Annotated in this window: 103 protein-coding genes, 2 tRNA genes and 1 riboswitch (1 of these 106 only partly in view); of the genes, 54 read left to right on the forward strand and 51 right to left on the reverse strand. The window is 72.5% G+C overall.

All coding sequences use genetic code 11. The features are described 5' to 3' along the window. Nucleotides 1–649: 649 nt before the first annotated feature. The 4 genes from ACWD6N_RS12915 to ACWD6N_RS12930 form a co-directional block, all read right to left on the reverse strand. Nucleotides 650–1,381, reverse strand: coding sequence for an LPXTG cell wall anchor domain-containing protein (locus tag ACWD6N_RS12915; RefSeq protein ID WP_450004758.1), 732 nt, complete (start codon nt 1,379–1,381; stop codon nt 650–652). 1,197 nt (nt 1,382–2,578) lie between these two features. Then, entirely contained in the window at nt 2,579–3,367 is a 789-nt protein-coding gene (locus ACWD6N_RS12920; RefSeq protein ID WP_450004759.1) for an SDR family NAD(P)-dependent oxidoreductase, read from the reverse strand. Between the two features lie 50 nt (nt 3,368–3,417). Continuing rightward, complete coding sequence (locus ACWD6N_RS12925; RefSeq protein ID WP_354966367.1) at nt 3,418–3,993, reverse strand: TetR/AcrR family transcriptional regulator; 576 nt, start codon at nt 3,991–3,993, stop codon at nt 3,418–3,420. Between the two features lie 200 nt (nt 3,994–4,193). Beyond that, nucleotides 4,194–8,633 (reverse strand): HAD-IC family P-type ATPase, encoded by a 4,440-nt coding sequence (locus ACWD6N_RS12930; RefSeq protein ID WP_450004780.1) that lies wholly within the window; start codon nt 8,631–8,633, stop codon nt 4,194–4,196. Nucleotides 8,634–8,850: 217 nt separating this feature from the next. Between ACWD6N_RS12930 and ACWD6N_RS12935 the strand changes: the two genes are divergently transcribed. From ACWD6N_RS12935 to ACWD6N_RS12960, 6 genes are all read left to right on the forward strand, one after another. Continuing rightward, on the forward strand, nt 8,851–9,111 hold the full coding sequence (locus ACWD6N_RS12935) for a hypothetical protein (RefSeq protein ID WP_354966368.1): 261 nt from the start codon (nt 8,851–8,853) through the stop codon (nt 9,109–9,111). A gap of 113 nt (nt 9,112–9,224) precedes the next feature. Then, nucleotides 9,225–10,658 (forward strand): MFS transporter, encoded by a 1,434-nt coding sequence (locus tag ACWD6N_RS12940; protein WP_450004760.1) that lies wholly within the window; start codon nt 9,225–9,227, stop codon nt 10,656–10,658. Further along, nucleotides 10,655–11,308: a GAP family protein gene (locus ACWD6N_RS12945; protein ID WP_450004761.1), complete on the forward strand. Its 654-nt coding sequence runs from the start codon at nt 10,655–10,657 to the stop codon at nt 11,306–11,308. The genes ACWD6N_RS12940 and ACWD6N_RS12945 overlap by 4 nt, the downstream gene beginning before the upstream one ends. A gap of 132 nt (nt 11,309–11,440) precedes the next feature. Further along, nucleotides 11,441–12,223, forward strand: a complete 783-nt coding sequence (locus ACWD6N_RS12950) for an SDR family oxidoreductase (RefSeq protein WP_354966371.1) — start codon at nt 11,441–11,443, stop codon at nt 12,221–12,223. Between the two features lie 37 nt (nt 12,224–12,260). After that, a complete protein-coding gene (locus ACWD6N_RS12955) occupies nt 12,261–12,455 on the forward strand; it encodes a hypothetical protein (RefSeq protein ID WP_354966372.1) in 195 nt (64 codons plus the stop codon). A gap of 114 nt (nt 12,456–12,569) precedes the next feature. After that, nucleotides 12,570–13,118, forward strand: a complete 549-nt coding sequence (locus ACWD6N_RS12960; protein WP_354966373.1) for a YbaK/EbsC family protein — start codon at nt 12,570–12,572, stop codon at nt 13,116–13,118. A gap of 79 nt (nt 13,119–13,197) precedes the next feature. Here ACWD6N_RS12960 and ACWD6N_RS12965 read toward each other — a convergent pair whose 3' ends face one another. The 5 genes from ACWD6N_RS12965 to ACWD6N_RS12985 all read right to left on the reverse strand — a co-directional run bounded on the left by ACWD6N_RS12965 (nt 13,198) and on the right by ACWD6N_RS12985 (nt 16,904). Then, nucleotides 13,198–13,839: a DsbA family oxidoreductase gene (locus ACWD6N_RS12965; RefSeq protein ID WP_450004762.1), complete on the reverse strand. Its 642-nt coding sequence runs from the start codon at nt 13,837–13,839 to the stop codon at nt 13,198–13,200. Between the two features lie 20 nt (nt 13,840–13,859). After that, on the reverse strand, nt 13,860–14,288 hold the full coding sequence (locus ACWD6N_RS12970; protein ID WP_089018370.1) for a SufE family protein: 429 nt from the start codon (nt 14,286–14,288) through the stop codon (nt 13,860–13,862). Nucleotides 14,289–14,355: 67 nt separating this feature from the next. After that, complete coding sequence (locus tag ACWD6N_RS12975; RefSeq protein WP_450004763.1) at nt 14,356–14,781, reverse strand: CBS domain-containing protein; 426 nt, start codon at nt 14,779–14,781, stop codon at nt 14,356–14,358. Between the two features lie 57 nt (nt 14,782–14,838). Next, nucleotides 14,839–16,608 carry a proline--tRNA ligase gene (locus ACWD6N_RS12980; RefSeq protein ID WP_354966376.1) on the reverse strand — a complete coding sequence of 590 codons (1,770 nt, stop codon included), beginning with the start codon at nt 16,606–16,608 and terminating at the stop codon, nt 14,839–14,841. A 155-nt stretch (nt 16,609–16,763) separates the two neighbouring features. Continuing rightward, the gene (locus tag ACWD6N_RS12985; protein ID WP_354966377.1) at nt 16,764–16,904 is read right to left on the reverse strand and encodes a DUF397 domain-containing protein; all 141 of its coding nucleotides are present in this window, start codon (nt 16,902–16,904) and stop codon (nt 16,764–16,766) included. An 84-nt stretch (nt 16,905–16,988) separates the two neighbouring features. On the opposite strand from ACWD6N_RS12985, the gene ACWD6N_RS12990 reads away from it, so the two are divergent. From ACWD6N_RS12990 to ACWD6N_RS13000, 3 genes are all read left to right on the forward strand, one after another. Next, nucleotides 16,989–17,756 carry an SGNH/GDSL hydrolase family protein gene (locus tag ACWD6N_RS12990; protein ID WP_354966378.1) on the forward strand — a complete coding sequence of 256 codons (768 nt, stop codon included), beginning with the start codon at nt 16,989–16,991 and terminating at the stop codon, nt 17,754–17,756. Nucleotides 17,757–17,758: 2 nt separating this feature from the next. Continuing rightward, the gene (locus ACWD6N_RS12995; protein WP_354966379.1) at nt 17,759–18,205 is read left to right on the forward strand and encodes an imidazolonepropionase-like domain-containing protein; all 447 of its coding nucleotides are present in this window, start codon (nt 17,759–17,761) and stop codon (nt 18,203–18,205) included. Nucleotides 18,206–18,278: 73 nt separating this feature from the next. Next, the gene (locus ACWD6N_RS13000) at nt 18,279–19,181 is read left to right on the forward strand and encodes a sulfurtransferase (protein ID WP_354966380.1); all 903 of its coding nucleotides are present in this window, start codon (nt 18,279–18,281) and stop codon (nt 19,179–19,181) included. Nucleotides 19,182–19,230: 49 nt separating this feature from the next. Here the strand turns inward: ACWD6N_RS13000 and ACWD6N_RS13005 are convergent, their stop codons facing one another. The 3 genes from ACWD6N_RS13005 to ACWD6N_RS13015 form a co-directional block, all read right to left on the reverse strand. After that, nucleotides 19,231–20,412 (reverse strand): hypothetical protein, encoded by a 1,182-nt coding sequence (locus tag ACWD6N_RS13005; protein WP_450004764.1) that lies wholly within the window; start codon nt 20,410–20,412, stop codon nt 19,231–19,233. After that, the gene (locus tag ACWD6N_RS13010; RefSeq protein WP_450004765.1) at nt 20,409–20,966 is read right to left on the reverse strand and encodes a SigE family RNA polymerase sigma factor; all 558 of its coding nucleotides are present in this window, start codon (nt 20,964–20,966) and stop codon (nt 20,409–20,411) included. The genes ACWD6N_RS13005 and ACWD6N_RS13010 overlap by 4 nt, the downstream gene beginning before the upstream one ends. A gap of 69 nt (nt 20,967–21,035) precedes the next feature. After that, nucleotides 21,036–21,617 carry a TetR/AcrR family transcriptional regulator gene (locus ACWD6N_RS13015; RefSeq protein WP_354966383.1) on the reverse strand — a complete coding sequence of 194 codons (582 nt, stop codon included), beginning with the start codon at nt 21,615–21,617 and terminating at the stop codon, nt 21,036–21,038. Between the two features lie 107 nt (nt 21,618–21,724). On the opposite strand from ACWD6N_RS13015, the gene ACWD6N_RS13020 reads away from it, so the two are divergent. Beyond that, complete coding sequence (locus ACWD6N_RS13020; RefSeq protein WP_450004766.1) at nt 21,725–22,882, forward strand: FAD-dependent oxidoreductase; 1,158 nt, start codon at nt 21,725–21,727, stop codon at nt 22,880–22,882. On the opposite strand, the gene ACWD6N_RS13025 is transcribed toward ACWD6N_RS13020, so the two are convergent. Continuing rightward, complete coding sequence (locus tag ACWD6N_RS13025) at nt 22,879–24,072, reverse strand: MFS transporter (protein ID WP_387324825.1); 1,194 nt, start codon at nt 24,070–24,072, stop codon at nt 22,879–22,881. The genes ACWD6N_RS13020 and ACWD6N_RS13025 overlap by 4 nt on opposite strands. A 119-nt stretch (nt 24,073–24,191) precedes the next feature. On the opposite strand from ACWD6N_RS13025, the gene ACWD6N_RS13030 reads away from it, so the two are divergent. The 5 genes from ACWD6N_RS13030 (at nt 24,192) to ACWD6N_RS13050 (ending at nt 32,092) form a co-directional block, all read left to right on the forward strand. Next, nucleotides 24,192–25,979 (forward strand): HSP90 family protein, encoded by a 1,788-nt coding sequence (locus ACWD6N_RS13030; protein WP_450004767.1) that lies wholly within the window; start codon nt 24,192–24,194, stop codon nt 25,977–25,979. 2 nt (nt 25,980–25,981) lie between these two features. Continuing rightward, on the forward strand, nt 25,982–28,873 hold the full coding sequence (locus ACWD6N_RS13035; protein ID WP_450004768.1) for a hypothetical protein: 2,892 nt from the start codon (nt 25,982–25,984) through the stop codon (nt 28,871–28,873). Between the two features lie 71 nt (nt 28,874–28,944). Further along, nucleotides 28,945–29,544, forward strand: a complete 600-nt coding sequence (locus ACWD6N_RS13040; RefSeq protein WP_387324819.1) for a TetR/AcrR family transcriptional regulator — start codon at nt 28,945–28,947, stop codon at nt 29,542–29,544. Between the two features lie 72 nt (nt 29,545–29,616). Continuing rightward, the gene (locus tag ACWD6N_RS13045; RefSeq protein WP_450004769.1) at nt 29,617–30,954 is read left to right on the forward strand and encodes an acetyl-CoA carboxylase biotin carboxylase subunit; all 1,338 of its coding nucleotides are present in this window, start codon (nt 29,617–29,619) and stop codon (nt 30,952–30,954) included. Nucleotides 30,955–31,180: 226 nt separating this feature from the next. After that, nucleotides 31,181–32,092 (forward strand): hydroxymethylglutaryl-CoA lyase, encoded by a 912-nt coding sequence (locus ACWD6N_RS13050; RefSeq protein WP_449937392.1) that lies wholly within the window; start codon nt 31,181–31,183, stop codon nt 32,090–32,092. A 60-nt stretch (nt 32,093–32,152) separates the two neighbouring features. Here ACWD6N_RS13050 and ACWD6N_RS13055 read toward each other — a convergent pair whose 3' ends face one another. After that, entirely contained in the window at nt 32,153–32,728 is a 576-nt protein-coding gene (locus tag ACWD6N_RS13055) for a snapalysin family zinc-dependent metalloprotease (RefSeq protein ID WP_450004770.1), read from the reverse strand. A 188-nt stretch (nt 32,729–32,916) separates the two neighbouring features. Between ACWD6N_RS13055 and ACWD6N_RS13060 the strand changes: the two genes are divergently transcribed. From ACWD6N_RS13060 to ACWD6N_RS13070, 3 genes are all read left to right on the forward strand, one after another. Continuing rightward, nucleotides 32,917–34,449 carry an acyl-CoA carboxylase subunit beta gene (locus tag ACWD6N_RS13060; RefSeq protein ID WP_450004771.1) on the forward strand — a complete coding sequence of 511 codons (1,533 nt, stop codon included), beginning with the start codon at nt 32,917–32,919 and terminating at the stop codon, nt 34,447–34,449. 76 nt (nt 34,450–34,525) lie between these two features. Then, complete coding sequence (locus ACWD6N_RS13065; RefSeq protein ID WP_354966391.1) at nt 34,526–35,674, forward strand: acyl-CoA dehydrogenase family protein; 1,149 nt, start codon at nt 34,526–34,528, stop codon at nt 35,672–35,674. Between the two features lie 140 nt (nt 35,675–35,814). Next, complete coding sequence (locus tag ACWD6N_RS13070; protein ID WP_450004772.1) at nt 35,815–38,508, forward strand: ATP-binding protein; 2,694 nt, start codon at nt 35,815–35,817, stop codon at nt 38,506–38,508. Nucleotides 38,509–38,812: 304 nt separating this feature from the next. Here ACWD6N_RS13070 and ACWD6N_RS13075 read toward each other — a convergent pair whose 3' ends face one another. Then, complete coding sequence (locus ACWD6N_RS13075) at nt 38,813–39,331, reverse strand: MarR family winged helix-turn-helix transcriptional regulator (RefSeq protein WP_354966393.1); 519 nt, start codon at nt 39,329–39,331, stop codon at nt 38,813–38,815. 99 nt (nt 39,332–39,430) lie between these two features. Here ACWD6N_RS13075 and ACWD6N_RS13080 point away from each other — a divergent pair, with 99 nt between their 5' ends. Both ACWD6N_RS13080 and ACWD6N_RS13085 read left to right on the forward strand, forming a co-directional pair. Beyond that, the gene (locus tag ACWD6N_RS13080; protein WP_354966394.1) at nt 39,431–40,012 is read left to right on the forward strand and encodes a YceI family protein; all 582 of its coding nucleotides are present in this window, start codon (nt 39,431–39,433) and stop codon (nt 40,010–40,012) included. A gap of 295 nt (nt 40,013–40,307) precedes the next feature. Then, nucleotides 40,308–41,786, forward strand: coding sequence for a glutamate--cysteine ligase (locus ACWD6N_RS13085; protein ID WP_354966395.1), 1,479 nt, complete (start codon nt 40,308–40,310; stop codon nt 41,784–41,786). A gap of 52 nt (nt 41,787–41,838) precedes the next feature. Here the strand turns inward: ACWD6N_RS13085 and ACWD6N_RS13090 are convergent, their stop codons facing one another. Next, a complete protein-coding gene (locus ACWD6N_RS13090; RefSeq protein ID WP_387324809.1) occupies nt 41,839–43,257 on the reverse strand; it encodes an RAD23 family protein in 1,419 nt (472 codons plus the stop codon). 122 nt (nt 43,258–43,379) lie between these two features. On the opposite strand from ACWD6N_RS13090, the gene ACWD6N_RS13095 reads away from it, so the two are divergent. Together ACWD6N_RS13095 and ACWD6N_RS13100 are read left to right on the forward strand one after the other, a co-directional pair. Next, nucleotides 43,380–44,078 (forward strand): PASTA domain-containing protein, encoded by a 699-nt coding sequence (locus ACWD6N_RS13095; RefSeq protein ID WP_387324805.1) that lies wholly within the window; start codon nt 43,380–43,382, stop codon nt 44,076–44,078. 106 nt (nt 44,079–44,184) lie between these two features. Further along, nucleotides 44,185–44,988 carry a PASTA domain-containing protein gene (locus tag ACWD6N_RS13100; RefSeq protein ID WP_354966398.1) on the forward strand — a complete coding sequence of 268 codons (804 nt, stop codon included), beginning with the start codon at nt 44,185–44,187 and terminating at the stop codon, nt 44,986–44,988. Nucleotides 44,989–44,995: 7 nt separating this feature from the next. On the opposite strand, the gene ACWD6N_RS13105 is transcribed toward ACWD6N_RS13100, so the two are convergent. Both ACWD6N_RS13105 and ACWD6N_RS13110 read right to left on the reverse strand, forming a co-directional pair. Further along, a complete protein-coding gene (locus ACWD6N_RS13105; RefSeq protein ID WP_450004773.1) occupies nt 44,996–45,439 on the reverse strand; it encodes a hypothetical protein in 444 nt (147 codons plus the stop codon). A gap of 98 nt (nt 45,440–45,537) precedes the next feature. After that, a complete protein-coding gene (locus ACWD6N_RS13110; RefSeq protein ID WP_354966400.1) occupies nt 45,538–45,822 on the reverse strand; it encodes a hypothetical protein in 285 nt (94 codons plus the stop codon). A 626-nt stretch (nt 45,823–46,448) separates the two neighbouring features. Between ACWD6N_RS13110 and ACWD6N_RS13115 the strand changes: the two genes are divergently transcribed. The 3 genes from ACWD6N_RS13115 (at nt 46,449) to ACWD6N_RS13125 (ending at nt 48,139) form a co-directional block, all read left to right on the forward strand. Continuing rightward, complete coding sequence (locus tag ACWD6N_RS13115) at nt 46,449–47,330, forward strand: helix-turn-helix domain-containing protein (protein ID WP_354966401.1); 882 nt, start codon at nt 46,449–46,451, stop codon at nt 47,328–47,330. Beyond that, nucleotides 47,300–47,521, forward strand: a complete 222-nt coding sequence (locus ACWD6N_RS13120; RefSeq protein WP_354966402.1) for a DUF397 domain-containing protein — start codon at nt 47,300–47,302, stop codon at nt 47,519–47,521. Before ACWD6N_RS13115 ends, ACWD6N_RS13120 begins: the two co-directional genes overlap by 31 nt. A 216-nt stretch (nt 47,522–47,737) precedes the next feature. After that, complete coding sequence (locus ACWD6N_RS13125) at nt 47,738–48,139, forward strand: hypothetical protein (RefSeq protein ID WP_354966403.1); 402 nt, start codon at nt 47,738–47,740, stop codon at nt 48,137–48,139. On the opposite strand, the gene ACWD6N_RS13130 is transcribed toward ACWD6N_RS13125, so the two are convergent. Further along, nucleotides 48,107–48,706, reverse strand: a complete 600-nt coding sequence (locus tag ACWD6N_RS13130; protein WP_354966404.1) for a hypothetical protein — start codon at nt 48,704–48,706, stop codon at nt 48,107–48,109. The genes ACWD6N_RS13125 and ACWD6N_RS13130 overlap by 33 nt on opposite strands. Before the next feature lie 213 nt (nt 48,707–48,919). Between ACWD6N_RS13130 and ACWD6N_RS13135 the strand changes: the two genes are divergently transcribed. Further along, a complete protein-coding gene (locus tag ACWD6N_RS13135) occupies nt 48,920–50,791 on the forward strand; it encodes a S8 family peptidase (RefSeq protein WP_450004774.1) in 1,872 nt (623 codons plus the stop codon). Nucleotides 50,792–50,857: 66 nt separating this feature from the next. Here the strand turns inward: ACWD6N_RS13135 and ACWD6N_RS13140 are convergent, their stop codons facing one another. The 3 genes from ACWD6N_RS13140 to ACWD6N_RS13150 all read right to left on the reverse strand — a co-directional run bounded on the left by ACWD6N_RS13140 (nt 50,858) and on the right by ACWD6N_RS13150 (nt 52,927). Further along, the gene (locus tag ACWD6N_RS13140) at nt 50,858–51,664 is read right to left on the reverse strand and encodes a WecB/TagA/CpsF family glycosyltransferase (RefSeq protein WP_354966406.1); all 807 of its coding nucleotides are present in this window, start codon (nt 51,662–51,664) and stop codon (nt 50,858–50,860) included. Beyond that, entirely contained in the window at nt 51,661–52,776 is a 1,116-nt protein-coding gene (locus ACWD6N_RS13145; RefSeq protein ID WP_354966407.1) for an NAD-dependent epimerase/dehydratase family protein, read from the reverse strand. Before ACWD6N_RS13145 ends, ACWD6N_RS13140 begins: the two co-directional genes overlap by 4 nt. 65 nt (nt 52,777–52,841) lie before the next feature. Next, nucleotides 52,842–52,927, reverse strand: a tRNA-Leu gene (locus ACWD6N_RS13150). Between the two features lie 207 nt (nt 52,928–53,134). On the opposite strand from ACWD6N_RS13150, the gene ACWD6N_RS13155 reads away from it, so the two are divergent. The 8 genes from ACWD6N_RS13155 to ACWD6N_RS13190 are packed head-to-tail and all read left to right on the forward strand — an operon-like array spanning nt 53,135 to nt 62,892. Further along, nucleotides 53,135–53,923, forward strand: a complete 789-nt coding sequence (locus tag ACWD6N_RS13155) for an FhaA domain-containing protein (protein ID WP_074315673.1) — start codon at nt 53,135–53,137, stop codon at nt 53,921–53,923. A 6-nt stretch (nt 53,924–53,929) separates the two neighbouring features. Continuing rightward, a complete protein-coding gene (locus ACWD6N_RS13160) occupies nt 53,930–54,415 on the forward strand; it encodes an FHA domain-containing protein FhaB/FipA (protein ID WP_088959602.1) in 486 nt (161 codons plus the stop codon). Beyond that, nucleotides 54,412–55,890 carry a PP2C family protein-serine/threonine phosphatase gene (locus ACWD6N_RS13165; RefSeq protein WP_354966408.1) on the forward strand — a complete coding sequence of 493 codons (1,479 nt, stop codon included), beginning with the start codon at nt 54,412–54,414 and terminating at the stop codon, nt 55,888–55,890. The genes ACWD6N_RS13160 and ACWD6N_RS13165 overlap by 4 nt, the downstream gene beginning before the upstream one ends. A 30-nt stretch (nt 55,891–55,920) precedes the next feature. Continuing rightward, nucleotides 55,921–57,411, forward strand: a complete 1,491-nt coding sequence (locus ACWD6N_RS13170; RefSeq protein WP_354966409.1) for an FtsW/RodA/SpoVE family cell cycle protein — start codon at nt 55,921–55,923, stop codon at nt 57,409–57,411. Continuing rightward, nucleotides 57,408–58,913 carry a peptidoglycan D,D-transpeptidase FtsI family protein gene (locus tag ACWD6N_RS13175; RefSeq protein ID WP_387324791.1) on the forward strand — a complete coding sequence of 502 codons (1,506 nt, stop codon included), beginning with the start codon at nt 57,408–57,410 and terminating at the stop codon, nt 58,911–58,913. Before ACWD6N_RS13170 ends, ACWD6N_RS13175 begins: the two co-directional genes overlap by 4 nt. Before the next feature lies 1 nt (nt 58,914). Next, the gene (locus tag ACWD6N_RS13180) at nt 58,915–60,330 is read left to right on the forward strand and encodes a serine/threonine-protein kinase (RefSeq protein ID WP_354966411.1); all 1,416 of its coding nucleotides are present in this window, start codon (nt 58,915–58,917) and stop codon (nt 60,328–60,330) included. Next, entirely contained in the window at nt 60,327–62,156 is a 1,830-nt protein-coding gene (gene pknB, locus ACWD6N_RS13185; RefSeq protein WP_354966412.1) for a Stk1 family PASTA domain-containing Ser/Thr kinase, read from the forward strand. Before ACWD6N_RS13180 ends, pknB begins: the two co-directional genes overlap by 4 nt. A gap of 31 nt (nt 62,157–62,187) precedes the next feature. Next, nucleotides 62,188–62,892, forward strand: a complete 705-nt coding sequence (locus ACWD6N_RS13190) for a SanA/YdcF family protein (protein ID WP_354966413.1) — start codon at nt 62,188–62,190, stop codon at nt 62,890–62,892. 30 nt (nt 62,893–62,922) lie between these two features. Here ACWD6N_RS13190 and ACWD6N_RS13195 read toward each other — a convergent pair whose 3' ends face one another. The 4 genes from ACWD6N_RS13195 to ACWD6N_RS13210 are packed head-to-tail and all read right to left on the reverse strand — an operon-like array spanning nt 62,923 to nt 66,194. Then, entirely contained in the window at nt 62,923–63,573 is a 651-nt protein-coding gene (locus tag ACWD6N_RS13195) for an aminodeoxychorismate/anthranilate synthase component II (RefSeq protein ID WP_354966414.1), read from the reverse strand. A 2-nt stretch (nt 63,574–63,575) separates the two neighbouring features. Then, complete coding sequence (locus ACWD6N_RS13200) at nt 63,576–63,860, reverse strand: hypothetical protein (RefSeq protein WP_354966415.1); 285 nt, start codon at nt 63,858–63,860, stop codon at nt 63,576–63,578. Nucleotides 63,861–63,864: 4 nt separating this feature from the next. Continuing rightward, nucleotides 63,865–65,394: a class E sortase gene (locus ACWD6N_RS13205; protein WP_450004775.1), complete on the reverse strand. Its 1,530-nt coding sequence runs from the start codon at nt 65,392–65,394 to the stop codon at nt 63,865–63,867. Beyond that, nucleotides 65,391–66,194 (reverse strand): DUF881 domain-containing protein, encoded by an 804-nt coding sequence (locus ACWD6N_RS13210; protein ID WP_354966417.1) that lies wholly within the window; start codon nt 66,192–66,194, stop codon nt 65,391–65,393. Before ACWD6N_RS13210 ends, ACWD6N_RS13205 begins: the two co-directional genes overlap by 4 nt. A gap of 221 nt (nt 66,195–66,415) precedes the next feature. On the opposite strand from ACWD6N_RS13210, the gene ACWD6N_RS13215 reads away from it, so the two are divergent. From ACWD6N_RS13215 to ACWD6N_RS13235, 5 genes are all read left to right on the forward strand, one after another. Continuing rightward, a complete protein-coding gene (locus tag ACWD6N_RS13215; protein ID WP_354966418.1) occupies nt 66,416–66,679 on the forward strand; it encodes a cell division protein CrgA in 264 nt (87 codons plus the stop codon). Between the two features lie 291 nt (nt 66,680–66,970). Then, nucleotides 66,971–69,169 (forward strand): (Fe-S)-binding protein, encoded by a 2,199-nt coding sequence (locus tag ACWD6N_RS13220; RefSeq protein WP_354966419.1) that lies wholly within the window; start codon nt 66,971–66,973, stop codon nt 69,167–69,169. A 94-nt stretch (nt 69,170–69,263) separates the two neighbouring features. Then, nucleotides 69,264–70,577, forward strand: coding sequence for a hemolysin family protein (locus ACWD6N_RS13225; protein ID WP_354966569.1), 1,314 nt, complete (start codon nt 69,264–69,266; stop codon nt 70,575–70,577). After that, nucleotides 70,570–71,571 carry a hemolysin family protein gene (locus tag ACWD6N_RS13230; RefSeq protein ID WP_387324780.1) on the forward strand — a complete coding sequence of 334 codons (1,002 nt, stop codon included), beginning with the start codon at nt 70,570–70,572 and terminating at the stop codon, nt 71,569–71,571. Before ACWD6N_RS13225 ends, ACWD6N_RS13230 begins: the two co-directional genes overlap by 8 nt. Before the next feature lie 182 nt (nt 71,572–71,753). Then, complete coding sequence (locus tag ACWD6N_RS13235) at nt 71,754–72,752, forward strand: C40 family peptidase (protein ID WP_387324777.1); 999 nt, start codon at nt 71,754–71,756, stop codon at nt 72,750–72,752. A 64-nt stretch (nt 72,753–72,816) separates the two neighbouring features. Here ACWD6N_RS13235 and ACWD6N_RS13240 read toward each other — a convergent pair whose 3' ends face one another. Further along, nucleotides 72,817–74,271, reverse strand: a complete 1,455-nt coding sequence (locus ACWD6N_RS13240; RefSeq protein ID WP_387324774.1) for an N-acetylmuramoyl-L-alanine amidase — start codon at nt 74,269–74,271, stop codon at nt 72,817–72,819. 48 nt (nt 74,272–74,319) lie between these two features. Continuing rightward, the gene (locus ACWD6N_RS13245) at nt 74,320–74,799 is read right to left on the reverse strand and encodes a lysozyme family protein (protein WP_354966423.1); all 480 of its coding nucleotides are present in this window, start codon (nt 74,797–74,799) and stop codon (nt 74,320–74,322) included. A 230-nt stretch (nt 74,800–75,029) separates the two neighbouring features. Then, a riboswitch (cyclic di-AMP (ydaO/yuaA leader) is annotated at nt 75,030–75,165 on the forward strand. A 12-nt stretch (nt 75,166–75,177) separates the two neighbouring features. Here ACWD6N_RS13245 and ACWD6N_RS13250 point away from each other — a divergent pair. Next, on the forward strand, nt 75,178–76,218 hold the full coding sequence (locus tag ACWD6N_RS13250) for a C40 family peptidase (RefSeq protein ID WP_354966424.1): 1,041 nt from the start codon (nt 75,178–75,180) through the stop codon (nt 76,216–76,218). Nucleotides 76,219–76,304: 86 nt separating this feature from the next. On the opposite strand, the gene dcd is transcribed toward ACWD6N_RS13250, so the two are convergent. After that, nucleotides 76,305–76,883, reverse strand: a complete 579-nt coding sequence (gene dcd, locus ACWD6N_RS13255) for a dCTP deaminase (RefSeq protein WP_089018323.1) — start codon at nt 76,881–76,883, stop codon at nt 76,305–76,307. A gap of 99 nt (nt 76,884–76,982) precedes the next feature. Between dcd and ACWD6N_RS13260 the strand changes: the two genes are divergently transcribed. Continuing rightward, nucleotides 76,983–77,540 carry a pyridoxamine 5'-phosphate oxidase family protein gene (locus tag ACWD6N_RS13260; RefSeq protein WP_354966425.1) on the forward strand — a complete coding sequence of 186 codons (558 nt, stop codon included), beginning with the start codon at nt 76,983–76,985 and terminating at the stop codon, nt 77,538–77,540. Between the two features lie 78 nt (nt 77,541–77,618). Here the strand turns inward: ACWD6N_RS13260 and ACWD6N_RS13265 are convergent, their stop codons facing one another. After that, nucleotides 77,619–78,602, reverse strand: coding sequence for a zinc metalloprotease (locus ACWD6N_RS13265; protein WP_450004776.1), 984 nt, complete (start codon nt 78,600–78,602; stop codon nt 77,619–77,621). Between the two features lie 247 nt (nt 78,603–78,849). On the opposite strand from ACWD6N_RS13265, the gene ACWD6N_RS13270 reads away from it, so the two are divergent. Then, a tRNA-Gly gene (locus tag ACWD6N_RS13270) sits at nt 78,850–78,923 on the forward strand. A gap of 119 nt (nt 78,924–79,042) precedes the next feature. Here ACWD6N_RS13270 and ACWD6N_RS13275 read toward each other — a convergent pair. Next, the gene (locus ACWD6N_RS13275) at nt 79,043–79,777 is read right to left on the reverse strand and encodes an alpha/beta fold hydrolase (RefSeq protein WP_354966427.1); all 735 of its coding nucleotides are present in this window, start codon (nt 79,775–79,777) and stop codon (nt 79,043–79,045) included. A 199-nt stretch (nt 79,778–79,976) separates the two neighbouring features. After that, complete coding sequence (locus ACWD6N_RS13280) at nt 79,977–80,681, reverse strand: VOC family protein (RefSeq protein ID WP_354966428.1); 705 nt, start codon at nt 80,679–80,681, stop codon at nt 79,977–79,979. A gap of 182 nt (nt 80,682–80,863) precedes the next feature. Here ACWD6N_RS13280 and ACWD6N_RS13285 point away from each other — a divergent pair, with 182 nt between their 5' ends. Next, nucleotides 80,864–81,253: a hypothetical protein gene (locus ACWD6N_RS13285; protein WP_354966429.1), complete on the forward strand. Its 390-nt coding sequence runs from the start codon at nt 80,864–80,866 to the stop codon at nt 81,251–81,253. A gap of 51 nt (nt 81,254–81,304) precedes the next feature. Beyond that, nucleotides 81,305–81,862, forward strand: a complete 558-nt coding sequence (locus ACWD6N_RS13290) for a DUF3592 domain-containing protein (protein ID WP_354966430.1) — start codon at nt 81,305–81,307, stop codon at nt 81,860–81,862. Between the two features lie 139 nt (nt 81,863–82,001). On the opposite strand, the gene ACWD6N_RS13295 is transcribed toward ACWD6N_RS13290, so the two are convergent. From ACWD6N_RS13295 to ACWD6N_RS13310, 4 genes are all read right to left on the reverse strand, one after another. Then, nucleotides 82,002–82,646, reverse strand: a complete 645-nt coding sequence (locus ACWD6N_RS13295; RefSeq protein ID WP_354966431.1) for a dihydrofolate reductase family protein — start codon at nt 82,644–82,646, stop codon at nt 82,002–82,004. A gap of 45 nt (nt 82,647–82,691) precedes the next feature. Then, the gene (locus ACWD6N_RS13300) at nt 82,692–83,396 is read right to left on the reverse strand and encodes a dihydrofolate reductase family protein (protein WP_354966432.1); all 705 of its coding nucleotides are present in this window, start codon (nt 83,394–83,396) and stop codon (nt 82,692–82,694) included. Between the two features lie 116 nt (nt 83,397–83,512). Beyond that, complete coding sequence (locus tag ACWD6N_RS13305; RefSeq protein ID WP_354966433.1) at nt 83,513–83,944, reverse strand: hypothetical protein; 432 nt, start codon at nt 83,942–83,944, stop codon at nt 83,513–83,515. 34 nt (nt 83,945–83,978) lie between these two features. Continuing rightward, a complete protein-coding gene (locus ACWD6N_RS13310) occupies nt 83,979–84,173 on the reverse strand; it encodes a hypothetical protein (protein ID WP_354966434.1) in 195 nt (64 codons plus the stop codon). Nucleotides 84,174–84,229: 56 nt separating this feature from the next. Here ACWD6N_RS13310 and ACWD6N_RS13315 point away from each other — a divergent pair, with 56 nt between their 5' ends. Beyond that, on the forward strand, nt 84,230–85,108 hold the full coding sequence (locus tag ACWD6N_RS13315; RefSeq protein WP_354966435.1) for an LLM class flavin-dependent oxidoreductase: 879 nt from the start codon (nt 84,230–84,232) through the stop codon (nt 85,106–85,108). Between the two features lie 25 nt (nt 85,109–85,133). Here ACWD6N_RS13315 and ACWD6N_RS13320 read toward each other — a convergent pair whose 3' ends face one another. The 3 genes from ACWD6N_RS13320 to ACWD6N_RS13330 are packed head-to-tail and all read right to left on the reverse strand — an operon-like array spanning nt 85,134 to nt 87,281. Further along, nucleotides 85,134–85,565 (reverse strand): ASCH domain-containing protein, encoded by a 432-nt coding sequence (locus ACWD6N_RS13320; RefSeq protein ID WP_450004777.1) that lies wholly within the window; start codon nt 85,563–85,565, stop codon nt 85,134–85,136. A gap of 57 nt (nt 85,566–85,622) precedes the next feature. Next, a complete protein-coding gene (locus tag ACWD6N_RS13325; protein WP_387324762.1) occupies nt 85,623–86,696 on the reverse strand; it encodes a questin oxidase family protein in 1,074 nt (357 codons plus the stop codon). Between the two features lie 33 nt (nt 86,697–86,729). Further along, the gene (locus tag ACWD6N_RS13330) at nt 86,730–87,281 is read right to left on the reverse strand and encodes a phosphoribosyltransferase family protein (RefSeq protein ID WP_387324760.1); all 552 of its coding nucleotides are present in this window, start codon (nt 87,279–87,281) and stop codon (nt 86,730–86,732) included. Between the two features lie 187 nt (nt 87,282–87,468). Here ACWD6N_RS13330 and ACWD6N_RS13335 point away from each other — a divergent pair, with 187 nt between their 5' ends. From ACWD6N_RS13335 to ACWD6N_RS13350, 4 genes are all read left to right on the forward strand, one after another. Beyond that, nucleotides 87,469–88,092, forward strand: a complete 624-nt coding sequence (locus ACWD6N_RS13335) for a septal ring lytic transglycosylase RlpA family protein (protein ID WP_354966439.1) — start codon at nt 87,469–87,471, stop codon at nt 88,090–88,092. A gap of 101 nt (nt 88,093–88,193) precedes the next feature. Beyond that, the gene (locus ACWD6N_RS13340; RefSeq protein WP_354966440.1) at nt 88,194–89,321 is read left to right on the forward strand and encodes a PP2C family protein-serine/threonine phosphatase; all 1,128 of its coding nucleotides are present in this window, start codon (nt 88,194–88,196) and stop codon (nt 89,319–89,321) included. Nucleotides 89,322–89,458: 137 nt separating this feature from the next. Further along, nucleotides 89,459–91,315, forward strand: coding sequence for an acyl-CoA dehydrogenase (locus ACWD6N_RS13345; protein ID WP_354966570.1), 1,857 nt, complete (start codon nt 89,459–89,461; stop codon nt 91,313–91,315). 191 nt (nt 91,316–91,506) lie between these two features. Next, nucleotides 91,507–91,776, forward strand: a complete 270-nt coding sequence (locus tag ACWD6N_RS13350) for a DUF6458 family protein (protein WP_074315731.1) — start codon at nt 91,507–91,509, stop codon at nt 91,774–91,776. Between the two features lie 42 nt (nt 91,777–91,818). On the opposite strand, the gene ACWD6N_RS13355 is transcribed toward ACWD6N_RS13350, so the two are convergent. After that, a complete protein-coding gene (locus ACWD6N_RS13355; protein WP_450004778.1) occupies nt 91,819–92,358 on the reverse strand; it encodes a SixA phosphatase family protein in 540 nt (179 codons plus the stop codon). Nucleotides 92,359–92,470: 112 nt separating this feature from the next. Between ACWD6N_RS13355 and ACWD6N_RS13360 the strand changes: the two genes are divergently transcribed. Next, nucleotides 92,471–92,758 carry a DUF6458 family protein gene (locus ACWD6N_RS13360; protein ID WP_354966442.1) on the forward strand — a complete coding sequence of 96 codons (288 nt, stop codon included), beginning with the start codon at nt 92,471–92,473 and terminating at the stop codon, nt 92,756–92,758. A 70-nt stretch (nt 92,759–92,828) separates the two neighbouring features. On the opposite strand, the gene trhA is transcribed toward ACWD6N_RS13360, so the two are convergent. Next, nucleotides 92,829–93,506, reverse strand: a complete 678-nt coding sequence (gene trhA, locus ACWD6N_RS13365) for a PAQR family membrane homeostasis protein TrhA (protein ID WP_354966443.1) — start codon at nt 93,504–93,506, stop codon at nt 92,829–92,831. A gap of 106 nt (nt 93,507–93,612) precedes the next feature. Between trhA and ACWD6N_RS13370 the strand changes: the two genes are divergently transcribed. The 3 genes from ACWD6N_RS13370 to ACWD6N_RS13380 are packed head-to-tail and all read left to right on the forward strand — an operon-like array spanning nt 93,613 to nt 95,871. Continuing rightward, complete coding sequence (locus tag ACWD6N_RS13370) at nt 93,613–94,278, forward strand: 5-oxoprolinase subunit B family protein (protein WP_354966571.1); 666 nt, start codon at nt 93,613–93,615, stop codon at nt 94,276–94,278. Further along, the gene (locus ACWD6N_RS13375) at nt 94,176–95,138 is read left to right on the forward strand and encodes a 5-oxoprolinase subunit C family protein (protein WP_387325158.1); all 963 of its coding nucleotides are present in this window, start codon (nt 94,176–94,178) and stop codon (nt 95,136–95,138) included. Before ACWD6N_RS13370 ends, ACWD6N_RS13375 begins: the two co-directional genes overlap by 103 nt. Beyond that, nucleotides 95,122–95,871: a LamB/YcsF family protein gene (locus tag ACWD6N_RS13380; RefSeq protein WP_354966445.1), complete on the forward strand. Its 750-nt coding sequence runs from the start codon at nt 95,122–95,124 to the stop codon at nt 95,869–95,871. The genes ACWD6N_RS13375 and ACWD6N_RS13380 overlap by 17 nt, the downstream gene beginning before the upstream one ends. A 54-nt stretch (nt 95,872–95,925) precedes the next feature. Here ACWD6N_RS13380 and ACWD6N_RS13385 read toward each other — a convergent pair whose 3' ends face one another. From ACWD6N_RS13385 to ACWD6N_RS13415, 7 genes are all read right to left on the reverse strand, one after another. Beyond that, a complete protein-coding gene (locus tag ACWD6N_RS13385) occupies nt 95,926–97,758 on the reverse strand; it encodes an NHL domain-containing thioredoxin family protein (RefSeq protein ID WP_354966446.1) in 1,833 nt (610 codons plus the stop codon). 140 nt (nt 97,759–97,898) lie between these two features. Continuing rightward, nucleotides 97,899–100,634, reverse strand: a complete 2,736-nt coding sequence (locus ACWD6N_RS13390; protein WP_354966447.1) for an LppU/SCO3897 family protein — start codon at nt 100,632–100,634, stop codon at nt 97,899–97,901. Nucleotides 100,635–100,971: 337 nt separating this feature from the next. Next, nucleotides 100,972–101,109: a hypothetical protein gene (locus ACWD6N_RS13395; RefSeq protein ID WP_199723474.1), complete on the reverse strand. Its 138-nt coding sequence runs from the start codon at nt 101,107–101,109 to the stop codon at nt 100,972–100,974. Between the two features lie 218 nt (nt 101,110–101,327). Further along, nucleotides 101,328–102,782 (reverse strand): dihydrolipoamide acetyltransferase family protein, encoded by a 1,455-nt coding sequence (locus ACWD6N_RS13400; protein ID WP_354966572.1) that lies wholly within the window; start codon nt 102,780–102,782, stop codon nt 101,328–101,330. A 5-nt stretch (nt 102,783–102,787) separates the two neighbouring features. Further along, the gene (locus ACWD6N_RS13405) at nt 102,788–103,777 is read right to left on the reverse strand and encodes an alpha-ketoacid dehydrogenase subunit beta (protein WP_354966448.1); all 990 of its coding nucleotides are present in this window, start codon (nt 103,775–103,777) and stop codon (nt 102,788–102,790) included. Then, nucleotides 103,777–104,952, reverse strand: a complete 1,176-nt coding sequence (gene pdhA, locus ACWD6N_RS13410) for a pyruvate dehydrogenase (acetyl-transferring) E1 component subunit alpha (protein WP_354966449.1) — start codon at nt 104,950–104,952, stop codon at nt 103,777–103,779. Before pdhA ends, ACWD6N_RS13405 begins: the two co-directional genes overlap by 1 nt. A gap of 644 nt (nt 104,953–105,596) precedes the next feature. After that, nucleotides 105,597–106,253, reverse strand: coding sequence for a hypothetical protein (locus ACWD6N_RS13415; protein WP_450004779.1), 657 nt, complete (start codon nt 106,251–106,253; stop codon nt 105,597–105,599). 96 nt (nt 106,254–106,349) lie between these two features. Here ACWD6N_RS13415 and ACWD6N_RS13420 point away from each other — a divergent pair, with 96 nt between their 5' ends. After that, nucleotides 106,350–106,973 (forward strand): phosphatase PAP2 family protein, encoded by a 624-nt coding sequence (locus tag ACWD6N_RS13420; RefSeq protein WP_354966451.1) that lies wholly within the window; start codon nt 106,350–106,352, stop codon nt 106,971–106,973. A gap of 80 nt (nt 106,974–107,053) precedes the next feature. On the opposite strand, the gene ACWD6N_RS13425 is transcribed toward ACWD6N_RS13420, so the two are convergent. The 3 genes in view from ACWD6N_RS13425 to ACWD6N_RS13435 are tightly spaced (at most 57 nt apart) and all read right to left on the reverse strand, a layout consistent with a single transcriptional unit that may run on beyond the window. After that, the gene (locus ACWD6N_RS13425; protein WP_354966452.1) at nt 107,054–108,277 is read right to left on the reverse strand and encodes a hypothetical protein; all 1,224 of its coding nucleotides are present in this window, start codon (nt 108,275–108,277) and stop codon (nt 107,054–107,056) included. Nucleotides 108,278–108,334: 57 nt separating this feature from the next. Then, on the reverse strand, nt 108,335–110,020 hold the full coding sequence (locus tag ACWD6N_RS13430; RefSeq protein ID WP_354966453.1) for a GTPase: 1,686 nt from the start codon (nt 110,018–110,020) through the stop codon (nt 108,335–108,337). Continuing rightward, nucleotides 110,017–111,780, reverse strand: partial view of an ABC transporter gene (locus tag ACWD6N_RS13435; protein WP_354966454.1) — the 3' portion only. 75 nt of this gene lie beyond the right edge of the window; only the last 1,764 of its 1,839 coding nucleotides appear in the window; the start codon falls outside the window, past its right edge; it ends in the stop codon at nt 110,017–110,019. Before ACWD6N_RS13435 ends, ACWD6N_RS13430 begins: the two co-directional genes overlap by 4 nt.

Raw genomic sequence — 111,780 nt, forward strand, 5'->3', positions numbered from 1 at the left:
TCCATATATACCATTTTAAATAAACCGCCCCCCCGCCCCCCCCCCCCGCGCCGGCCCGGCCCCGGCCTGCTGGCGACCTCCGGCCGGCATCGGCCGGGCCGGCCGGCCGCGCTTCGGGATTGCCAGACTTCGAAGACCTCGGGGCTCTGCCCCGAACCCCGGCCCTCCTCAGAGATCAGCCAGGGCGGATCACCTCGCCGGGCACCACGAGGGCTACCAGCCTTCCCGGACGGGGACAAGGTGGAGCGCCCTAGCGGACGAACGACCTTGGCCCCGTCCGGGAAGGCTGGACGGTCTACGACTGCCCGACGAGGAGATCCGCTAGCGCAACTAAACCTTCCGCAGCACACCCGTTGCGAGCCACTGATCCGGAATACCGCCAGGTTGACCGCGGCCTCCGCCTCGTCCTGGTCCTGGCGTCGCGAGTTCGGTCCTCCACCGTGACGCGAGTGTTGGGCGCTTCCAAAGCGCTTCCGTCATTGTCACGATGCCTCAGTGGTACGGGGATTGCCGCCGGCTCGTCGGCCCACATACGTTGCGGGTTGCTTTCGCAGCTGGCAGCACGCCTTCGGGCCGCGACGAACCGAGCCAAGCTCAGCGCCGATCGCGCCCAGCCCGACGGAGCATCGAGCCGGGCGCGTCGAGCAGGCTATGCCACGAAGCGGGAACGGTGTCGGCGTCCGATCAGGTAGCCAGCGCCGCCGAGGAGCAGAAGCGCACCGCCGATGCCGGCCACGGTCGCGGTATCGTCACCGGTGACGGGCAGCCCACCGCCCTCGCCGCCGCCGGGGGCGCCCAGGCTGGCGGAGGAAGCAGGCGCCGGTGCAACGGTCGTCGTGGCGCTGGGCGTGGCGCTCGGCGTCGGTGTGGGCTGAGACGTTGCTGTCGGCGCGGGCTGAGACGCGCAGTCAAGCGCACGTGCGGCATACAGGCCGTCGTTCAGGTAAGCCAGGTAGGCATCGATGGTCCCGTCGTCGAGCGCCTTCTGCGCGGCCGCCTTCACGTTGGTACCAGCGCCCGTCAACGTCCGGACCACCGTGACCCGCAGAGCCGTTGACCAGGCGTTCTGCACGTCCGCCTTGAGGAATGCACGCAGATCATCCGCGGTGCCGTCCAAGCGCTCCTGAATGGCGTCAGGCAGAACGGGCAACGAGTCGGCGTTCGCCGCGGCCAGGATCTGGTTGGCCAACACGCGCACCTCTACATTGGTGGCGGTATCCAGGTCGATGGTGACAAGCTCGCGGATATCCTTGTACACCTTGCGCTCGACCGTTTGGCAGGCCTCGTTTAGCACGGGTGGTTCGGTTTGAGCCATCGCCGGCGCCGCCGGAACCAGGAAGGCCAGCGCCATTAGCACGCCGGCCCGTAGCTTCCATCGCATGTGGGTCTTCCTCCCCGCTGCAGGCCAAAACGTGGCGATGTTACCCGTCGCTCACGCCAGTCGTTGCCCCATCCGTGGCCGGCCTCGCGTCGAGGCTACGGATCCGCGGGCTTAGCGGTCCGCGTCCAGTCCGCAAGAGGCCGGGCGGACACCCTAGGAGCGTGCAGAGACCGCAGGGCCGGAACAGCGACGTACAGCCATTCGTACAGCCAAGCCCGTTGACTAGCGCCGTCATAGGCAGACCCAAGACGACGGGCCGAGCAGGTCAGCCGCAGTCACTGACACCCTCCGAGACAAGTCTCGATCTTTGCAAGGCAGGGGTTAGGGGTTCGAGTCCCCTGGGCTCCACCAGCACTTTCCTTGGTTGATCTCGGGTCCCGATCACAGCCAAGCGGTCACGCCGTCCCTTCCTCGCCCAGCACCCGATCGATGCCGAGGCAGCGTGACGAGCCCGCGCGGGCAGGACGTGCCCGTAGGTGTCGGCCGTCATCCGGATCGTGGAGCGCCCGAGCAGTTCCATGACGCGCCGCACAAGGCGACGGCTGTCCATATGCCCGAGGCTGGCAGCTGTGTGCCGCCGCTACCGTGATGCCCGTGACGACCTACGAGGCGGGCGCAACGGCCGTGGACATCCTGCTCGCCAGCGCCGCTGTCGCCGTGGTCGGGTGTGCTGCCTGGGTGGTCATCAGCAGCCGACGTGCGTCAACGGTTCGGCTGTTCGGGCGGACAGTGCATCACCCCCTGCTGTGGGCCGCAGGGGCAGCGTGCATGGGGTTCTACGCTCTGCTGGGGCTGGGAAACCTCACGGAGGTCACGCCCAGCACATGGCGCACTCCGAGCCGGTGGATCAGTGCTGTGCTGTTACTGGCCGCGTTGGCTCTAATGGTCACCTACGGGGTCCTTGAATCTCGCGCCAGGCGTCGGATTGGTCGTGAGTAGCAATTTGGGCCGTGACGAGCGCCAGCGTGGCCGGCCGTCGGCGATGTCAGGGCGCTCGGCTGCCGCGCCGCTCCGCGGCTTGCCGCCGGGTACACAAACGTCCAGGCGCGCGGAGAGCCCGCGGCACGGGGTTCGAGTCCCCTGGGCTCCACCAGCACTTTCCTCGGTTGATCTCAATCCCGGTCACGGCAGCTTCCGCGGCGCCAGGCAGCGCGCGCTGCCTGGCCGCGATGTCCACGTCCTGAGGGACAGCCGTGGTTACAGGGTCTTGACCTGGCCGCCATCGAGGATGAATTCGGAACCGGTGGTGTTGGCGGAGCGGGCGGAGGCAAGGAACAGCACCAGGTCGGCCACCTCGCCGGCCTCGGTGACCCTGCCGGTGCTGATCGCCATGCTCTGCGGCACGACCTCGTCGAGCGCCTGCTGGGCGGTGACACCCGCGCTGGCGGCGACGGCGTGGGCGAAACCGTCGGGCCCGGTCCAGAACGGGGTCCGCACCGGGCCGGGCGAGACGGCATTGACCCGGACACCGCGCGGTGCGAACTCCTCCGACAGGGTCTTGGTCAGGTTGGCGACCGCCGCCTTCGCCGCCGAATAATCGACCACCATCGGGAACGGCAGCCGGGCGTTGATGCTGCTGATGTTGACGATCGTTCCGCCGTTGTCCAGCAGGGCGGGCAGGGCCGCCCTGCTCGTGCGTACGGCGCTGAAGAACGTCACGTCGAACACGCGTGCCCACTCGGCGTCGTCGACGTCGAGGAATCCTGACCGGACGCTGCCGGCACCAACGTTGTTGACCAGCACATCCAGTCGCCCGTACGTCGACAGCGCGGCGTCGACGAGCCGCTGCGGGGTATCCGCGTCGGTGATGTCGGCCAGCACCACGGTGGCCCCGCGCGCAGCCTGGGCGTCGAGCTCCGGCGTGCTCGTGCGGCTGTTCGCCACCACGTGCGCACCCTCGTCGAGCAATGCCGCCACGGTGGTGAGACCGATGCCCCTGCTTGCGCCGGTGACGATGGCGACCTTGCCCTGCAGTTCGAGATTCATTACCACTCCTGATTGTTGACTGATCTGTTCCTAATTCGGGCAGCAAAAAGTCAGTCGAGGGCGCCCAAAGCGACCTCCACGGCGTTGTCGAGGAACGCTCGATCCGCGCGGGCCTTACCCATCACCCGGAGACCCTGCAGGAACGTGGTCAGGAACTGGGCCAGCTCCTGCGGTTTCTTGTCCGCCGCGATCTCACCGCGGACCCGCGCCCGCTCCAACGCCCCGGCCAGGGCCGACTCGATCTGACCCATCGTGCGCGAAACCTGCTGCACCGTTTCCGGATGCGCCGAGCGCTCCGTGGTCGCGTTGACCAGCAGGCAGCCCAGCTCCGGATCGGCCAGGTCGGTCTCCACCAGCTCCAGGAGCACCGCCCGGAGCGCAGGACGCACCTGCTCCGCCCGGTCCAACACCTCGATCAGCCCCGCCGCGTGGCGCTGGCAGTAACGGCGAAGCGCCAGCGCGTAGAGCTGCTCCTTGGATCCGAACGCCTTGTACAGGCTGCCGCGGGCGATTCCGAGGCCCTCCACGAGATCCTCCGTCGAGGTCGCCTCAAACCCCTGACGCCAGAACAACTCCATCGCACGGTTCACCGCCGTGTCGATGTCGAACGTCCTTGGCCTGCCCATGCGACAACCATAGAGGTAGGGAACTGATCAGTCCACAACTGTGGGGGCAGTCACCCGTGGCGGCGTTCGGCGACATCGGTCAGACCATTGAGTGGATGCTGAATGCCGGTGCCTGCTGCGGTCGGTTGTCGCCGCCCGTCCACAAGGTGCGCCAGGTGTGAGCGGAAGACCCCCGTGGTCGGGCACGGTCAGCCCTCGGATCAGCTCGCCCCACCGTGGTCGGGTCGGGCCTGCGGCAGGTGCTCCACCAGCTTGGTGAGCGCGCCATTGGCGAAGGTGGCACCGAGCGCGGACCCGGCCCCGATGGTCCAGCCGACCGGTCCGAGCGGGGTGCAGCCGAAGAACTGGCTCACCCCCGGCGTCTGCACCACCACGACGAGCACCCCCAGCGACGCCGCCGTGGACGCCAGCACCGCCGGGCTGGTGCCGCCGGCCAGGATCGTCTGGCCGAGCTGGGTGCCGACCAGGGAGACCAGCGCGACGGTGCCGGCCCGCTGACGGCGGCCGGTGTACCGGGCCAACGTCCAGCCGGCGGTCGCGCCCAGCGTGGTGGCCGCCGCGCGCAGCCCGATCTCCCTGGTGAGCGTCTCTCCGAGTGAGGCGTCCGGGCCCTCCCGGAGCAGGCCGTCAGTGCGGTCCGCCGCGGGCGGGCGGATCGCGATGGCGAGCGCCGGCGCCAGGTCGGTGAGGAGGTTGACCAGCAGCAGCTGCCGTCCGGTGAGCGCGGAGCGGCCGGTCGCCGCGGCGGTGAGCACGCTGAACGCGATCTCGCCGAGGTTGCCGCCGACCAGGATGCTGAGCGCGTGCCGCACCGACGACCACATCGCCCGTCCCTCGACCAGGGTGGCGATGATGGTCTCCAGCCGGTCGTCGGTGACCACCAGGTCGGCGGCGGCCCGGGCCGCCGGGGTGCCCCGCTGGCCGAGGGCGATCCCGACGTCGGCCAGCCGGATCGCCGGAGCGTCGTTGGCGCCGTCACCGGTCATCGCCACGGTCCGCCCGCACTTCTGCAACGCCTGGATGATCCGCACCTTGTGCGCCGGGGTGCAGCGGGCCACCACGTCGGTGTTGGCCAACCGCTCGGCGAGCGTCTCGTCGTCCAACTGGTCGAGTTCGCCCGCGGTGACCACCCGCTGCTCGTCGTGCTCACTGATGGTGGCGGCGATGGCCTCGGCGGTGGCCGGATGGTCCCCCGTGATCATGATGGTGTGTACGCCGGCCTGCCGGATCCGGCGTACCGCCGGGGCGGCGCTCTCCCGGACCCCGTCCGCGAGGGCGAGGAAACCCACGAAGGTCAGGGCCCGGACGTCCTCGTCGGTGACCTTCGGGTCGTCCACCTCGCACTCGGCGACGGCCAGGATCCGATGCCCGGCGCCGGCCTGGTCGGCCAGCATCCGTTGCAGCTCCGCCCGTCCGGCGTCGTCCAGCGGCTCCTGTTGGCCATCGGTGCGCCGGGCCGAGCAGCGCGGCAGCACCGTCTCCGGTGCGCCCTTGACGCTCAACAGCAGGTGACCGTCGGTCTCCCCGATGCTTGCGTGGTAGCCGCGCGACGGTTCGAACGGCAGGCTGCCCGCCGCCCGCCACCCTGCGGCGCCGGTCTGCTCCACGACCCCGGCCACCGTGGCGCCCCGCCGGACCGCACGGTCGGTCTGGAGCGCCAACTCCTCCGGATCGGCTGCGGCGGGAGTGGCCCGCAGCGCCGCAGCCAGCGTCAACCGGAGGCGATCGTCCAGCCGGTCCACCGCCGCGTACCGGTCACCGACGCCGTCGCCGACCCCGGCGAGCAGCAACTGACCCTCGGTGAGGGTGCCGGTCTTGTCGAAGCAGAGCACATCCACCCGGCCCAACGCCTCGATGGTGCGCGGGTTGCGAACCAGCGCCCCGTGCTCGGCCAGCCGCCGGGCGGCGGCCAGCTGCGCCGCGCTGACCAGAAACGGCAGTCCCTCCGGCACCGACGCCACGGCGAGGTTCGCGGCGGTCGCCGCCGTTTCGGCCAGTGGTACGCCCCGGAGCAGGCCAGCGCCGGCCACCGCCACCGCCGAGCCGGCGGCCAACGGGATGGCGGCGCTGGTCAACGAGCTCAGGCGGGCCTCCACCCCGCTGGTGGGTGGCGCCTGCCGGACCAGCGCCAGGCTGCGCCCGGCCTCGGTGTCGGTGCCGGTGGCCACCACCACGGCGGTGCCGTGTCCGGCGGCGACGGTGGTGCCTTCGTACAGCATCGAGTGCCGGTCGGCGACGGCGGCGGCGACCACCGGCTGGTCGGTCTTGGCGACCGGCAGCGACTCGCCGGTCAGCGACGACTCGTCCGCCTCCAGCCCCACCGATTCGAGCACCCGACAGTCGGCGGGCACCGAGTCACCCGGCTCGACGGTGATGATGTCCCCGAGGACCAGGTCCTCTGCGGCGACCACCCGCTCGGCGCCGTCGCGGAGGACCCGGGCGGTCACCGCCGAACGGGACAGCAGCTCGGCCAGCGACCGTTCGGTGTTTCGCTCATGCACCGCCCCGATCAGGGCGGACCCGCCGACCACGCCGCCCACCAGCGCGGCATCGACCAGCGAGCCGAACGACGCGGAGAGCACCGCGCCGGCCGCCAGCACCGGGGTGAGCGGGTTCGCGAGCTCGTCCACGAAGGCACGCAGCAGACCACCGCTTTCGGATGCGTGGACGCCGCTCGGGCCCTGCCCGTCCTGTCGGCGCTGCGCCTCAGCGCTGTCCAGCCCGTCCGGTCCGGTGCCGAGCCGGTCGAACACGGCGCCGACCGGCATCAGGTGCCAGGCGGTCGCCACCGGCGCCGGAGTGTCCGACCGGTCCGGCAGCCGCCGGGCCCGCCAGACGCCGTGCGCGAAGGCCAGCCCGGCCGCGCCGTTCACGGCGCCTATCGACCGGCCGGGCAACTGGGTCGGAGCGGCGGTGAACGCGCCGAGCGCCCCGAGACCGGTGCCGGCCATGGCCAGTCGAACGTTCTGTTCGGTCATGCGCCGGGCCACCCCGGTCGCCTCCACCATCAGCGCCACCGTCCGGAGGTCCGCGCCGACCAGCAGGTGCGCGCCCCACGGCGGCAGCTCCTCCGGAGCCGACACCCCGAGGCCGCAGTCGGACGCGCCCAGCGCCGACCGGTCCCCGGACACCAGCATCACCACCGCCCCGTCGCGCTGCAACGCACGTACCGAGTCGGTCAGCTGGTCCCCGCCGGGCAGCATCGCGTCGGCGAAGCCGTACCGCTGCTCGTCACCGCCGGCCACGACCAGCCGCAGGCCGGCCTGCCGGGCCGCGGCCGGCAGGCTGTCGACACCCGGCGCGGGCTCCGGTTCGACCCGGAGCAGTGCGGCGAGCCGGTCGCCATGGGCCAGGCCGAGCAGCTGACCACCGGCGGCCCGCAGCCGGTCGCCGTCGGGCGTGTCGTCAGGATCGCTGGGGGGCAGTTGGTCCAGTGGCCCGAGCCGCCAGCCGTCCGCCGCCCGTGAGCCGGCCGGATCAGCCGGGTCGAACAACGCGAACGCCCGTTCGGCCACCTGCTCGACGTCCACGTCCCGCGCCGGGGCCAGGTCGGCCAGCACACCCCGGTCCGAGCCGAGCACCGCGGCGTCCAACACCAGCGTGTCGATCCGGTCGAGCTCGCGCAGCACGCTGCGGTCCATCGCGATCACGCCGCGCCGGGCCAGGATCCGGCCGAGCTGAGCGGCGTACCCCTCGCGTCCACTGCCGGGGGCCTTGGGCAACGCGGACAGGCCCAGCGCGGCGGCCCGCTTGGGGCCGGCGAAGGGCGTCGCGGCAGCGGCAGCCGCCGCGCCGGCGGCCAGCATCCGGCTGATGTACCGCTCGACCGGGCCGTCCGGCTTGGGCCGGGGGCGTTCGACCACCGGCCACCGGGCGGTGGCGCGTTCCGGGTCGCCGGTCAGCCGTGGCTCGGCCCGTTCCCACGCGGCGAGCTGCGCCCGCGCCTCGCCCCACTGCACGATGCGTTGAGCGCCGTCCAGGACTATCCCGGCCCAGCCTCCGGCCAGGCCCAGCACCACCGCTTCGGCGAGCGGAAAGAGGATGTCGGCGCGCGGATCGGCGCGTAGACCTCGGGCGGCGAATGCATGCAGCTTGGGTTGCAGGTCCACCGCGGTGAGCAACCCGGCCACCTCGGCGGGCACCGGCGTGAACGGCAGGATCCGGGTGGCCGCCGAGATGGTCAGGCCCAACGCGTCCGAGGCGAGCGCACCGAGGGTGCGGGGAGTTCGGGGCCCCTCCTCCGGTGGGTGCGGCGGCGGGATCTCCGGGTCGGGCTCGTGGTCACAGGTCTTCTCGACCCGGGCGATCGTGGCGATCAGGTCCGGCAGCTTCGGCTCTGGTGCCCGCACGGCCACCACCACCCGGCCGGACGGCGCGTTGACCCGGGCCCAGGCGACCCCCGGCATTCGCTCCAGCGCGCCCTCCACCTGCCGGGCCAGCCGGTCACCGCCGTCCTGGCAGACACCGTGCACCTCGATGTGGTGCCGGCCGGGCCGGGACCAGACCCGACGCCGGGTCAGACCGGCCGTCCGGGCCAGCCGGGTCGCGGCCGAGCCCACGGTCCGGGACGCCTCGCCGACCAGATTCGGCAGGCCGAAGGACGGCAGGAGGCGGCCGACGGCCCGGCCCGCCGCCGTCATCGAGGCGTACGACTGGACGGACGCCGGCCCGACTCCCCGTAGCTGCTGCTCCCACCCACGCCCATCGTCGCCCTCCCGCCGCCTCGCGTCCGGCGGCCTGGCTTCCCGGCCTGCCATCCGTTATGCCCCGCGAGCAGCGGAACTTTCCGCAGGCGGCGGCGCATGGACGGGGTGGGCGGTGGAATCCGGCGAACGTCAACGGATACGGGGAGGCCGAATGAGCACGCTGACGCGACACCTCAACGGCGCGCAGGAGAACGTCCGGACGTACGGCCGGCGGGTGGAGGTGCCGATGCTGGGTCAGGTGGCGGTGCCGCCGCCGGACCGGATCGCGTACTACGCCGGGCTCGGGGTGCTCGCCGCACTCCAGGTCATCGAATGGCCGCTGGCCCTGGTGATCACCGCCGGCCACCTCCTGTCGGACCAGCACTTCTCGGGACTGGTACGAGGCGTCGGGGAGGCGCTGGAGAACGCCTGACGAGAGCCGGGTCACACCGGTTGACCTGAATCCGGGTTGAGGTCGCAGGCTGGGCGCATGCCGCGCACACCTCTGGGGACCCGCCCGCCCGACGCCCGCTCGGCGGGTGCTCGGTGACCGCCACCGTCGTACCGGCCCCGCCGGGGCTGTTCGCGCCCCGGCTGCGCGCGATGACGGTGGGCAGTGTCGCGCTGATCTCGCTGCTCGCGTTCGAGGCGCTGGCGGTCGGTACGGCGATGCCGACCGTCGCCCGCAGCCTGGACGGGCTGGCGCTGTACGGCATCGCCTTCGGCGGCCCGTTCGCCGCGGGTGTGCTGGCCATGGTGGTCTCCGGTATCTGGTGCGACTCGCGTGGGCCTCGGGGGCCGATGTGGCACGGCGTCGCCTGGTTCGTGGTCGGACTGCTGATCGCCGGGACCGCCCCCGTGATGGGTGCGCTGGTCGTCGGCCGGGTGGTGCAGGGGTTCGGCTCCGGGCTGCTCTCGGTGGCGCTCTACGTGATCGTCGGGCACGCGTACCCGGAGGAGCTGCACCGGCGGATCTTCGCCGCGTTCGCGGCGGCGTGGGTCGTACCGTCGCTGGTCGGGCCGGCGCTGGCGGGCCTGATCGTCGAGTACCTGGGCTGGCGGTGGGTCTTCCTGGCGGTGCCGGCGGTGGCGGTGCCGGCCGTGCTGTTGATCCATCCCGGCCTGCGGTCGCTGGACCGGACTGTGCCGACCCGGCCGGCGGCGGGCGCGGCGGCCCGCATCGGCTGGGCGTGCGGGGCGGCGGTGAGCGCCGCACTGCTGCACATCGGGGGACAGCAGCGCGGTGCCGCCGCCGTGGTCCTGATCGCGCTCGCGGTGACCGGCCTGCTGGTCTGCGCTCCGCGCCTGCTGCCGCCCGGCTTCCTACGGGCGGCCCGGGGCCTGCCCACCGTGGTCGGGCTGCGCGGTCTGGCCTCGGCGGCGTTCGTCGGCGCCGAGGTGGTCATCCCGTTGATGCTGTCCCGGGAGCGGGGTCTGTCGCCGACCGCCGCCGGGCTGGTTCTCACGGTCGGGGCGCTGGCCTGGTCGGTGGGCTCCTGGGTGCAGGGCCGGATCCCGCTGCCGGCCTCCCGCGCGAGCCTGCCGCGGGCCGGGTTGAGCTGCATCACGATCGGCACCGCCACGGTGGCGCTGGCCGTCCGGCCCGAGCTGCCGGTGGCCGTCGCGGTGCTGGGCTGGGCGGTGGCCGGCCTCGGCATGGGGTTGCTCTATCCGTCGCTGTCGGTGCTCACCCTGGAGCTGTCCGCCCCCGGGGAGCAGGGCCGGAACAGTTCCTCGCTGCAGCTGGGCGACTCGCTCTTCGCGGCGACCGTGCTGGCGCTCACCGGCGCCGTGCTGGCCGCCGGGAGCGCGCCGGGCCCGGCCAGCTACACGGCGACCCTGGTGGTGGCCGCCGGGTTGGCGTTGCTCGGTGCGCTGCTGGCCGGCCGGGTGGTGGTTGCGGGAGGGCGCGGCCGGGCGGGTGATCCGTGGATTCAGCGGCGTCCGGCGCCGGTGGGCCGGGAGGATGGCGGGCGATGAACTTCCTGACCGTCCTTCCGTTGGCCGTGGTGATGGTCGCCGGGACCCAGTTGGTCGTGGCGGTCTTCCTCGCGTCGTCGGACCGTCCCCGGGCAGCGTCGCTGGGCTTCCTCGCCGGCGCCGGGCTGGTGGTCGCCGCCGGGGTGACGGTGGCGTGGCTGCTCGTCCGGCTGGTGGGCCGCCCGGCCGCCGATGCGACGGCCGTCGCGGGCCGGCTCGATCGCGGGCCCGTCATCGACCTGGTGGTGCTCGTCCTGCTCGTCAGCCTGGCGGTGGTGGTCTGGCTGCGTCGGAACCGGGCCGGTCAGCCGAAGTGGCTGGGGAGCATCGGGCACGCCGACCCCGCCTGGGCGTTGCGACTGGGCGCGCTGCTCTTCGTGGTGACGCCCACCGATGACCTGACCATGGCCGCCGTCGGGGCGAGCGTGGCCCGGCACAACCTGCCGTGGTGGCACCTGCTGCCGTTCGTGCTGTTCACGGTGACGTTGCTCGCCCTGCCGCTGCTGGCGCTGCTCCTGCTCGGGCGGCGCGCGGCACGGGTGCTGGCCCGGATGCGGGAGTGGGCCCAGGGGCACGCCTGGGTGGTCAGCGAAGTGTTGATCGCGTTCTTCACGCTGCTGACCGTGCTGGACCTGATCCGTTCGGGGTGAGCCGCCGCACACCCGGTCACGGGCCGTGCCGGGTCGCCGTCAACAGCGGGTGGCCCACGGGCGGCGCGGCCGCGCCGGACGGGTCGATGGGCTGGCGGATGCCGTGGTTTCGCGGCGGGATGGGAGGACGGGATGAGGGTTCTGGTCACCGGAGCGAGCGGTCGCCTGGGCCACGCGGTGCTGGCCCGGCTGCGCGACGACGGAGTCACCATCCGGGCGACCAGCCGACGGCCGCGTGCCGGCGGCGAGGTCGAGTGGGTGGCGACCGACCTGGCCACCGGGGAGGGGCTGACCGAGGCGGTGGCCGGGATGGACGCGGTGCTGCACCTGGCGTCCGCACCCCAGGGTCGGCGGACCTACCAGGTGGACGTGCTGGGCACGCGTCGGCTGGTGGTCGCCGCCGGCGCCGCCGGTGTCCGGCACCTGGTGTACGTCTCGATCGTCGGCGTGGACCGGGTCCCCATCCCGTACTACCGGCACAAGCTCGCCGCCGAGCAGGTGGTCGCGGCCGGCCCGGTGCCGTGGTCGGTGCTGCGGGCGACCCAGTTCCCGCAGTTCCTGGACGACATGCTGACCGCCAGCGCGCGGCTGGGGCTGGTGATCGGCGACCGCGCGGTGCTCGCCCAGCCGATCGACCCGGGCGAGGTTGCGGCGCGGCTGGCGGCTCGCCTGGTCGCCGGCCCGCTGGGCGGCATCGAGGAGTACGGCGGGCCGCAGGTGCTCCGCTTCGACGAGGCGGTCCGCGCCTGGCGGGAGGCCCGGGGATCACGCCGGCCCCTGCTGCCGGTGCGGATCCCCGGCCGGCTGGGTCGTGAACTGCGCGCCGGCGGCCTGGTCACCGAGGTGCTGCCCCGAGGCGTTCGCACCTGGGCCGATCACCTCGCTGACACGTACGGGGGAACCGGGCGGAGATGAGACGTACACCGGTTCACGTTCGTCTTACGGTGACGCCATGTTCGCAGTCGTCACCACCGTGATCCTTTATGTCTTCGGCTTCGTCTTCCTCTACGGCGTGATCCGGCTGGGTGTCCGGCACGCGCTGGAGGACGTGGAGCTGTTCCGAGCCAAGGCCCAGCGCGCCGAGGAGTTGGCCGCCTCCCGCGACCGCACCTTCCTGCGCGAGAACGCCTTCCTCGCCGGCAGCTGAGCCGCCGGTCGGCTCGGCCCCGGACGGGCGGGGCCGCGTGGCGGCTCGGGATCGTGGGACGGTTCGGGAGTCGCCGGGCGGTTCGGCGTGGCGGGTGCGAGGATCGCATCCGTGATGGGAACGCTGAAGACCGAACCGGCCCGTGCCCGACTGGACCTGCTCGCACCGCCGGTGGCGGAGGCGATCGCGCAGTGGCCCGCCGACGCGCCGATGGACGTCGACGAGGTGCTGGTCGCCCCGATCGACGCCGATCTCGCCGACACGGCCGCGTTCTGCGCGGCGTACGAGGTGGGGCTGGACGTGTCGGCCAACTGCGTGGTGGTGGCCGGCAAGCGCGAGGGTGTGGTCCGCTACGCGGCCTGCATCATCCTGGCCACCACCCGTGCCGACGTGAACGGAGTGGCCCGCCGGGCGCTCGACGTGCGGAAGGCGAGCTTCGCTCCGATGGACGACGCGGTCGCGCTCACCGGCATGGAGTACGGCGGCATCACCCCGATCGGGTTGCCGGCGCAGTGGCCGATCCTGGTGGACTCGCGGGTGATCGCGACGCCGCACGTGATCATCGGGTCCGGCGTACGGCACAGCAAGATCGCGCTTCCCGGGCCGGCGCTCGGCGTGCTGCCCGGCGCGCAGGTGGTGGAGGGCCTGGCCCGACCGGCCTGACCAGGCACCCGCATCGATACCGTTGCACGTGAAACATCACGCCGGTCGATGCCGGGTGCCTGGCCGGCTGCGGCCTGACTCAGTGCGAGTGTGCTCCGCACTCGCGCTGCTCGACCTCCGCCAGCGCGGCGAGCAGCGTCTGGGTCTCCTGTGCGCCGGTGACCGCGTACTTTCCGGCCAGCACGAAGGTCGGCACGCTGGTGACGCCCAGCTCCCGCGCGGCGGCCAACTCGGCGGCGATGTCGGTGGCCCGCTCGTCGGAGTCGAGGAACCTGCGCACGTCGGCGGCGTCCAGGCCGATGCCGCCGGCCACCGTGGCCAGGGCCTCGTGGGAGCCGACGTCGACGCCCTGGGTGAAGTACGCCTGATAGAGCGCCTCCACCATGTCGGCGGCCCGGCCGTGGTCGGTCGCGTATGAGACCAGCCGGTGCGCGTCGAAGGTGTTGGCGGCCACCGCCCGGTCGAAGTCGAGCCGGAGCCCGTCACCGGCCGCGATCCCGGTCACGTGGGCGAACATCTGCCGGGCCCGCTCCGGGCCGCCGAACTTGGCGGCCATCGCCTCCATCAGCGGACGGGGCTCGGCCACCGGCGACGGATCGAGTTGGAACGGCCGGTAGCGGACGGTCACCTCGCCGTCGTAGCTGGCGAGCGCCTTCTCCAGCCGGCGCTTGCCGATGTAACACCACGGGCACACGACGTCCGCGTAGATCTCGATCTCCATGATCGGTGCCAACTCCCTGGTCAGCCGATCTGTTCCCGTACCTGGCGCTTGAGCCGGCCCAGGATCGCGGTGCCGCCGCGCACCCGCAGCGGGCTGATCGCCTGCGCCAGGCCCATCCGCTGGTAGAGGTCGTCCGGCACGGCCAGCACCTCCTCGGCGCTCGCGCCGGCCAACCCTTCGGCGAGGATCCCGGCGAAGGCCCGGGTGGTCGGCGCCTCCGGTGGACAGTCGAAGAGCGTCTCGACGACCCCGTCCGGCGTCACCCGGGCGCGTAGGAAGAACGCCGTCTGGCACTCCGGCACCTGCTCCATGCCCTCGCGCTCGGCGGCCTCCACCGGGAGCGGCGGGATGACGTCGGCGTACTCGAGCAGCATCTCCAGCACCAGGTCGCGCGGCGCGGAGGCGAACTCGTCGACGATCTCGGCCAGTCGGGCCGGCATGTCAGCCATGCGTCGAGGCTACCGCTGCTAATAGGGGCCCCTTCCTCTACCTGAGGCGATAGGAAGGGGCCCTTCCTCACACGGTGGGGGACTGCTCGCTGATCTCGCTGAGGGCGCTCGTCGGGTCGAGCTGCATGGCCAGGTCGCCGAGCGAGACGATGCCGACCAGCTTGCGGTGGGTGTCGCAGACCAGCACCCGGCGGATGCCCCGGTCCCGCATCAACGCCGCCGCCTCGCCCGCCGTGCAGTGCTGCTCGATCATGACGACCTCGCGGGTGACGATCGAGCCGATGGTCGTGGCGGCCGGCGAGATGTTCTCGGCCACCGCCCGGACCACGATGTCGCGGTCGGTGAGCATGCCGGCGAGGCTGGCGCCGTCGGTGACCACCACGTCACCGATGTCCGCCTCCTTCATCACCCTGGCCGCCTCGTCCAGGGTGGTCTCCGCCGGCAGGTACACCACCTGCTTGGTCATCACGTCGCTGACCCGGTAACCGGTCATCAGAGCCTCCGAAGACATATCCACCCGATCGAACTGCGGTACCCCGTGCCGCGGTGGCTACACCACGGTCCCACGTTCCCGGCGTACCTCGTCGACCAACCGTTCCACCAGACCGTCCAACGGCAGCTCGGTGCGCCCGTCGCCGGCCCGCTCGCGCAGCTCGACGTACCCGTCGGCCAGCCGTCGGCCGACCACGACGGCGCGCGGCACACCGATCAGCTCGGCGTCGGTGAACTTCACCCCGGCCGAGACATGCGTCCGGTCGTCGACCAGCACCCGCAGGCCGGCGGCCGCGAGCCGCCCGCCGAGCTCCAGCGCCGCGTCGAGCTGCGGCCCCTTGCCCGCCACGACCAGGTGTACGTCACACGGCGCGACCGCCGCCGGCCACACCAGCCCCCGGTCGTCGTGGTGCTGCTCGGCGATCGCCGCCACCGCCCGCGACACCCCGATGCCGTAGCAGCCCATGGTCGGCCGGACCGGCTTGCCCGCCGGACCGAGCACGTCGACCGCGAACGCGTCGGTGAACCGGCGGCCGAGTTGGAAGATGTGCCCGATCTCGATGCCCCGCCGGATGGTCAGCTGGCCACCCTCGCAGGTCGGGCAGGGGTCGCCGGCCCGTACGTCGGCCGCCTCGATCGTGCCGTCGGGCGTGAAGTCCCGCCCGCAGACCACGTCCGTCGCGTGCCGGCCCGGCTCGTTCGCCCCGGTCAACCAGGCCGAGCCGGGCACCACCCGCGGGTCGACGAGGTAGCGGATGCCCAGCTTGTCGAGCAGTTGCGGCCCGATGTACCCGCGAACCAGCTCGGGATGGTCGGCCCACTCCTCGAAGACGGCCACCTGGGCCGGGTGCAGCGCGGCGTCCACCCGCTTCAGGTCGACCTCCCGGTCACCAGGAACGCCGACCACCAGCGGCTCGGCCCGGTCCGCGCCCGGCAGACGGACGGCCAGCACGACGTTCTTCAGGGTGTCGGCGGCCGTCCAGCCGTCCCGGCCACCCAGCCGGCGCGCGTTGGCCAGCTCGACCAGGCTGGCGATCGTCGGGGTCTCGGGAGTGTCGTGCACCTCGACGGCCGGCTGCGCGGTCGGGTCGCCGGCGGCCGGCACCCGGGTGGTGACCGCCTCGGTGTTCGCCGCGTAGTCGCAGGCGGTGCAGCCGACGAAGGTGTCCTCGCCGACCGGCGTCGCGGCCAGGAACTCCTCCGACGCCGAGCCGCCCATCGCCCCGGACATCGCGTGCACCACCGTGTAGTCCAGGCCCAGCCGGTCGAAGATCCGCTGGTACGCCGCCCGGTGCCGCCCGTACGCGTCCCGCAGCCCCGCCTCGTCCAGGTCGAAGGAGTACGCGTCCTTCATGAGGAACTCCCGGCCGCGCAGCAGACCGGCCCGCGGCCGTGCCTCGTCCCGGAACTTGGTCTGCACCTGGAACAGCGTCACCGGGAAGTCCCGGTACGAGGTGAACAGGTCCTTGACCAGCAGTGCTGCCAGCTCCTCGTGGGTGGGTGCCAACAGGTACTCGGCGCCGCGTCGGTCGGCGAGGGTGAAGATGTCGTCGCCGTACTCCGTCCACCGGCCGCTGGTCCGGTACGGCTCCGCCGGCAGCAGCGCCGGGAAGTGCACCTCCTGGTCGCCGATCGCGATCAGCTCGCCGCGTACCACCTCGGTGATCCGGTCCAGCACCAGCTTGCCCAGCGGCAGCCAGGTGTAGCCGCCCGGCGCGGCGCGGCGGATGTAGCCGGCGCGCAGCAGGAGCCGGTGGCTCGGCACCTCCGCGTCGGCCGGGTCCTCGCGCAGCGTTCGCAGCAGCAGGGTCGACATGCGTAGCAGCATCAGCGCAGCCTACGACCGGTGCGGCGGGATGAGCGATCCATTTCGACGCTGATGTTCCGCGTGATCGACTCGGTTTTCATGATGTCGGGGTATCCCGTTCGTGGGGATGCCCCGGTTTCCGGGATCCCGAGTGGATCAGCCCCGGTGCGGCGAGGTCAGCGCCGTTTGGCAGCGGTGACGAAGGCTCGCCAGGACTGCGGGTCGAAGGTGAGCACCGCACCGGCCGGGTCCTCGCTGTCCCGCACACCGACGACGCGGGCCGGGCCACCCCGAGCGCGACTGATGACCTCCGCCACGTCATCCCTGCGGGGGCACCAGCGGCCGGGTCTCCGGTGACAGACTGGTCGCCGCAGGCAACGAATGGCGTGAGGGGAGCGCGGGTGCGCTGGCGCAGTTTTGTCGCGGTCGGGGACAGCTTCACCGAGGGTATGGACGACGCGTACCCGGACGGCACCTACCGAGGCTGGGCCGACATGGTGGCGACCCGGCTCGCCGCCGAGGCGGGTCCCGACTTCCGGTACGCCAATCTGGCCATCCGCGGTCGGCTCTTCCCCAGCGTGGTCGCCGAGCAGGTGCCCGCCGCGGTGGCCATGAAGCCCGACCTGATCAGCTTCGCGGCTGGCGGCAACGACGTGCTGCGCCGCACCTTCGATCCGGACACGCTGGTCGCCCGCTTCGACGAGGTGGTGCGGCAGTTGCGTTCGGGCGGCGCGGACGTGCTGCTCTTCCGGTTCGCCGACGTGATGGCCCGGCTGCCCGGCCAGCGTCTCGTCGCTCCCCGGGTGGAGCTGCTCAACCAGGCGGTCGGCGAGACCGCGGAGCGGCACGGCGCCATCATGGTCGACCTGTACGCCGACGACACCTTCCTCAACCCGATGCTCTGGAGCACCGACCGGCTGCATCTGAGCGAGGCCGGGCACCGACGGGTCGCCGGACAGGTGCTCACCGCGCTCGGCGTCGGCTGCGACGAGGAGTGGCTGATGGTGCCCCCGCACCCCGCGCCCTCTCCGTGGCTCGCCGCCCGCGCGGCCGACCTGCGCTGGGCCGGGCAGCATCTGGCCCCGTGGATCAAGCGCCGGCTGACCGGCCGGTCGTCCGGCGACACGGTCACCGCGAAGCGTCCGCTGCTCGGGCCGATCGTCGACTGAGCGTGCGCACCCTGCACACCGCGCCGCTGCTGCGGCTCACTCCGGATGGCGAGCCGGCGGCGGATCACGCCGTGGTGGTGAGCGGCGACCGGATCGAGGCCGTCGGTCCGCTGGCCGAGCTGAGCGGGGCGTACGCCGGGGTGCGGGTCCGCCGCTGGCCCGGCACGTTGGGGCCGGGTCTGCTGCACGACGGCCCGCTGCCGGTGGCGCCCACCCCGCGCGAGCGGGTGCACGCGCTGCTGCGGAGCGGGGTGACGGCGGTGCTGGCGGAGCACCTTGCGGACCCGGCGCTGCGGGCCGCAGTCGACCGGGGTGACCTGCTGGTGCTGCTGGCGGCCGTACCACCGAGATTGCACAAGGGCGGGCGCGCCGACCTGGCGGTCCTCGACGCCGACGGTGCCTGCCTGGTGACCGTGGTCGCCGGTCGGATCGCCCACCGCCGCGCCTGACCCTTCAGTCACGTGCGCGGCGTCGCACCCGATGGCCGGTCGAGGGGCAGGGTTGCGGCGTACCTTGGGGATCATGTCTGTGCCGAACGATCCTGATCCCCGCCTCCAGTCGTACGCGGACCCGCAGCGGCTGGTCACCACCGACTGGCTGGCCGAGCACCTGGGCGACGAGGGCCTCGTCGTGGTCGAGTCCGACGAGGACGTGCTGCTCTACGAGTCCGGTCACATCCCCGGTGCCGTCAAGGTCGACTGGCACACGGAGCTGAACGACCAGGTGACCCGGGACTATCTCGACGCGAAGGGCTTCGCCGAGATGTGCGCCGCCAAGGGCATCGGCCGAGGCGACACGGTGGTCTTCTACGGCGACAACTTCAACTGGTGGGCCGCGTACGCCCTCTGGGTCTTCTCGCTCTTTGGGCACGCCGACGTGCGGCTGCTCGACGGCGGCCGGCAGAAGTGGATCGCCGAGGGGCGCGAGGTGACCCGCGACAAGCCGTCCCGTCCGCGCGCCGACTACCCGGTGCCGCTGCGGGACGACACGCCGCTCCGGGCGTTCCGCGAGCAGGTGATGGCGCACATCGCCGCGGGTCGGCCGCTGGTCGACGTCCGGTCCCCGGGCGAGTACACCGGCGAGATGCTGCACATGCCGGACTACCCGCAGGAGGGTGCGCTGCGTGGCGGGCACATCCCGGGTGCGGTGAACAAGCCGTGGAAGTCCGCCGCCAACGAGGACGGCACGTTCAAGTCGTCGGACGAACTGCGCGCGATCTACGCCGACCAGCTCGGCCTCAGCCCGGACGACGACGTGATCGCGTACTGCCGGATCGGTGAGCGGTCGAGCCACACCTGGTTCGTGCTGCGGCACCTGCTGGGATACCCGCAGGTGCGTAACTACGACGGCTCCTGGACCGAGTGGGGCAACCTGGTCCGGGCTCCCGTCGTGAAGGGCGACCAGCCGGGCGGCCTCGCCGCCTGAGCGGCCCAACCGTCCCCGCGCGGCCGTTGTCGTCTCGCGGGGACGGTGCTCAGCCAGCCAGTGCCACCACACCGGGCAGGTCGCGGACGATACCGCTGACCTCGCCGGTCTCCGGGTGCCATCGTGCCAGGCCGGCCGGTTCCAGACGGAGGAGCACCGCACCCTCCTTGTCCCAGCCCAGCACCTCGCAACAGCCCTTGGCGCGGTCCCGGCCCAGGTCGAGGACGTGGGAAACAGCGCCGGTGCGGGCGTCCAGCACGGCCACTCCCTCGGCGCCGTCGATCTCGCCGCTGGTGATCCACGCTGCCCGGGCCAGCCGCTCGCCGTGCAGCCAACCCCGGCCATAGAACTCGTTGACCTGGTACGGCGCGGGCAGCGCGTCGCCGGTGATCCGCTCTTCGGAGCGGATGGTGCCCTCGCGGGCGGTCCGGCTGCGCAGCATCAGGCCGCCCCGCTCGCCACCCACCTCGACTAGCGCCGCCTCGCGGCCTGCCGCCGGGTCGGGTGCCACGACGTCCCAGGCCGACACATCGATGGTGCTCGCCGCGTCGGTCTCCCGGTCCACCGCGTACGTCCGGTTGTCGCCGCCGACCAGCACCCGGTCGTTCGCCCAGACCACCAGCTCCAGGTAACCGTCGAGCGGGACCCGGCGCACGCCCGCTCTGGTGAGGTCGACCATGACCAGCTCGCTGGTCTGTGCGAAAGCGGCCCATCGGCCGTCCGGCGACAGCACTCCCGGCTTCACGGCGGGCGCCTCGTTGCCGCCCTCGTCCCGGGTGGGCGCCAGCGAAACAACGTCGAGACTGCGCACGACGCCGTCGTCGCCGAGGATCCGGACGGGACCGTCCGCGTGATTCTCCTCGTCCAGAGGCTGGAACAGTGCCAGCGCCCGCTGGACCGGTCGCTCCGACAGCCGCACGGTCGCCGGGCCGCTGAGCCGGGCCAACGGGTCGGGCGGGAAGGTCAGCTCGGCGGGGGCCCGCACCACCGGCGGGGCATGGCTGGGCTCCACGGTCGGGGCCACCGAATGGTCCGGCGGCGGATCCGCGGGCGGTCGCAGGGCGGCCACCGTGCCGCCGCCGATCAGTGCCACGGCCAGGGCGACCGCGCCGACCGCCCATCGGGTACGCCGGGTACGTCGGGCCCGCTCCCAGCCGGCCGCCGCTGGGTGGCTGGGTCGGACGTCCTCGACGCTGACGGTCAGCAGCCGACGCAGGTCCTGCTCGTTCACGGGTTCACCTCCAGGCCGCTGGCCAGGTCGCCGCGAGTCGCCGGCTCCTGGGCCGGTCGGGAGTCCCGGGCGAGTTCCGGGGCCACCTCGCGGAGCCGCCGCAGCGCCGCGTGGCACTGGCTCTTCACGGTGCCGACGGTCACGCCGAGCGCCTCGGCCGTGGCGACCTCGGTCAGGTCCTCGTAGTAGCGCAGCACCAGAACGGCCCGCTGCCGGGGCGGCAGCAGGCCGAGCGCGTCGTGCAGGGTGAGCCGCAGCGCGCCGTCGCGGTCGGGGGCCACCTGCTCCGGCGGGTCGGCGCTGAGCCGTTCCCGCCGCCGGCGACGCCACCACGACACCGTGTCCCGGTAGAGGATGGCCCGCACGTACGCGGCGGGATCGCCGTCGCGGACCGAGGTCCAGCGCAGCGCCAGCTTGAGCAGCGCCTCCTGGAGGAGGTCCTCGGCCTGGTGCCGGTTGCCGCAGATCAGGTAGGCCGCGCGCAGCAGGCGGTGCTGGTGGCTCTCCACGAAGGCGAGGTAGCCGTCACGTCCGTCACTTGCCGCCGGTCCCATTCGCCCACCTCCCGGCCGTCGCGTTCGGCCGTCACCTGGCAGACGCACGGGGAGGGGGAAAAGGTTGGGTCAGCTCTCCGGCTGCCCGGTCAGATAGCGCTGGAGGGTTGGTGCGACCCAGGAAACCAGCTCCTCCGGATCCAGCTCCACCATCGGCGGCAGGCGGACGATGTAGCGGGTGAAGGCGAGGCCGAGGATCTGACTGGCCACCAGGCTGGCACGCCGCGCGGTGGTTGCCGGGTCGGTGCCGAAGGTCGCCACGGCCGCGGTGAGCTGATCGGCGAAGATGCCGCGGATTCGTTCCGCCGCGCCCGGATTGGTGCTGGCGGCCCGGAGCAGTGCCGCCAGCGTCTCGTCGCCCTCCCACCGGGCGAGGAAGTGCCGCACCAGCACCGCGCCGAACTGCTCGGGCGGCACGTCGGTCAGGTCGGGCAGCCGTAGGTCGAACTCGGCCGCCGCCGCGAAGAGGCCCTCCTTGCTGCCGTAGTAGCGCATCACCATCGACGGGTCGATCCGGGCGTCGGCGGCGATGGCCCGGATCGTGGCGCGCTCGTACCCGTCCGCGGCGAATCGCTCGCGAGCGGCGCGCAGGATCGCGGCCCGGGTGACGTCCGAGCGGCGGGGCTGGGCGGAGTGGGCGGGCGCTGTCATGTCAACGACCGTATGCCAACGGCTGTTGACACACAATGAGCGGCGCTCTAGCGTTGCCAACAAGTGTTTGCCAACAGCTGTTGGCAACGGTCGTCCGGGAGGTGGCCATGCTGCCCACGCATACCGACGTTCTGGTGGTGGGAGCCGGGCCAACCGGCCTCGCCGCCGCACTGACACTGGCCCGCCGCGGATTCGAGGTGACCGTGGTGGACCAACTCGCCAGCCCGCCGGTGACCTCCCGCGCGGCCGTCGTGCACGCGTACACCCTGGAGGAGCTGGACCGGATCGGCGCCGCGGCGCCGCTGGTCGCCCAGGGGGTGCGGGCGCCGCGCTTCACCGTCCGCGACCGGGACCGGGTGCTGCTGTCGGTCCCGTTCCACCAGCTGCCGTCCCGCTTCCCCTACGCGCTGATGGTCTCCCAGGCGGTCACCGAGGCCGTGCTCACCGAGCGCCTGGCCGACCTCGGCGTCCAGGTCCGGCGGCCGTGCCAGATGTCCGGTCTGAGCCGGACCGCTGACGGGGCGCTCGCACAGGTCGACGGGGTCGAGGTGCGCGCCCGGTTCGTGGTCGGCGCGGACGGCCTGCACAGCACGGTCCGGCGCCTGGCCGGCATCGGCTTCACCGGCCCCAGCGGCGAGGAGTCCTTCGTGCTGGCCGACGTGCGGGTGGACAGCGCCCTGCCCCGCGACGAGGCGGCGCTCTTCCTCGCCCGGTCCGGGCCGCTGATCTGGGCGCCGCTCCCGGACGGGGTGGTGCGGCTGGTCGCCGCCGCGCCGACCGCGCCGGCCGAGCCCGACCCGGCGTACCTCCAGGCGCTGCTCGACGAGCGCGGCCCGACGCGGCAACCCGAACGGGTCACCGAAGTGCTCTGGGGATCCCGGTTCCGGGTGCACCACCGGATCGCCGACACGTTCCGGTCCGGACCGGTGCTGCTGGCCGGCGACGCGGGGCACGTGCACAGTCCCGCCGGCGGGCAGGGCATGAACCTCGGCATCTGCGATGCGGTGGCGCTCGGCACCGCGCTGGCCGATGTGCTCGGCGGCGGTCCGGAGACGCTGCTGGACGACTACACCGCCCGGCAGCGCCCGATGGCCGAGGACGTGCTCAGCTTCGCCGCCGGGCTGACCAGGCTGGCCACCCTCTCCCCGGCCCGCCGGCCGGTACGCGACGTGCTGCTCCGGCTGCTCGGTGCCCTACCGCCGGCCCGGCGCCAGATCGCGCTGCGCCTGTCCGGGCTGTCCCACCGGGAACGAACGCCGGGCTAGTCCCGCAGTGTCCGCCACGCCGCCAGAGTGACCAGTGCGAACGTCCCGGCCGCCGCACCCGCCACCGGCACGGTTCCGTACGCCGCGGCGACCAGCCCGGCCACCGCCGCGCCCACCGGTGCGGTGAGCAGCCCGACCATCCGCTGGGCGGCACCCACCCGACCGAGCAGTCCGCTCGGCACGTGCCGCTGCCCGTACGACGCGCACAGGCTGTTCCACACCACGGTGCCGGCGGCGAAGACGGCCAGCGCGATCCCGCCCGGCACCGGATGCCGGGCCAGCGCGAACCCGGCCAACGCGACGGTCTGCACGGCGAGCACCACGCGCAGCGCGGTCACCGTGCCGAGCCGGGCGGCGAGCCGACCCGACCCGAGCGCCCCGGCCACGCCGCCGACGATCGCCCCCGCGGCGAACAGGCCGTACCCGGCCGGCGGCACCCGCAACACGTCCAGCGCGTAGAGCACCAGCACCGCGAGCAGCCCGCTGATCGCCAGGTTGCTCGCGGCGGCCAGCAGGGTGACCCGCCACAGTGTCCGGTGCCCACGCAGCCACCGCATCCCCTCGACGATCTCGCCCCAGACCGACCCCCGCCGAACTCCGGCCACGGCGTGCGGAGCGGGTATCGGGGTGAGGGCCAGGACGAGCAGGGCGGCCACCGCGAAGGTGACGGCGTCGACGGTGAACGGGAGAGCGGGGGCGGCGGCGAAGAGAACGCCGGCGGCGGGTGCGCCGAGGAAGCCGCCGGCCACCGCCGTGCCCGCCTGGAGTCGGCCGTTCGCCCGGGGCAGCGCGGCCGGCGGCACCAGCGCGGGAAGCAGCGCGAACGAGGCGGCGTCGAACAGGGTGCCCAACGCGGCGAGGAGGAACGCGGCCACCAGCAGCGCCAGGACGCCGGCCCGGTCGAAGGCAACCGCCACGGCCAGCGCCGCCACCACGACGGCGCGGGCCCCGTCCACCAGGGCCATCGTCCGCCGGCGGTCCCAACGGTCCGCGTACACACCGCCGAGCAGGCCGAAGAGCAACGGCGGTAGCTGAGCGACCACGGTGACCGCCGCGATGACCCGGGGATCGTGGGTCATCGTCGCGGCCAGCAGCGCCAAGGCCGGCGTACGCAGCGCGTCCCCCAACCGCGAGGAGACGGCGGCGGACCAGAGCAGCCGGAAATCCCGGCCCAGAACGGAGGAGGTCATGGCGGTGACCGTGCGGGTTCGACCGGGTCGAGGGTCAAACCGCCGGGCGAAAGGGGGACGCACGTGTCGGTGATCATCGGTACGGTGGGCGCCGGCATCGGACCGGGGAGAACTCAGGCGTGGACCACACCTTCCAGGTCGACCTGCGTGGCGTGGTCGACCTGCTCAGTCATCACCTCTACGGCAGCCCGCGGGTCTACGTCCGTGAGCTGCTGCAGAACGCGGTGGACACGATCACCGCCCGGCGTGCCAGCGAGCCGGACGCTTCCGCGCTGGTCCGCATCGAGCCGCCGGACAGCACCGGCGACGGCACGCTTCGGGTGCACGACACCGGCATCGGCCTCACCGAGGCGCAGGTGCACGAGCTGCTGGCCACCATCGGCCGCAGCTCCAAGCGCGACGAGCTCGGCTTCTCCCGGCACGAGTTCCTCGGCCAGTTCGGCATCGGCCTGCTCTCCTGCTTCCTGGTGGCCGACGAGATCCGGGTGCTCACCCGGCACGGGGACCACCCCACGGTCCGCTGGACCGGGTACGCCGACGGCCGCTACTCGGTGACCGTGGCGCCGCCGGAGGCCGCCCGCCCCGAGCCGGGCACGACGGTCACGCTGGTGCCCCGCCGCGACGCCGACCAGTGGTTCAGCACCCCGACCGTCACCGACCTGGCCCGGCTCTTCGGTTCCCTGCTGCCGGTCACCGTCCGCGTCGGCGACGTGGTCACCACCACCGGTGAGCCACCCTGGCCGACCACGGCGGGAGCGCCGGTCGACCGGGCGGCGCTCATTTCGTACGCCCGGGAGATGCTCGGCGTCGACCCGTTCGACGTGGTGCCACTGAGCGTGCCGGAGGCCGGGCTGACCGGTGTCGCCTTCATCCTGCCCACCCCGGTGAACCCGGCGGCCCGGGCCGGGCACCGGGTCTACCTCAAGCGGATGCTGCTCACCGAGCACGCCGACGGGCTCCTGCCCGACTGGGCGTTCTTCGCGCACTGCGTGGTGGACGCGACCGAGTTGCGCCCGACCGCCAGCCGGGAGGCCCTCTACGAGGACACCCTGCTGACCGCCACCCGGGAGGCGCTCGGCGACCAGGTACGCGGCTGGCTGGTCCGGCTGGCGCGGCACGACCCGCACCGGCTCGCCGAGTTCCTTCAGGTGCACCACCTCGGCGTGAAGGCGTTGGCGCTGCACGACGACGAGATGCTCCGACTGGTCGACCGGTGGTGGCCGATGGACACCAACGTCGGCACGCTCACCCTCGCCGAGTTCCGGGAGCGCTACGGGGTGCTCCGCTACGCGGCGAGCCTCGACGAGTTCCGCCAGCTCGCCGCGGTGGCCGCCGCACAGGACCTGGCGGTGGTCAACGCCGGCTACACCTACGACACCGAGCTGATCGAGCGGCTGCCGACGGTGGACCGCTCGGTGCTGATCGAGCGGCTGGAGCCGAGCGACCTCACCACCCGCTTCGACGGTCTCGACCCGCAGGTGGAGCTGGCCCTGCGGCCGTTCCTCACCGCGGCGCAGCGGGCCGTCGAGCGCTCCGGCTGCGAGGTGGTCATCCGGGCGTACGACCCGGTCTCGCTGCCCGCGCTCTACCTGGTCAGCCGGTCGGCGGCGTTCAACGACCAGCTCGCGGCCAGCCGGGACCGGGCCGACGAGCTGTGGGGCGGAGTGCTCGACGCGCTCGCCGCCACCGCTCCGCCGGACCGCCCGCAGCTGGTGCTCAACCACCGCAACCCGCTGGTCCGCCGGGTCACCATGCTGGCCGACCCGGAGCTGGTCGGGCTCGCCGTCGAGGCGCTGTACGGGCAGGCGCTGCTGCTCGGCCACCATCCGATCCGCGCGGCCGACGCCGCGCTGCTGAACGATTCCTTCCTCGGCCTGCTCGGCCGGGCCGTGCCAGGACGGGAGTGACCATGGCCGACGAGGACCTGTGGCGGGTGCTGCGCGGCATCGCCGACATGCCGTACGGGGCGGGGCAGATCGCCGCGCTGGAGCAGTTGCTGCGCCGGGTGGACGCCGCGGACGACCGCCACCTCGCCTTCGTGACCCGGATGCAGGCCACCACCGGGTACGTCTACGGCGGCGAGTCGGCGAAGTCCTTCGTGACCTTCTCCTGGTGCCTGTCCGAGTTCGACCGGGATCCGCAGCCCTACCACCAGCGCCACCTGCACCAACTGCTGTGGCACTTCAAGTACATGGTGTCCGGCCTGCTGAAGTTCCCGGACGTGCCGCTGGACCGGACGTACGCGGTGCTGGACGACATGGAACGGCGCTACCGGGCCGGCGGGCACAGCCTGCAGACCGTCCACAAGCACCGGTTCCGGGTCGCCGACCACGTCGGTGACGCGGAGGCGGCCGCGCACTGGTACCGGCTCTGGCAGACCACCCCGCGCGACGAACTCTCCGACTGCGCCGGCTGTGACCCGACGAGCCAGGTGGGCTACCTCGCCGACACCGGGCGGGACGCCGAGGCGGTGGCGCTGGCCGAGCCGGTGCTCGCCGGTCGGCTCACCTGCAACGAGCAGCCGCAGGCGATCCTCACCGCGCTGCTCCTGCCGTATCTGCGCACCGGGCGGGGTGAGTCGGCGCGGGACGCGCACCGGGAGGCGTACCGCCGGCTGCGCGGCAACCTCGCCGACCTGTGGGACATCGGCGACCACATCGAGTTCTGCACGCTGACCGGCAACGAGGCGCGGGCGGTGGAGCTGGTCGAACGGCACCTGGACTGGCTGGACCGGCCGCCGTCGCCGGCCGCCGCGATGCACTTCGCGGCGACCGCCGCCGCCGCGCTGCGCCAGGCCGGCCGGATCGGCGCACCCACCGTGTACCGCCGTGCCGCCGATGGTCGGCCGGCCGGCGAGGTGCCCGCGTTGACGCTCGCCGACGAGCTGGCGGAGACCGCGACCGCGCTGGCCGCCCGCTTCGACGCCCGCAACGGCACCGCACACCAGTCGGAGTGGATAGCCAGTCGGCTCGCCGTGCGAGCGAGCGGTGCGCACCTGCCGCTCTCCGCCAGCGTCCGCCGCCGCCCGGCCCGCCCGTCCGGGGACGAGCCGGGCATCCACCGGGACCGGGGTGCGTCACCGGCCACCTCCGACCGGGCGCGGGCCGGCGACGAGACCACCGTGGCCCTGCCCGCCGACGCCGGCCCGGACGAGCTCCTGACCCTCGCCGAGGAGAGCTGGGGCCGGCACGACCGGGCCACGTTCCGGGCGGCGCTGGCCGCCTGCGACGACCGGTTCGGCACCGACGACCTCGCACCGCGTACGGCCGCGCACCGGCTGGCGCTGCGGGCGGCCGAGCGCGGCGACGAGGACGACATCGCGGGCGCGATCGAGATGAACCGGGCGGCGCTGAGCCGGTACCGGGAGGCGGCCGAGGAGGTGCCCGCCCAGGTGGTGGCCGGGCGGCTCGGCGTGCTGCTGACCCGCTCCGACGACGACGCCGAGGAGGGGCTGGCGCTGGTCCGAGCCGCGGCCGAGGTGTTGGACCGGCTCGGCGACGCGCGACAGCGCGCCGCCGGGCACGATCGGGTGGCGCTGGCGCTGCTGCACCGGGAACGCTGGGCGGAGGCGCTCGCCGCGCTCGACCGGGTGCCCGCCGACGCGGGCGGCGACCGGCATCTGGCGGCCCGGATCGCGCTGCACCGGGCACACCTGCTGGAGCAGTCGGACCGCGTCGACGAGGCCCGCGCGGCCGCCGACGAGGCCCGCCGGATCGGCCGTGAGCTGGGCGTCGGCGAGCTGATCACGGCGGCCTGCCTGACGTACGTCAGGACGGTGGACGATCCGGCCGACGCCGTGGCCGCCTGCGACGAGGCGCTGGCCGTGACGCCGGCGGCTGCGGAGCTGCCGGTCCGGGTCGCCCGGGCCCGGGCGCTGCTCTCCGCCGGGCGGGCCCCCGACGCGGTGGACGACTTCGTCGAGGCGGTGACGCTCTGCGTGGAGCGGGGCGCCGAGGGGGACGCCTTCCTGCGCTGGGAGCTGGCGAACGCGTACCGGATCGTGGGTCGGCTCGGTGAGGCGGCCGAGGTCGCCGAGGAGGCCGTCCTCGGTCTGGACCGGCTCGGCGCCCAGGCGGAGGCGGACCGCTGTCGGCACCTGCTGGCCGGTGTCTACGCCGGGCTCGGCGAGATCGACCCGGCGCTGGCACTGCTGGAGCGGTTGGCCGACAACCTGGACGGCCCGGACAACCTCCCGCACCGCGCGCAGGTGCTGGAGGAGGCCGGCGGGATCCTCTACGACGCCGACCGGGACGCGGTGGCCGCCGAGCGGTTCGCGGCTGCCGCCACGGCGTACCGGCTCGCCGACCTGCCGCTCGACGAGCTGCGGGCCCGCCGGCGGGAGGCGTACGCCTGGTTCTGGTCCGATGACCGGCCGTCGGCGGTACGCGCCATCGAGCTGGTGGACGGCTTGGCGGCGACGCTGGCCGGGCAGCCGGAGCAGTCGCCGCCGGTGACGTACGAGCTGGCGATGGCCGCCGAGGCCGGAGCGCGGGTGCTGACCGGGGAGGATCGGCCGGACGAGGCGCTGGGCCGGCTGCTCGGGGTGCCTGACCGGTTGCGGTCGATCGAGGCGTTCGGCGAGGCCGCGCAGGTGGAGATCCTCATCGGTGAGCTGCTGCTGCGCCTGGACCGTCCGGCCGAGGCGGAGCCGCTGCTGCGCCGGGTGCTCGGTGGCCTTCCGGCGGACTCGCGGCCGGTGCGCCAGACCGCCTGGCTGCTGGCCCGCGCGCTGGACCTGCTGGACCGGCCGGAGGAGGCCGCGGCGCTGCGGGAGGAGCACGACCTCGACCCGGACGACTGACCCGACCGACGGTGCGGCGTGCGCAACTGACCGGTAACCATCGCGCGCGGCCCGCGGTCTACGCTTGCCCCGTGACGGTGGAGCAGCGGGCACGGGGCGCGGCGGGTGCGGGCCGGCGCCGGTCCCGCAAGGACGAGATCCTGGAGATCGCGGTCGGTCTGTTCGCCGCCCGGGGCTACCACGGGGTGTCGATGGACGACATCGGCGCGGCCGCCGGGGTCACGGGTCCGGCGCTCTACCACCACTTCGCCGGCAAGGAGGCGATGCTCGCCGCCGCGCTGATCCCGGTCAGTGAGGGGCTGCTGGCCGGCGGGCGGGAACGCTCCGCCGGGCATCCGGACGACCCGCGCGGCGTACTGGAGTCGCTGATCGACTTCCACGTCGAGTTCGCGCTGGCCAACCCGGCGGTGATCGCGCTGCACCTGCACGAGCTGGACCGCCTGCCGGACGAGCCGCGGCGGCGGATCCGCCGGCTGCAACGGCTCTACGTCGAGGAGTGGGTGACGGTGCTCACCGCGCTGCACCCGGGCATGCCCGACGGCGAGGCGCGGGTGCTGGCGCACGCCGCGTTCGGCCTGATGAACTCGACTCCGTTCCTCGGTGGCGAGGTGGACCGCCGACGCCGCGCCGAGCTGCTGCGCGACGCCGCCCTGGCCGCGCTGCTCGCCTGAGCCGACTCGTCACCGGCGTACCGGGCATGGTTTCCTGACAACCGTCCCAACATCCGGACGCCGGGAGGAAACATGATCGAGTCACTGCTGGTCGCCAATCGGGGCGAGATCGCCCGCCGGATCATCCGTACCGCCAAGCGGCTCGGCATCCGCGCGATCGCGGTGTACTCGGAGGCCGACGCCCATCTGCCGTTCGTCGCCGAGGCGGACGAGGCGGTCCTCATCGGCCCGCCGAACCCGGCGCAGAGCTACCGCAACACCGAGGCGATCCTCGCCGCCGCGAAGTCGACCGGAGCGCAGGCCATCCACCCCGGGTACGGCTTCCTGTCGGAGAACGCCGAGTTCGCCCGTACCGTCGAGTCGAGCGGCCTGATCTGGGTCGGCCCCGGCGCGGACGCGATCACCGCGATGGGCGACAAGATCAACGCCCGGAACCTGATGGCGGCGGCCGGCGTTCCGGTCGCGCCCGGCACCACCGACCCGGCCGCCGACCTGGACACGGCGGTGACGGCCGCCGCCGGGATCGGTTACCCGGTGATGGTCAAGGCCGCCGCCGGCGGCGGTGGCATGGGCATGGGCGTGGCCGTCGACGAGGCCGCGCTGCGCACCGAGTACGACAAGGTGCGCGCGTTCGCCGAGCGGATGTTCGGCGACGGCTCGGTGCTGATCGAGCGTTACTTCCCCCGGGTGCGCCATGTCGAGGTGCAGATCCTCGGCCTGGCCGACGGCCGGGTGGTGGCCCTGGGCGAGCGGGAGTGCTCGGTGCAGCGGCGTAACCAGAAGCTGGTCGAGGAGTCGCCGTCCCCGGCGGTCTCGCCGGAGATGCGCGAGCGTTTCCTGGCCGCCGCGGTACGCGCCGGTGAGGCGGTGAACTATCGCAACGCGGGCACGGTGGAGTGCTTGCTCGATCCATCTACGAACGAGTTCTTCTTTCTGGAGATGAACACGCGGCTCCAGGTGGAGCACCCGGTGACCGAGTACGTCTACGGCGTCGACCTGGTCGAGGAGCAGCTGCGGGTGGCGTCCGGGCTGGCGCCGACCTTCGATCCGGACGCGCTGGCACCGAGCGGGCACGCCATCGAGATGCGGATCAACGCCGAGGACCCGAAGCGCTTCCTGCCCGGCCCGGGCGTGGTCAGGACCTGGGTGGAACCGACCGGCGACGGGGTCCGGGTGGATTCCGGCTACACCGAGGGCAACACCGTCACGCCGTTCTACGACAGCTTGATGGCCAAGCTGATCATCAGTGGCGCCACCCGCGACGAGGTGATCGAGCGGGCCCGGACGGCGGTCGCCGCCTTCCAGATCGAGGGCCCGAAGAACAACCTGCCCTTCTTCGCCGAGCTCCTGGAGAACGAGGAGTTCCTCTCCGGCGCCTACGACACCGGCATCGTCTCCCGCATGCGCTGATCCACCCGGCCGCCGGGCTGCCAGTGTGGCCGGGCTTGCCAGTGCCGCCGTCCCGGCGACCCGGCGGCACTGGCAGCCGAGCCCTTTGCTCTGCTTACCTGGAGGCAACAGCGGTCGTCCGGATACCGGAAAGTCGCCGTTGCGTCCGTTGAAGCAGTGCAAAGGGCGCGGTGCAGCCGACAACCCGCCCCGATCCGACGTCACAGCGAGGTGACCGATGAGCCAGCTGCCAGATTCCGTGTCGATCCGCGAGGTCGGGCCGCGAGACGGGCTGCAGAACGAGGACCCGATCCCGACCGACGCCAAGGTGCGGCTGCTCGACGCGCTCTCCGGCACCGGCGTACGCCGGATCGAGGCGGTGTCGTTCGTGCACCCGAAGGCGATCCCACAGATGGCCGACGCCGACGAGGTGTGGCGGCGGGCGGTGCGGGCCGACGGGGTGCGCTACTCGGCCCTGGTGCCGAACACGCGGGGCGCCCAGCGGGCCCTCGCCGCCGGGTTCACCGAGATCGAGGTGGTGGTCTCGGCCAGCGACACGCACAACCGGCGCAACGTCAACCGTTCAACGGACGAGTCGCTGGACGACATCGCCGAGCTGATCGACCTGCTGCACGGCGCCTCCGCGCGGGTCGAGGTGATCGTGGCGACCAGCTTCGGCTGCCCGTACGAGGGGGACATCGACCCGCAGCGGGTGGCCGGCATCGTGGATCGGGTGGTCCGGGACGGCGCGGACCGGGTCGCGTTCGGCGACACCACCGGCATGGGCACTCCGCGCCGGGTCCGCGAGCTGCTGACCGCGGTACGCGACCGCAATGCGCACGTGCCGGTGCTGCTGCACTTCCACAACACCCGGGGTACGGCGCTGGCCAACCTGTTGACCGCGCTGGAGTTGGGGGTGACCGAGTTCGACGCCAGCGTCGGCGGCCTGGGCGGCTGCCCGTACGCGCCCGGGGCCAGCGGCAACCTGGCCACCGAGGAGGCCGTGCACATGCTGCACGACATGGGCATCGACACCGGCATCGACCTGGCCGCCCTGATCGAGGCGGCCGAGCTGGCCGAGCACCTGCTCGGCAAGAAGCTACCCTCCGGGGTGCTGCGCGCCGGCCCCCGCACCCGACTGACGCCGATGCCGAGCTGACCGCTCGGAAACGCGGGGAGGGGCCGGCACGATGCCGGCCCCTCCGACGTACCCGGTCGATCAGCCCACCGAGGTGAGCATGCTCGGCCAGCTGTCGCGGAAGATGTCCGCTCCGGCGCGGTCCGCGCTGCGCTCGGTGGCGGCGAAGGTGCCGGCGAAGAGGTTGCTCACCCGGTTCGCCTCGGCGGTGCTCGGGTACGGGTTGGTGCAGCTGGTGCCGGCGCTGCCGCCGGACATCAGCAGCGAGCAGTTCCCGTTGTAGTTGTCCGGCAGGCCGAGGATGTGCCCGATCTCGTGGGTCATGATTCGCAGCACGCTGTACTGGGCGGCCTGCTGGGTGTCGATGTAGACCCGGCCATTGCCGAGGCTGGTCCGGACGGCGTACGAGCCGCCGCCGGTGATCCGGTAGATCCGCAGGTTGGAGCCGCAGTTCGCGGAGAGCGTCAGGTTCGACGTGGCGTTGTTCCAGATCGAGGCGGCCTGGTTGGCGGTGCCGGCGTAGCTTCCCGCCTGGCTGGTGTTGTAGCAGATGGTCATGGCGGCGGACGCGGGCGACGGGTTGGCGACCGTGACGCCGAGGGTGGCGAGCGCCGTCGCGACGAACGCGACCGCGAGCCGATTGAGTCGTGAGGTCATCGCTGACTCCAATCCGGGAGGAGGGGGTGTCAGGAGCCTAGCCACATAGATTAATAGATTTCAATGTTTGGTTTGAATCCGCAGCCTCCGGGCACCACCCGGCTGCCCGGTCCGCCCATGGGTCGCCGGGCGTCGCGCGAATGCGATAGCCTAACGATCGTTCAGGTCAGTACGGCGAGGGAGTCAGCGTGACGCTCGACGGTGAGGCGCTGGAGCAGCTGCGCAAGCGGGCCCGGTCCGGCGGCGCGGACAAGTACCACGCGGCGAACGCGGCCAAGGGCAAACTCTTCGCCCGGGAGCGGGTCGCGCTCCTGGTCGACGAGGGCTCGTTCGTCGAGGACGGCCTCTACGCCAATGCGCTGGCCGAAGGGCTGCCCGCCGACGGCGTGGTCACCGGCACCGCCACCATCGACGGCCGGCAGGTCTGCCTGATGGCCAACGACTCCACCGTCAAGGCCGGCAGTTGGGGCGCCCGCACCGTCGAGAAGATCATCCGGATCATCGAGCGGGCGTACGGCGCCGGCGTGCCGATGGTCTACCTGGTCGACTCGGCCGGCGCCCGGATCACCGACCAGGTCGACCTCTTCCCCGGCCGGCGCGGCGCCGGCAAGATCTTCTGGAACCAGGTGCGCGCCTCGGGCTCGATCCCGCAGGTGTGCGCGCTGTTCGGCCCGAGCGCCGCCGGCGGGGCGTACATTCCGGCGTTCTGCGACGTGGTCGCCATGGTCGACGGCAACGCCAGCATGTACCTCGGCTCCGACCGGATGGTCGAGATGGTCACCGGCGAGAAGACCACGCTGGAGGCCATGGGCGGTGCCAAGGTGCACACCGCCGAGTCCGGCGTCGGGCACTTCCTCTGCAAGACCGAGGCCGACGCGCTCGACGTGGTGAAGACCTACCTGTCGTACCTGCCGGCCAACTGGACCCAGGCGCCGCCGGCCGCCGAGGCCGTCGCCGCGCCCGCGAAGGCCGACCTGGCCGCGCTGGTGCCGGCCAGCGAGCGGCAGGCGTTCGACTTGCGGCGGTACGTCAAGGGCCTGCTCGACGAGGGGTCCTTCTTCGAGATCCAGGCGCTCTGGGCCAAGGAGCTGACCATCGGCTTCGGTCGCCTCAACGGCGAGGTCGTCGGCGTGCTCGGCAACAACTCGATGTTCAAGGGCGGCGTGCTCTTCGTCGACTCGGCCGACAAGGCGACCCGGTTCGTGCAGCTCTGCGACGCGTTCAACGTGCCGCTGCTCTTCCTCAGCGACGTGCCCGGCTTCATGGTCGGCAGCGTGGTGGAGAAGCAGGGCATCATCCGGCACGGCGCGAAGATGATCACCGCCATCTCCGAGGCGACCGTGCCGAAGATCTGCGTGGTGGTCCGCAAGGCGTACGGCGCCGGCCTCTACGCGATGGCCGGCCCCGGGTTCGAGCCGGACGCCACCATCGCGCTGCCCAGCGCGAAGATCGCGGTGATGGGGGCCGAGGCGGCGGTGAACGCGGTCTACGCCAACAAGATCGCCGCCATCCCGGACGAGGACGAGCGGGCCGCCTTCGTCGCCGCCAAGCGGGCCGAGTACGAGCAGGACATCGACGTCGTCCGGCTCGCCAGCGAGCTGGTGGTGGACGCCATCGTCGAGCCGCACGAGTTGCGTACCGAGCTGGTCCGCCGGTTCGCCGCGGCGCGTACCAAGGATCGGCACTTCTCCCGGCGCCGGCACGGCGTCACCCCGGTCTGACCCTCGACCGGACCGGCACAGCGAACCGTCCCGGCGTCACGAGCGCCCGGCGGCCCCGTCCACACAGGAGGATGAGATGGATTTCCGGCTCACCGACGAACAAACGGCGCTGCGGGAGAGCGTGCGGGACTTCGCGCGCGAGGTGGTCGCTCCGGTCATCGCCGAGCACTACGAGCAGCACACCTTCCCGTACGAGGTGATCCGGCAGATGGGCAAGATGGGCCTGTTCGGCCTGCCCTTCGGCGAGGAGCACGGCGGCATGGGTGGCGACTACTTCGCGCTCTGCCTGGCCCTGGAGGAGCTGGCCCGGGTCGACTCCAGCGTGGCGATCACGCTCGAGGCGGCGGTCTCGCTCGGCGCCATGCCGATCTACCGGTTCGGCACCGACGAGCAGCGCGCGACCTGGCTGCCGAAGCTGCTCAGCGGCGAGGCGCTGGCCGGTTTCGGGCTCACCGAGCCGGGCACCGGCTCGGACGCCGCCGGCACCCAGACGCGGGCGGTGCTGGACGGTGACGAGTGGGTGATCAACGGCTCGAAGGCGTTCATCACCAACTCGGGCACCGACATCACCGCCCTCGTCACCGTCACCGCGGTGACCGGTACGAACCCGGACGGCTCGAAGGAGTTGTCGACCATCATCGTGCCCAACGGCACGCCGGGGTTCACCGTGGCGCCGGGCTACTCCAAGGTGGGCTGGACCGCGTCGGACACGCACGAGCTGACCTTCGACGACTGCCGGGTGCCGGCGGCGAACCTGCTCGGCGAACGGGGGCGCGGCTTCGCCCAGTTCCTTCAGATCCTCGACGAGGGCCGGATCGCCATCGCCGCGCTGGCCGTCGGTCTCGCACAGGGCTGCGTCGACGAGTCGATCAAGTATGCGAAGGAGCGCCACGCCTTCGGCCGGCCGATCGGTGCCAACCAGGCGATCCAGTTCAAGATCGCCGACATGGAACTGAAGGCGCACACCGCCCGGCTGGCCTACTACGACGCCGCCGCGCGGATGCTGGCCGGTGAGCCGTTCAAGCGCCAGGCCGCCATCGCTAAGTTGCACGCCAGCACCATCGCGGTGGACAACGCCCGGGAGGCCACCCAGATCCACGGTGGCTACGGCTTCATGAACGAGTCCCCGGTGGCCCGGTTCTGGCGGGACTCCAAGATCCTGGAGATCGGCGAGGGCACCAGCGAGGTGCAGCGCATGATCATCGCGCGCGATCTGGGCCTCTGACCGGAGCTGGATTCGCCGGCGGCCGGTCGACCGCCGCCTCCGGCAGGGCCGTGCGGTCGCTGTCGGATATCGGCGAGTGGGCGTCGGCAGCCCGACGCTCGCCTGCCGATGGTCGGAGTCGATCCGTACTCTTCGTGCCCATGACTCCGGATCATGACCGGTCGCGGAGCCCGGCCGGTCGTAGCGGGCTGGCGGAGCTGCTCCGCGGGCACCGGCGTGCCGCCGGCCTGACCCAGGCGGAGCTGGCCAACCGGGCCGGCGTGGGCGTGCGGACGGTGCGTGACCTGGAGCGCGGCCGATCGGTTCGGCCGCAGCGCACCACCGTCGAGCTGCTCGCCGGAGCTATGGAGCTGACCGGGGCCGCCCGGGCGGCGTTCCTGGCCGCGGCCCGCGGTCAGGCCGGCGGTGAGCCGCCCCGACCGGACGTCACCCTGGCGGCCCTCGCGGTCACCGGCCCCGCCACGTCGGCAGCCGACCCGATCGGGTCCGCCCCGCCGGTCGCCCTCCCACCGCCGGTCGCGCTGATCGGCCGGGACCGCGACTTCACCGAGCTGGCGGCCATGCTGACCGCGGAGCACGGTCCCCGGCTGGTGAGCCTGGTCGGGCTGGCTGGAGTCGGCAAGACCGCGCTGGCGTTGTCCGTCGCGCACGACGCCGCCGACGCCCACCCGGGCGGCGTCGCCGGGGTGCTGATCGGCGAGGGCTCGGACGGGCCGGACGTGCTCGCCGCCTCGATGGCCGTACTCGGTGCGGCCCGGCTGCCGGAGCTCACCGCCCGGCTCGCCGACCGTCCGGCGCTGCTGGTGATGGACGCGGTGGAGCGCGCACCCGGTCCGGTGGCCGAGACACTGCACCGGCTGACCGGCGTGCTGCCCTCGCTGCGGGTGCTGGTCACCGGGCGCCACCCGGTCGGGCTGCCCGGCGAGCGGGTCTGGCCGGTCGCGCCGCTCGACGTGCCGCCGCCGGACGCCGAGCGGTCTGGACCGGCCACGCTCGGGTCGTGGCCGGCGGTCGCACTGTTCACCGCCCGGCTCGCCCAGATCCGTCGGGAGCCGCCCACCGCCGACGAGCTGCCCGCGCTGGCCGCGCTGGTCCGCCGGCTGGGTGGGCTGCCGCTGGCCATCGAGCTGATGGCCGCCCGGGGCCGGCTCCTCGACCTCACCGAGCTGCTCGACCGGTACGGCGACCGGGTGCTCGACCTGGCGACGCCTGCCGACCCGGCGGTCCATCCCGGTTGGGACGGACCGGATGCGGCCGCCCGCCCGGCGAACAGCGCCGATGCCGCCCCGGCCCTGGCGGCGGTCACCCTGCGGGACGCGGTGGCGACCAGCTATCGGTTGCTCGCGCCGGATGAGCGGGACGCGCTGCGGCGGCTCGCCATGTTCGGCAACCGGTGGTCGGTGGAGCTGGCCGAGGAGATGCTCGCCGACGAGGCCGACCAGGACGGCACGGTGGCGATCGACCCGGTCCCGGTGCTGGACCGGCTCGTCGAACTGGGCCTGCTGAGCGTGCGCGGCACCGGACCGTTCCGGTTCCGGCTGCTCGACGCGGTCCGCGACTTCGCCCTCGAACAGGCGGCCGGCGGTGGCGAGCTGACCTGCGTCCGGCGCCGGCACGCGGAGGTGATCGCCCGCCTGGTGGCGGGGACCGCCACCGACCTCAATGGCCCCCGGTTGCCCGACGCGGTGCACCGGCTGGACCAGGTGAGCAGCGACATCAGCTCCGCGCTGGCCCACGCGGCCACCGACGATCCGATGACCGCGCTTCGCCTGGCGGCCTGCCTGACGCGCTGGTGGCGGTTTCGGGGGCGCGACGTCGCCGGCCGGCAGTGGCTGCGCCGGTTGCTGGCCGACCCGCGAACCGCACAAGCTGATCCCGTCCTGCGTGGCTGGGCCAGCCTCGGGGTGGCCCGGCTCGCCGTCGAGCACGGTGCGGGTCCCGACGAACTGCCGACGGCGCGGGCCGCGCTGGACATGTTCCGGCAGGCCCGCGACGTTACCGGGGAACTGGAGGCGCGAACCGTGCTCGGCGCGCTGCTGATCACCGTCGGTGGGCACGACGAGGCCCGCGAGCAGGCCGAGGCGGTGCTCCGGCTGGCGGCCCGCAACGGTCGGACCCGGCACCTCGCGGTGGCCCAGAACAGCCTCGCCTGGCACGAGATCCGGGTCGGTGACCTGGCTGCGGCGCGCCGGCGGCTGGCCGCCGTCGACCGACTCGCCGCCGAGGGCGGTGAGCAGCGGCTGCGGGTGCTGGCCTGGGCCAACCGCGCCGAGGTCGCCCGTCTGGAGGGCCGGTACGCCGACGCCGTCGACCAGGGCCGACGCGCCGTGGCGGCGTTGTCCGAGCTGGGTGATCCGGGGCATCGGCGCCGGGTGCTCGGCACGGTCGGGTTGGCGCTCGCCCAGGACGGTCGCGGTGCGGAGGCGAACGAGGTGCTCACCGAGCTGCGGGCGGGGATCGGCGAGGTCGCGGTGGCCGTACCGGTGCGATCGTGGGTGGAGCGGGCCGGGCTGCCACGACCGCGCGCGGACGACGCGGTGCTGTCCCGGAGTGGGCCGGAGGCGGGGACCTGCGCGTTGATCGAGGGGAACCTGGCGCTGCACGGGGGTGACCGGGAGCTGGCCGCCGAGTGGTTCGCCGCTGCCGCCGAGGCCGCTCAGGATCGGCGGGACGTGGTGGAGGCGCTGGTGGGGTTGGCTGCGAGCACCGCGGACCCGGCGGTCCTGGACCGGCTCGACCAGGTCTGTCAGGAGAGTGGCATCCGGCTGTTGCCGCAGGAGTCGGGACTGCTCTACGCGCTGATGGCCGCCCGGGGCGGGCGGGCCGTGGGGTAGTCGCGGCGGGCCGGCCACCGGGTCGTCGTGGGGCGGCATGATCGCGGACGGTCGGGCGGGAGTGGCGCGGACGAAAAGCCCCCTTGGTGCTACCCCTCGCTGTTCGCCCGCGCCGTCACCCCCCGGTGAATCCCCGGTGCACGAAGCCTGCCACCGAGATCGAGGCGGAAAGTCTGTTCCGAGCGGTAGGTCCGGTTGCCAAGGTCAGTTCTGCCGGTCTTTCTGCCGGTGGCGCGACACGTGCTCAGGCCGGTCCGTACGCCGACCGCTTGCCGTGCCCGCAGGGACGGGCGGTCGCCGGCGGTCAGGGTCGGGCAGCTCCGTCGGCGGCGGCGATCTCCTGCTCGGGGGCGGTGTCGGTGCTGCCGGCGGTGGCGCACGGGTGAACGGCGTCGCGCACCCGGCGCAGGCCGTCGAGCAGTGCGGCCAGGGCCTCGGGGTCCAGTTGGCCGGTGAACCACTGCTCGATGATGCGGAGATGCCCGGGCAGGGTCTCGTCCAGCCGCTGCATGCCGGCGGCGGTAACGACGGCGAACGAACTGCGGCGGTCGGACGGGCAGGCGCGGCGGGTGAGCAGCCCGTCGCGTTCCATCCGGTCCACCACACGGGTCACCCCGCTGGTGGACAGGGAGGTCTGGGCGGCGAGATCCGTCATCCGCAGCTGGTTGCCCGGCGAGCGGGCCAGTCGGGTGAGCACCTCGAACTCGACCACTGAGAGGCCCTGCTCGTCGAGTTGGGCGGCGAACCGGGCCGAGAGCCCGGCGTGCACCTCGTAGAGCAGGCCGACGGCGGTGATCCGGGGATCCTCGAACACGTTGGTCACTCGTTCATCGTACCAGTACTTGACACAGGGAATATTGCTGTGGCTATAGTTGCTCAAGCAGTCGTTGGGCTACTAAACATTCTTCTGGAGGACATCAGCATGACCAGCAGCATCGATGCGGTTACCCGCGACTGGGACGGCCTCACCATCCCGACGGCCGGCACCTACGCGCTGGACGCCGCACACAAGCGGGTCGGCTTCGTCGCCCGACACATGATGGTGAGCAAGGTCCGCGGCGAGTTCAACGAGGCGGCCGCCACCATCACCATCGCCGAGGACCCGCTGCAGTCGTCGGTCGTCGCGACCATTCAGGCCGCCAGCATCGACACCACCCAGGACGACCGGGACGCGCACCTGCGCAGCCCCGAGTTCCTGGAGGTTGAGAAGTACCCCACGCTGGAGTTCCGCAGCACCGGCGTCAAGTCCCACCGCCGCAACGAGTTCGTGCTCACCGGTGAGCTCACCATCAAGGACGTCACCCGTCCGGTCGAGCTGCAGGTGGAGTTCGAGGGCGTCGGCCGCAGCCCGTTCGGCCAGGACATCTTCGGCTTCTCCGCGAGCACCGAGATCGACCGCGAGGAGTTCGGCCTGACCTGGAACGTCGCGCTGGAGACCGGCGGCGTGCTGGTCGGCAAGAAGATCAAGATCGAGATCGAGGGCGAGGCCGTCCGCCAGGCCTGATCCTTCGGATCGCCGGTACGCCGGGCCCGCGCCGCAAGTCGGCGCGGGCCCGTCGTCGTCTCCGGCAGCCGTCGCCACCTGCGTGTGAAGTGTCACGGGTTGTTCGCATCTCCAGCGGGTCCGGCACGCCTCCGACGGGGTACAGATGGCGCCACGAGCGCTTCCGCGCGGGCCGGTTTCGCATCATCGGTACCGGCCCCTGGCTCCGGTCAGGTGGGCGCTCCTAACGTGGATGGTTCACAATGCGCTTTCCGGGACGGCAGGATCCCGACCGCGCCGGCCGCCGGGAGGACATATGGGCAGGGACGTCTCGCAGGGCGCCTTCACCCGGGAGGATCGCGTCCGCTACCGGCAGAAGGTCCGGCGATGCCTGGACGTCTTCGCCCTGATGCTGGACGACTTCGGCTTCGACGCCGACCGGCCGATGACGGGTCTGGAGATCGAACTCAACCTGGTCGACTCGGCGGCCGAGCCGGCGATGCGCAACGAGGAGATCCTCGCCGACATCGCCGACCCGCTCTTCCAGACCGAGCTGGGGCAGTTCAACCTGGAACTCAACGCCGAGCCCCGGCTGATCGAGGGCACCGGCTTCGCCGACTACGAACACGACCTGCGCAGCAGCCTCTCCCGTGCCGACGAGCGTGCGGCCAAGTCCGACGCGAAGATCGTCCTGGTCGGCATCCTGCCCACCCTCACCGAGGGGCACCTGGTCGAGGACAATCTCTCCACCAATGAGCGCTACCGGGTGCTCAACGACCAGATCGTCGGCGCCCGGGGCGAGGACATCGAGCTCGACATCCGCGGCGTCGAGCAGTTGCGGACGCACACCGACTCGATCGCCCCCGAGGCCGCCTGTACCAGTCTCCAGTTCCACCTCCAGGTAGCCCCGGACAGTTTCGCCGACTACTGGAACGCGTCCCAGGCCATCGCCGGGGTGCAGGTGGCGATCGGGGCGAACTCTCCCTTCCTGTACGGCCGTCAGCTCTGGGCCGAAACCCGGATCGCCCTGTTCGAGCAGGCGACCGACACCCGCCCGGACGAACTCAAGGCCCAGGGCGTACGACCCCGCGTGTGGTTCGGCGAGCGGTGGATCACCTCGATCTTCGACCTGTTCGAGGAGAACGTCCGCTACTTCCCGCCGCTGCTGCCGATCTGCGAGGACGAGGATCCGGTGGAGGTGCTGCACTCCGGCGGTGTGCCGCAGCTCGGCGAGCTGCGGCTGCACAACGGCACGGTCTACCGGTGGAACCGCCCGGTCTACGACATCATGAACGGCCGTCCGCACCTGCGGGTGGAGAACCGGGTGCTGCCGGCCGGTCCGACCGTGGTGGACATGCTGGCGAACGCGGCCTTCTACTTTGGGCTGGCCCGCGGCCTGGCCGAGGCGGACCGGCCGATCTGGAGCCAGCTCACCTTCAGCTCCGCCGAGGAGAACTTCCACGCCGCCGCCCGACGCGGCCTGGACGCCGTGCTGCACTGGCCGCGGCTCGGCGATGTGCCGGTCACCAAGCTGGTGCTGGAGCAGCTGCTGCCAACCGCGGCGGCCGGCCTGGACGGGTTCGGTGTCGCCCCGGCGCAGCGCGACCGGTTGCTCGGCATCATCGAGCAGCGCTGCCGGACCGGCCGCAACGGCGCCGTCTGGCAGACCGAGGCGGTCTGGGCGGCGGAGCGGCACCGGGGCATGGACCGGGCCGCCGCGCTGCACCACATGGTCCAGCGCTACGCGGAACTCCAGCGCGGCAACGAGCCGGTCCACACCTGGCCGGTCGACTGACCCCGCACCACCGGTCCGGCCGGCCGTCAGCGCATCGGCGGCTGTCCGGGACTCAGTCGGTGCCGGGTCGCCCGGGCCGCCGCGGTGACCGGCCCCGCCGGCTGCCCGACGCGGCGCCCTCCACCGGCTCGTCGTCCATGGACCCGGTCGACTCGGAGTCGTCCGGGGCCGAGCGGGGTGCCGGCACTCGGGGTGCGCGGGTCGCGTCCCGCTTTCGCGGAACGGTCCCGCTCGCCGACGCCGCGGCACGGGCCGCGTCCGTCCCACGTCCGGTGCTGGCCTCGGTCGTGGGGCTCAGCGGATCGGCGTCGGGCTCGCCGGCCCGGGTCGAGTCGCGCTCGGCGGCCCGCTTCGCGTCCACTCCGACCGGAACGGGCGCGTCCGGGTCGGTCGACCGAACCCGGTTGGCCCGCTCGGCGAGGACGGCGACCAGCACCGAGCCGCCGACGCCGGCGATCACCGCGTACGGGGCGATCAGCTGGGTGGACAGCTGCGCGGGGCCCAGCGCCGACCAGCGCGGCAGGGTGGTCAGGTAGGCGAGCGCGACGAGCAGCGGACCGGCCGCGCCGGAGGCTGCCGCGCCGACCCGGTGCCCGGTCGACCGGGCGGCTCGCCGGGCGGCCAGCGCGCCGACCAGCAGCGCGGGAACGAGCGCCAGCAGCGCACCGGGCCAGTAGAGCTGGTCCCCGATCCAGTACCGCGGGTGGTCCGGGTCGAGCTGCCAGGTGCCGAGCTGGGCGCCGGTCAGCCCGCGTCCGACGCGTACCCCGTCGATCACCGAGACCACCGCGAGCAGCCAGAGCCAGGCGGCCGTGGCGGTCACGTTCACCGCGGCGGCGCGCGAGCGCAGCGCCCAGAGCGCGACGAGCACCCCGATCAGGATGCCCAGTCCCGCGTGTACGGCCGCCACCCGTTGCGGCGCACCGGTGTCGGCGCCCACCGCGACCCGCGCGGGTACGGCGACCAGAAGTACGGTGACCAGCCCGCCGACCGCGGCGCCGAGCGCCAGGGACACCCGCCGCAGCAGGCTCCCACGCTGGCTGGGCAGCACCTCGGCCATCGGTGACGACGCGCCCTCCGTGGCGCCCGTCGGGCCGGTTCCCTCGACCGCAGCCGCACGCGCGGCTCCGGGCGTCACCGGCTCCGACCGCTCTGCCGGCGCGGACCCGTTCTCCGGCGCCGGTGCGGCGGGAGGCATCGACCCCGGGCCGCTCACCGTCGCCTCGGCCGCCGGCGGCACGGCCCTGGAGTGCAGGCGCTGCGCGCACACCGCTCCGAGCACAGTGGAGCTGGCGGCGAGCCACGTGGCCCAGGCGAGGCCGTCCGCCCAGGCCGTGTCGGTGGCCCCCGCATCGGTGGGCGTCCAGGTGATGACACCGAGCCCGTAGCCGAAGCCAAGCTGCGCGGCGCCAGCGCCGGCAGCGACCCCGATCGCCGTCACGATCGATACTCCCCAGCCCCGTCTGGCCATGCCGGGCAGCGTAACGTCCCGTCGTCGGCGCGGCGAGTGGCAACTACCCGCCGGGGTGGACCGCGGACGCAGCGGGTTGGGCGACGACCGGTACGGTCGCCGGTGATGAGGCGGTGGGCGCAATGACGGACGCGAACCCGGGTCGGCAGGATTCCGTCGCCGGCCGGGACGGCGGCGGTGCGGGCCGGGCCAGTGTGCTGCTGGGTGGCGGGTTGGTCGCCGTGCTCCTCGCCGCGGTCGGCGCCACCGGTGGCTGGCTGTTGGCGGGCGGGGACGACGCACCTCCGGCGGATCCGTTGGCGGTGGCGACGACGACCGGTGCGCCGACCGGGCGGGCCACCGCACCGCGGCCGAGCACCGGCCGGACCACGCCCTCCGCTCCCCGGACCTCCGCCAGCGCGACCAGGGGGACCGGGCTGACCGTGCCACCGGTGGTCGGCAGCGATTTCATGGAGGCCCGGGATGTCCTGCGCAAGCAGCGGCTGGGCTGGCGGCTGGTCTTCGGCAACGGCACCGGTCGTACGGTCGAGAGCACCTCGCCCGCCGTGGGTACGGAGGTGACCCGGGGCACCACCGTGCAGCTGCGGGTTGCCGGTCCGCCGCCCCCCGCGGAGGTGCCGGACGTGGTCGGCGACGGCTGCGCGAAGGCCGCCGACGAACTGGTCGACGAGGGTCTCTACCCGCGCTACCGCAGCGGGCGCAGTGGGAAGGTCAGCCGGCAGGAGCCGGCCGAGGACGGCCCGGCCCGCTGGAACGACGAGGTCAGCATCTGGTGCGGAGAGACGCCGCCGAGCCTGCCGGGCACGCAGCCCCCCTTCTGACCAGGGCCGGGCGGTTCGGGCCGCGGATCCGCGCCGATGACGGTGCGGGCGGTTAGGTTGGCGGTCGAGGGCCATGCCGCCCGCCCGGTTCGGGAAAGGACGTGCGATGAGCGACGACCGCCAGGAGCCCGCCACCCCCACCACCGGGTCCCCCGACGAGACCGCTCCGATCGACCGGGCCGCGTCGCCGGATGAGACCGCGCCGATCGACCGGGCCGCGTCGGGTCCCGCCGCGTCGCCCGATCAGACCATGCCGATCGACCGCTCCGCGCTGACGCAGCCGGGCACGCCTCCCGACCGGACCGCGCCCATGCCTGCCGAGCGGGCGACCCCGGCGCCGTGGTCCGGGCGGGCGGAGGTCCGGGCGCCCCGACCGGCCGAGCCCTCCGGGGAGTGGTACGCCGAGGAGCAGGGTGGCCGACGCTGGTGGCTGCCGATCCTCTGGGGGGTGCTCGCGCTCCTGCTCGCCGGCCTGCTCGGCGCCGCGCTCTGGGTCGTGCTCGCCGCGCAGAACGACGACGGGGATGGCGACCCGGGGTCCACCCCGTCGCTGCCGCCGCCCAGTGCCACGAGCGCCGCACCGACCAGCGCGGCCCCGACCTCGGCGGCGCCGACCAGTGAGACGCCGAGCAGCCCGGCGGCCACCACCGCGCCGGCCGAGAAGCCGGTGCCGCCGCTCGCCGGCCTGCCGCAGGCCACCGCGGAAGGGCTGCTGGACCGGCTCGGGCTGGCCTACCGGGTGGTGTACCGCCCGTCCGAGCTGCCACCGGGGACGGTGGTGGGCACCGAACCGGAGGCCGGCACCATGCTGCCCGCCGACGAGGAGGTGCTGCTGATCGTGTCCCAGGCCCAGCCCTCGACCGGGACCAGCCCGGCTACGCCTAGTCCCACGGCGACACGCACGCGGTGACCGGTGCTCACCACATCCGGCGGCGGGTGCCGACCAGGCCGAGGCCGGCCAGCGAGATGGTGAGGCCGAAGATCCCGGACCAGAACAGCGAGCGGCGGACGTCGGTCGCGGTGTTCCGCGCCGGACCGGCTTCGGTGATCTCCTGCCGCCCGCCGGACTGACCGCCGCCACCGGCCCCGGCGGCCGGGCCGGTCGGGTCGGCCGCGTCGGCACGGTCGTCCGGGGCATGGGTGTCGAACCAGCCGGGTTCGTCGTACGTCGGTGGGTCGGCGTCGACCACGGTGATCTCCGGTGCGGGCACCGGAGTGGTCAGTCGGGTGGACGACAGCGCCGGGCCGCGGGCCAGGACCACGAACGTGGTCACGGCCCCGAGCAGGGCGAGCAGTCCGAAAGCGTAGGCGATACGGGAGCGGTGGTGCCGCCGCACGGCGGGCTGATTGACCATGACCATCCCAGGCTCAGGGCCCTGGACGCGCGGGTGGAACGGTGCCGGGGTGGGCGTACCAATTCTATGGCGACGGCACGCCCACCGGCGGCGGATCGCGTCGGTCAGCCCACCCGGACCGGTGTACGGACGACCGGTCGCCGGCTCCGTACGGTGTGCGGGCGGGGCTCCGGTGCGGCCTGCACCTGTTGCAACCCGCCCCGCTGGACGAAGATCGACCGACGGTTGACCGCGTCGCCCGCGGTGTTCAACTCGTAGCCGTCGAGCCAGAGCCAACCGTCGTAGGTCGGCCAGTCGAGCACCCGGATCACCCGGAACTTGATGGGCCTGAGGAACTGGACACTCGCCGCGCGAGTCACGTGCAGTACGTCACCGGAGCGGGGAAGCACATGGGCTCCTGGGGAGGTCGGCCGGCATTCGTGCCGGCGGTGACTGGTCGGGGGAAACGTCTCGGCCCGGTGACGGGTTCGCGCCTCGTGGACCGGTGGTGCGGGTGGTGGCGGTCGGGCCGTACTCCGCTGGTGGCGTGCCGCCACCCGACCATCACCCGGTTGCTTCCGGGAACCGCGCCCGCCGCCGCAGCCGGCTGGCTTGCAGCGGCGGGGTCCTCACCCCGGAGTAGCTCTCGGTGTCGCCGGCCGGGCCCGCGTCGTGCCCGGGTTCCCCGGGTCGGTGGGATCACCACACCGGGGGACCGGACGGAGACGCTGAGTGATCCGTGCCATGCGGACAGAGTGCATCAGTGACGTGCTTCATGCAAGTTGCACGTCGACTTTTGCCGATACGTGAGTGCCTTCCACAAAGCGGCGCTTGAAGCCATCCGCGTCCGGACGGCACACTGAGGGCCGGTTTCGCCCGTCGCGGCCGGCCGATGACCGGCACCACCCCCTCGCCGCGAACGCTCGCCGGTCGACGGTCGCGCCCCCGGCGGGCGGCAGCCAGTGGCGCGTCGACCGGAGGTAGCCCGAAGTGGGGTCGAGCAGCCAGCGGCGGAAAGCAGTGACCGGGGAGCGCCATGAGTGAGCGGCGCAGCCCCACCATCCGACGGCGGCGGCTCGGTGCCGAGCTGCGCCGCCAGCGGGAATCCGCCGGGATCACCATCGAAGTCGTCGCCGAGCAGTTGGAGTGCTCGGCGTCGAAGGTCTCCCGGATCGAGACCGGGCACACCACGGCCACCCCGCGCGACGTCCGGGACATGCTGCGGATCTACGGCGTGGTCGGTGCCGAGAGCGACGAACTCGTGCAGATCGCCCGGGAGGCCCGGCAGAAGGGCTGGTGGCACCCGTACAGCACGGTGCTGGTCGGCGCGTACGTCGGGCTGGAGGCCGCGGCGAGCTCGATTCGGGCGTACGAGCAGCAGGTGGTGCCGGGTCTGCTGGAGACCGAGGAGTACGCCGGCGCGATGATCCGCGCCGCCCGGCCGGACTTCACCGCCGATCAGGTCCACCAACGGGTGCGTGTCCGACTGGGCCGTCAGTCGTTGTTGACCCAGGACGATCCGGTCGATCTGTGGGTGGTGCTCGATGAGGCGGTGGTAAGCAGGCCGGTGGGTGGGGACGAGGTGATGCGTGGCCAGCTCAAGCGGTTGGTCGAAGTGGCCGAGTTGCCGAACGTGACGTTGCAGATCCTGCCTTTCGAGGTCGGTGCGCACGCCGGCATGGACGGCACTTTCACGATCCTCAGTTTCCCCGAGGCCGGTGATCCGGATGTCGTGTACGCGGAGAACGCCACGGGTGGGCTTTTCCTTGAGAAGAGCGACGAACTACAGAAGTACAGCTTCATCTTCGATCACATCCGCGCCGCGGCCATTCGTCCGGAGGAGTCCGTCGCACACATCGCAAAACTGGCAGAGGAGCCGTTGTGGAAATGGCGACCAAGGGGTTCCCCGTGGACCTGACGCAGGCAACGTGGTTCAAGAGCTCGAAGAGCGGGCCGAACTGTGACAACTGCGTGGAGGTGGCGTACGTGACCGGGGCGGTCGGAGTGCGGGACTCGAAGGACAAGGCCGGCCCGGCCCTGGTTTTCGCCCCGGGTGACTGGCACGCCTTCGTCGCCGGCACCAGAGTTGGTGTGTTCGGCTCGGCCTGACCGAGCGGTCACGTGAGGTCCCCGTCCGGTCTCGACCGGGCGGGGGCCTTCGCGTGCCGCGCCGGCGGGCTCCCGCTCCGCGCGCGGAGGCGCGCTCGGCGAGGTTCCGCCGGGATTCCCGTCGCCACAGCGGGTCCGTCTCGTTGAACGAATCGGTACGGCGCTGGTCGACGACCCGCCGCACCGATCCGCAACCCAGCGAGGTAGGCGAGACGGATGACGACGATCGGGTCAGACAACCTCACCAACGGTCCGGGCAAGCCGGAGCGGTTCGGTGGCAAGTACCGCGGGGCGCGTCGGGACACCGTACTGACCGAGGTGGTCTCGACCGACCAGGAGATGAGCGGGCGGGAGGCGCCGGCGACCGAGGCGGGCGACCCGCCGCTCTCGCTGCCCTCGCTGGACCCGAACCCACTGGTCGAGCCGTCCTTCCCGCCGAGCGGCTGGCCGATGGAGCCCACCGGGTCGTTGGCTGACCACCCGTTGCTGCGCGGCCTGCTGATGGAGCTGCCACCGAAGGGCAGCGTTCCGCCGCCGGGCTGGCTGGACCGCTGGTTCGAGGCGACCCGGGCGATCCTGGAGCTGCTATACGTGCAGGGGCCCGGCCGCTCGCGCTGACTTCGCCGGATCCGGCTGGGCCCGCTCGGCGAGCCGGTTGTGCCGGAGCGCGTGCCGGACGCCGATGGCCAGGATCCCGAGCGCGCCGACGGTGATCGCCGGACCGGTGACGCCCGGTTCGGCGAAGAGGTCGGTGCCGCTCGCCGCGACCACCGCGGGCACCGTCAGTACCCCGGTGACCTGCAACGGCAACCCGATCAACGGGTGCGCGGCGGCGGCCCGAAGACCGTGCGGCGCGGGCGTCTCGGGCGCCGCGGCGAACGCTCCCGCGCCGGCCCAGAGCCGGCGTACCCGGCGTACGGTGCAGACCGCGACCACGAGGGTGGGGAGCCCGGCGATATCGAGGGCGGCGGCGGCCTGGTCGGCCGGGGTGTTCCCGGCACTGAGCAGCCCGGCCGCGAGGACGGTCACCGTGAGCGTCAGGCCCACCAGGGTCAGGATGAGCAGGTGTCCAGCGCGTCGGCGCAGCGCGCGGGCGCGGTCCAGCCGGGGCAGGCCGTCCGCGACCACGCCAGCGGCCAGCCACAGGACGGCGATCGGCAACAGGGCGGCGAGGGGGCTCTCCATGCTGGTCAGCCTGCCCGGTCGCGGCCGTCCGCGACTCCGGGCGCAGCCCTCGTTCGTCCCGGACGCCGTCCCGTAGGGGGCATCCTTTCCGTGTTATGAACGATGCGACATGTTTATCTTCGTCACTACGTTGACCTACTCTCGGAAAGATCGGCCGTCACGAATCTGAGCGGGACCCGCGTCGGGCGGCTGCCGGTCGGAGGGAGGTAAGAGATGCGTCTTGCCCACAGGTCCGTACTCGTCGGGGTGGCCACACTGACCCTGTTGGCCGCTGCCACACCCGCCCTGGCCGCCGAACCGACCGGTGCCATCCGGGCGGCGGGCGGAGACACGGCCGTCGCGGACAGCTACATCGTCGTCTTCAAGGACACCGCCGTCAGCCGGGGCACGGTCGGCGACAACGCGGACCGGCTGGTCGGCCGGCACGGCGGCACGGTGGCCCGCACCTACGGCGCGGCGCTGCGCGGCTTCGAGATCCGGGTCGGCGCGAAGGCCGCCGCGCGGATCGCCGCGGACCCGGCGGTGGCGTACGTCGAGCAGAACCACACCGTCTCGATCGCCGGCACCCAGACCAACCCGCCGTCCTGGGGCCTGGACCGGATCGACCAACGGAACCTGCCCCTGAACAGCTCGTACACCTACCCGAACACGGCGTCGAACGTCCGCGCCTACATCATCGACACCGGCGTGCTGTACGGGCACAACGACTTCGGCGGGCGGGCCGTCTCCGGCTTCGACGCGGTGGACGGCGGCTCCGCCGACGACTGCAACGGCCACGGCACGCACGTGGCGGGCACGGTCGGCGGCTCGTCGTACGGGGTGGCCAAGGGCGTCCAGATCGTCGGCGTCCGAGTGCTCAACTGCCAGGGCAGCGGCACCAACGCCCAGGTGGTGGCCGGTATCGACTGGGTGACCGCGAACGCGGTCAAGCCGGCGGTGGCGAACATGAGCCTCGGTGGTGGCGCCAACAGTTCGATCGACACGGCCGTCACCAACTCGATCAACTCCGGCGTCACGTACGCGGTCGCCGCCGGCAATGGCAACGCCCTCGGCGTCCGGCAGAACGCCTGCAACTACTCCCCGGCCCGGGTCGCCTCCGCGATCACCGTGGGCGCGACGCAGAACAACGACGCCGCGGCGAGCTTCTCCAACTTCGGCACCTGCGTCGACATCCTGGCCCCGGGCGTCAACATCACCTCGGCCTGGTACACGGGCAGCAGCGCGACGAACACCATCAGCGGCACCTCCATGGCGTCACCGCACGTCGCCGGGGCCGCCGCGCTCGTGCTCTCGGCGAACCCGTCGTGGAGCCCGCAGCAGGTCCGGGACAACCTGGTCAACAACTCCACCCCGAACGTGGTGACCAACGTCGGCACCGGCACCCCGAACCGGTTGCTCTACGTCGTGAACGGCACCCCGCCGGCCAACGACTTCTCGGTCTCGGTGTCGCCGACCTTCGGCTCCACCGCGCCGGGCGGTTCGGTGACGGCCACCGTCGGTACGGCCACCACCGCCGGCTCCGCCCAGTCGGTCAGCCTCTCCGCCAGTGGCCTGCCGGCCGGGGCGACCGCGTCGTTCAGCCCGTCGACGGTGACGTCGGGCGGCTCGTCCACCCTCACCATCGCCACCTCGGCGAGCACCCCCGCCGGCAGCTACCCGGTGACCATCACCGGCAGCGGTGCGGCGGGCACCCGGACGGCCACGTACACGTTGACCGTGACCGGCTCGGGTGGCGGTGGCTGCTCCGGCACCAACGGCACCGACGTCGCGATCCCGGACACCGGCGCCACGGTGTCCAGCTTGATCACGATCGCCGGCTGCAACCGCAACGCCTCGGCGTCCTCGACCGTCGCGGTGAACATCGTGCACACGTACCGGGGTGACCTGGTGGTCGACCTGGTCGCCCCGGACGGCTCGGCGTACCGGCTGAAGAACAGCAGCTACTTCGACGGTGCCGACAACGTGAACACGACCTACACCGCCAACGTCTCCAGTGAGGCGGCGAACGGCACCTGGCGACTGCAGGTGCGGGACGTCTACTCCGGGGACACCGGCTACATCAACACCTGGACCCTGACCCTCTGACCTGGTTCCCACGGCCGAGGCCCCACCCGGAACGCCGGGTGGGGCCTCGTGCCGTACGGATCGGGGTCAGACCGCGAAGGTGGCCGGCCGCTCGGTGGCGGGCGCTGGCGGGCGGGCCTTCCACAGGCCGGTCTTCTGCCCGGCGAGCCGGGCCAGGTAGGCCGGGTTGAGGATCACGTAGCGGCGCCAGAGCCGCTTCGGCTCCAGCCCGAGCCGCCAGAACCACTCCAGGCCAACGCGCTGCATCCACGACGGGGGCTGGCGCAGCAGCCCGGCGTGGTAGTCGAAGGCCGCCCCGACCGCCATCAGCGGCATGTCGAGCAGGGGGCGCATGGCGTACGTGAAGACCTCCTGGCGCGGGCAGCCAAGCCCGACCAGGACCAGGCGGGCACCGCTGGACCGGATTCGGTCGGCGATCTCGGCGTCCTCGCCCGGCTGGACCGCGCGGAACTTGGACGGCTCCACCCCGGCGATCTTCAGCGCCGGGAACATCCGCTCCAGCGCCGGGATCAGCTTGGCCAGCGTCTCCTCGGTGGAGCCGTACAGGTAGACCGGCAGCCCCTCGTCGGCGAAGCGCGACAGCACGTGCAGCGTCAGCGTCGGCCCGTAGACCCGGTCGGTGAGCCCGGCATGGTGCAGCAGGTTGAGCGCCCAGCGCACCGGCTGGCCGTCGGGGGTGACCACGTCGAAGGAGTTGAGCCGGGCGTTGTGCGCCGGGTCCAGCACCCCGGTCATCACACCGTGCACGGCCAGCGCGGTCAGCGCGAGCGGACGCCGCTCGTGCGCCGCGGTCACCACGGCGTCGGTCGCCGCGTCGTAGTCGGTGGCGTCGACCAGGACGCCGAGCACGTTGCGCTTGGTCTGGGCGGTCATGCCTGGGGCACCCACTTGTCCACGTTGGCCTCGTAGATCTCCCGCAGGATCATCGGGACGTCATACGTAATCTTCCACTCCGGGTACTGCTCCTCAAACCGGGCCATGCTGCTCACGTACCACTGGTGGTCGCCGGTGCGGTTCTGCTCGACGTAGTTGATCTGCGCCTCGCGGCCGGTGATCTCCTCGGCGATCCGGAACGCCTCGATGTGTGACGTGTTGGAGTGCCGGCCTCCGCCAAGGTTGTAGACCTCCGCCGAACGCGGCGCCCGGAAGAACGCCTCGAACGCGGTCAGCACGTCCCGCGAGTGGATCGCGTCGCGGACCATCTTGCCCTTGTAGCCGAACAGGTTGTACGTCCGGCCCTCCATCACGCAGCGCATCAGGTAGGCCAGGAACCCGTGCAGCTCGGCCGCCGAGTGCGCCGGCCCGGTCAGGGTGCCGCCCCGGAAGCAGGCGGTCTTCATGTCGAAGTAGCGCCCGTACTCCTGCACCATCACGTCCGCGGCGACCTTGGACGCGCCGAAGACCGAGTGCAGCGAGTTGTCGATCGACATGTCCTCGGTGATGCCCTGGTACCAGCGGTGGTCCTCGGGCAGCTCGTACCGGGTCTCCAGCTCGATCAGCGGCAGGCTGTTGGGCCGGTCACCGTAGACCTTGTTGGTGGAGCAGTGGATGAACGGCGCGTCGATCGCGTGTCGTCGGGTGTTCTCCAGAATGTTGAGCGTGCCGCCGGCGTTCACGTCGAAGTCCGTGTACGGCTCCTTGGCGGCCCAGTCGTGACTCGGCTGCGCCGCGCTGTGGATCACCACGGCGATGTCGGAGCCGTACTTCTTGAACACCTGTTCCAGGCCGTCCCGGTCCCGGATGTCCACCGCGAAGTGGGTGTAGGCGGTGCCCAGGTCACGGCTGAGTCGCTCCAGGCTCCACGAGGTGGAGCCGTCCTCGCCGAAGAAGTACCGGCGCATGTCGTTGTCGATGCCGACGACGTCCAGGCCGAGGCCGGCGAAGTGCCGGACCGCCTCGGAGCCGATCAGACCACCCGACCCGGTCACCAACGCGACACTCACACGCCACTCCTGGTCCATCGGAGGCAGAAACCATCGGAGCATAGCGTGACGACGGGCACGGCCCCGATATGACGGAAGGGCCCCGCATTCTGCGGAGCCCTCGTCGTTGGTGGGGATGGGGGGAGTTGAACCCCCACGCCCTTTCGGGCACACGGACCTGAACCGTGCGCGTCTGCCATTCCGCCACATCCCCGTGGCACAACCCGGAACACTCTAGCCGCCCCGAGCCCACTGTCTCCAGCAGGCCCCGGAGATACTACGCTGTCCCCGGCGCTCGCCACGAGCGGTTACCGTTCGTGGCGGACGAAAGATTAGCACGGGAGACCCGGCCCATCCGAACGGGCCGGTAGCAGGCGGCCGAGCGGCGTGTGAGCTGCGCGCGCGCCGGCCGGATACCATCATGTCCTCGGGACCCGAGGAGGAGCCGGTGAGCGTGCTGCAACGCTTCGAGAAGCGTCTGGAAGGCCTGGTCGAAGGGGCCTTCGCCAAGGTCTTCAAAGGGGTGGTCCACCCCGTGGAGATCCTCAACGCCATGCAGCGGGAGGCCGAGGCGCACAAGGCGATCCTGGCCGGTGGGCGCACGTTGGTGCCCAACCGCTACGTGATCGATCTCTCGCCGTTCGACCACAGTCGTCTGGCGCCGTATGCCGCCGCGCTGGCCCAGGAGCTGGCCCAGTCGCAGGCGGAGTTCATCGGCGAGCAGGCCTGGACGGTCTACGGCGACGTGATCGTCGAGATCGAACGGGGGGAGGGCCTGGACACGGGGATGTTCCGGGTCACCGCCGAGGTCTACACCGGCGGCGAGGTCGCCCCGGTCTCGGCACCCGGCTACGACGCCGGCCCGCCCGCCTACCCCGCGTACGACCAGGGTGGCGGCTACGGTCCGCCGCCCGGGCAGGGTGGCGGCCGCAACGTGCGGCTGGTCTCGGGCGACGGGCGCACCTATCCCCTGCAGATGGGGTCGACGGTGATCGGTCGCGGCGACCAGGCCAACCTGCGCCTGCCCGACGTCGGCATCTCCCGGCGACACGCCCGACTGGACTTCGACGGCGGCCAGGTCGTGCTGACCGATCTGGGGTCGACCAACGGCACCATGGTCAACGGCCAGCGGGTCTCCGCGGTCGCCCTCAACCCGGGTGACATGGTCCAGCTCGGCACCACGACGCTGACCTTCCGCGTGGACGGCTGACCCGCCTTGCCGGAACTGGTCATCACCGTCGCCCGGTTCGGGTTCCTGATCCTGTTGTGGATCTTCGTGTTCACGGTGGTCGGTGTGATCCGCCGGGACCTCTTCGCGGGGGCCCGGTCCGGTCGTCTGGTGGCGGCGCCGCGTGCGGTGGGCGCCTCGACGGGGCAAGCGGCCAAGCCAGCGAAGGTGAAGCGGGGCAGGGCGGCACACCAGCTGGTGGTGACCGCTGGCCAGCTGGCCGGCACTCGAATCACTCTCGGTGAAGCGCAGATCACCATCGGTCGGGCCGAGGACTCCACCCTGGTCATCACCGACGACTACGCCTCCGCGCGGCACGCCCGGCTCGTGCCGCGTGAAGGGCAGTGGTTCGTCGAGGACCTCGGCTCGACTAACGGCACGTACCTAGATCGCGCTAAGGTCACCGGACCAACCCCCGTCCCCCTCGGCGTGCCGATCCGGATCGGCCGCACTTCCCTCGAATTACGGCCATGACTCTGACCCTGCGCTATGCGGCCCACAGCGACCGCGGTCTGATCCGAGACGGCAATCAAGACTCCGTCTACGCCGGGCCGCGGCTACTCGCCGTTGCCGACGGCATGGGCGGCATGGCCGCCGGTGACGTCGCCAGCAACATCGTCATCGGTGCCATGGCGCCGCTCGACGAGGACGTCCCGGGGGACGCTCTCGTCGACGCGTTGCGTTCGGCCGTGGGCACCGCCAACCAACAACTCCGCGACACGGTGGACGCCAACCCGCAGTTGGAGGGGATGGGCACCACGCTGACGGCGACCCTCTTCTCCGGCAGCAAGCTGGGGATGGTCCACATCGGCGACTCGCGGGCCTATCTGCTGCGCAACGGTGAGTTCGCGCAGGTCACCAAGGACGACACCTACGTCCAGATGCTCGTCGACGAGGGTCGGATCAGCGCCGAGGAGGCGAGCAGCCACCCGCAGCGGTCACTGCTCACCCGGGCCCTGGACGGCCGGGACATCGACCCGGAGTACTCGGTGCGCCAGGTGCTGCCCGGCGACCGCTACCTGATCTGCAGCGACGGCCTCTCGGGCGTGGTCAGTGCCGAGACCATCGGCGAGACCCTGCGGGAGTACGCCGACCCGCAGCAGTGCGTCGAGCGGCTGGTGCAACTCGCGCTGCGCGGCGGTGGGCCGGACAACATCACGGTGATCATCGCGGACGCCACGGATCAGGACATCGTCGAGGCGACCCCGATCGTCGGCGGCGCCGCCGCCCGCGACCGGGGCATGGCCACCTCCGCCGACGACTCCACCCCGGCCGCCCGGGCCTCGGCGCTGTCCGCGCCGCGCCCGGCCGCGCCCGAGGAGCCGCCGGCGGCGGACGACGAGCAGGAGCCGAAGCGCCGTCCGGTGCGGGCCACCGCCATGGCGCTGGCCCTGCTGGTGATCCTCGGCGGCGGGCTCTTCGCCGGCTGGACCTACACGCAACAGCAGTACTACGTGGGCGCCACCGAGGAGGGCCAGGTCGCCGTCTTCCGTGGCATCCAGGGTCAGATCGCCGGGATGGACCTCTCCACCGTGCATCGCACCAGCGGCACCCGGCTGGACGACCTCACCGTGGCGGCGCAGGACACCGTCAAGGTGGGCATCCGGGCCAAGAGCGAGCCGGATGCCGAGCGCCAACTCGCCGAGCTGACCAGCGACATCCCGAGCAACCCCAACCTGAAGCCGATCTGCCCGGCCGACCCGACCGCCGTGGTTGGCGCGACGCCGACGCCCACGCCGACCCCGACGCCGGCCGGGACGACGCCGGCACCGAACGGCAGCCCCAGCGCGAAAGCGTCGGTGACCCCCACCGGGGTCGTCAGCGCAAGCCCGACCACCGGTGCGACCGCCGCTGTCGGCGTGACCGATCCGACCACCACACCCGACGCCACGCCCTCCGACTCGACCACGCCAGGGCTCGACCCGGCCGGTTGCCGGTCTCCCGAGTGAGCGTCAGCTGAGATCCCGAGGACTCCACCCGTGACCGTAGCGGCCACACCGGCACCCTCGCCCGCCACCACGGGCGGGGAGTCCGGCGTACGCCTGGCCCGGTCCCGACGCAACGCCGAACTGTCCCTGCTGCTGCTCGCCATGGTGCTGGTGGCCGCGTACGGGGCGACCGTCGAGGCGAACCTGCTGGACACGGTCACCCCGGACTTCTGGATGCCCGCCGCCGCCCTCGGCGCGGTCTTCCTCGGCCTGCATCTGGTCATCCGGTTCCTCGCCCCGTTCGCCGACCCGGCGCTGCTGCCGGCGGTGGCGCTGCTCAATGGCCTCGGGGTGGGCTTCCTGCGCCGGATCGACCTGGGCGAGGCCCCCGTGGCCGACCGGGAGAGCCTGGCCATCTTCGCGGGGCAGGGCGGGCGCCAGCTGGCCTGGACGCTCCTCTCGGTGATCCTCGCCGCCGGTCTGCTCGCCATCATGCGCGACCACCGTTCGGTCTCCCGGTACGCGTACACCCTGGGCCTGGCCGGCATCGTGCTGGTGATGCTCCCGGCGGTGCTGCCGCGCAGCATCTCCGAGAAGAACGGCGCCAGACTTTGGATCGATGTCGGCCTGTTCTCCATCCAGCCGGGTGAGTTCGCCAAGCTGGCACTGCTGGTGTTCTTCGCCTACTACCTGGTGCGCAAGCGCGAGGTGCTGTCGCTGGCGAGCCGGCGTTTCCTCGGCATCGACTTCCCGCGTGGGCGCGACCTGGGCCCGGTGGTCGTGGTCTGGCTGATCAGCCTCCTGGTGCTGGTCTTCGAGAAGGACCTGGGCACCTCGCTGCTCTACTTCGGCATGTTCGTGGTGACGCTCTACATCGCCACCGAACGGGTCAGCTGGCTGCTGATCGGTCTGATCCTCTTCTTCGGGGGCGCCTACCTCGCCTACGTCCTGGGCTCGACGATCGGCGGGCCGTTCGCCAACTTCTACGTGCGCGCCGAGATCTGGTTGGATCCGTTCGCCGACCCGACCGACAAGGGCTACCAGCTCGTCCAGGGCCTGCTCGCCCTGGGCACGGGCGGGCTCTTCGGCGCCGGGCCGGGCGGCGGTCAACCGGACATCCTGCCCGAGGTGCAGAACGACTTCATCTTCGCCGGCATCGGTGAGGAGATCGGCCTCTTCGGTCTCTCCGCGCTGCTGGTGGTCTACCTGCTGATCGTGGAGCGGGGCCTGCGTGCCGCGCTCGCGGTGCGGGACTCGTTCGGCAAACTGCTCGCCGGCGGTCTCGCGTTCACCCTCGGCCTGCAGGTCTTCGTGATCGTCGGCGGCATCAGCAAGCTCATCCCGCTCACCGGTCAGACCACCCCGTTCCTGTCCGCCGGTGGCTCGTCGCTGATGGCCAACTGGCTGCTCATCGCGGTGCTGCTGCGGGTCTCCGACGGAGCCCGCCGGCCGGTCAGCGGGAGCGGTGGCAAGGCTGCCCGGCCCACCGGCGGCCCGCCGGAGCAGCTGCACGGTGCTCCCACGGAGGTGATCAAGCCGTGAACGCACCCCTGCGCCGTGTCGGCGTCGTCGTCATCGTCCTGTTCGGTCTGCTCTTCGCGAACCTCAACTGGATCCAGGCGTACAAGGCCGACGAGTACCGCACCAGCGACTACAACGGTCGGGTCCAGGTCGCCGACTACAAGCGCAAGCGCGGCAACATCGAGGCCGGTGGCACGGCGGTGGCCACCAGCAAGGAGACCACCGGCAAGCTGAAGTTCCTGCGCTCCTACCCGGGCGGCGCCAAGTACGCCCACGTGCTCGGCTACAAGCCGGTCAACCTGGCGGACCAGGGCATCGAACGGGTGGAGAACGACTTCCTGGCCGGCACCAGCGACCAGTTGATCGGCGACCGGTTCAAGGACATGTTCACCGGCGACCAGACCGGTGGCGGCAACGTGCTGCTCACGCTCTCCAAGCGGGCCCAGGACGTGGCGTACGACCAGCTGCGCAACAACCAGGTGGGTGTGAAGAAGGGCGCGGCGATCGCCATCGACCCGCGCACCGGCGCGGTGCAGGCGCTGGTCTCCATGCCCAGCTTCGACCCGAACCCGCTGACCGTCCACGACAGCACTGAGGCGGCGGCGGCGTTCAACAAGCTGGATCAGGACCCGGACGGCCCGCTGAAGAACCGCGCGCTCTCCGAGACGCTGCCGCCGGGCTCCACCTTCAAGATCGTGGTGGCCGCGGCCGCGCTGGAGAACGGGATCAGCAAATCCACCTCGATCCCGGCCGGGTCGAGCTACACCCCGCCCACTTCGGGCAGCCCGATCCGTAACGCCCACCCGTCGATCTGCCCGAAGTCGCAGGTCACCCTGCTGGACGCGGTCACCGAATCGTGCAACACCGGCTTCGCCCAGCTCGGCGTGCGGCTCGGCGCCGACACCATCAAGGAGAAGGCCCAGCAGTTCGGCTTCGAGCAGGACGACCTCACCGTCGGCCAGCTCGGCGAGGACGGGCTGCGCACGGCGGCCAGCCGGACCGGAGACATGCAGAACCCGGACGGAAGCACCGACCCGGCCGCACTGGCCCAGTCCTCGATCGGCCAGAACAACGTCCGGATGACCCCGCTGGAGGGGGCCATGATCGCCGGGGCGGTCGCCAACGGCGGCAGCCAGATGCGGCCGTACCTGGTCCGGCAGCTGCTCGCCCCGGACCGGACCACCAGCTACTACACCGCGAAGCCGCGGGAGCTGCGCCAGCCGGTCAACGGGCAGGTCGCCGGCGACCTCCGCGACATGATGGTCAGCGTGGTGCAGAAGGGCACCGGCCGGAACGCGGCGATCAGCGGCTACACGGTCGGCGGCAAGACGGGCACCGCGCAGTCCGCCCCGGACCGGCCCGACCACGGCTGGTTCATCGGGTTCGCGCTCGACAAGAACGGCACCCCGGTCTCCGCGGTCTGCGTCGTACTGGAGCAGGCCGGCAGCGGCGGCAGCTCCGAGGCGGCCCGGATCGGCGGTCAGATCATGCGGGCCGCCATCGCCGACCCGGGGGGTCGCTGACATGCTCAGCCCCGGCGTCCAGCTCGGCAACCGCTACCGTCTCGACGAGCGGATCGCCAGCGGCGGCATGGGCGACGTCTGGCGCGGCACCGACCAGGTGCTCGGCCGGACGGTCGCGGTGAAGAGCCTGCTCCCCGCGCTGCTCGACGATCCGGACTTCGCCGAGCGGTTCCGCGGCGAGGCGCGGACCATGGCCACCATCAACCACCCCGGCGTGGTGGACGTCTACGACTTCGGCAACGACCAGCAGATCGCCTTCCTGGTCATGGAGTACGTCGAGGGCGACGCCCTGTCGTCCACGCTGAGCCGGGTCGGCCGGCTCACTCCGGCCCGGACGATGGCCCTGGTCGCGCAGGCCGCGGACGCGTTGCACGCCGCGCACGAGAAGGGCATCGTGCACCGCGACGTGAAGCCGGGCAACCTGCTGGTCCGGCCGAACGGCACGCTGGTGCTGACCGACTTCGGTATCGCCCGCTCCGACATGGTCGGCCAGCTCACCGCCGCCGGCTCGGTGCTCGGCACCGCCTCGTACATCTCACCGGAGCAGGCCACCGGTGGCGTGGCCACCCCGGCCTCCGATGTGTACGCGCTCGGCGTGGTCGCCTACCAGTGCCTGGCCGGGCGGCGACCGTTCGAGGGCGACAACCCGCTCGACATCGCGATGCGACACGTCCGGGAGACGCCCCGACCGTTGCCGGCGGACATCCCGCCGCAGGTCCGGGCCGTGGTGGAGCGGGCGTTGGCCAAGGACCCGGCAGCCCGCTGGCCCAGCGCCGCCGCCCTCGCCGGGGTCGCCCGCCAGCTCAAGGCCGCGCTCTCCCAGCAGGCCAGGGCCGGTGGCAACTCCGGGCCGGTCTCCGCGGCGCCGGCGTCGCCCGCCGCACCCGGTCGGGCCCAGGTGCCGTCCGCGCAGCAGCTTCGCCCGCCGGGCGCCCCGCACCGACCGCCGGTCGCCGGGCAGCGGCCGACCGCCGTCGCGCCGGCCCAGCAGCCCCGACCCACCGCCGTCGCGCCGGCCGTCCCGCACGCACGCCCGCCCGTCAGCCCCGCCGGTTACCCGCGCGGCGCCGCCGCGGTGCCGCAGGCACCGGTCCGGCAGGAGTATCAGCAGGCGTACGCCCGGCAGGCCGGCCCAGCGCTGCCGGCACCCGATCCGCGCCGGTCCCGGCCCGGCATGGTGCTCCTCGCCATCCTGCTGGCCGTGCTGGTCCTGCTCTGCTCCGGCGTGATTTCCTACAACCTGCGGAAGCAGTCGCAAGCCGGTGAACCCGGTGCGCTGGCTCCGCACACCGTGACGTCCGGCGTGCTGCGGCTCGACGGACGCGACGATGCGACCCGGACGTCGTACCGTCTTGAGGTACGGCTCCAGCCGGACGACGGCGGGACGATGACGAGCGAAGGACGACAGACGCGATGACAGCGCAGGCCCGCCTGCTCGGTGGCAGGTACCAGGTCGGCGAGCTGCTCGGCTACGGCGGCATGGCCGAGGTGCACCGCGGTCGCGACCTCCGGCTCGGTCGGGACGTCGCGATCAAGATGCTCCGCACCGACCTCGCGCGGGACGCGACGTTCCAGATGCGGTTCCGTCGGGAGGCGCAGAACGCGGCTTCGCTCAACCACCCGGCGATCGTGGCGGTCTACGACACCGGCGAGGAGACCGCGCCGACCGGTGAGACGTTGCCGTTCATCGTCATGGAGTTCGTCAACGGACGGACTCTGAAGGAGGTGCTCGGCGCCGAGGGCCGGTTGCAGCCCCGCCGGGCGCTGGAGATCTGCGCCGACATGTGCGCGGCGCTGGAGTTCAGCCACCGGCACGGCATCATCCACCGGGACATCAAGCCGGGCAACGTCATGCTCACCCAGACCGGCCAGGTCAAGGTGATGGACTTCGGCATCGCCCGGGCGCTGGCCAGCGGTGCGACCACCATGACGCAGACCAGCGCGGTGATCGGCACGGCGCAGTACCTCTCCCCGGAGCAGGCGCGCGGTGAGGCCGTGGACGCCCGCTCCGACGTGTACGCGGCCGGCTGCGTGCTCTTCGAACTGGTCTGCGGGCACCCGCCGTTCGTCGGGGACAGCCCGGTCAGCGTCGCGTACCAGCACGTGCGGGAGACGCCGCCCACGCCGAGCGACATCAACCCGGACGTCAACCCCGCGGTCGACGCGATCGTGCTCAAGGCGCTGTCCAAGAATCCGCTCAACCGCTACCAGAGCGCCGGCGAGATGCGGGCCGACCTGCTCCGCGCCGCCGCTGGCCGTCCCGTGCTGGCCACCCCGGTGATGCGCGAGGCGGAGACCGTGGCGATGGCTCCGGCCGGCGGCGGCGGTGGCTACCCGCCCGCCGGCGGTGGGCCGCAGACCCGCCAGATTCCGGCCCGGGTCGGCGACCCGCGCCAGCGCAAGGCGTCCTCCTTGCTGATCGCGACCTTCAGCGCCGTTGGCGTGCTGGCGGTGATCGCCCTGGTCGCCGCCCTGCTCTGGAGTCAGCAGCCGGACAAGAATTTGAAGTCGGTCCCCACGCTCACCGGCAAGAGCCAGGAGGCCGCCTTCGCCGAGATCCGCAGCCTCGGCTTCCAGCCGCAGGCCGGAGACCAGGTGCTGAACGGCACCTGCGAAAAGAACACCGTCGTCACGCAGATTCCGGAGGCCGGGACGCAGCTGCGGGAGAACGGCACGGTGACCGTCCAGGTGTGTGGTGGCAAGCCCGAGGTGGTAATCCCGAAGGACCTCGTCGGCTCGAAGTACGACTCGGTCAAGGCTCGGCTTGAGGGCCTGGGCTTGAGGGTCAAGCCCAAGCCGCGCGACGACAAGGAGAGCGAGGGCATCGTCCTGGACGTGTCGCCGACCTCCGGGACTCGGGTGGCCGAGGCTACCGAGGTGACGGTCACCTACTCCAAGGGCAACATCCGTGGCGTTCCGGACGTTCGTGGTTCCTCCCAGGAGGCGGCCGAGGAGGAGTTGAAGCGGGCGGGCTACAAGGTCAACGTCGATCTCGGCGACCTTGTGCCCGCAGCGGAGGCCGGCAAGGTGACCGACCAGAACCCCAGGCCGGGCACGCAGTTGGCCCAGGGGAAGACGGTGACGATCATCGTCTCCCAGCCGGAGCCGGAGAACGAGACTCCGAGTCCGCCAGCGACGCCGACGCCGACGCCGACCGCCACGCCGACCAAGCCGGGCGACGGTAACGGTGGCGGTTCCGGGCTGCCGTTCCCTCCCCCACCCACTCGGCTCAACGAGCAGTAGACCCGGTGGCTCGGGCTCCGGGACCGTCCGCGTGACCGCCGCCGAAGCTTCGGTGACCGGCCCTCCGGGTCGCGAGCGTCGGTGGCGGCGAGGCCTGACCCGGGTGGTCGCCCTGGGGCTGGTCGCGCTGCTCCTCGCCAGCCTTCCGTGGCTCTGGACGACGATCTCCGCGCGCGGTCACGTGTACGACGAGGCCGACGCGCCGGCCGCCGACGTGGTGATCGTTCTCGGCACCGCCGTGGCGGCTGATCGAACTCGACCTGGGGACCGGCTGGCCGGCCGTCTGGAGACCGCCGCCGAGTTGGTGAACAGTGGGCGGGCCCGGGTGGTCCTCGTGTCAGGCGACGGGGGTGGCACGTCGGGTGACGAGCCGGCCGTGATGACGTCGTACCTGACCGAGCTCGGTGTCGACCCGCGTCGCGTGGTGTCCGACCCGTTCGGCCTGGACACCTACGACAGCTGTGCCCGGGCGCGCGAGGTGTACGGGGTCGAGCGGGCCCTGATCGTGACCCAGTCCTACCACGTGTCCCGGGCCGTGACGCTGTGCCGGCACCTCGGCCTCGACGTCGACGGAGTCACGGCCCGCTGCACCGGTTGCGGCCCCGCCCTGCTGGTCGAGAAGTCGGTCCGGGACTACTTCGCCAGTGGCAAGGCGGCCTGGGACGCAGCCCTGGGCCGGGCACCGGCAGTGCGCTCGCCCGCGAGTCCCGCGGTCCAGGACGCGCTGCGGGGCTGAGCGTCCGGTTTGAAGTCGGCCTGGCCGGCGTCAGGCGGTGGCGAAGGCGGCGCGGCGGCGGGCGTCGACCTCGGCGGCCAGCTCCGGGGCCCGCTCCAGCGCCTCTGGGTGACCGCAGCCGGCCAGCCAGTTGGCGAGCATCAGGTGGCCGCCCTCGGTGAGCACCGACTCCGGGTGGAACTGCACGCCCTCGATCGGCAGCGTCCGGTGCCGCATCGCCATCACCACGCCGGAGCCGGTCCAGCCGGTCACCTCCAGCTCGTCGGGGAGCGTCTCGGGCAGTACGGCCAGTGAGTGGTAGCGGGTGGCGGTGAACGGGTCGGGCAGACCGGTGAGCACGCCGACCGACTGGTGCCGTACCTCGGAGGTCTTGCCGTGCAGCAGTTCGGGCGCGCGGGTGACGGTCGCCCCGAACGCCTCGCCGATCGCCTGGTGGCCGAGGCAGACGCCGAAGATGGGCAACTCGCCCGCGTACTCCCGGATGACGTCCAGGCAGATGCCGGCGCGGTCGGGACTGCCCGGCCCGGGTGAGAGCAGGATGCCGGCGGCACCCACCCTGCCCACGTCGGAGACGTCGATCTCGTCGTTCCGGCGGACCTCGCAGTCCACCCCGAGCTGGCCCAGGTATTGCACCAGGTTGAAGACGAACGAGTCGTAGTTGTCGATCACCAGGACGCGCATGGTCACCTGCTCGGCGAGGGCGGCGCGGAGTTGTTCCGGTCGGTGTCGTACGGCAGCTCGTGCTCGTCGCCGGCCGGGGTCTCCCCGGTCACCGCGTCGCCGCCGCCCGGTTCACCGGGTACGCCGGAGTCCTGGGTGACCTGCACGTCGTCGAAGGGCAGCAGCGGCTCGGCCCACGGGAAGGCCACGTACCAGAGCAGGGCCACCGCGGCGGCGGCGAGCAGCACCGAACCGGTCAGCTTGCCGGCCAGGCCGAACGGCAGTTTGCGCCAGATGAACGCGTACATCGGGTCAGCCTCCCAGCTCCGCCGGGCGGCCCGCTGACTTGGGTTGGGTCCGGTCCAGCTCGGCGTGGATGATCAAGCGCTGGTAGTTGTCGAACTTCGGGTTGCAGGTGGTCAGGGTGAGCATCCGCCGGGTCGGCTTCTTGTCTGGATCACCGGGGACCGGTGCCACCACCTCAACCTGCGTCGGCCTGACGATCCGGGTCTGCGACACCCGATAGACGTACCAGTCGGTCTTGCCCTCGACCACGATCGCGTCGCCGTCGTCCAGCTCGTCCAGCCGCCAGAAGGTGGCCCGGTTGCGGTGGCCGGCGACGGAGAAGTTGCCGACCTGTCCGGGCAGCGCGCTGGCCGGGTAGTGGCCCGGGGCGTACCGGATGTCGGCCTGGGTGACGCCCTCGACCACCACCCAGTTCTTGTCGAGCTTGGGGATGTAGAGGCCGGCGATGGGCTTGCCGCGAACCGGCGGCGACGGTTTGACGCTCGGGGTGGCCGACGGGACGACCGTGGGGTCGTCGGTCGGGCCCCACGCCTGGGCGAGTTGCTGGCTGAGGTCGTTCTGGTGGGCGTCGACGATGGCCGACTTGCCCCAGACCTCGTAACCCGCGAAGAGCAGCACCACGAGGCCGAAGGTGATCAGAACCTCGCCGGTGAGCCGGACGCCGGTGCGGAGCCGGGACGCGAGCGAGGGGCGGGTGAGCTCCGAGTAGACGCTCTTGTAGCCCTCACCGGTCTGGTGGGGCCGGAGTTGGACCACCCGCTCGCCGCGTCGGGGCCGCGGTGGTTCGGCGGGACTGTCCGCGGCGCCGGCCGGCTCGTCGGTGGCCGCGGTGCGGGGGACGGCACCCATCAGCGCCGTGGAGTCCATGGCCGGCGGGCGGGACGAGGGCCTGGCGGGCACGGCCGGGATCAGCGCGGTGGCGGCCGGGTCGGCGGGGCGGTCCGGCCCGGCCGGGGAGCCGGTTGCGCGCGTGGGTCCGACCGTGGGGATGAACGCGGTGGGCGCGTCCACACCGGCGACCGGCGGGCGGGCGGTCGGGGCGGTCGGCGGCGCCGGCGGCCGGATGGGGGCGTTGTCGGGTGCGGCCGGCCGGACCGGTCCCTGGTCGGGTGCGGTCGGTCGGCCGCCGGTGGCTGCGGGGGGACGGACGGGCCCGCCGTGCGGGCCCGACCCGGCCGGGGTGGCACCGGGCCACGGCGGAGGCGCTCCGGTGCCCGGGTGAGTCGGGGTCCGCTGCTGGTCGGGCCGGCCGGCGTTCGGCTGGGCCGGGCGGTCGGCGCGCGGGAGGTTGTCGGCGCGGCCGGCCGGCGGCGGCGCCCCGTCGCCCCGGGGAGGCCCGGGGGCGGCCGGCGGTTCGGGTACGGCCGCTGGGCGCGTCGCCCGGGGTCGGGCGGGCAGCATCGGATCGGGCCAGTTGCCGGCCAGGCCGGGCCGGTCAGCTCCGCGCTCGGGCCGGTCGACCTTGGGTAGGAACGCCGTCGGTTCGTCGGCCTGGTCCCGGTGTCGCCCGTCGCGCCGGTCGTCCGGGCCGCTCACCGGGGCACCGTCGCCGAGCGCAGGGCGGTCGAGTCCTCGAATGCCGGGACTGTCACCGCGGAGACGGTCTCCTTGTATCCGAGTTGGTAGTCGTCGACTGCGTCCTTGAACAACCGGACTCCCTCAGAGCTGGCGAGGGCCTGCTGGAGGGCAGCGGGATCGCCGATTGCTACGATCTTGAACGGTGGGGAGTACACCCGCCCGTGGAGCAGCAGGGTGTTACCGACGCAGCGTACCGCGCTGGTCGCCAGCACGCGGACGTTCATGATTGACATGGCCTCCGCCCCGCCGGCCCAGAGCGCGTTGACCACCGCCTGCACGTCACCCTGGTGCACCACCAGGTCGTCGTTGCTGGCGTCCGTGGGGGTCTGGTCGGTGCGTCGCGGCGCGTCGTTCAGCTCCACCGTCACCCCGGTGCCGGTCAGCTTGGTGAACCCGGCGGCCTGGAGGCTGCCCTGGGCGCGGTCCTGCTGAGCCTTGATCGGGCTGTCCGAGTCGGCCAGCGCGTCGGTCCGCTCCTCGACCTCGTCGCGCAGTGTGGCGGCCCGGCGCTCGCTCGCCGCCACCTGCTCGCGGCGGTCCTCGATGAGCTGGTTGAGCTGGGGCCGACGGTCCTCTCGTAGCGCGGTGCCGCCGGCCGTGGTCGCGGTGGTGGTGAAGAGCAGCCCCGCCGCGGCGGCGATCAGGGGCACCCCGATCGACCAGCCCGGTCGGCGTTGACGCGGTCGCCGGGGCAGCAGCCCGGCACCGGCCCGTCGAAGGACCTTCTGCCAGGAGGCGGCGCCGGATGTGTACTCCACCGAGCGTTCCTTCCGCGTTTCGGGGATTGGTCCGCCCCGGCCGGGCCGGTGATGCGAACAGTCCCGCCTTTTTCGGTCACTCCGTGCACCGGCCTGACCCCATTCGTGGTCCGGGCGGGCGTTCCGGACTACGCTAGCTTTCGAACATTATTGGCCATGGACCGTCGCCCCCGCGCCCGGTTGTCAGGCCGGACGAGGTCGTCACCCCTCTGGAGAGCGTCGTGCCCAAGTCTCAGGTCCGCAAGAAGAAGGTGTACACCCCGCCGACGGACGTCCGTCCGACGACGGCGGCATCGTCGCGCAAGCCTAGCCCGGTGTGGCTGCCGATCACCGCGGTCGCATTGATCGTCGCTGGCATCGGTTGGCTGGTGGTCTACTACCTCTCCGAGCAGCAGTACCCGATCATGGCGTGGGGTTACTGGAACCTCGCGGTGGGCTTCGGCGCGATGGTCGCCTCGTTGGCGCTGCTCTCCCGCTGGCGCTGAGCCGGCCCGGCGCGTCGCCACGCCGGAGGATTCACGTCACCCCACGGAGCCCCTGCCCGGCAGGACCGGGCGGGGCACCCTATGGTGTCCGCAGGGCGGCGTGGCCCGCTGCGAGATGACTCACGTTACTGCTGGGTAACCTTGCGCGTAGGCTGCACTGCATGACCGAGCGGAGCGAGGTCATCGACCGGTCCGGTCGCAGGTGCGGCAGCGGCGCGACGCCGGCTCCGTCCTGACCCGGTCCCGGTCGCCGAGCCGCTCGACAGGCAGCAGACCGGGGAGGCCAACTCGATGGGCAGCGTCCAGATCGTCACCACGATCCTCGCGGCCGCCATCACCGCCGTGGCGGTGTGGCTTGCGGCACGCGCGGTCCTCAAGATGGTGGCAGTCATCCGGCTCGGCCAGCCCGCGCCGGAGCGGTTCACCGACAAGGTCAGCCGTACGAAGACCATGCTGGTGGAGACCGCCGGCCACACCCGCATGCTCAAGTGGGGCGTGGTGGGTGCGGCGCACTGGTTCGTGATGGTCGGCTTCATCGTGCTGTCGCTGCTGGTGCTCGAGGCGTACTTCGAGGTGGTCACCCCGACCGGTGGGCTGCCGATCATCGGGCACTGGGTGGTCTTCGGGCTGGCCACCGAGATCATCGGCGTGCTGGGTCTGGTCGGCATCCTGGTGCTGATGGCGATCCGGCTGCGCAACCGGCCGAACCGGCCGGGTGGTCGCTCCCGGTTCACCGGCTCGACGATGTGGCAGGGCTACTTCGTCGAGTGGATCGTGCTGCTGGTCCTGATCTTCGGGTTCGTGATCCGGGGCTTCAAGGTCGCCACCGACCACTTCGAGTACCCGCTCTGGGCCACCCCGGTCAGCCACGCGGTCGGCGCGGTGCTGCCCGACTGGCAGGACGGGGCGAGCATCGCCGCCCTCATCAAGATCGTCATCTCGATGACCTGGCTGATCGTCATCTCGCTGAACGTCACCATGGGCGTCGCCTGGCACCGCTTCCTGGCGTTCCCCAACATCTTCTTCAAGCGTGAGCCGGCCTGGCCGGCCGGCTCCGGCCTCGGCGCGCTGCGCCCGATGACGAGCCAGGGCAAGCCGCTCGACTTCGAGGAGGCCGACCCGGAGAAGGACCAGTTCGGTGTCGCCCAGGTCGAGCAGTTCAGCTGGAAGGGTCTGCTGGACTTCAGCACCTGCACCGAGTGCGGTCGCTGCCAGTCGCAGTGCCCGGCCTGGAACACCGGCAAGCCGCTCTCGCCCAAGCTGCTCGTGCTGAGCCTGCGCGACCACGCGTACGCCAAGGCGCCCTACTTGCTGGCCGGTGGTGGCAAGGACCTGACCGGCGAGGAGAAGGCCACCGCGGCGCAACTCGCGCACGTCGACGTGCTGGCGCTGGCCGAGGCCGACCGTCCGTTGATCGGCACCGCCGAGGAGGGCGGCGTCATCGACCCGGACGTGCTCTGGTCCTGCACCACCTGCGGTGCCTGCGTCGAGCAGTGCCCGGTGGACATCGAGCACGTGGACCACATCGTCGACATGCGTCGCTACCAGGTGCTGATCGAGTCGAGCTTCCCCTCCGAGGCCGGCGTCATGCTGCGCAACCTGGAGAACAAGGGCAACCCGTGGGGCGCCCCGCAGAACACCCGCGAGGACTGGACCAAGGGTCTCGACTTCGAGGTGCCCCGGGTCGGCGAGGTGGACGACTTCGAGTACCTGTTCTGGGTCGGCTGCGCCGGCGCGTTCGAGGACCGGGCCAAGAAGACCACCCGCGCGGTGGCGACCCTGCTCAACGAGGCGGGCGTCAAGTTCGCCATCCTGGGTGAGGGCGAGACCTGCTCCGGCGACCCGGCGCGGCGGATCGGCAACGAGTTCGTGTTCCAGATGCTCGCCCAGCAGAACGTGGAGACGCTCAACGAGGCGTTCGAGGGCCGGGAGAAGGCCAAGCGCAAGATCGTCGCTACCTGCCCGCACTGCTTCAACACCCTCGGCAACGAGTACGGCCAGCTCGGCGGCGAGTTCGAGGTGGTTCACCACACCCAGCTGCTGGCCCACCTGGTGTCCACCGGCAAGCTCACCCCGGTGCAGCCCGTCGACGGCGGGGTCACCTACCACGACCCCTGCTACCTGGGCCGGCACAACCGGATCTTCGCGGCTCCCCGTGAGGTGCTCGGGGACGCCATCGAGGGCGAGATCACCGAGATGCCGCGCAACAGCGAGCGCTCCTTCTGCTGCGGCGCTGGCGGCGCCCGGATGTGGATGGAGGAGAAGATCGGCAAGCGGATCAACGTGGACCGGGTCGAGGAGGCCATGGCCACCGGGGCGAGGACGGTCGCCGTCGGCTGCCCGTTCTGCTCGACGATGCTCAACGACGGGGTGAACGGCAAGGGCGCCGGCGAGCAGGTCGAGGTGATCGACGTGGCCAGCGTGCTGCTCCGCTCGGTCAAGCCGGAGCAGCCGCAGCGCGGCAAGGAGGCCGCGCCGGTCGCCGGCTGAGCCGTCGGCCGGCCCGGCCGGTGGCTGGGCACCCGCCGTGGCACAATCGCGCCGAGGTGAGGCGAACATCGACGGGATTGTCCTGGCCACGCTGCTGCCCCTGGTCGGCTTCGCTGCGCTGACCGCCGGCAACGCGTTCTTCGTCGCGGCCGAGTTCGCCCTGGTCACGGTCGATCGCGCGGAGATCGACCGCCGGGCCGGCGCCGGCGACGAGGCCGCCCTGAGGGTACGCACGGCGCTGCGCGAGCTCTCCTTCCAGCTCTCCGGCGCGCAGCTCGGCATCACCATCACGGCGCTGCTCACGGGTTATCTGGCCGAGCCGGCCCTGGCCCGGGTCTTCACCCCGCTGCTGCGTCCGGTGGCCGGGGACAGCACGGAGCGGTTCACCCCGTTTCTGGCGCTGGCCCTGGCGACTCTGATCTCCATGCTCTTCGGTGAGCTGGTGCCCAAGAACGCGGCGCTGGCTCGACCGATGCCGACCGCGCTGGCCACCGCCGGCCCCATGCACTCCTTCTCCCGGACGTTCGGCTGGGTGATCCGGGGACTGAACGGTTCGGCGAACCGGCTCGTCCGGGCGCTCGGGGTGGAGCCGCAGGAGGAGCTCCGGAGTGCCCGCTCGCCGGAGGAACTGGGCCTGCTGGCGGCCATCTCCGCCCGGGCCGGGGCACTGCCCCCGGACACCGCGATGCTGCTGCGCCGCACCATCCGCTTCGGCGACAAGCGGGCGGCCGAGGCGATGACCCCCCGGGTGGACGTGGTCGCGCTGCGTGCCACGGCCACGGTGGCCGGGTTGCTCGAGCTGTCCCGGGAGACCGGGCGGACTCGGTTCCCGGTGTACGAGGAGACCCTCGACCTGGTCACCGGTGTGGCGGGGGTGCCGGACGCGCTGGGGGTTCCGCTGGCCGCCCGGGCGTCGACCACGGTCGGCTCGGTGGCCCGCGAGCCGGTGTACGTGCCGGAGAGCCTGGACCTGGACGGCGTGCTGGCCGCACTGAAGGCCGCCGGCGCCGACCTGGCCATCGTGGTCGACGAGTACGGCGGCACGGACGGCGTGGTCACCATCGAGGACCTGGTCGAGGAGCTGGTCGGGGAGATCGCCGACGAGTTCGATCCGGCCAGCGTGGACGACGTCGGCCCGGTCGAGCTCACCGTGCCGGGCGGGGAGCGCACCGTGCTGGTCGACGGGGTGTTGCGCTCCGACGAGTTGGCCGAGCAGACCGGCTTCCGGCTGCCCGAGGGGCCGTACGAGACGCTGGCCGGGTACCTGATGGCCCGGCTCGGGCACATCCCGCTGGCCGGCGAGACGGTCGAGGCCGGTGGCTGGGAGTTCACCGTGGTGGAGGTGGAACGGCACCGGATCGAGCAGGTCCGGGTGCTGCGCCCGGCGGAGCCGGACGACGATGCCTGAGCTGTTGGTGACCGTGCTGCTGCTGCTCGGCAACGGGTTCTTCGTGGGTAGCGAGTTCGCGCTCATCGCGTCCCGGCGGACGGTGATCGAGCCGCTGGCCGCCGGCTCGAAGCGGGCCCGCTGGGCGCTGTCGGCGATGAACCAGATCCCCCTGATGATCGCTGGGGCGCAGCTCGGCATCACGGTCTGTTCCCTGGGCCTCGGCGCGATCGCCGAGCCCGCGCTGGCCCACCTGCTGGAGTCGCCGTTCCACGCGGCCGGCCTGCCCGAGCGGGCGGTGCACCCGGTGGCGTTCGTGCTGGCGTTGGGCGTGGTGGTCTTCCTGCACACGGTGGTCGGCGAGATGGTGCCGAAGAACATCACGCTGGCCGGTCCGGAACTCTCCGCGCTCTGGCTCGGCCCGGCCATGCTGGCGTTCTGCGTGGCCACCAAGCCGCTGCTGCTGGCGATGAAGTGGGCGGCCCGGCGGGTCCTCGCGGTCTGGCGGATCGAGGCGTCCGAGGCGGTGAAGACGGTGTTCACCGCGGAGGAGTTGGCCGGGCTGGTCTCCCAGGCGCGCACCGAAGGGCTGCTCGACGCGGAGCAGCACGCCCGGATCACCGGCGCCCTGGCCCTGCACACCCGGACCGCGGCGGACGCGTGGCAGCCGTGGTCGACGGTGGTGACGGTGGCCGAGGACGTCTCGCCCGCGTCGCTGGAGGTGCTGGCGACCCGCACCGGCCGGTCCCGGTTCCCGGTGGTGCAGCGGTCCACCCGGCGGGTGCTCGGTTTCGTGCACGTCAAGGACGTGCTCGGGTACTCGGGGCAGGCTCGCCGGGCAGCGGTGCCGGCGGAGGTCTACCGGCCGCTGGCGGTGGTGCCGCCGGAGCGTACGCTCGCCGACCTGCTGCTGGCCATGCGCCGCGAGCGGAGGCACATGGTGCTGGTCAGCGACGGCCGGCGCCCGCTCGGTGTGGTCACGCTCGACGACGTATTGACCGCGATAGTTGGCTGATCGGCCGATACCCTTGGTGTGCAAGCGGTTGCGCGACAGTGACGGTGACGCCTCCCGCCTTGATTCCGCTGCTGCGCTTCCCTAATGTGAGGCACCGACCGCTGTGGGTCGTCTGCCTCGGCCCTTCCCTCACGCGAGGCGCCCGGCGGTCGGTTGCAAAGGAGTCGGTGCCGGTGGCAACCATGCCCCCTCATCGTCACGCCCCGGGACTGCCCGCTCGGTCGGGCGGTCTGCGCAGGGTCGCCCACCGTCTACTCGTCCTGGTCGCCGCCGCGGCGGTCGGCGCTGGCGTGCTCTCCGCGCCCGTGCAGGCCGCGCCCACGGTCGACGAGATCGAGGCGCAGATCGACAAGCAGTGGGAGCGGTTGGAGCCCACCATCGAGCAGTACAACAAGGTGCGGTCGCAGCTGAAGACCAACCGGAAGAAGTCGTCCGAGCTGCAGAAGAAGATCGAGCCGCTGGCGCTGCAGAGCGAGCTGGCGCTCAACCGGGTCGGTGACCTCGCCTCCCGGTACTACATGTCGGGTCCCTCCCACGACATCGGCGCGTTGCTGATCAGCGCCAAGCCGGACACGCTCACCGAGCAGCTCACCGTCCTCGACCGGCTGGCCGCGCGGGAGCGCAAGGAGGTCGAGGGCGTGCTGGCCGTCCGGGCCAAGTACGACGGCCAGAAGCAGAAGCTGGACGCGCTGATCGCCACCCAGACCAAGCAGCAGAACGAGCTGGCGGCGAAGAAGAAGCAGATCGACGGCGAGATCAAGCGGCTCGAGGCCTCGCTGCCGAAGACGACGATCAAGACCGAGGGCTGCCCGACCATCAACGGGGTGGCCAACGCGGCCGCCCAGAAGGCGATCAAGACCGCCTGCCAGCAGGTCGGTGACCCGTACGTCTGGGGCGCCACCGGCCCGAACTCGTTCGACTGCTCGGGCCTGACCCAGTACGCGTACAAGGCGGCCGGGATCTACCTGACCCACCACACGGGTGACCAGTGGCACGAGGGCAAGGCCATCTCGCGGGCCGACGCCCGCCCCGGTGACCTGGTCTTCTTCTTCAGCGACCTGCACCATGTCGGCCTGTATCTGGGCAACGACAAGATGGTGCACGCGCCACGCGCCGGCAAACCGGTGCAGGTGGCCAGCATCAACAACATGCCGGTCGCCGGGTTCCGCAGACCCGGCTGATCCAGCAGCCACGACGAGGGCCCCCGGTCGGACGACCGGGGGCCCTCGTGCCGTTCAACACGGTTCAGTGCGGTGCGTCCACCGGAGACGGCAGGAGCTGCACGTCGGCGAGGTCGACGTACATGATCCGGTGACCGAACTGGATCTGCGCGTACCGGTTCTGGCCGCGGATGACCGTCCAGTCGCCCGGCGAGGAGCCGTCGAACGTGGTGGCCCGGTAGTACTCGCCCGGCAGCACCGCGCCGACGGCGTACCGCTGGCCGGCCGCCAGGGTGTACTGCAGCGGCGAGATCGGCTGGTATGGCACCCCGGCCGGGTAGGCGGCCTCCTCGGGGTACGCCCGCCCGTACACGGGGATGGTGGCCCGTCCGGGCTTCGGGGTGGCCACCACGCCGACGGTCCAGGTGGCGGTCGGCGCCGACGCCGGGTTGTGGAACCACGCCTTCTGTCCGAGATACCAGATCGCCGTCCAGTCGCCCTGCCGACCGGCGAGGGCGTACGTCTGGCCGGCGGAGGCCCGGGTGCCGTGGTCCGACACCTCCATCGTGTTCGGGGTGCCGTCGGGGCGCAGTGCGATGTCGTTGACCAGCGGCGCGTCCGCGGACGGCGCACTGCGCAGCACCACCGACGATGAGCCGCGCGGCGCGCACGGCACACCGGCGGTGACGCAGCCGGTGAACGCCGGCTGGTTGGTGGCGTAGTCGGGGCCGATCCGGACCAGCCCGGAGGCCGGGATGCCGGTGTCCAGCCGCGGCGCGTGCAGCAGCGTGAAGTAGTGCGTCCAGTCCCAGTACGGGCCCGGGTCCCAGTGCATCCCGCGCACGGTGGAGGCGACGGTGCCGGGCACGTTGTCGTGGCCGATGATGTGCTGGCGGTCCAGCGGGATCCCCAGCTGCAGGGCGAGGTGCCGGACCAGCTTGGCGGAGGTCCGGTACATCGCCTCGGTGTACCAGGTGCCCTGCGCGGCGAAGCCCTCGTGTTCCAGCCCGATCGACTTGGCGTTGACGTACCAGTTGCCGGCGTGCCAGCCGACGTCCTTGGTCTTCACGTGCTGGGCGATGTGCCCGTCCACCGAGCGCAGCGAGTAGTGCCAGCTCACGTAGGTGGGGTCCTGGACGAGTTGCAGCGTGGTCGCCCAGCTCGCCTCGGTGTCGTGGATGACGATGTACTCGATCTTCTGCCGGCCGGGTCGGTCGGAGAGGTCGTGGTTGCCGTAGTTCCCGGCGCCGAACGCCTCGTAGGGCGCCGGGATCCACTCGCAGGAGATGGTGCGGGGGCACTCCAGCCCGTCGGGGCGGGCGAGCCGGCGCAGTCCCAGCCGGTCCAGCCAGGAGCGCTGCGGTTGGATTGCCCGGGCCGGCAGCGTGATCCGCTGGCCGTCGTCGGTCACCCGGGACTCGCCGGCGCCGATGGTGGTGAACACCTCGTCGGCGAAGGCCGCCGCGGCGTCCGCGCTGTCCGCGCCGGCGTAGCGGGCCACCGCGCCGTACCAGGCTGCCGGGTCGGTGCCGGCCCCCACCGGTGCGCCCAGTTCCCGCTGGTACGCGGCCAGCAGTGCCGCGCCGCCTCAGATGTTGACGCTCGGGTCGGTGCGCAGCGACTCGGGGGCGGCGCCGGTCAGTGCGGCGGCGGCGTCCATGGTCTGCAACGCTGCGGCGGGCGGCGCGGGATCCTCGGCGGGTCGGGGCGCCATCTCCCGTGCGGGGCGGGAGTCGTCGCCGCGCGGGTCCTCGGTGCCGGCGTCGTGGTGGCTGCGCCCCGGTAGGGCGGCCACGTGCCGGGCGTCGGTCAGGTGCATCGGGCCGTAGCCGCCGCTGGTACTCGGCGTGCCGGCGTTGCTGTCCCAACGTGACTCCAGATAGGAGACGCCGAGCAGCACGTCGGCCGGTACGCCGTACTCGGTCGCCGCGGCGGCGTACTGCTGCTGGCGGTCGGCGGTGGGTGCGGCCACGGCTGGGCCGGCGGGTAGGGGAACCGCGGTCGCGGCGGCGACCACGGCGGCGGCGAGCAGCGCGCGCCGGCCGGTGGACAGGGTTGGACCGTGCATCGAACCCCCTAGATCTGAAGGGCGAAGTGAGGTCACCTTCGCCCCGCCCGGGGCTCCCGTCAATACCTTTCGACCTACCGAGGTTCGTGGAAGGAAACCTTCGTTCCCGGCCGTCGTCGCCGGCAATCGGTACGGAGTGTCACGGCCCCACCGGTTGCGGATCGGTAACGGTCGTCTCTACTCTGGTCATTCGTCGGGCCGACAGCAGCTCCGCCCACCCGGGCGGTAACGGACCGACACCGCCGAGTCGCTTCCGAGCGAGCCGGGGACCCAGGTTTCTGGGGTGAATCCGCAGCCACTGCGGTAGGGCGTCCACCTTCCCGCCCGAACCCGTCAGCTAACCCGGTAGGCGGTCGGGAAGAAGGAGTACGGAACCCGGTGGCTCACCATGCCCCGCGGCCGTCGTCCGAGCGGTCGGCGTCAGCCGGCCCGACGTCGATCGTGCCGCGCTCACGCTGGTCCCGCTTCACCACCGCCCTCGCCGCCCTGGTCGGCGTTGCCGTCGTCCTGACGGGCAGCGCCACGGCGGCCCACGCCGACCCCTCCGTCGCCGAGATCGAGCGCCAGATCGACGCCGACTGGAACAAGCTCGAACCGATCATCGAACGGCACAACGCCACCCGGGCCGACCTGGCCGCGAAGCGCAAGCAGGCCAACGCGCTGGCCGCCCGGATCGCCCCGCTGGAGCGCCAGGTCGACGCTGCGATGGACAAGGTCAGCTCCCTGGCTGTGCGCGCGTACAAGGGCGAGAACGTCTCCACCGTCAACGCCGTGCTGGGCAGCCGGTCACCGAGCGACGTGGTCGGGCAGCTCGAGATGCTCGACCGGTTTGCGCACAACCAGCAGCAGGACGTGCGGCAGGTGGCCGACCTGCGTGACCAACTGGCCGCGCAGAAGGCGCCACTGGACGAGATGGTGGCCCAACTGACCCGGACCGAGGCCCAGCTGGCGGCCAAGAAGAAGCAGATCAACGACGAGATCGACCGCCTGCAGAAGCTGCGCCTGAAGGTTTACGGCAACGGTGGCGGCGGTCCGCTGCGTCCGGCGCCCTGCCCGGCCAGCTACCCCGGCGGCGGTGCCGGTGTGGCCGTCAAGTTCGCCTGCGCCCAGATCGGCAAGCCCTACGTGTGGGGTGCCGAGGGTCCGAACTCGTACGACTGCTCCGGGTTGATGCTGGCCGCCTGGGCCAAGGCCGGTGTGTCGCTGCCGCACAACGCCGCCCAGCAGAGCCGGGTGACCAAGGACGTCAGCCGGGCCAACCTACGCGCCGGTGATCTGGTCTTCTACTACAGCGACATCCACCACGTCGGGATGTACGTGGGTAATGGCTGGGTCGTGCACGCCTCGCAGGCCGGTCAGCCGATCAAGATGAAGAAGGTCGACGACGGCCCGATCCACAGCTACGGCCGCCCAGGCTGAGATGTAAGCAGGGGCCCCTTCTTAACGCCTCCGGTATAGGAGGGGCCCCTTACTAACACGGCGGGCGCATTGCCCGACGAGTGGCTTCAGCGGGTCGGCCAGGTGCGCCAGTGCTGCCAGGCGCGGCTCGGGGTCGGCCCGCGCTGCCCCTGGTAACGCGAGCCGTACACCACCGAGCCGTACGGGTGCTCGGCCGGCGAGGAGAGCCGGAAGATGCAGAGCTGCCCGATCTTCATGCCCGGCCAGAGGGTGATCGGCAGGTTCGCCACGTTGGACAGCTCCAGCGTCACGTGCCCCGAGAAGCCCGGGTCGATGAAGCCGGCGGTGGAGTGCGTGAGCAGACCGAGCCGGCCCAGGCTCGACTTGCCCTCCAGCCGGCCGGCGAGCTGGTCGCCCAGTGAGATGACCTCGAGCGTCGAGGCCAGCACGAACTCGCCCGGGTGCAGCACGAACGGCTCGCCGTCAGGCACCTCGACGACCGAGGTGAGGTCGTCCTGCTGCATTGCCGGGTCGATGTGGGTGTAGAGATGGTTGTTGAAGACCCGGAACAGCCGGTCGAGTCGTACGTCGATGCTGGACGGTTGGACCAGGGTGGGCTCGAACGGCTCCAGGCCCAGCGTGCCGGCCTTGATCTCGGAGACCAGGTCGCGGTCGGAGAGCAGCATCGGACCACCATAGCGGCGTTTGCCGCAGTGACAGGATTCGGTGCCGGTGACCAGCGCGTCGAGGTCGCTGATCGTACATTTGTTCGATAGAATGTCCACATGGCTTCCTGGTCCGAATTCGCCGCCGACGAGCCCCGACTCGCCGACGGGATCCGCGTTCTCCTTCAGCAGTACGGGCCGGGCTTCGGCTATCTGGCCACGGTCCGCGCCGACGGCGGGCCCCGGGTCCACCCGGTCTCCCCGGTCATCACCGACGAGGGTCTGTTCTGCTTCGTCATCGACTCTCCGAAGCGCCGTGACCTCGAACGGGACGGCCGTTACGCGCTGCACTCGTTCCCGCCGGAGGAGAGCGACGACGAGGCGTACGTGGCGGGGCACGCCTGGCCGGTGACCGATCCGGCTCGGGTGGCGCGGCTGGCGCAGAGCGCCCGGGCCGAGCCGCAGGTCGACTGGCGGCTGTTCGAGTTCACCGTCGACGTGGCGATGCTGACCCGCCGCGACCAGCACGGCATGGGCATCACGGGTGGCGCGCAGGGCCGGCCGGCGGTCCAGGTCTGGCTCGATCCGCACGCCCCGCCTGCGGCGGCCGGCCCGGCCCCCGTACCGCAGACCCGCCCGGTCCGCCGCAACCGTGACGTCCAACGCTCGGCCGCCTGACCGGGGCCGGGGTCCTGGGGAAAGACGCCGGTGCCGGCTCCGTCGTGACGGAGCCGGCACCGGTGGTACGCGGGAAAGCTACGCGGCGCGGTACGCGTTCCACGCGGTCAGCATGCGGCTGGCCTGGCCCGGCGTGAACTGGTACATGCACGAGTCGTAGGTGTAGTCCATGAAGTTGGTGATCGGGTCCAGCCCGGCCGCCGAGCAGGTGTTCCGCCCGGTCGGGCACTCGTACGCCGGCGACGCCTCGGCCGGGGTGTCGCTGACGCTGTCACCCGAGCCACCGCAGCCGCCCTGGAAGGTGTGGTAGAGGTTCAGCCAGTGGCCCACCTCGTGGGTGCCGGTGTCGCCCTGGTTGTAGTTGGTGGCCGTTCCGCCCGGCAGTGACTCGTTCAACGCGACCACGCCGTCCATGCTGCTCAGGTTCCGCTGCGGGAAGGTCGCCCAGCCCAGCAGGTCGTTGCTCAACTCGCCCAGGTAGATGTTGAGCGTGTTCTTGCCGCCCACCCGCAGCGAGGACTTCATCGACCGCTCCGCCGACGAGCCCTGCACGATCGGGTACCAGGACGGATTCGTCACCCGGTTGATCTTGTCGAGGCGGAAGGCGAAGGCGGTGACGGCACCGCCGGTCGCACCGGAGTACGCCTGGTTGAGCACGTTGATCTGGGCGGTGATCAGCGAGTCCGGGATGTTGCCACCCGCACGCGTGCTGTTCTCCTGGATCACGTGCACCACCACCGGGATGGTGACGGTGGCCAGTGCCGTGGCACCGGCACCGACCCGGAAGTTGGCGCGTTCGCGCAGCGCCGCCGCCAGGTCGGCGTCCCGCTCGCGTACCTGCTTCGCGGTCAGCTCGTTCGGGTCGTGCTTCGCCGCCGCGCCGGGCTTCATCCGGGCGTTGGCGTGGCTGCCGGTCGGCTCCACGCAGGCGCCACCGGGGGCTGCGGAGAACGCCGAAGCAGCCGGAACGACGCCCACCGCGGCGGTGCTGAGCAGCAGCGCGAGAGTCGTCGAAGCGACACCGGCGGCACGCCGGGTCAGCAGGTTGGGACGAAGTCCCATGGGCCACCTCTTTTTGGCGACGTGGCAGGGGGTGTGTCACGCCGTGGCTGGCAAGGTGTGGCAGACGTTACAACTCATCGATGCATTTGAGAATGGCCATATCTTGTCATAAGGAAACTACTTTCCGTGCACGGTGGCTCAGGGGGGCAATGGTGGTTCTCCGCGGTGGGGCGGGTGGTCGGCCGTCACGTGGGGGCGGGGTACCTGGGTGCACTGGCTGGGTGACTCAGGTACAGTGGTGCCGCTCGCGGGTGTAGTTCAATGGCAGAACATCAGCTTCCCAAGCTGACAGTGCGGGTTCGATTCCCGTCACCCGCTCCACGATCAAGGCCCTGGCCAGGACGCAAGTCCCAGCCAGGGCCTTCGATATTCCAAGGTCAGCGACCGTGCTACGACCGGCCGGTACGGCCCGATGGCCTGACGGCGGGCCGGGCCTGCGGCTAGCGCAGATGCCGGGCGAAGAACCCGGCCGCGTCCTCTCCTGCGAACTGCGGGACACCGGTGTGTCCGCCCATGTTGGCGTGCAGCGTTTTCTCCTTGGAGCCGAAGGCGTCGAACAGGTCCAGGGCCGCCTGCCGGTCGTTCCCTTCGTCATCCCACTGCAGTAGGACATGCAGCGGAATGGTGACCTGTCGGGCCTCCTCGAACATGGTGCGAGGCACGAAACTCCCGGCGAAGAAGCCGGCGGCCACGATGCGCGGCTCGACCACCGCGAGCCGGATGCCGACGGAGATCACTCCCCCCGAGTACCCGACCGGGCCGCCGATCTCGGGCAGCGACAGGAGGGCATCCAGGGCGGCCTGCGATTCCGGGACCGCCTTGTTGACGAGCGGGAGGATGAGGGCGTCGATGATCTCGTCGCTGACCGGCTCGCCGGCCTCCAGCGCCCGGCGCAGGTCGGCGCGGGCCTGCTCGACGGCGGCCCAACGGGGCCGGTCACCACTGCCGGGGAGCTCGATGGTGGCCGCGGCGAAGCCCTCCGCCGCAGAGTGCCGGGCCCGAGCCACCAGACGGGGGTACATCTTGCGCAGTCCGAGCGGGGGGTGGCCGAGCAGGATCAGCGGGACCGGTGCGGATGCGGATCCGGGCGTCCACAGGATGCCGGGGATCTCGCCGAGGGTGAATTCGCGTTCGAGGACGCCGTCGTCGAGGCGCTGCTCGGAAGTGAATCGCATGGTCGTGCCTTTCGGGAGTGCTCGTGAACGGCGCTCCCGGACGACCTATCGCCCGACCGTGACCCCGGAGGGGAGCACCCATGTCGATACGTTCACGGGTACCACCTCCTCGATCTCTCGCACGGCCTCCGGAAAAGTAGCAGTGTCGCCGCGGTCCGCCAACCGGTTTTGCGGGGGCTCGCGGGGCGCCGCGCTGCGGTCAGCGTCCTCTGACGCAGAACTCGTTGCCGTCGGGATCGGCCAGTAGGACGGCGCCGTCCGCACCGACCTCGAGCCGAGTGGCCCCGAGGGCGACCAGCCGATCGACCTCGGCTTGCTGATCGCCACCGGCCGGGGCGAGGTCGAAGCGCTGCCGGTTCCTCGCCGTTTTGGGGGCCACGGGTGGGCCACCCCACGCGACCTTCGTGCCGCCGTGCGGTGACTGGATCGCGGTCTCCTCGTCCTGGTCCCACACCAGCGGCCAGCCCAGCGCCTCGCTCCAGAAGAGGCCGACCTCCCGGTTGCCGTCGCAGGCGATTTCCCCGAGCAGGCCGCACCCGGCGAGGAAGCCGTTGCCGGACTCGATGACGCAGAACGCGTTGCCCTCGGGGTCGGCAAGGACGATGTGCCCCTCCTCGGGGCGCTGCCCGACGTCGAGGTGACCGCCGCCGAGCCCCAGTGCCCGCGCCACCGTGTGCTGCTGGGCGGCGTCGCTGGCGCTGGTCAGGTGAAGGTGCAGGCGTTTCGGCCCCACCTTCTTCGTGCGGCTCGGGACGAACTGGAGGCTGAGCTGAGTGTCGTCGCCGGGCAGGAGCGCACGATCGGCGTCCTCGACGACCTCCCGGCCGAGCATTCCGGCCCAGAACTGCGCCAGGCGAGCAGGGTCATGCGCATCGAAGGTCACCGTCAGCATTCGCGAGAGCATCACTGCACCGTAGACACGGGCCAGCAGAACAACAACGTGGTTTCGGTGAGGTCGGCTCGACAGGGCGGCGCCGGTCGTGCTGGTCCGGAGATGCACCCGGGCCGGCGGACCTGACAACTTGATCTCGTAATGCCGAACGGTCGGATGACGACGAGCGGCGTGCCGGCGACCATGATGTCGGAGTGACCACCGTAGATGGCCGTCCGGCAGGCCCTGAGCGGGTAACCATCCGTGCCCGCACTCGCGCCTTGCGCCTCGGGGTGGCGATCCCTCTCGCGATCGTCGGTTTTCCGCTCCTGCTGGTGTTCGCCTTCAACCTGAGCTTTTTCGTGCGTGCGCTCACCGGCCCGGGTCCCGAACCGTGCGATCCCGCCGTCGACGGGTTGGAAGCCTGCTGGCATCCGGAGCTGCGGACCTTCTGGATCGTGGCCGCCGCGACGGGGCTCGCGGGAGCGCTCTGCCTCGTGACTTCGCTGATCCGGCTTCCCCGACCCCGCCGCTGGTGGCCGTGGCCGATCGCGACAGCGGCGCTCCTGTTCTCCTGTCATCTGGCACTGACGCAGATCATCTGACTTCGAGCGACAGCGGGCGTGATCCTTGCGTCGGAGCGGCACGATGAGCCGGTGAGCCGCCTGATCATGTTGCTGAGGCGCCCGGTCTGGGTGACCGTCGGATGCGTGTTGCTGGTGGTGGCCGGTGGTGCCCTGCTCTGGTTGCCGCTGCACACCCAGTACGCACTCGACGACTGGAAGACCGAACTGCGGGCCGAAGGTGTGCCGGCGCGGGCCGTCGTCTACGACCGGGAGAGCAAGCGGGGTGGCAGCTCCACCACCATGTATCTCCGGTACGAGATGGCCGGCCGGACGTACGAGCAGGAGCTGGGCTGCTTCGAGGTGTGTCTGCCACCCGGCGATGTCGTGCCGATCTGGGTGAACCCCACCGATCCGAGCGACTTCGTCACCGACTTCGACGCGCTCAGTGGACACCGGGGCCGCATCCAAGGTGTCATCGGCGCGGCCGGGTTCGTGATCCTGGTCGTGGCGGTTCTGCTGACGATCTCCCGCATCCCGTTCCGGAGATGGTTCCCCCGGCGCACGGCGCCGCGGCGGCCCGGCGCTTCCAACAGTGGCGGCGCCGGGTTCACCAGCCGTTCCAAGCACAAGCGGGTCGGCCGGCACTGAGCGGCGCCGGGCCTGTCACCCCCTGACACGATCCTGACACGGCCACTGACATCCGACGGCTACTGGATGCTGGTGCTGTCCCGCCGGTAGGCGACCGTGCTCAGGGCAACGGGTCAGCATGCTGTGATCGTGTTGGCGGTCATCGTTTCCAGAACAGGAGATGGGTGACTCCGCTGGGGCTGGGCACCGACTCGAGGTGGAAGCGGTCGAGAAGATCGGTGTGGCTGTCCCACAGGCGCTCGCCCCGATTGAGGTCGACGGGCGCGACGGCGATGTGCATCGTGTCGACCAGGTCGGCCTCGATGAACTCGCGGATGGTCGCCACCCCACCGCCGAGGCGTACGTCCCGACCGGCGGCTGCCTGCTTCGCCCGGGCCAGCGCCTCGGCGGGGCTGGCATTGAGGAAGTGGAACGTGGTGTCGGCCAGGGTGAACGACGGCCGCACATGGTGGGTGAGTACGAAGACCGGCGTGTGGAACGGCGGGTTGTCACCCCACCATCCCTGCCACTCGTGGTCCTCCCAGGGGCCGCGCTGTGGGCCGAACTTGTTGCGACCCATGATCTCCGCGCCGATGTTGCACTCGGCGTCGCGGGTCAGGTAGTCGTCCAGCCCGCGAGTGCCGCCCGGTTCGGTGCGATACACGAAGCTGGCGGTGGCGGCACGCCAGGAGAACAGCGGGGTGGGGTCCGCGTGGCCGAAGGGTCGTTCCAGGCCCTGCCCCTCACCGGTGCCGAACCCGTCGCGCGAAACGTTGAAGCACTGCACCCGCAACAGTTGCGGCATGGGATCTCCTCTTGGGTTGATGGTCCCGTATCCGGTCGGCGCGGTTCAGTTCGTGGTCACCGTCGGGCCGCCGCCGCGGCCCCGGTCGTCGAGGACGAGCGGGGCGCGACCGCGCACCTCGTACCGGATGTGGGTGACCTGCGGCGTGTGGATGACCCGGGTGGGCGTCAGCTCGATCGCCTCCTTCTCGCCGAGGTCGAGGTCCGCGTCGAACAGCCGGAGGCCGGTGCCGAGCACGACCGGTACGACGTGCAGCTCCAACTGGTCGAGCACGCCGGCCTTGAGGACCTGGCGTACGAGGCTGCCGCCGCCGGCCACCGCCACGTCCTTGCCGCCGGCCACGGCACGCGCCTGCTCGACCGCACTGGCCACGCCATCGGTGACGTAGGTGAAGCTGGTGCCACCGCCGCGCAGCAGGGGCTCGCGGGGGCGGTGCGTGACGACGAAGACGGGCGCGCGGAACGGCGGCTCCTCGCCCCAGGGCACCTCACCGCCGTCGGCCATCCGCCGCCCCATCACGTACGCGCCGGCCGCTTCGAACGACTCGGCGACCACGTCCGAGTTCGTGTCCCGCTCACCACCGGCGAAGCCCTGTCGCTCGCGCCACGCCCCGGCGTCGGTCACCCAGCGGGTGACCCGGAAGAATCCGGCGCTCTCGGCCGAGTCCATCCAGTCGCCCTCGCCGGCGAACTGCGGGCCGGCGTAGAACCCGTCCATCGACACCGACACCTGTGCGGTCACCTTCGTCATCTCGCGTTGTCCTCTCCTCGGGCGACACCCGTTCGGGTGCCCGCTCACCGATGGGTCGGAGCCGCCGGAGAACTCCCTACAGGAAGGCAGTGTGACGTGGACCACAGCGCGACAGGTCAGTGCGCGGGATTGCTCTCCGATGACCGGTCCGGTTGGCGGTCATCCGTCGGCAGGTCCCACATCCCGGCGTACTCCGGGCCACTCAGCCAGCGCATGCGGGGCACCTCCTCGGGGCGGGGCTTCCAGTCGCGGTACGGCAGCAAGGCCAGCCGCCAGGCGATCACCGCGAAGATCCAGATGCCCGGGCCGACCAGCCACAGCAGGGCATCGCGGCGGCGGTAGGAGGCGTGCGGCGCCAGCCAGGCGGTCACCACGACGGGCACCGCGATCGCGCTGAGGTCGGCCAGCGGCCCGCGGCCGAACCGGGCCTCCATCAGCTCGCGAAAGACCATTGACGGCGCGATCACCGCGATCACGATCGCCGCCGTGAAGAGTGTGCGTGACCGGCGACCCAGAGGTGGGCGGGCAGCGGCTGGCTGGGCGATCATGACCGGAGGGTACGGGCCGCCAGCGACGGCGGGACTACGACTTACGGTCGATGATCGCCGCCTCGATCCGCAGACCGGTGCCCGTCAGGACGAGGAGGGCGGCGAGGATTTGCGGCCTGAGCCCGTCGTAGTCGGATGGCATGGTGAGCAGCGAAGTCAGGAAGCCAGCCACCAGCGACATGGTGCCGAATGCTCGTACCGTGTCGGCCCGACGCGACCGTAGGTCCATCGGAGAACGGTAGCGAAAGCCGGGCGCCCGTGGTGCCCCCGGCTAGGCTGGCGATCATGCGAATTGGCATCGTGATCCTGCCGGACCAGCGCTGGACGGAGTCGCAGCGTCGCTGGCGGCAGGCCGACGAGTGGGGCTTCGACCACGCCTGGACGTACGACCACCTGGGTTGGCGGGACCTTGTGGACGGCCCGTGGTTCGACTCGATGACCACGCTGACCGCGGCCGCCACGGTGACCTCCCGGATCCGGCTGGGCACCCTGGTTGCGTCGCCGAACTTCCGGCACCCGGCGGCGTTCGCCCGGCAGATCACCACGGTCGACGATGTCTCGGACGGTCGGCTGCTGCTCGGCCTGGGCGCGGGCGGTATCGGCTTCGACTCGGCGGTGCTGGGTGGCGAGACGCTGCCACCGCGTCAGCGGGTCGACCGGTTCGCCGAGTTCACCGAACTGCTGGATCTGATCCTGCGGGAGGACGGCACCACCTGGCGCGGTGACTGGTTCGCCGCGGTGGACGCCCGTAACAATCCTGGCTGCGTGCAGCAGCCCCGGGTGCCGTTCGTGGTGGCCGCCAACGGGCCGCGGTCGATGCGGCTGGTGGCCCGGTTCGGCCAGGGCTGGGTGACCACCGGCACCGACGCCGACGACGTGGAGGGCTGGTGGGGCACCGTGTCGGCGCTGTCCGCGCGGATGGACCGGACGCTGGATGAGGCCGGCCGTGATCCGGCCACCCTGGACCGGTATCTCTCGCTGGACGCGGCGCCGGTCTTCTCGCTCAGCAGCGCGCAGTTCTTCGCCGACCAGGTCGGCCGGGCCGCTGACCTCGGCTTCACCGACGTGGTGACGCACTGGCCGAGGGCCAGCAGCTGGTACGCCGGCGATGAGGCGGTCCTGGTGGACGTGGCGACCCGGCTGCTGCCGGAGTTGCGCGGCTGAGGATCGCGCCGCCAGCGACAACCGGTCAGGTGCCGAGGTCGCCGCCAGCCACCCCGCCCTCGCCGCCGGACACCAGCCGTAGGCGGAGGCAGACGATCGGGGTGTCGTCGTCGACCGGGGTGCCGAGTCGCGCCCAGTAGGCCGAGTGTCCGGCCCGCCACTCCTCGATCGAGCGGTCACCCTCACCCTCGGCGCGGACGAAGTCCCAGGGCACGTCGGCGAAACGGACCACCTCGATGCCGGTGATCTCCACGACGCCGGCCAGCGCATCGTCGTCGTCAACGAGGGCCAGCCGTTCGCCGACCCGCTCCAGTTCCTCGCCCTCCTCCGCGTACTCGGCGAGCCGGCCGGCCGTGGCGGTCTTCACGCCGGCCAGCACCAGGGTGTTCAGGGTCGCCCGCAGCTCGCCGGGGGTGCCGAGGGCGAGGGTGCGCAGTTCACCGATCCGAGGCCACATCCTGCCGAGGCTAGGCCAGCTCGACCCGTACCGCCGCCGCAATATGCCGGCCCCTGGTCAGATCAGCTGGCCGGCGTAGCCCGCGGCGGTGAGCAGCCGCTCGTCGCCGGTGGCCGCGTGCGCGTCGAGCACCGCGTCGGCCAGCTTGACCACGTGCTCGTCACCGTGGCGGGCTGCCCGGGCGAAGACCTCCGCCGGGGTCGCCGCCGGCACGGTCGGCGGTGCCATCCCGTCCGTCGGGGCGTACACCGAGGTCACGGCCGCCGTCGCGGCCCAGGCCGCGGCGAGGCTCGGCGCCCAGAGCGCCCGATCGAGTGCCGGCAGGGTACGCAGCACCGCGGTCGGCGCGGTGACCGCGTGCACCAGCATGACCGGCGCGGCGTGCCCGAAGCGCAGGTAGTCCAGGCCGGCCCGGTGCACCAGCGCGGCGAGCCCCCGCTCCGCCTCGGCCGGGCTTCGCGCGGGGCGCAGCGCCGCGAGTGCCGGCTCCCATCCCGGTACGCCCGGAAGCCGGCCCAGCCGGGCCAGGATGCCCCCGGACTGGTCGTCGATCCGGGGCAGGCCGGCCAGCGCGGCATCCACGTCCATCGCGTCGGTGCCCGTCCCGCCCGCCTCGGCAGCGACGGAGCCGACCGACGCGGCCGGGTGGAGCAGTCGGTCTTCTCCGGGGACCGGCTGCCAGCGGGCGGCCCAGTAGCCGAGGGCCTGGCCCAGCTCGGCGAGCCGCTGCGGGTTGGCGCCGGCCGGGTCGAGCGCGCGCACGGCGTGCCCGACCCGGATCACGCCGTGGGTGGCGCCGGCGGCGATGCCGGGCAGCAGCCGCGGCCACCAGGTGCCGAGCACCTCCCGCCACGGGCGTTCGCGCAGCTCCCGGTCGAAGTACGCCAGCCAGTCACCGGCCCGCTTCGCGTCGCCCAGCGCCGCCCGCCAGTCGTCGATCGGGCGCAGCCCACGGGGCAGCTCGTTGAGGCGACCGAGGTAGTCGTCGAGCCAGCGGTGCACCCGCTGCTGGTGCCCGTGCCGGGCCAGCGCCTCGACGGCCATCGGCCCGTGGTTGGTCAGCCAGCCCTCGTATTCGGGGCCGGTGCGATGCAGCCGTTCGTACGCCTCGTCGAGGATCCCGTCGTCCATGCGTCGATCGTCGGAGATGAACCACGGTTCAGGTCAAGACGGCAGATCGGCGCCGCTGATCAGGCCGGTGATCCGGAGCTCTGTCGCGACGTCGGGCGGGCAGTCGATGGCCACCACGGCGCTGCCCAGCACCTCGGCTCCGCGCGCCGCGCAGATGTCGTAGAGGGCGCGGATCTGCGCTCCGGTGCGCACCCAGTCGTCCACCACCAGGACCCGGTCGCCGGGGCCGAGGTGCCGGTCCCGTACGGCCAGGTCGACCTGCCGGCCCCGGTAGTCCGGCGGGCTCTGCGCCCAGGTGAGCGGCCCGGCCGGCAGCCGCCCGTCGCCAGGCTTGTGCGCGGCCACGAAGCCGACTCCGAGGGCGGTGGCGGCCAAGGGCCCGAGCAGCAGCCCGGTGACCGCGGGGGCGAGCACCACGGTCGGCCGGGCGGACCGGTACGGCGCCACCAGGGCCGGTCCCAGCTCGGCCAGTACGGCCGGGTCGCGCCACCAACCGGAGATGTCGCTGACCAGGTGGCTGGTGCCCGGTCCGGGGTCGATCCACCGGAACAGGGCGGCGAGGCGTTCGGTCAGCTCGGCTGGCATCGGTCCATCCTGCGGCACCCGCGTCGGGGGTGCGGGCACCCGGGCCGGCCGGCCCATCCCGGCTCGGATGATCGGCTACACGTACCAGTGCAAATACGGGCATACCACAATGATCACGTTGACTTCGGAAGTACTTCTCTCGTTACGGTCCGACCCGGTTTGTTCAGTCGACGAAAGGACCGGGCCGGTGGCAGGCAGGCACTCCCGTACCCGCATCTTCTCCTCCCCGGCGGGCATCGCGGCCACTGCAGCGGCCGCCGTCGCCCTCGCCGTCGGGGGCACCGTCGGCGCCGTGCAGCTGACCTCGGGCTCCGCGCAGCCGGAGCAGGCCACCATCGAGTTCGCCCCGACCATCGCCGCCAGCAGCCCTGCCGCCAGCTCCCCGGCCGCCTCCCCGAGTGCCAGCGCCTCGCCGAGCGTGACGGCCAGCCGGTCGCCGCAGGCCGCCTCCCGGAACAAGACCCGTACCGCTGCACCACCGAAGCCGAGCCCGACCGCGAAGAAGAAGACCGTGGCCGCGAAGGTGCTGGAGAGCGGATCGTGCGGCGCCTCCTTCTACTCCGACGGGCAGCTCACCGCCAACGGCGAGTCGTTCAACCCGAACGAGTTGACCGCGGCGCACAAGACCCTGCCGTTCAACACCAAGGTCCGGGTGACGAACCCGGCCAGTGGCAAGTCGGTCGTGGTACGGATCAACGACCGTGGCCCGTTCATCGACGGCCGCTGCCTGGACCTCTCGCGGGCCGCGTTCGCGACCATCGCCTCGGTGGACGTGGGCGCGCTCACCGTCAGGTACGAGGTCCTCGGCTGAGCGGGGCGGGCGATGCCGTTCCGGCCGGACACCCCCGCCAGCCGGACAGAACCTCCTCGGACGACGGGTCAGGTTCATTCACCCGCTCACGTGGATCAGGCATGCTGTCCCTCGTACCCACGCGACTCCTCCAGTCGGGCCGTCGCCCGCTGAGCCCCGGATCCCGCGCCGGCCTCGGCGCGGCCCTCGTTCTGCTCGCGATCGTCTCGGCGGTGGAGCTGGCGGACGGCCGGCCCGCGCACTACGTCGCGCTGCTGGCGGCCGCCCCGGTCCTGGCCGCCGCGCTGGCCGCGTGGCAGGTGGTGCTGGGGGTGGGCGCCGCGGCGACCCTGATCGGGGCCGGCTTCGCCCTGATCGAGCCGGAGATGTCGCTGGTCACCTCGGTCAACGTGGTCGGGGTCGCGTTCGTCACCGGGCTGGCGATGGCGGTGGCCTGGGTACGGCAGCGGCAGGCGGTGAAGATCGGCGAGTTGACCAAGCTCGCCTCGGTGGCTCAGCAGGCGGTGCTGCGTTCGCTCGGCCCGCAGGTCGGCACGCTGTCGGTGGCCGGCCGCTACATCTCCTCCACCGCGACGGCCGAGATCGGTGGGGACCTGTACGAGGCGATCGACACGCCCTACGGGGTTCGCATGATCATCGGTGACGTGCGCGGCAAGGGCCTGGACGCGGTCCGGCTGGCCAGCATCGTCCTCGGCTCCTACCGGCACGTGGCGTACGAGCGGGCCGACCTGCGCGCCGTGGTGGCCGATCTGGATCGCGCGGTGGCCCGTAACGTCGGTGACGAGGACTTCGTGACGGCGGCACTGGTAGAGGAGCGTGGTGGCACGCTCACCATCGTCAACTGCGGGCACCCGCCGCCGCTGCTGCTGCGCCGGGGCGCGGTGATCCCGCTGGAGCCACCCGCGCCGGCGCCTCCGCTCGGGTTCATGCCGGTGGTGCGCCCGCGGGTGGAACGCCTCGAGCCCGGCGACCGGCTGCTGCTGTTCACCGACGGTCTCGGTGAGGCCCGGCGGGACGGCGAGTTCTTCCCGACGGCGGACCGGGCCTGGCGACTGCTCGGGCACGGCACGGTCGCCGACGGGCTGGCCTCGCTGGAGACGGCCCTGGTCGAGTGGGTGCACGGCCGGCTCGACGACGACATCGCCCTGGTCCTGATGGAGTACGCCGGCGAGCGGACCGGCGCGGCGGCGGCCGTGCCGAGCTGGGAGGTCGGCGCCGCCGAGGGCTGAACCCGGCCGGACGCGGGCGCGCCTCGGAAGTGTGTAATGCCTGTCACTTGGGTGATTGGGTTGTCGCTAGCTACCCGCGAGTAATAGAGTCGGGGTTACTGATCGGTAACACCTGTCCGGAAGCGGGGCCAGTGAGCATGACCCACTACAAGAGCAACCTCCGGGACCTCGAATTCAACCTGTTCGAGGTCTTCGGGGCTGACCGGGCGTTCGGCCAGGAGCCGTACTCGGAACTCGACACCGACACCGCCCGCAGCTTCCTCGCCGAGGTCGACCGACTCGCCCGCGAGGATCTGGCCGCCAGCTACACGGACAGTGACCGCAATCCGCCGGTCTTCGACCCGGCCACGCACACCGCCCCGCTCCCGGAGTCGTTCAAGAAGTCGTACCAGGCATTCATGGACTCCGAGTTCTGGCGGCTGGACCTGCCGCCCGAGCTGGGCGGCACCAACGCGCCGCGCGCTCTCTGGTGGGCCCTCGCCGAGCTGGTGCTCGGGTCGAACGCCCCGGTCTGGATGTACGCCTCCGGCCCGTCCTTCGCCCACGTGCTGCACGTCGAGGGCACCGAGCGGCAGAAGAAGTGGGCCAAGCTCTTCATCGACAAGCAGTGGGGCTCCACGATGGTGCTCACCGAGCCGGACGCCGGCTCGGACGTGGGCGCCGGCCGCACCAGGGCCATCCAGCAGCCGGACGGCACGTGGCACATCGAGGGCGTGAAGCGCTTCATCACCTCGGGCGAGCACGACCTGACCGACAACATCGTCCACTACGTGCTGGCCCGCCCGGTGGGCGTCGAGGGTGTCGGCGGCCCGGGCACCAAGGGGCTGTCGCTCTTCGTGGTGCCGAAGTACCACTTCGACGAGACCACCGGCGAGCTGGGCGAGCGCAATGGCGTCTACGCCACCAACGTCGAGCACAAGATGGGCCTGAAGGTCTCCAACACCTGCGAGGTGACCTTCGGCGAGCACGGTGTGCCGGCCAAGGGCTGGCTGCTGGGCGACAAGCACGACGGCATCCGGCAGATGTTCATGATCATCGAGTACGCCCGGATGATGGTCGGCACCAAGGCGATCGCCACCCTCTCCACCGGCTACCTCAACGCCCTGGAGTACGCGAAGAACCGGGTGCAGGGCGCCGACCTGATCCAGCAGGCCGACAAGACCGCGCCGCGCGTCACGATCACCCACCACCCGGACGTGCGCCGCTCGCTGCTGCTGCAGAAGTCGTACGCGGAGGGCCTGCGCGCCCTGGTCCTCTACACCGCCACCTGGCAGGACCGGATCGCCATCGCCGAGGCGGCCGGCGACGAGAAGGCCACCAAGCTGGCCAAGCGGGTCAACGACCTGCTGCTGCCGCTGGTCAAGGGTGTCGGTTCGGAGCGGGCGTACGAGCTGCTCGGGCATGAGGCGCTGCAGACCTTCGGCGGCTCCGGCTTCCTCCAGGACTACCCGCTGGAGCAGTACGTCCGGGACGCCAAGATCGACACCCTGTACGAGGGCACCACCGCCATCCAGAGCCTGGACCTGATCTTCCGCAAGATCGTCCGGGACAACGGCAGGGCGCTGATGGCGGTCGCCGGCGAGATCCAGGAGTTCATCTCCTCCGAGGCGGGCAACGGCCAGCTCAAGGAGGAGCGGCAGGCGCTCGGCAAGGCGCTCGCCGAGATCCAGAACATGCTCGGCGTACTGACCGGTTGGCTGGGCGAGGCGCAGGGCGGCGACACCCGCGCCCTCTACAAGGTCGGGCTCAGCAGCCGGCGGTTCCTGCTGGCCATCGGCGACCTGGTGGTCGGCTGGCTGCTCCAGAAGCAGGCCGACGTGGCGCTCACGGCGCTGGCCGGTGAGGTCTCCGCCACCGACAAGGCGTTCTACACCGGCAAGGTGGCGGCTGCCCGGTTCTTCGCCCGAGAGGTGCTGCCGCGCATCGGCGCGGACCGGCGCATCATCGAGGGTGCGGACCTCGACATCATGGACCTGCCGGAGGAGGCCTTCTGAGCGTGCCCGGCACGCCTGAAGGTTCCGAGCGTCATCCGACACCGACGGCCGGTGGGGCATCTGCCCCGCCGGCCGTCGCGCTGCCCGCTATTCGGTGGCCCGACCCCGGTAGGCCGGCAGCGGGGCGGGTAACCGTCGCGTGGTCACGACAGGGAACGCCCAGAGCCACCGCACGGGGGAGTGCAGCGCACATGGGTGTAGGAAGCGGGATCTTTCTCATCGCGATCGGCGCCATCCTGACGTTCGCGATACGAGCCAACGTCTGGTGGATAGACCTGCGCGCGGTCGGCTGGGTGTTCATCCTGGCGGGGCTGGCCGTACTGCTGACCACGCTCTGGTTCTGGCAGGACCGGCGTAAGCGGGCCCGAACCCTCATCGTCGAGGAGAATCGGCTCTCGCACCCGACGGCGATGATGCCGCCGCCGCCCGACCCGCCGCCGCCGACCGCGCCACCCTCCTGAGCCGCGTACGCCCGGGCCACCCGTCGACCATCGGCGGGTGGCTCAGCCGCGTGCGACGTGCCGTGCGATGACCGGTGCCCGAGCCGGGGCCAGCTCCGTCCAGCTCAGCGCGCCGCGGTGCACCGCCAGTTCGGTGGTCCGCAACCCCTCCGTGTCCGCCCCCTCCGTGTCGAGAAGCGCGGAGAGCAGCGAGATGCCCGGATTGTGGGCGATCAGCAACGCCGTCCGTGCCGCCGCGTCGATGGTGCGGACCAGCGCCAACAACTCCTCCGGATGGGCGTCGTACGCGCCGGGCTCGTAGCGGACGGTCGGGCGGGGACCGGCTGGGCCGCCCTCCGGTGGCGAACCGGTCATCCCCATCGCCACCCCGTGCCAGGTCTGCCGGGTCCGTAGCGCCGTCGAGCAGATCACCACGTCCGGCAGCAGCCCGTTGTGGGCCAGCCAGGCACCGGCCGCCGCCGCGTCGGCGTGCCCCCGCGCGGAGAGCGGCCGGTGGGCGTCGTCGGTCCCTTCGCCGCCCTGCTCGGCCTTCGCGTGCTGGAGCAGCACCAGAGTCCGTGTCTCGGGATGGGCGTCCGTCATACCCCCAGCTTGCCCGATTGGCGATCTCCGTGCCGGGGTAAGTCGATGGGTGCCGCACCCCTACCGACGGCCGCGGCGCGACGTACGCCAGGTTGGAGCCGAGGAGCGAGACATGGGCATTGGTGGCAGCATCTTCCTGATCGCGTTGGGCGCGATCTTCGCATTCGCCGTGGAGGCCGACCTGGGCTGGCTGAACCTGGCCGTGGTTGGCTGGGTGCTGATGCTGGCCGGCGTCGCCGGCCTGCTCGCCACCCTCTACTTCTGGAACAGCCGCCGCCGCACGGTGGTCGCCGCGCCGGTCCGGGAGGACCGCGTCGTGGCCGACCGCGTGGTGCCGGTCCAGGACGACCGGGTCATGCGGGAGTACCGCGAGGTGCGCCGGCCGGGTCGGCCGGTCTGACCCCACGATCACGCGTTCCGGGGTCCCGCAGCGTCGCGGGGCCCCGGCTCGCGTCCTGTGCCGGTCGGGGTCAGGCGAACAGCGCGAAGTAGATCGCGATGTGGTGGCACAGCGCGGCCAGCAGGGTGCAGGCGTGGAAGAACTCGTGGTGGCCGAAGACGGTCGGCCACGGGTTGGGCCGGCGCAACGCGTAGAAGACCGCGCCGACGCTGTAGATCGCGCCGCCGACGATCAGCAGCACCAGCGCCGCGACGCCGCCCCCGTGCAGGATCTCCGGCAGCATGGCCACCGACACCCAACCGAGCGCCAGGTAGAGCGGCGCGGAAACCCAGCGTGGGGCGTGCGGCCAGACCACCTTGAGCGCCACGCCGGCCAGCGCACCACCCCAGACCAGGGCCAGCATCACGGTGGCCGGTCGCGGCGCGAGCAGCAGAGCGCAGAACGGGGTGTACGTGCCGGCGATGAACAAGAAGATCATCGAGTGGTCCATCCGGCGCATCACCTGGTAGCCGCGCTCGGACCACACGCGACGGTGGTACAGCGCGCTGGTGCCGAAGAGCCCGCAGACGGTCAGGCTGTAGATGACGCAGCTCACCAGGGGTGCCCACCCCGGCCGGGTGGCGGCGATCGAGCACAGCACGATGCCGCAGACCAGGGCGACGAAGAAGGCGTACGTGTGCAGCCAGCCGCGCATCCGGGGCTTACCGATGTCGACCGGCTTCAGTCGAAGCGGGGCGGAGGTGGTCACGACATCAGGTTACGGCACCGTAGGTTACTTGCAAGTAGTCGCGCTGGTGACGCCCGGCACCGTCCCCGTGAACACCCGCCGGCACGACATCGGCGAGGATGAACGGATGCGGATCCGACCCGCCGGGGCGCACGCCCTGCTGCTCGACTTCTCCGCGCCCGCCGACGCGACTCAGACCGACCTCGTCGACGCGTGGCGGGCCGAGCTGTGGCGCCGCCGCGAGCGGGGCGAACTGGCCGCCGTCGAGATCGTGCCGGCCGCCAGCACCGTCCTGCTCGACGGCCTGCCCGACCCGGCCGCCACGGCCGACCTGCTGTCCCGGTGGGCACCAACGGTCGCCACGGCCGTCAACCACACCGCAGGCGCGGCGGAACGGATGCGCGAGCGGGGCTCTGACGAGGTCGTCGTCCCGGTCGACTTCGACGGGCCTGACCTGCCGGCGGTCGCCGAGCACTGGGGGGTCGACGTGCCGGCCGTACCGCGCCGGCTGACCGGCACCCCGTTCCGGGTCGCCTTCTGCGGCTTCGCCCCCGGGTTCCCCTACCTGACCGGGCTGCCCGCCGAGTTGGCGCTGCCCCGCCTGGCCACCCCGCGCCCCCGCGTGCCGGCCGGCTCGGTCGCCCTGGCCGGCCCGTACGCCGGCATCTACCCGAGCGCGTCCCCCGGCGGCTGGCTGCTGGTTGGCCGGACCGAGCTGGTCCTCTTCGACGTACACGCCGACCCGCCGGCCCGGCTCGGCCCGGGCACCCGGGTCCGGTTGGCGGCGGCGTGACCCGTCCTGCCGAGATCGAGGTGCTCCGCGCCGGCGCGCTCACCACCGTGCAGGACCTGGGCCGGCCCGGCTGGGCACACCTGGGCGTACCCCGGTCCGGGGCCCTCGACCCGGCGGCCCTGCGGCTGGCCAACCGGCTGGTCGGCAACCCGGAAGGGGCCGCCGGCCTGGAGATCACCCTGACCGGCTGCGTGCTGCGGCTGACCCGGGCCACCACCGTGGCGGTCACCGGAGCCGAAGTGCCGATCCGTGCCGGTGACCGACCCGGCGACACCGGACGCCCGCTCACCGTGCCGGCCGGAACGGTGCTGCGGATCGGCCCGGCGCGTCGGGGCGTACGGAGCTGGCTGGCCGTGGCGGGCGGGATCGAAGTGCCGGCGGTGCTCGGCAGCCGGGCCACCGACACCCTCTCCGGGCTGGGGCCGTCCCCGCTGCGGGATGGCGACCGGCTGCCGCTCGGCGAGCCGGTCGGCGAGCCCGCGCCGGTGGACGTGACCGTGGGCCCCGCACCTGCACCGGAGCTGCACCTGGCCCTGCACCGAGGTCCCCGCTACGACTGGTTCACCCCGACCGCGTTCGACCGGCTGCTCGGCACCCCGTACACCGTCAGCCCGGTGAGCAACCGGGTCGGCGCGCGGCTCACCGGCGCGCCGCTGCCCCGCGCGGTCGCCGGCGAACTGCCCAGTGAGGGCATCGTGCTCGGCGCGGTGCAGGTGCCGGCGGACGGACAACCCCTCATCTTCCTCGCCGACCACCCGACCACCGGCGGATACCCGGTCATCGGGGTGGTCAGCGACGCGACCCCGCTCGCGCACGCCCGGCCAGGTACTACCGTCAGATTCCATGGACCTCAACGCTGACCTGGGCGAGGGATTCGGCATCTGGCGACTCGGCGACGACGAGGCGCTGCTGGACCTGGTCACGTCCGCCAACGTCGCCTGCGGCTTCCACGGCGGCGACCCGTCCACCATGCGGCGGGTCTGCGAGGGCGCGGCGCGGCGCGGGGTGGCGGTGGGCGCGCAGGTCGGCTATCGCGACCTGGCCGGCTTCGGCCGGCGGCACATCGCGTACGACTTCGCCGAGCTACGCGACGAGGTGACCTACCAGCTCGGGGCGCTCAGCGCGTTCTGCCAGCTCTTCAACACCCGGGTCCGCTACCTCAAGCCGCACGGGGCGCTCTACCACGCGGCCGCCATCGACGAGTCCCAGGCGGCGGCGGTGGTCGCCGCGGTGACCGGCCACGACCCCGAGCTGCCCGTGCTCTGCATGCCCGGCACCACGCTCGCCCAGCTCGCCGTCGGCGCCGGCCTGCCGGTGGTCGCCGAGGCCTTCGCCGACCGCGGCTACCTGCCCAACGGGGTGCTGGTGCCCCGCGGCACCCCCGGCGCGCTCATCACCGACCCCGACGAGGTGGCCACCCGGGCGATACGGATCGCCACCGAACGGACCGTGGTGGCGGTGGACGGCACCGTCATTCCCTGCCCGGCGGACTCGATCTGCGTACACGGCGACACACCCGGCGCGGTCTCCGCCACCGAGCTGGTCCGCGCCACGCTGATCGACGCCGGTGTCCCACTAACCCCGTTCGCGTGAAAGGAAGGGCCCCTTCTTATCGGATTTTGTTGTACAAGGGGCCCTTCCTAACAGCTAGGAGTCGAGGCCGCGCAGCACCAGCGGAAGCCGGGCCGCGGCGCCGTCGACCACGCGGACCGGAACGCCCCAGTCCTGGCGGGTCAGGTGGCAGGCCGCGTGCTCGACGTCCGCGTCGCAGGTCGCCGCCTGCGCGGTCACCTGGAGCACCCCGCCGGTCACCTCGCCGTTGAGCACCAGCCGGCGGGACAGCTCGGTGCCCGTGCCGGCGCCCTCCACCAGCAGCTCGGGCGGGGACGCGGACACCACCAGCCGGGTCGACGGCCCGTACGTCTCGTCCAGCTTCTGCCCCGGCGCGGGGGTGAAGACGATGTCGAGGGTGACCTCACCGGCCGCGACGTCGGTGGGCTTCCGCTCGGTGCGGTGCCGTGGGCCGTCCACCGTGCTGGCACCGGCCGTCGACAGCGAACCCGGGGCCAGCCGGGTCAGCCGGTGCGCGGCGGACTCCACGACCAGCACCTCGCCGGCCGGGGTGAGGACCAGATCGCTCGGCTCGGCCAGCCCGTCGGCGACCGTGGACACCTGACCGGTCGACGGGTCGAAGCGGCGCACCGCGCCGTTGTAGGTGTCCGCGATCAGCACCGAGTCGTCCGGCAGCGCGCACACGCCCAGCGGGTGCTGGAGCAGCGCCGACTCCGCCGGCCCGTCCACGTGACCGAAGTCGAACAGGCCCTGCCCGACGGCGGTGCCCAGCACCCCGTTCTCGACGTACCGAACGGCGCTGGTCTCGCTGTCGGCGATCCAGAGCCGGGTGCCGTCGGCGGAGACGGAGAGCCCGGACGGCTGCGCCATCCACGCCTCGGCGAGCGGGCCGTCGCGCAGTGCCTCGACAGTCGTGCCGGCGTACATGCCGGCGGTCCGCTTGATCGGATCGAACCACCAGAGCTGGTGGATGCCGGCCATCGCGATGATCAGCTTGTCGTCGTACCAGGCCAGGTCCCACGGTGAGGAGAGATCCACGGCGAGCGCGTCGTGCGCGTGGTCGTCGACCGAGGCGCGCCACTGCTTGCCGCTGCCGGCCACCGTGACCACCTCGCCGGACGCCAGGCGTACGCCGCGCAGCAGGTGGTTGACCGTGTCGGCGACCACCAGGTCGTAGCCGGCCACCTCGGCGACCTGCCGTGGCAGCACGCAGAGCCCCTGCGGCTCGGAGAAGGTCGCCGCGCCGGCCGGCCCGTCGGCCCGGCCCCGCTCACCCGAGCCGATCCGGCGCACCGGCGTCTCGCCGTCCGGAGCCAACTCGACCAGGGAGTGCCGGGCCGAGTCGGAGACCAGCAGGTTGCCGTCCGCCAGCACCACCGCCTTGCCTGGGAAACGCAGCGTGGTCTCCGGTGCCGGCGGCGGGACGTACGGGCCGTCGCCCCGGTGCAGGGTGCCCTTGGCCTCATGGGTCGCGATCAGCTCGTCGATCAACCGGGCCAGCCCTTCGGCGTGCCCCTCGCCCGCCATGGTGGCCACCACGTACCCCTCCGGGTCGATCACCGACAGGGTCGGCCAGGCCCGGGCCGCGTACTGCTGCCACATGTCCAGATCGGGATCGTCGAGTACGGGATGGTGCACCCCGTACCGCTCCACGGCGGCGGCCAGCGCGTCGGCGTCCTTCTCATGCTCGAACTTCGGCGAGTGCACACCGATCACGACGAGCACGTCGCCGTACTTCTCCTCCAGCGGACGCAGCTCGTCGAGCGCGTGCAGGCAGTTGATGCAGCAGAAGGTCCAGAAATCGGCCAGGACGATCTTGCCGCGCAGGTCGGCGAGTTTGAGATCGCGTCCACCGGTGTTCAGCCAGCCCCGACCCCGCAGCTCGGGAGCCCGTACTCGTGCACTCATGCCCCCATCGTGCCTGATCACCGGCCCGTCACCGGCCGGAGGGGGCGAGCCGCCCAGATCCGGGCGCGTACGCCTCATCCCCGCTGGTGGGACGACGACGGCGGGGCCACGGTCACCCGTGGCCCCGCCGTCGGTTCGCGTTACTTGGTGGCCGGCTTGAGGCAGAGCACCCGGTTGGTGCCGTCGCCGGGCAGCACCACGTGCGGCTGGGCCGGATCGGCGCACTTGTCCTTCGCATCCACCTTGGAAACGATGGTGAACGCGCCCGCCTCGCCACAGTCCACCGCCGAGGCGCCCTGGCCGGACTGCTTCACGCAGGTGCCGACCGCCGGGTCGAAGGCCGGCGTGTCGTCCCCGCCGAACTTGCCCAGCAGCATCAGCAGGCCGAGCGGCACCGCCAGGATGAGCACCGCGGCGATCAGCACCGCCGCCAGCACGCGGCCGTTGCGCACCTTCGGCACCGGTGGCTCCGCCTGCGGCTGGTCGGCGTCCGGCTTGTACGCGTCGAACCGGCCCTGGTCCGACTCGCCGGCTGCCTGGCCCCACGATGGTGCAGGCTGCTGGGGCGCCGGCGGGAAGGCCGGCGGCGGGAAGCCGCCGCCCGGTGCCGGCTCGGTGGACTGCCCCCCGAAGCCGGGGCCGCCGAAGTTCGGGCCGCCGAAGCCCGGCGCGCTGTTCATTCCGGCGGTGCCGGCGACCGGTGACCCGGGGGCGCCGAACGGCTCGGCCGTGCGCTCGGCGCCGGCCTGCGGCCGGACCCCGTTCATCGGCCGGTTGCTGCCCGGGGTGTCGACGAACGACGGCACACCCGGCGGGAAGGCCGGAGGCGGGGACGCCGCCGCACCGAATCCGTTCGGAGCGGCCGGCACGTCCCGGTCGTCGAAGCGCGGCTCGGCCGGAGGTTCGCCGCCCCACGCGGGGGCGGCACCCTGTCGCTCCGGGCCGTTCTGCCAGTCTTGTGCGCCCGGGCGCTCGGCGCCGTTCTGCCAGTCGGGTGCGCTTGGGCGCTCGGCGCCGGTCTGCCAGTCGGGTGCGACCTGCCGGTCGGGGCCGTTCTGCCAGTCCGGTGCGCTCGGGCGCTCGGGACCCGGGGCGGCCTGGAACGCCTCCGGCGCCGCCTGCTCCGGCTCGTTCTCCGGCTCGGGGCGGGGCGGGCGACCGTACACCCGGGGCTGCGGCGCGGGCGCGCCGGCCGGTCGTACGGCCTGGTCGGTGGGGGGCATCACCCGGCTGGCCAACGGAACCGATGCACTCGCCGACGCCCGGCCGGCCGCCGACTCGGCATCCGGCGCCGGTACTACCGCGCGGCCTGCTCCGGCCTCCGGGGAGACCCGCGGGGCGGGCACCACGGCGCCGGCCGCCGGAGCCTCCTCGGCCCGGCCCCAGCCGGCCGGCTCCGCCTCGTACTGCGCGGCGGCGTCCGGGTTCTCCCGCTCGGCGTACGCCGGCTGCTCGGAGGCAGCGCCGTACTGGGCCGGCGGCCCGTAGTTGGCCGGCGGTGCGGCAGCCAGGCTGGCCCCCGGCACGCGCTGCTCCTGCGGGGGCAGTGGCACGGCGTTCGCGGGCGAGATGCCCGGTGCGGGAGCGGGCTGGTAGACCGGCGACTCGTCGCCCCGGCCCGCCTCCCACTCACCGCGGGACTGCGAGGCTTCCGCCTCGGCGCGACCCCATACCTCGCCGGGCGCCCACGGCTGGGCGTCCGGCACGCCGGCGCTGCCCTGGGCGGCGTTGTCGGGGGCGGCGGCCCAGGCGGGCGTCCCGTCGTTGCTGGGAACGCTGGCACTGGCCCGGGCCGGGGTGCCGGTGGCGTCCGCGGTCCATTCCGCCGATTCCGGCCGCTCGGCCGGCTGGTCCTGCGGCGAGAGCACCCAGTCCGGCTGCTGCGGACGACCCTCGGCGCCACCCCAGGCGGCGGGCTGCGCGGCCTCGTCCTGCTTCACGTCGGTGCCGTCGCCCCACCCGCCGGGCTGCGCCGGCTGCTGCTGTCCGGCCCAGCCGCCGGAGCGGGCCGGGTCGTCCTGGCCGGGCCAGTTCGGCGCCGGCGCCTGAGCCGGCACCTGAGCCGAGCCCCGGGAGGCGGCCGCCTCGGCCTGGCCCCACCCGGGGGCCGCCTGCTCGGTCGACTCGGCGGGCTGGCCCCAGGTCTGTGGTGACTGCTCAGCCGGCGTCCACATCGGCTGATCGCCCTGACCGGCGGCGCCGGTGGCCCAACCGGCGCCCTGCGCCGACTCTGCCTGCTGCGACTCGCCGCCGCGCCAGTCGCCGGCGGGCGGGTTGGCCTGCGCCGCTCCGCTCCAACCGCCGGAGCGGGCCGGGTCGTCCTGCTGGGCGTCGGCGTTCCAGCCGCCGGAGCGGGCCGGGTCGTCCTGAGCCGGCCAGGCTGCGGTGGCGGGCGGCACCTGCGCGGCACCCCGCGCGGCCGGCTGGGCCTGCGCCCACTCGGGCTGCTCGGCGCCCCCGGGGGTCCACCCGGGTGCGCTCTGCTCGGCTGGCGTCCAGCCCTGCTGCTGGGCGGCCCACGGGGCGGGCTGCGTGTGGTCGGGTGCGCCACCCGCGCCGGTCCAGGTGCCGGGCTGCTGCGGCGGCTCGTTCGCGCCACCGCCGGTTGCCCAGGCGGGCTGCGCCGGCTCGGTGGGCTGCGGCGCGGCGGCGGCACCCCAGGCGGGGTTCGGCTGCTGCTCAGACTGAGCGGCCCATGCCGGGGCCGGCGGGTTCGGCCGCGCCGGCGGCGGGGGTGCCCAGCCCAGGTCGGGGCCGGCGGCGTTGTAGCCGTTGTCCGGCTGCGCCGGGCGGTCGCCGTACGGCGCCGGTCCGCCGGCGCCCGGTGACACCTCGTCCGGCTCCTGGCCGGGGCGGTGCGGGCCCTCGGACGTCATCGGTGCGCCTCCTCCATCACATGTCGGCCGCCGGTGCCGATCGGTCTCCTCGGCATGGCTGCCGGCGTCACCGGCGTGCCGGGCTCCCCGCACCGTATCCGGTGACCACACGGGGCGTCCAAGGAGCACCGGTCGTCACTCCGCGTGGCCGGTCGGTGTCGAGCAGCTTCTATCGGCTCCGCCGGTGCCGGCCCGGCGGGCGGCGACCGAAGCCCACCGTACCGGGCGCTGCCGCACGGCGGAATCCCGGTGCCGGGAGGGGAGGAAACGCCGATGGCCCGCCCGGTCGGCCGGGCGGGCCATCGATCTGAAGGAGGTGAGGAATGTCGGTGGAGCGTCAGCCCATGTGACGCTGGGCGATGATGAGGAGTTCCTCGCGGACGGCCGGCGAGTTCGCCGAGCGCAGCGCGTGCTCGATGGCACGGGCGCGGCGGGTGGCGTCGCGGTGACTGCGGATTCGCTCGATCATGCTCATTGGGGGTGTCCTCCTGGCTATTCGGTTGTCGGCCCCTGATGCATCTATTGAACCGCAGAACCCGGCTAACTTCCATCGATTGTTAGGTGAGTTGGGACACCTGCCTAACAATCAAAGGTCTGAGGGGTGTTTCGCCGACGGTTTCGTCGCCCAACGGACACGGCCGGTGTGCCGGGCGTTAACCCGTGGCACACCGGCCGTGGCTGGCGTTCGGACGATCAGGTCCAGGCGAGCAGCGCCGCCTCCGGATCGGCGAGGAAGTCGCCGATGTCGCGCAGGAACTTCGAGCCCAGCTCACCGTCGATGATCCGGTGGTCGAAGCTCAACCCCAGCGTGGTGACCTGGCGCGCCTTGACCTTGCCCTTGTGCACCCAGGGCATCTCCCGCACCGCGCCGAAGGCCAGGATCGCCGACTCACCCGGCGGCAGGATCGGCGTCCCGGTGTCCACCCCGAACACCCCCACATTGGTGATGGTCAGGGTGCCGCCGGACATGTCCGCCGGCGAGGTCCGGCCGGACTTCGCCGTCTGCACCAGGTCGTTCAGGGAGTCCGCCAGCTCGCGTAGCGAGAGCCGGCCCGCGTCCTTGACGTTCGGCACGATGAGGCCACGCTCGGTGGCCGCGGCGATGCCGAGGTTGACGTACTCCTTGACCACGATCTCGTCGCCGGCCCAGGTCGAGTTGACCATCGGGTGCCGCTTGACCGCCAGGAGTACGGCCTTCGCCACCAGCAGCAGCGGCGAAACGCGGACGTCGCGCCACTCCCGCCGGCCGCGCAGCCGGTCGAGCGCCTTCATCGCCCGGGTCACGTCGACGGTCAGGAACTCCGTCACGTGCGGGGCGGTGAACGCCGAGCGGGACATGTTCTCGGCGGTGAGCTTGCGTACCCCCTTGACCGGGATGCGCTGCTCGCGGTCCGCGCCGAAGCTGGCCGCGCTCGTCGCCACCGCCGCCGCCCTGATCGGCTCGGCCACGGCGCCACTCGCCGCCTGCTGCACGTCCTCCCGGGTGATCGAGCCCAGCGGACCCGACCCGGTCAACGTGCTCAGGTCAACCCCGAGGTCCTTGGCGAGCTTGCGCACCGGCGGCTTGGCCAGCACCAGCCCGCCGGTCACCGCAGCGACCGGCGTCGGCGCGGCCACCGGCTGCGGAGCCGGCGCGACCGGCGCCGGAGCGGCCGTGGGCGCCACTGCGGCCTGCGCGGGGACGCCACCCTTGCGGGGGCGGCGCTTCGCGGCGGTGGTACGCGGGCCGTAGCCGACCAGGACCGCGGTCCGCCCACCCGGGGCGGGGCCGCCGATCAGACCGGGCTCGACCATGCCCTCGGCCGGTGCCACCTCGACGGCTGCCAGCGAGGCCGCCGACGGGGTGGGCAGGTCACCACCGGGCGTGGCCGTGGTCGACGGCGCGTCCAGCGGGCCGGCGCCCGGGTCGGTGTCGATCGCGATGATCGGCGTACCGACCTCGACCGTGGTGCCCTCCGGGTGGAAGATCGCCTGGACCTGGCCGGCCCACTTCGCCGGGATCTCCACGGCCGCCTTCGCCGTCTCCACCTCGACGATCGGCTGGTTCAGCTCGATGGTGTCGCCGACCTTGACCAGCCACGACAGGATCTCGCCCTCGGTCAACCCCTCGCCCAGGTCGGGCAGGTTGAACTCCTTGATCCGGGACATGCCGCTCACCAGCCGAAGGTGCGGTCGACGGCGTCGAGCACCCGGTCGAGGTCGGGCAGGTACTCCTCCTCCACCCGGGCGGCCGGGTAGGGGGTGTCGAAGCCGGTCACGCGCAGCACCGGCGACTCCAGGGAGTAGAAGCACTCCTCGGTGATCCGGGCGGCCAGCTCGGCGCCGAGGCCGATGTTGGACGGCGCCTCGTGCACCACCACCGCACGGCCGGTGCGCTTCACCGACTCGTAGGCCGCGGCAAGGTCCAGCGGGGAGAGCGAGCGCAGGTCGATGACCTCCAGCTCCCGGCCGTCCTCGGCGGCGGCGGTCGCCGCCTCCAGGCACGTCCGGACCATCGGCCCGTACGCCAGCACGGTCACGTCGGTGCCGGGCCGGACCACCCGGGCCGAGTGCAGCGGGTACGCGTCGGACAGCGGCGCGTCCAGGTCGACCTGCCCCTTCTCCCAGTAGCGCCGCTTGGGCTCCAGGAAGACGATCGGGTCGTCGGAGGCGATGGCCTGCTGGATCATCACGTACGCGTCCTGCGGGTTGGCGCAGGACACCACCTTCAGGCCGGCGGTGTGCGCGAAGTACGCCTCCGGCGACTCGGAGTGGTGCTCGACCGCGCCGATGCCGCCACCGAACGGGATGCGGATCACCATCGGGATGCTGAGCTTGCCGCGCGAGCGGTAGTGCATCTTCGCCACCTGCGACACGATCTGGTCGTACGCGGGATAGACGAAGCCGTCGAACTGGATCTCGCAGACCGGCCGGTAGCCACGGATGGCCAGACCGACCGCGGTGCCGATGATGCCGGACTCGGCCAGCGGGGTGTCGATCACCCGCTGGTCGCCGAAGTCCTTCTGGAGCCCGTCGGTGATCCGGAAGACGCCGCCGAGCTTGCCGACGTCCTCGCCCATGATGACGACCTTGGGGTCGTTCTCCAGGGCGCGGCGCAGGCCGGTGTTGAGGGCCTTGCCGAGGGTGAGCGTCTCCGTGGCCATCAGTGGGCGCTCCCCTCGAACGACTCCATGTACCGGCTGAACTGCGCGCGCTGCTCGTCGAGCAGCGGAGACCCGTTCGGGTAGACGTGGTCGAACATCGTCACCGGCTCGGGGTTGGGCATGGCGAGCACACGCTCGCGCAGGTGCACCGACTCGCGGCGGGCCTGCTCGTCGACCTCGGCGAAGAAGTCCGCGTCGGCGATCTGCTGCTTCTCCAGGAAGACCTTGACCCGGGCGATCGGGTCCTTGGCCTTCCACGCCTCGACCTCGCTGGCGATCCGGTAGCGGGTCGGGTCGTCGGAGGTGGTGTGTGCGCCCATCCGGTAGGTGTACGCCTCGATCAGGCTCGGGCCCTGCCCGTGCCGGGCGTTGTCCAGCGCGGTGCGGGTGACCGCGTACGTGGCCAGCACGTCGTTGCCGTCCACGCGGATGCCGGGGAAGCCGAAGCCGGCGGCCCGCTGATAGAGCGGGATCCGGGTCTGCCGCTCCAGCGGCTCGGAGATCGCGTACTGGTTGTTCTGGCAGAAGAAGACCATCGGCGCGTTGAACACGCCGGCCCAGACGAACGCCTCGTTGACGTCACCCTGGCTGGTGGCCCCGTCGCCGAAGTAGGCGATCACCGCTTCACCGTCGTTGGTGCCGGTCTTGCCGTCCATGGTGATGCCCATGGCGTAGCCCGTCGCGTGCAGGGTCTGCGCCCCGATCACGATCGTGTACATGTTGAACTTGAACTCGTTCGGGTCCCAGCCGCCCTGGTCGACGCCGCGGAACAGGCCGAGCGGCATGATCGGGTCGATGCCGCGGCAGTAGAGGACGCCGTGCTCCCGGTAGGTCGGGAAGGCCATGTCCTGGGTGCGCAGCGCCCGCCCGGAGCCGACCTGCGCCGCCTCCTGGCCGAGCAGGCTGGCCCAGATGCCCAGTTCGCCCTGGCGCTGGAGCGCGGTCGCCTCGGCGTCGAGCTTGCGGACCAGCACGAGGTCGCGGTAGAGCCCGCGGTACTCCTCGTCGGTGAAGTCGACGCGGTACTCGTTGCCGTCCGGCCCGGTGACGCTCTCGATCCGCTCGCCTTCGGGGGTGAGCAGCTGCACGAGCTCGGGGTCGCCGGCCGCGCTCTTCCTGGAGCGGGGTGCTGCCCGCCTGCTGCGGGTGGTGCCCCCGGGGTCGCCCTTTGCCATCCGTCTCTCCCTGTCGTGTCTGCGTCGGCACCGGGGGGTCACCCGGCCGCGCAACTCGTGCGCCTGTCCGGCTGCTGCCGGACCGGTTCCTGGCGGCCGCGCCTAGCCCCGGTGGGGGTTGCCGCGCGGCATGAGCCGGATTCTGGCCGAACCCGGTTCGGGAGCGCCGGCGCTCAACCGCGCCTGCCGCGAGGGTGCGCGGAGGTCACGGCTGCGTTGCCGTCGTGCTCCATATTCGCAGAGCAGGTGAGCGCGCCCACAGTACGCCCGCCCCACGTTCCGACCGCCCCCCGTTTGAGGTCGTTTGTCGCCATCGTGCCCGACGGTGCCAACCAGGCGTTACGGCGATGGTTCGTCACCGTTCGGCCCGTCTCCGCGTGTCGACACGCAGTGGAGGTTGGCTGACGGACGGTAACTGGGCGAGGCTGTTTCCCGCAGGATCGCGCCGATCGGGTGATTTGCCGGGGTTCTCCAGCCGGCGACGTCCATCCGCGCCCTCCGACGGCTGACGACAAGGGGTGTGTGGTGTACGAGCCAGGTGACGGTCCCGGCACGCCCGCACTCGGTCGGCAGCGGTCGGCCGACGGCTACCGCCGGGTGGTCGGCGCGCACCGCGCTCCCGGCGCCGGCGGCCCCTCCCGGGGCTACCTGCTCACCGTCGCGCTGCTGGCCGGCACCGCGTCGATGCCCATCCTCGCCGCCATCAGCGCGGGCTCGGCCACGCCGGGCAGCACCGCGCTGCCGGACAGCAGCACCCCGTTCATCCCGACCCCGTCGGTCGGGCCGGTGGTGATCCCGGTGCCGGCGACCAGCCAACCGGCGCTCCCGCCACCCGCCACGCCCGACGTCGGTCCGACCGCCACCGCCGGCTGGCTACCCACGGCTCCCCGACGTGACCAGGACCGGACGGACCCGGGCCCGACCGAGGCCGATCCGGGGCCGGTCCGCGTGGTGCCCCCGCCCTCGCCGAGGCCCACCCGGGGTACGCCCCCGGCCTCGCCCCCGACCAGCCCGTCCCCGGCACCCTCGCCGACCCGCCCGCCGGACCCGAGCCCGACACCGACCCCGACACCGACCCCGCCGTCGACCCCCACCGTGACCGACTCCCCGACCGCGACCGCCGTGCCGACCAGCACCCTGTCCGAGCCGGTCACCACGACCACGACACCCGCCACGACCACGCCACCCGCCACGCCCAGTTCATCGCCGAGCCGGCCCCACCCGACCGTCGCGACATCCCCGACGTTCCCGGCCGACCGACCCACCCCCACGGCCAGTCCAACGCCGCTGGCCGGACACACGTACTCCACGGTGTCCCCGGCGGTACGGTGACGGTCAGGCGCGACCGACCCGGTGCCGGCGGCGGTCGGCGATAGGGGCGTACCGGAGGGGGTGGCGTGGGCGGCGGTGCGGAACTCCGCCCGGTCACCGCCCGGCAGGGGCCGGGGCTGCGGATCGCCCGGCTGGTCACCGAGCTGACCGCGCCCGCCGTGCTGGTGTCGGTGCTGATGGTCACCGTGAGCTGGCACAGCTCCCGCAACCCTGGTCACGGCCTGGCGTGGGGTCTGCTCGCCACGCTCTTCGTCACCGGCATTCCGTTCGCCTACATCGTCGGCGGCGTACGCCGTGGCCGGCTCACGGACCACCACATCGGTCGCCGGGACCAGCGCCGGGTGCCGTTGCTGGTCGGCCTCGGCTCGGTCGCCGCAGGGCTGGCCCTGCTCGCGGTGCTCGGAGCACCCCGTCCGTTGCTGGCACTGGCGGTGGCCGGGCTGGCCGGACTGGTGGTCGCCGTGTCGGTGAGCCACTGGTGGAAGATGTCGATCCACTCGGCGGTGGCCGCCGGCACGCTGATCATCCTGGTGCTGACCTTCGGGACCGAGCTGCTCGTCGCCGTGCCACTGCTGGGCGTGGTCGGCTGGGCCCGGGTGCGGCTACGGGACCACACCGTGGCGCAGGTGCTGGCCGGCGGCGTGCTCGGCGCAATTATCTCCGGAGTGGTCTTCGGTCTGCTGCGCTGACCGGGCCGGCGCGGTGACCGGGTCCGCTGTGCCGGCGGGGTCCGGGCGGGCGGCGACGTGCCCGCCCGCCCGGAATGCCGTCAGGCGCCGTCGTCGGCGAGACGGTGCCGGTTCGCCTCGATCCAGGCGTCCAGCGCGGCCGGGTCGTCCGGGTCGACCCCGTCGGCCATCAGCTGGGCCACCGCCGCGGTGGCCGGGCTACGCCGCTCACCGGTCGAGTAGAGGCGGGCGAACTCCGCCACCATCTCCTCGATCGCCTCGTCGGTGCGCGTCGCGGCCGTTTCGGAAAGTCCACGCTGGCGCGACGCGTACCGGGCCCAGGCGCGCAGCACACGGGGCAGCATCGCCGCGTCGTCCATGTCCAGTACCGCCCGGCGGTGTACCCAGTCGAGCAGGAAGAGCCCGGACACCGCGGGGCTCCACCGCATCGGGTCGGCGTCCGGGAAGGTCGCCGAATGGTCCAGCAGCAGGCTCAGGCAGAAGTGCAGCGAGGCCAGCTCCGCGCCGTCGACGGCGTCGAGCCCGAACCGTGCGGCCTCCGGCGCGGCCAGGAACCGCCGGACCAGCTCGGTGCGCTCGGCGGCGGAGAGCGGCTCGACCTCGGCCGGGCTGGTTGGGGCGGCGGCGGTGGGCAGCAGCGCCAGCCGGGCGCCGACCAGCGCCCGATCGGTGGCGAGTGAGCCCTCGCCGGGCAGCTCGCTCAGCTCGTCGGTGACGGCGAGGTGGCGGGCCACCTCGCCACGCAGTTGGGCAGGATCCTCGGTACGGAACCAGGTCAGCTCGTCGTCCGCGCACATCTGGCGGACCTGGTCCAGGATCCGTTCCGCCGGCCCGCCGACGAAGATGTCCTTGGTGATCCCGATGTTGTGGTCGACCAGGGCCACCAGCGCGTGCTCGGGGCCGCCGGCCGCGTCGTCGTAGGCGAAGGTGGCGAGGTAGGAGGTCTGATCGCCGTACACGTCGCCGTACGCCCAGCTGCCGGTGAGGTGCACCCGGCCGAGCTGACCCGTCCAGGCTGGCGCCTGGCTGCCCGGGCGCACCCGTTCGGTGCCCTCGGCGTCGGGGATGAGCGTGGCGAAGACCTGCCGGATGGTGGTCGCCGCAGCGATCCGGCGGCGGGCGGTGGCGGCGAGGAACCCGGTGACGAACTCCCGTACGGCGGTGTCGCGGTCGGTCTCCGCGATCGCGTAGACGCTGCCCAGGAGGGCGCTGCCGAGCATCTCGGCGTCCAGCGCCGACTCCAGCTTGGTCACGTCGCGTGCGGCGTGCAGCACCGCGTCGTAGGGGGTCTGAGGCGTGGCCATGCTCCGACCCTACGCCGCTCGGGGGATGTGCAGAGGGGTAGCGAGCCGTGCTGAGCGTCAGCGGCGGGCGGCATCCCGCAGCGCGTCGCGTGCCTGCGCGTACGAGGCGAGCACGATCCGCACCGGGGCGAGCACGTACTCCTCGCCCACGCGGGCGACCTCGGCCGTCAGCCGCTGCTCGGCGCGGCTTCGGGCAAGCCGGGCCGCCCAGCGCACCACCGGTCGGGTCAGCGCGGCCACCAGCAGCCCGGCCAGCAGCCCGCCGAGCAGCAGCAGGGTGGGCAGTGGCACCTGCCCGACCATCGGGTTGTCCAGTGCGGGCAGGCCGAGCGCCCGCAGCGCGTAGCCGAGCATTAACCAGCCCAGCCCGACCACGGCGGCCAGGGTGACCAGCCACTGGACACCGCCGACCAGCCGCCACCAGACGGGTCGACGGCCCAGGCCCAGGTCGGTGCCGGCGATCGCGCGGTCCAGCGCGTCCGGCAGGTCGCCGAGGCGGGACCGGGCGGCGGCGGTGACCGCCGCCGGCCAGGCGGCAGGCAGGTCGGCGGCGGCCCGATCGGCCACCGCACGGATGGCCAGACCGAGCGCCGAGCGCTGGGCGGCCGTCGGGTCCGGTACCGAGGTTGCCGCGACCAGGCTCTCCGCCGGGTCGGCCTGATCGCCGGCCGGGCCGGGCAGGTGCAGGCGGCGCAGCGGGTCGGGTCGCAGCCGCCGCCAGCCCCGGACCACCGGCCAGCCGGTGACCGCGCCGGCCCGGTGCCGGTACGCCTGCTCCACCGCCTCCGTCACCGCCGGCACTCCGGCCGCGCCGGCCAGTGCCCGGTTCAACCCGTCGACGGCGGTGTCGTCCGGTCCGCCCGCCGGTCGGGCGGAGCCGACCAGCTCGTCCAGCGCGGCGACCACCGTGTCGACATCGCCGGCCAGCCGTCGCAGCGCCGCCTGCCGCTCGGCGACCGTCCGTTCCAGCGCGGTGCGCAGCCCCACCATCCCGGCCGGATCGATGGCGGTGGTGGCCAGCAGCGGCACGCCGGTCAGCCCGTCCGCATCGAGCAGCCGGCGCAGGTCGTCCAGGACCCGGGGCAGTTCGGCCGGGGGCAGCCGGTCGGCCTGGTTGAGCACGACCAGGGTGACGTCCCGGTGGCGGTGGAACTCGCGGAGGTAGCTGTCGTGGATGACCCGGTCGGCGTACTTCTGCGGGTCGACCACCCAGACCACCTGGTCGACCAGGCCGAGCAGCCGGTCCACCTCCAGTCGGTGGGCCCGCTGCACCGAGTCGAAGTCGGGCAGGTCGAGCAGGATCAGCCCGTGCAGCGCGGTCTCGTCGTCCGCGTCCAGCGCGCTCTCGCGGACGAAGCGGTGCCGGGGCAGCACACCGATCCAGTCGAGCAGTCGGTTGGCGCCCTCCAGCGCGCCCCACACGCAGGCGTGCGTGACGCCGGTCGTCGGGCGGCGGACCCCGACCGGCGAGAGCTCCAGCCGGGCCAGCGCGTTGAACAGGCTGGACTTGCCGCTGCCGGTGGCGCCGGCCAGGGCGACCACGGTGTGGTCGCGGGACAGGGTGAGCCGGGTGCCGGCCCGCTCGACCAGGGTGTGCGCGGGCACCAGCTCGGAGTCCGGCAGCAGGCCGTCCACCGCGGTCAGGAACCGGCGTACCGCGTCCAGGCGGGCGATCAGCGCATCGGGGTCGATCCGCTGGTCACCCCGGAACGCCTCGCGTACCCGGCCGGCGATGTTGCTCACCGGGAGCCATCCTCGTCGGCGGCCGGCGGTGTGTCGCCGGTTGCCAGGCCGCTGCGGTGCCGGGCCAGCTCGACCCGGCCGGCGGCCCTGCGCAACCCGTCGCCGGCGTCCGCGGCGGGGCGGGCTTCGGCGGTGCGGGTCAGGAAGCGGTCGGCCTCCGCGTCGAGCAGCGTCCGCACCCGGTCCAGCAGGTCCGCACGGGCCTTGGCGGCGAGGGTACGCACCGCCTGGTCGCCGAAGATCGCCTGGAGTACGGCCTGGGCCGCGACGGTGGTGCCGGCCCCGGTGGCCACCTCCAGCCCGGTCGGGATGAACGCGGTGGACGCGAACACGGCGATCATCACGGCGAGCCCGGTGGCGTTCACCGCGTACGCGGCGGTGCGGGCCACGATCCGCTTGTCGCCGCCCTCGACCCGCACCAGCTCCAGCACCCCGCGCTGCCAGTCCCGGACCATCCGCTCGGCGCGCTCGGGCAGGTCGCCGCCGGGGTGGGCGAGCCCCGGGTTGAGCAGCCCGGCTCCCGCCGGGTGCGCCTTCCACGCGGTGTACGCGGCCTCGGCGGCCTCCGAAGCGACCCCGCGCAGCAGCGTGACCAGCTGCGACTCGATGGCGTTGCGCAGCTCGGCGGCGGGTGCCGGCCGACCGGTGACGGCGGCCACCATCCGATCCCGCAGCCGCCCGATCCGCGCCTCCAGGGTGCGGAACAGCTCCCCGGTGCCGACGAACTCCTGCCAGCGGGCGAGCACCTCGCCACGGAGCAGGCGGCCGTCCCGCAGGCCCTGCTCGACGGTCCGTTCGGCGCCCCGGTAGGCGGCCCGGACCCGCTCGTCCAGACTGTCGGCGGCGGCGACCTGCTCGTCGGCGGCGTCGGCCAGCTCCTCGACGGCCGGGTGCAGCGCGGCCAGCGCCCCGTCCAGGGTCTGCCGGACCACCGCGGCCCGGGCGTCGGCGTCGCCGGCCAGCCGCGCGAACCAGTCGGCCAGCGGCGCGGTGACACCCTCGGGCAGCAGCCCCTGACCGTCGACCCACGTCTCCGGCAGCACGAACAGGGGCGCCCGGCCGAGGTCCTGTGCGGTGAGCATCTCGGCCAGGTGTGCGGAGATCTCGTCGGTGGCCTCCGCGGGCACCCGGTCCAGCACCATGGCGATCACCGCACCGCGGGCCCGGGCGCTGCGCAGCAGCTCCCACGGCACCGCGTCGGCGTACCGGGCGGCGGTGGTGACGAACAGCCAGAGGTCGGCAGCGGCGAGCAACTGGCCGGCGAGTGCCCGGTTGGCGTCGACCACCGAGTCGATGTCCGGCGCGTCGAGGAAGGCCAGCCCGGCGGGCAGCGCCGGGGCGGTGACCAGGTGCAGGGAGCGCGGGTCCTCACTTGGCTCGGTGGTGCGGGTGAGCCCGGGCAGCAGCTCACCCTGCCGGAACCAGGCCGCGTCGGCCGGGTTGCAGACCAGCACCGGTGAGCGGGTGGTCGGCCGGAGCACGCCGGCCGCGCTGACCCGGGCCTTGACCAGGCTGTTGACCAGGGTCGACTTGCCCGCGCCGGTGGAACCGCCGACCACCACGAGCAGTGGCGCGTCGAGCCGGGCGAGCCGGGGCAGCAGGTAGTCGTCGAGCTGGTCGGTGAGGGCGCTGGCGGTGTGCCGGGCCGGCCCGGCGGAAGGCAGGGCGAGCGGATACCGGGTCGCGCCGATCGCGGCCCGGAGACCCGGCAGCGCGCCGGGGAGGCTGTCGTCCCCGGTGGTGGCGGGCGGCTCCTCCGC

The organism is Micromonospora sp. NPDC005163 (genome assembly GCF_053599835.1).

Excerpts from the sequence above, each read along its gene's own strand:
- ACWD6N_RS12915 (WP_450004758.1), bottom strand. The coding sequence starts at position 1,381 with ATGCGATGGAAGCTACGGGCCGGCGTGCTAATGGCGCTGGCCTTCCTG.
- ACWD6N_RS12920 (WP_450004759.1), bottom strand. The coding sequence starts at position 3,367 with ATGAATCTCGAACTGCAGGGCAAGGTCGCCATCGTCACCGGCGCAAGC.
- ACWD6N_RS12925 (WP_354966367.1), bottom strand. The coding sequence starts at position 3,993 with ATGGGCAGGCCAAGGACGTTCGACATCGACACGGCGGTGAACCGTGCG.
- ACWD6N_RS12930 (WP_450004780.1), bottom strand. The coding sequence starts at position 8,633 with ATGACGGCGGCGGGCCGGGCCGTCGGCCGCCTCCTGCCGTCCTTCGGC.
- ACWD6N_RS12935 (WP_354966368.1), top strand. The coding sequence starts at position 8,851 with ATGAGCACGCTGACGCGACACCTCAACGGCGCGCAGGAGAACGTCCGG.
- ACWD6N_RS12945 (WP_450004761.1), top strand. The coding sequence starts at position 10,655 with ATGAACTTCCTGACCGTCCTTCCGTTGGCCGTGGTGATGGTCGCCGGG.
- ACWD6N_RS12950 (WP_354966371.1), top strand. The coding sequence starts at position 11,441 with ATGAGGGTTCTGGTCACCGGAGCGAGCGGTCGCCTGGGCCACGCGGTG.
- ACWD6N_RS12955 (WP_354966372.1), top strand. The coding sequence starts at position 12,261 with ATGTTCGCAGTCGTCACCACCGTGATCCTTTATGTCTTCGGCTTCGTC.
- ACWD6N_RS12960 (WP_354966373.1), top strand. The coding sequence starts at position 12,570 with ATGGGAACGCTGAAGACCGAACCGGCCCGTGCCCGACTGGACCTGCTC.
- ACWD6N_RS12965 (WP_450004762.1), bottom strand. The coding sequence starts at position 13,839 with ATGGAGATCGAGATCTACGCGGACGTCGTGTGCCCGTGGTGTTACATC.
- ACWD6N_RS12970 (WP_089018370.1), bottom strand. The coding sequence starts at position 14,288 with ATGGCTGACATGCCGGCCCGACTGGCCGAGATCGTCGACGAGTTCGCC.
- ACWD6N_RS12975 (WP_450004763.1), bottom strand. The coding sequence starts at position 14,781 with ATGACCGGTTACCGGGTCAGCGACGTGATGACCAAGCAGGTGGTGTAC.
- ACWD6N_RS12980 (WP_354966376.1), bottom strand. The coding sequence starts at position 16,608 with ATGCTGCTACGCATGTCGACCCTGCTGCTGCGAACGCTGCGCGAGGAC.
- ACWD6N_RS13000 (WP_354966380.1), top strand. The coding sequence starts at position 18,279 with ATGTCTGTGCCGAACGATCCTGATCCCCGCCTCCAGTCGTACGCGGAC.
- ACWD6N_RS13010 (WP_450004765.1), bottom strand. The coding sequence starts at position 20,966 with ATGGGACCGGCGGCAAGTGACGGACGTGACGGCTACCTCGCCTTCGTG.
- ACWD6N_RS13015 (WP_354966383.1), bottom strand. The coding sequence starts at position 21,617 with ATGACAGCGCCCGCCCACTCCGCCCAGCCCCGCCGCTCGGACGTCACC.
- ACWD6N_RS13020 (WP_450004766.1), top strand. The coding sequence starts at position 21,725 with ATGCTGCCCACGCATACCGACGTTCTGGTGGTGGGAGCCGGGCCAACC.
- ACWD6N_RS13025 (WP_387324825.1), bottom strand. The coding sequence starts at position 24,072 with ATGACCTCCTCCGTTCTGGGCCGGGATTTCCGGCTGCTCTGGTCCGCC.
- ACWD6N_RS13035 (WP_450004768.1), top strand. The coding sequence starts at position 25,982 with ATGGCCGACGAGGACCTGTGGCGGGTGCTGCGCGGCATCGCCGACATG.
- ACWD6N_RS13045 (WP_450004769.1), top strand. The coding sequence starts at position 29,617 with ATGATCGAGTCACTGCTGGTCGCCAATCGGGGCGAGATCGCCCGCCGG.
- ACWD6N_RS13055 (WP_450004770.1), bottom strand. The coding sequence starts at position 32,728 with ATGACCTCACGACTCAATCGGCTCGCGGTCGCGTTCGTCGCGACGGCG.
- ACWD6N_RS13065 (WP_354966391.1), top strand. The coding sequence starts at position 34,526 with ATGGATTTCCGGCTCACCGACGAACAAACGGCGCTGCGGGAGAGCGTG.
- ACWD6N_RS13070 (WP_450004772.1), top strand. The coding sequence starts at position 35,815 with ATGACTCCGGATCATGACCGGTCGCGGAGCCCGGCCGGTCGTAGCGGG.
- ACWD6N_RS13080 (WP_354966394.1), top strand. The coding sequence starts at position 39,431 with ATGACCAGCAGCATCGATGCGGTTACCCGCGACTGGGACGGCCTCACC.
- ACWD6N_RS13085 (WP_354966395.1), top strand. The coding sequence starts at position 40,308 with ATGGGCAGGGACGTCTCGCAGGGCGCCTTCACCCGGGAGGATCGCGTC.
- ACWD6N_RS13090 (WP_387324809.1), bottom strand. The coding sequence starts at position 43,257 with ATGGCCAGACGGGGCTGGGGAGTATCGATCGTGACGGCGATCGGGGTC.
- ACWD6N_RS13095 (WP_387324805.1), top strand. The coding sequence starts at position 43,380 with ATGACGGACGCGAACCCGGGTCGGCAGGATTCCGTCGCCGGCCGGGAC.
- ACWD6N_RS13100 (WP_354966398.1), top strand. The coding sequence starts at position 44,185 with ATGAGCGACGACCGCCAGGAGCCCGCCACCCCCACCACCGGGTCCCCC.
- ACWD6N_RS13105 (WP_450004773.1), bottom strand. The coding sequence starts at position 45,439 with ATGGTCATGGTCAATCAGCCCGCCGTGCGGCGGCACCACCGCTCCCGT.
- ACWD6N_RS13115 (WP_354966401.1), top strand. The coding sequence starts at position 46,449 with ATGAGTGAGCGGCGCAGCCCCACCATCCGACGGCGGCGGCTCGGTGCC.
- ACWD6N_RS13120 (WP_354966402.1), top strand. The coding sequence starts at position 47,300 with ATGGCGACCAAGGGGTTCCCCGTGGACCTGACGCAGGCAACGTGGTTC.
- ACWD6N_RS13125 (WP_354966403.1), top strand. The coding sequence starts at position 47,738 with ATGACGACGATCGGGTCAGACAACCTCACCAACGGTCCGGGCAAGCCG.
- ACWD6N_RS13130 (WP_354966404.1), bottom strand. The coding sequence starts at position 48,706 with ATGGAGAGCCCCCTCGCCGCCCTGTTGCCGATCGCCGTCCTGTGGCTG.
- ACWD6N_RS13135 (WP_450004774.1), top strand. The coding sequence starts at position 48,920 with ATGCGTCTTGCCCACAGGTCCGTACTCGTCGGGGTGGCCACACTGACC.
- ACWD6N_RS13140 (WP_354966406.1), bottom strand. The coding sequence starts at position 51,664 with ATGACCGCCCAGACCAAGCGCAACGTGCTCGGCGTCCTGGTCGACGCC.
- ACWD6N_RS13145 (WP_354966407.1), bottom strand. The coding sequence starts at position 52,776 with ATGCTCCGATGGTTTCTGCCTCCGATGGACCAGGAGTGGCGTGTGAGT.
- ACWD6N_RS13155 (WP_074315673.1), top strand. The coding sequence starts at position 53,135 with ATGTCCTCGGGACCCGAGGAGGAGCCGGTGAGCGTGCTGCAACGCTTC.
- ACWD6N_RS13165 (WP_354966408.1), top strand. The coding sequence starts at position 54,412 with ATGACTCTGACCCTGCGCTATGCGGCCCACAGCGACCGCGGTCTGATC.
- ACWD6N_RS13180 (WP_354966411.1), top strand. The coding sequence starts at position 58,915 with ATGCTCAGCCCCGGCGTCCAGCTCGGCAACCGCTACCGTCTCGACGAG.
- pknB (WP_354966412.1), top strand. The coding sequence starts at position 60,327 with ATGACAGCGCAGGCCCGCCTGCTCGGTGGCAGGTACCAGGTCGGCGAG.
- ACWD6N_RS13195 (WP_354966414.1), bottom strand. The coding sequence starts at position 63,573 with ATGCGCGTCCTGGTGATCGACAACTACGACTCGTTCGTCTTCAACCTG.
- ACWD6N_RS13200 (WP_354966415.1), bottom strand. The coding sequence starts at position 63,860 with ATGTACGCGTTCATCTGGCGCAAACTGCCGTTCGGCCTGGCCGGCAAG.
- ACWD6N_RS13220 (WP_354966419.1), top strand. The coding sequence starts at position 66,971 with ATGGGCAGCGTCCAGATCGTCACCACGATCCTCGCGGCCGCCATCACC.
- ACWD6N_RS13230 (WP_387324780.1), top strand. The coding sequence starts at position 70,570 with ATGCCTGAGCTGTTGGTGACCGTGCTGCTGCTGCTCGGCAACGGGTTC.
- ACWD6N_RS13235 (WP_387324777.1), top strand. The coding sequence starts at position 71,754 with ATGCCCCCTCATCGTCACGCCCCGGGACTGCCCGCTCGGTCGGGCGGT.
- ACWD6N_RS13245 (WP_354966423.1), bottom strand. The coding sequence starts at position 74,799 with ATGCACGGTCCAACCCTGTCCACCGGCCGGCGCGCGCTGCTCGCCGCC.
- dcd (WP_089018323.1), bottom strand. The coding sequence starts at position 76,883 with ATGCTGCTCTCCGACCGCGACCTGGTCTCCGAGATCAAGGCCGGCACG.
- ACWD6N_RS13260 (WP_354966425.1), top strand. The coding sequence starts at position 76,983 with ATGGCTTCCTGGTCCGAATTCGCCGCCGACGAGCCCCGACTCGCCGAC.
- ACWD6N_RS13265 (WP_450004776.1), bottom strand. The coding sequence starts at position 78,602 with ATGGGACTTCGTCCCAACCTGCTGACCCGGCGTGCCGCCGGTGTCGCT.
- ACWD6N_RS13275 (WP_354966427.1), bottom strand. The coding sequence starts at position 79,777 with ATGCGATTCACTTCCGAGCAGCGCCTCGACGACGGCGTCCTCGAACGC.
- ACWD6N_RS13280 (WP_354966428.1), bottom strand. The coding sequence starts at position 80,681 with ATGCTCTCGCGAATGCTGACGGTGACCTTCGATGCGCATGACCCTGCT.
- ACWD6N_RS13295 (WP_354966431.1), bottom strand. The coding sequence starts at position 82,646 with ATGCCGCAACTGTTGCGGGTGCAGTGCTTCAACGTTTCGCGCGACGGG.
- ACWD6N_RS13300 (WP_354966432.1), bottom strand. The coding sequence starts at position 83,396 with ATGACGAAGGTGACCGCACAGGTGTCGGTGTCGATGGACGGGTTCTAC.
- ACWD6N_RS13305 (WP_354966433.1), bottom strand. The coding sequence starts at position 83,944 with ATGATCGCCCAGCCAGCCGCTGCCCGCCCACCTCTGGGTCGCCGGTCA.
- ACWD6N_RS13310 (WP_354966434.1), bottom strand. The coding sequence starts at position 84,173 with ATGGACCTACGGTCGCGTCGGGCCGACACGGTACGAGCATTCGGCACC.
- ACWD6N_RS13315 (WP_354966435.1), top strand. The coding sequence starts at position 84,230 with ATGCGAATTGGCATCGTGATCCTGCCGGACCAGCGCTGGACGGAGTCG.
- ACWD6N_RS13320 (WP_450004777.1), bottom strand. The coding sequence starts at position 85,565 with ATGTGGCCTCGGATCGGTGAACTGCGCACCCTCGCCCTCGGCACCCCC.
- ACWD6N_RS13325 (WP_387324762.1), bottom strand. The coding sequence starts at position 86,696 with ATGGACGACGGGATCCTCGACGAGGCGTACGAACGGCTGCATCGCACC.
- ACWD6N_RS13330 (WP_387324760.1), bottom strand. The coding sequence starts at position 87,281 with ATGCCAGCCGAGCTGACCGAACGCCTCGCCGCCCTGTTCCGGTGGATC.
- ACWD6N_RS13340 (WP_354966440.1), top strand. The coding sequence starts at position 88,194 with ATGCTGTCCCTCGTACCCACGCGACTCCTCCAGTCGGGCCGTCGCCCG.
- ACWD6N_RS13345 (WP_354966570.1), top strand. The coding sequence starts at position 89,459 with ATGACCCACTACAAGAGCAACCTCCGGGACCTCGAATTCAACCTGTTC.
- ACWD6N_RS13350 (WP_074315731.1), top strand. The coding sequence starts at position 91,507 with ATGGGTGTAGGAAGCGGGATCTTTCTCATCGCGATCGGCGCCATCCTG.
- ACWD6N_RS13355 (WP_450004778.1), bottom strand. The coding sequence starts at position 92,358 with ATGACGGACGCCCATCCCGAGACACGGACTCTGGTGCTGCTCCAGCAC.
- ACWD6N_RS13360 (WP_354966442.1), top strand. The coding sequence starts at position 92,471 with ATGGGCATTGGTGGCAGCATCTTCCTGATCGCGTTGGGCGCGATCTTC.
- ACWD6N_RS13370 (WP_354966571.1), top strand. The coding sequence starts at position 93,613 with ATGCGGATCCGACCCGCCGGGGCGCACGCCCTGCTGCTCGACTTCTCC.
- ACWD6N_RS13380 (WP_354966445.1), top strand. The coding sequence starts at position 95,122 with ATGGACCTCAACGCTGACCTGGGCGAGGGATTCGGCATCTGGCGACTC.
- ACWD6N_RS13385 (WP_354966446.1), bottom strand. The coding sequence starts at position 97,758 with ATGAGTGCACGAGTACGGGCTCCCGAGCTGCGGGGTCGGGGCTGGCTG.
- ACWD6N_RS13390 (WP_354966447.1), bottom strand. The coding sequence starts at position 100,634 with ATGACGTCCGAGGGCCCGCACCGCCCCGGCCAGGAGCCGGACGAGGTG.
- ACWD6N_RS13395 (WP_199723474.1), bottom strand. The coding sequence starts at position 101,109 with ATGAGCATGATCGAGCGAATCCGCAGTCACCGCGACGCCACCCGCCGC.
- ACWD6N_RS13400 (WP_354966572.1), bottom strand. The coding sequence starts at position 102,782 with ATGTCCCGGATCAAGGAGTTCAACCTGCCCGACCTGGGCGAGGGGTTG.
- ACWD6N_RS13405 (WP_354966448.1), bottom strand. The coding sequence starts at position 103,777 with ATGGCCACGGAGACGCTCACCCTCGGCAAGGCCCTCAACACCGGCCTG.
- pdhA (WP_354966449.1), bottom strand. The coding sequence starts at position 104,952 with ATGGCAAAGGGCGACCCCGGGGGCACCACCCGCAGCAGGCGGGCAGCA.
- ACWD6N_RS13425 (WP_354966452.1), bottom strand. The coding sequence starts at position 108,277 with ATGGCCACGCCTCAGACCCCCTACGACGCGGTGCTGCACGCCGCACGC.